Here is a 115,343-nt window from a genome sequence, read left to right on the forward strand (position 1 = left end):
TGTGGACGAAAAGCTACGACTTCGGTATCGATAGCATGGCGATTACCCCTGATGGCAAGTCGATTTATATGCCGGGTGGTTCTAACCAGTATCAGGGTTTCTGGCATGTATTGCGCGCTCGTGATGGTGCGGTTCTCCAGGCGATTCAGGTTGGTGGCGGAGCTGCGGGTCATAACACGGTCGTGGGCCTGAGTGGGAAGTATGCCTATCTGGGCGCGCTGAACAATAATCAACTCTATGTAGTGGATACCGCGAGCAACAAGGTTGTGAAGAAGGTGGGACCACTCAAAGATGGCGTCAGGCCCTTTACCGTGAACAACAAGGAGACGCTAGTCTTTACAACTGCCTCCCATTTCCTTGGTTTTGAGGTGAGCGATTTACAGACGGGCCAGTTGCTCTATAGTGTTCCAGCCGAGGGCTTTGTAGATGGGTTGCATATGTCGGCACCCAGCCACGGTATCTCGCTCTCCCCCGATGAAAAAGAGGTATATATTGTTGATGCCCCCAATAGCTATGTGCATGTCTTTGATGTAATTGGTCTCCCCGAACGTGCCCCCCGTAAGGTTGCTGATATCAAATTAACAGCTTTCCAGGGCGAAGAGACGCCCTGCGTGTATGATTGTTTGCGCGAGGGCTGGGTGCTGCATAGCCGCGATGGACGCTATGTCTATGTTGGCGACTCCGGCGACGTCATTGATACGGCGACGCGAGCCGTCGTGAAGCATCTTCCTGACTTGATGAATACACGCAAGTACCTGGAGATCGATTGGCGTAACGGTATCCCGGTCTTTACAACCAGTCGCCAGGGGCTAGGCTATGCGTTTTAGCATGTTCCTGCGGTAATGTGTCTCTGGAGAGAACCTGGTAGACGAACTCCTCAGCCTCCATGTCAAGGTAGAGCAGAATCAGGTTTCCTCTCCAGAGGTTTACCGTCTGGTTATGGCAGATTGTTGTTTTGTATGCAGTATCTTGTTTATGCGACCGAAGGTGCTTGCTCAAGAGGATAGGCCGAGAAACGCGCCAGGCGAAAACGCTCCAGGGATATAGAGGGGGCTTGCTGATAGAGCAATGCGCCAAGAATTTCTCCCAGTAGTGGGCCAAATTTAAAGCCATGCCCTGTGAGTCCAGTTGCAAAGACAATGCGTGTGTCGCGCGGGTGGTAGTCGAGAATAAAATCTTCGTCGGGGCTGACATCGTACATGCACGTATCAATATGGGCCAGGCGCGCGTCTTGCAAGGTTGGGAGCAGGATTCGCACTTTTTGCGCTATCTGGGCGACAATACTCTGTTCAATAATGGGTGGCATATCCGGATCAATTGGGGTGCCAAAGGCGTGGGAAGTGGCCTTTAACCAGGTGGAACTATAGCCTCTGGTGCTGGTGGTATGTAGGGGAAAACCATAGAGATCATCCGCGATAAAAGCTGGAAATGTGTGGAGCGCAAAGGCTGTGCTGGGAACATCCGTAAAATAGAGCACATACTGACGTGTGGTTGTGATGGGCAGATGCAGGTCGCCAAGGATACGCTGAATCCAGGGACCAGTCGTTAAGGCAACTCTTTCGGTCAGCAGGTCGTGTCCATTCTCTAATAGCAGACGAATAGGCAGGCGTGAATTCTCATTGATGATGTGTGTCACACGGCAGTTACCAATGATCTTACCACCCATGTCGAGAATAAGTTGTTTGAGGGTTTGTAGGCAGGTCGATGCGTGCAGCAGACCCGCATCAATGTTATAGGTGAAGCGGTCATATCCCTGGGTATTGAATTGAGGAAAGAGCATGTGGCAGTCGTCTTGTGAGAGGAGATCAATGGGGATGCCCTGCTCCTGGAGTACGTGGTAGGCGGGGAGCGTATAGTTGTCCTCTTCCTGTCCCAGCACAAGAACGCCAGTTCGCGTATAGAGGGTGGCGCGACTGTGACGTTCTAGGCGCCTCCAGGCCTGTAAGCTCTGTTGAACCATACGTGGGTAGAGGGTGTCTGATCCATACTCAAAGCGCAGTAGGCGTGAGGGACCGTGAGACGTGGCGCGCGCGTGGTCGACAGTGTATTGCTCTAAAACATAGACATCCTTAATACCTGCGCGTAGTGAGGCGTATGCGGTTGCCAGTCCTACAATGCCTGCTCCTATAATGGCCACATTTGCATGTTGCACGGTATATTTGCCTCCTGGGAAAATAGCTGTAACATGTAATAATACGATTATAACAAAATATTTGTATATTATCAATGAATTGCTGCGTACTATCATTTTGCAGTGTTACGTGTAAATATGTAAGTGTTTTTAGTATATATTGTAAGCAATATGTCATAACTTTGTGCATGCTATATCAGAGGAAAAGTGTGGTGTTATGCTCTACAAATTACATCCCTGCCAGGGAGATGTGATAAACGTTATCTACAAATAGCTCCCTGAATGAAGCTTGCGCGCTTTGTAAATGATGCCAGAGAAGAGACAACTCTTGTTCCAAATGATATGATAAGGCCAACAATTGATCTGGGAGTGCTGGTTACTGAAGACGTATGCTTCTGGTCGGAAACGAATGACATAGTATTTGTAGATTGAGAATGAGAGACATATGGTACACGAAGAATTGCGATCACTGGTTGGCACCGATGTACGTATCGCGATAGAGGAGGCGCCTCGCATACAGGGAAAGCCCGAACTGCCTTCATCGAAGTATTTCACGTTGCGTTATGTGCTGGCGGCCGCGCTTGCAAAAGGCACAAGCATGGTTTACTATCCCGCTCAGAGCGACGATAGTGAGGCCCTTTTTCGTGGCTGCCGGGCCTTAGGTGCTCAATTAGACTGGGTGGATGCGGAGGAGACCATATTACGTGTGCAGGGTGTGGGCTATCCGCAGGCCGCAGACGCCGTTACCTTGAATGTGGGGAACGCGGGCGCCGTCCTGCGTTTATTACTGGGCCTGGGTGCCTATCTGCCCGAAATCACCTTTATAACCGATCATCCGCAGTCTCTGGGGAAACGCCCCAATCGCGAGTTACTGGAGGCATTGAGTACGCTAGGCGCAACGTATCAGGCGGAGGGAGCAGAGGGATGCCTCCCCATCACCTTGCGGAGAAGCGCTCTCCATGGTGGCAAGGTGCGTATTTCGGGTGCGCGTAGCTCGCAGTATATCAGCGCCTTGCTCTTTCTGGCCCCTCTGCTCCCAGAGGGCCTGGAGATCGAGATTATTGATGGCTTAAAATCGCAGCCCTTTGTGCGCTCCACCTTGCAGGTATTGCACGAGGCTAGCATCCAGTTTGAACACTCGGCTGACTTGAGTCATCTATCGGTTCCAGGCAAGCAGCAGTATCAAGCGCGAGAGTATATCTTACCAGGCGATTATCCTTCCGCGGCGGCGCTGATCTCAGCCTGCATAAGCGCGACTGATCCAGCAAGTGAACTGGTATTAAACCGCTTGAAGCCCGGAGACGAGATTGGCGATGCACTGCTGGCGGCTTACCAGGCTATGGGTGCCCAGTTGGATATCGCTAGCGAGCAGGTAACGGTACGGGGAGGAACTACCCTCCAGGGGGTTCGCGTAGATGGTGATCGCATCATTGACTGTATCCCGGTGCTGGTTGCCGCGGCCTGTTTTGCCCAGGGGGAGAGCGTCTTCTACAATATCGAGACATTGCACTACAAAGAGTCAGACCGTATTGACGATCTGTGTGCAGAACTACGGCGTGTGGGCTGCGATGTCACACCTCAGCGTGACGCAATTATTGTACGCGGTAGCCCGCAAGGGATTGAGGGAGGAGTGACCGTGGATGGACACAATGACCACCGCCTCCTGATGGCCCTGGCAATTGTGGGGATGCGTTGTCATCAGGGCCTGGCTCTGACTGGTTGCGAGCATATTTCTAAGAGCTATCCTCAGTTCTTCGCGCAGCTTAAAGAACTGGGCGTACCTGTAAGACTTGCCTAATTGGGCCTCTCTGGTGAGAGGCTGGAAAAATATGAGTTATGATGATACAATAGCCTGCGATCAGGTAATGACGAGGCGATTGAGGCATGACTGAAGATCCATCTAAAGATCCGTGGTGATGACAGCGAAAGGAATTGAATTGTGTATAAGTTTAAAGGCTTTGATAGCGCGGAGTGTGGCGACAGCATGCCCGCACTGGAAGCGATGATCAACGCCTGGATGGAAGCCGAGCATCCACGCATTCGTCATGTCTGTCAGAGTATGCGTGGTGAGCATATTTTACTCAGCTTCGTCTATGAAGATGCACGACTGTTGGAGCAGCGGGTCGCAGCCAGTGCGCAGACTGGAATCACAGGTGGCTTCCCCCGTATTTACGACGAGGATCTTATGGACGAGCGTCCGACAAGCCCTCGTATTCCGGCGACACCACCTCCCATGCATTAGCTCCGGGTTGATGCTTTTTTAAATAGTAAATCTGACTGTAACCGAGGTAAAATAAAGGATCAGCATGCCAGTTCCACATTTGCTTTACAGTACTCCAGATGGAGAGATTCGCGAAGAGACGCGGCTACAGGCGCTTGCCTTTGGTGGTAAGCCATTGGAAGCCAGAGACTTAATACCCTTGCCAGACGGAGTGACGCTTTCGATGATGCCGGATCGTCTCGCGGTTGGACTCAAGAAGACTGGTGAGCGACAGGTGCTGGCAGCGAACAGAGGTTGGGCCGTAGCGGCTCTCTTGCCCATTGGATATACGCGTACCCTGTTGCCAGAGTATGAAAAGGTACCGGGGACCGAGCCTCTGCCCTTCTTTGGCTATAGTGCTGTTGCCTCCATAAACGGCGAACTTTACGTAGCCGCCGTCAAGACGGATGACCCCCATAAGTGGCACCCTCGTTCGTTTCCGCGCAAGAAGCTAGAGCACGCGGTAAATGCCAAACTTGAGGCCTTCCCCGAAAACCGCGTCGTGCGCCAGCATGCGCATTGCGCCCTGGATTACTCCTGTCCCACCGCCAGTAACCTGTTCCTTGAGCGCTGGGAGATGGCTATCGCCGTGTCGCCCGGATGTAACGCGCGCTGTATTGGGTGTATCTCTAAACAGGAAGAAGAGGACCTGATTTCGCCTCAGGACCGTCTGGACTTTATTCCCACGGTTGAGGAGATTGTAGAGGTTGCGGTCCCTCACCTGGAGAGCGCCGAAGAGGCCATTGTCAGCTTTGGGCAGGGCTGTGAGGGCGAACCTCTCATGCAGTGGAAGCGGATCGAGCGCGCCATTACGGCGATGCGCGCACAAACGAAGCAGGGCGTCATTAATATCAACACGAATGGTAGCAATCCCCGCTGGTTGCAGCGCTTATATGACGCGGGCCTGGATACGATTCGTGTCAGCACCATTTCCGGGCATCCCGAAACCTACACCGCCTATTATCGCCCCATTGGCTATCGCTTTGAGGATGTCAAAGAATCACTGAAGCGTGCTCATGAAGAGGGACTGTATACCTCGATCAACCTGCTCTGCTTCCCAGGGATGATCGACCGTGAACGCGAGATCGAGGCGCTCCTGAACCTTGCGCGTGAGACGGGCCTGCGCCTGATCCAACTGCGCAACCTCAATATTGATCCAGAGGTCCTGCTTCCACGTATGCCTGCCCTGGACAGCATGGGGAAGGCGCTAGGAATGAAGGCCTTCATTGAAACCCTTCGGCGCGAGATTCCAGAGGTCGCGCTTGGCAATTTCACGCGTCCCATCCAGCGGGCCCAGGCACAGCCTTCAGAGCTGTAGTCATGTATAGAAAAGGGGAGTGTGGTGGCCTGCTGGCTCCGCCAGCAGGCCACCACACTCCCCTTTTCTATACATGATGATTATTCTGTAGCAGTGGATGTGGCACCGTGCCATTTGCCGTGAAGGCGGAGCATGCGGCGAGCGGCAGCGGCGACAGACTCAACGCCAAGCTGTGTCAGGCAGTCGCGTGTCGCGCAGCCTTCGGGCGTGCCGAGCTGATGCCCACGATAGAAGCAGGGCATACAGGGGAGATCAAGGTGGACAATCGTAGTCAGGTCTTTCCTATCGCCGGTATAGGGTCCCCAGGCCTTATAGTTGGTCAGGCCAAAGATGGCGACCACGGGCGTTTCCACGGCGGTCGCCAGGTGGGCCAGACCTGCGTCATTGCCGATAAAGAGGTCTGCTAGCTCCAGCACAGCGGTTGCAACCTTAATATTGCCCTTCCCCGCCAGGCTACGCACCGGAACGCCCGAGTGAAGCTGGTTCATAATCTGTTGATGTAGCTCGACTTCTTCAGGCCCTCCGACTAGCAGCAACTGACCCCCGGTCTCTTTGTACAGCGTGTCGGCAAGCTGGGCGAAGCGCTCTGGTGCCCAGCGACGCGCCGTGCTATAGCCACCGCTTCCCGGATGCATGGCGATAATTGGTTGGGGTGCCGCCTCAGGCACGCTTGCGCCATAGACCAGTTCGCGCGCCGCTTCGCGTTCGGCTTCACTGAGCGGAATTTCGAGCTTTGGCGTGTGTATAGTCGCGCCAACCGCAGCCGCGACCGCCATATTGTATTCCGCTTCATGTATAGCGCCAAAGCCATCGTCCTTGACCCGAACATTGAGAAACCAGCCATGCCCATTGTCGAGACCAACGCGCCACTTCGCGCCCGTGGCCCGCATCAAGGCCTGGTGTTTTAGGCGTCCAAAGCGCAGTGTCAGGTGGTGGAAGAGCAGGACCGCGTCATAATGTCCCTCGCGCAAAGGTTTGAAGATATCCGCGAGGCGCTTTAAATTGCTTGGATGCTTGATGATCTGTTGTGGGTAATCGAAGAGGTATTTATCCAGCACGATAATATTATCAATTACAGGCCAGCCCTTCAGGAGGCTCGCGGAATCGGGAGTGACCAGCAAGTCGATACGTGCCCGGGGGTAGCTCTCGCGTAGAGCACTTAGGGCCGGAGTCGCGAGGAGCAGGTCGCCGAGACCCGCCAGCTTCACGACCAGGATGCGCGCATCTGGAGCCAGGGTGATGGATGAGTGTATTGGCTCAGTGGTCTCGTGTGTTTGTGCATTGTTCATACCAGGCTCCGCTTATAAAAAGATTTCTGCCCCAGCGTACGAAAGCCAATACGCTGGTAGAGACGTTTGCTCTGCTCGGTTGGAGAGAGAGTCGCGACATGATAACCCAGGCGCTCTGCCTCATTAAGGACATGAAGTATCATGCTGGCGGCAACGCCCTGGCGACGTGCCTCGGGTAGCGTGCCAATGCCATAAATACCTGCTACGCCATGGGAGAGCAAGAGCGAGGCGCTGGCAACCACGCGACCATCAAGCGAGCCAATAAAGTGCCGCCAGATCTGGCCTGGGCCGAAACCAGAGGCGAGATACGTCTGGTAGTAGAGCTTTATCCTATCCGTCGTTGACTCAAAGGCGATCTGTTCAATATCGCAGAGCTGTTGTAGTTCCTGCGCATTGCTGACTTCCTGAATGGCTAAGGTTGGCGATGGAATTACGTTCTGTTCACGTGCGGATAGTGCGAGTGTCATAATGGCATTGTCGTAGACATGGGTAAAGCCCTGGGCTAATAATGACTCTTTCAGGTGCGCTGGCTGTGAGGCTAGATAAAGTGTCCAGCCGAAGCTTCTGGCCTGGCGTTTCGTATAGTACTCAATGAGAGCCTGGATGCGTTGCTCGATGTATGCCGGGTCGTCTGATGTGAAGCGCGAACGCAAGACGCCATTCAGCGTAGGCGTGACCGCGAACCAGAGCAGTTCCGCATCTTCTCGCAGCTCCGCACCATGAATAACGCGTCCAAAGCAGGCCATTTCTTCGGCGAAGTTCGCGGATACCGAGGCTGGCAGAGAGGAATCGTTGGTGCGTATTGGCTGGTGTTGCTGGCTCATGCGTTTCCTCCTTGAAGAGACTGGCTGGACTCCTGCGTATGTATCCGAGCGCCCTCCAGTTTGCTAAGGACGGCGGAGTGTACCTGTTCGGGCGAAATATCCTTCATACACTGCGTCGTATGGAAGCGGCAGTTGGCAGGCCCCTTGGCGAAGTAGCAGGGGCTACACCAGATGTCGCTCCGCAGCACCGTGGCGTGAGGACTCACTGGGCCGCTCATCTGGGGATCGGTTGGGCCATGAATGGCGATTAACTCTGAGCCAACGGCGGCGGCAATATGCATGGGGCCACTATCGCCAGAGATGACGATATCAGCGCGCTTAAGCAGGGCCGCCAGTTGAGGCAGATTGGTCTTGCCAGCAAAATTATACATATGCGCGCGTGTGCGTTTGAGCACGGCCTCAATTAATGGCTGATCCTTAGGGGCTCCAGTCAGGACGACGTTCATGCCATCCTCGTTTACCAGGCGCTCTATGAGGCGCGCCCAGTAGGGGATCGGCCAGCGTTTCGCATAGCCATTGTGTGAGCTAACCTGGCAGGCAACCAGCGGTTTCTGTGGATCTATGCCCTCCACCTGGAGCAGGTCGGCGACCTCTTGCTCACTCTTTGGCGTGACATGCAGGGTGGGTACACGCGACTCCTGGTCAAGGGTAGCGCCACAGGCATGTAGCATCTCCATACAGTAATCGACTTCGTGTTTCCGCTCTCCCTCGGCCCAGTGACGGCCAGGGACACTCTCTGTCATAAAACCGGGATAGCCCTCCGCGCCAAAGCCAACGCGTCGCGGCGCACGACTGAGCACAGAGAGGATACTGGCCCAGGGACCAGAGACGCTAACGGCCAGGTCATAGTCTCGTTCGCGCATCTGCTGGTGTAGGGCTTGAGCCTCGCGCCAGTTGCGTGTTTGCAGCAGGGCTTTGGGGCGGCGCCAGATATTGGGATCGTAGGTCAGCAGTTGCGTGATATCGGGATCTTCGCGCACAATGGATGCGCTAGAAGGAATGGCCAGCAGGTCGATCTCTGCCTCTGGGTAGGTCCGCTTCAACTGGCGCACCACAGTCATAGACATAACCAGGTCGCCAATAAGATCGACGCGGATGACCAGAATGCGTTTGGGATGGAACGTCTGAGGCGAGAGAGGTGGTCTCGCTTGCCCAAAAGCACGCAGCTTGAGATAGGCTCCCACACCTCCCAGGGCCAGGGAAATGCCACCTAGCAAGAGGCGCCGGCTGGTATGGACGACCGCGTTGCGCAGCTTGCGCTGGGCGTCGGGTCGTGTTGGGTAACCGTACTCATCGAGATCTTGTATTGTTGGATCGACTGCTGTCTGTATCATACTACCGTCCCAGATTGTGAGCTGTTTGCCGCGGCGATCCTGCGGCAGGGCGGGGATCTTCTCCCTGCATTATAGAGAGCTAAAGAGAAAGATGCAAACTTTTGACCGAAACGCATATACTTGGGTAATGTAGTGTGGCCCTGGCAGCCGCAGGCTGCCAGGGCCACACTACATCAACACTTAGCGGACCTCTGATTCAAAGCGGTTATGGATCTGGAGAGTGCTCTGGCCATCGTCGGTAATATGCTTCACGGCGAGTGAGATACGATTATCCTCATTCAGCGCGTTCCAGTAGAAGCTGAGGACCTCTTCTGCTGCTCCCTGGCAGGGAAGGAGGAGGGGATCGCCAGTAAAGCTAGGCAGAGGCGTGCCAGGACTCATATAGGTCGTGAGCCCATAGCCATAGCCAGGGACGGGCGTGGCAGGATGGTAGGTGTAGCGGTCGGTAAGTTCTGGATTCGTCTGGTTGGCTTTGAGAATGCTCAGGGTGATGGAGCCTGGCTGCTGCCGCAGGTCGATCATACCGCTGATGCGAGGTGTAAAGTGTGGGGCGTCCGGTTCACGTTCACGCGTCGCCAGGGCCGCGTCAAAGGATAGCCCCGCCTGGAGGGACTGGTACAGCGTGCGCGTCTGGTCCCCATTGCTGACGAGGTAGATTCCAGGAAGTTCGAGCATGGCCTCATAGATGATCAGGCTGGGATCGGCGACAAGGCTGGCGTCAACCGGCTCCGTCTTCAAAACGTTTCCTGACACAGTGAAGCGTCGATTACGGCTCTGTTCGCTGCGACCCATGATCCAGTACACGATAATCCAGCCATAGTCATCTGAGGCGCGACCAAGGACGAGTCCACGCCCTGGATAGGGATTGCTGCGCACATGCTTTACGAAGGCATTGGTGGCGATAGTGTTGGCATCTATCATAAAGTATGTAAAACTCCTTCAAGCGGCCTTGCGGCATGGTTTAATGGGGGTTATGTTCTCAGTATAGAACATGGAGGGAGAAGTGCGCCAACCAGGGTGAGCATGGGCTACCCAGATTAGCGCACGTCTAGCATGCGGTTCAAGAACGCGAAGAAGTATTATGCGCGTCGTTTACGGGAGAGAGGATATTTCTGGCGAGCGCGAGCACGCTCTCTTCAGACACTACGCGTACGCAAGGGTGCTGGGGAAGCTCTTCAGCTGTAAAGTCCAGGCGTCCGCACGGGATGCTTGGGCAGCCGGGACAGCGCTGTGTTGAAGTGATAACGCGATGACGCGCAGGAGCGCCCCAGGGACCAAAGATGCGGCTATCGGTTGGACCAAAGATGCGTATGCTTGGCACATCTTGCGTGACTGCGAGGTGCAGGGGACCATTATCCACGCCCATCACGAGGCTGGCGCGTTGCAGCAACGCCGCAAGCTGTCCCACACTGCTATCGCTGATGCAGAGCGGTTGTGTGACCATCCCCTCAGCGACCTCTTCCAGCAAGGGACGCTCCTTTGGTGTCCCGGTCAAGACAAAGCGGAGCGAAGGATAAGAGGCCTGGAGCTGGTTGGCGCAGGTCGCCCAGGCTTCCGAGCGCCAGAGCTTGACCGAGCCACCGGTGCCGGGGTGAATGACCACGACAGGTGCCTCAGGCGCGATTCCGGCATCATGCAGCGTCTGAGCCACCCACTGCCGCTCTTGCTCCGTTGGCTCAAAGCGAAGTGGATAGCGTTCCGGCGTGAAAGGCGTCTCCAGGGGAGGCTGCCCAAGAGCTTGTAGGCCCACACTGGCCAGCTCCAGGTTATAGAAGGTTGAGTGCTGATGCTCAGGAAAAGGGAGTGCGCATGAGAGGAATGATGTCGCAGGCGGGAGCGCGTAGCCAATACGACGGGGAATACCCGCCAGGTAGACGAGGGCAGCACCCCACCAGAAGTCGGGCCGCAGGTTGATCGCGACATCGTAGTTGCCAGCGCGTAGCTGCTTTGCCAGTTTGAACAGAAGCATGTAAGGCGCGAGTGGATGCTGGGAGGCGCGCTGAAAGCCTGGAAAAGCGCAGGGAATGAGTTCATCCAGGGCCGGGTGGCGCTCGACAATAGCGCTGGACCAGGGACCAACCATCATCGCGATATGTGCCTCGGGGAGTTGCGCGCGTAGCGCATCCAGGACGGGCGTTGCCAGCACCATATCGCCCAGGTGGTCTGGGCGCAGTAGCAGAATACGCGGTTTCTCTTCTGGCTGTTTACGTACTCGCTGGATGCGAGGCCAGCCCAGGAGACGGACCAGGAGGAGAATCAGCGTGCGTAGAGCCAGTTTCATTGGCGCACCTCGTGATCGCTGCTGCTAGGAACCAGGCGTTGAACTGCCTCCCAGACATCCTCCACCGTGATTGCTTGCATACAGGTGCAATTCTGGCACTCGCGCATCTTGCCCAGGAAGAAGCAGGGCTGACGTGTGGGATGCTTCCACAGGCCGATATGCCTGGGATCATTGGTGGGATAGGGGCCATACTCCTCGGGACTGGTTGGCCCAAAGATGCCTATGACGGGAATATCGACGGCGGCGGCCAGGTGCATGGGACTGCTATCGTTGCCAATGTAGAGCGAGCAGGCTTCGAGTTGTGCTGCCAACTCGCCAATGCTGGTCTTGCCAGCCAGGTCCAGGACGCTGCCCATAGGCACCTCCAGGCCTTTCAGCAATTGCTGGGTCAGTGGAGCATCGCCAGGACCGCCAATAAGCAGGACACGCGCACCCAGATCCCATATCAGTTTCTGCACCAGGGCACGATAGCGCTCAAGGGGCCAGCGCTTGGCCGTCAGATCCATGCCGGGATTACTGCCACCCCGACAAAGACGGCGATCTGTGTTCCCTGGTAGTGTTGCGCCGTTTGGCGCTCCTGGAGCGTAGGCACAAAGCGCATGCGTGGCTGCTCAATAGGAAGCTTTAGCGCACGCGCCAGGTCGAGGTAGATATCGGCTTCGTGCTGCAAATGTTCAGGCGAGGATGAGACTGGAACGCGATCTGTGAGGGAGAAGCCACGCCCCTTACTATCTGGTCCAACACGTCTTGGCACGCCCGCGAGCCAGGGGAGCAGGGTCAGCATCGGCGAACGATCAAGCACGAAGGCCATATCAAAGTGCGAAGCACGCAGGCGACGAGCAAAGGACCTATATTCGCGCAGGCTGTAGCGACCAGGAATGCCAACAGAGCCACAGTCGATGACCTCGTCCACGGCTGGATGGTGCTCGGGAATGACTTTCGACCAGGAACCCGCTACATAGGTGATACGTGCTTCAGGATAAGCTCGGTGTAGCACCTCCAGCAGAGGCGTGGTCATGATCAAGTCACCTAGACAGCAAGGTTTGATAATGACAATGGAGCGTGGATGTTTTTTGGCGCGTTGCACGAAAGGAGCGCGAAATAAATCGAGAAGCGCAAATGGGAAGCGCAGAAGCGTGCAAAGTGCACTGATAATATGCTGACGCAGGGCTGGAAACCTCCAACTTCTCTCTATCGACACATGTCGTTATTGAACATGTTCTCTTGTTACCGCAATGGCATTATTGTAACAGATTTCTGCTCACTGAGAGAGAAGTTGGGACCGGTGTGGTCGGGAAGGCCCTAGAAGAAGCTTGCCTCTGTTCCTTGTGGATAGATGGCGCGTGTCAGGTAGACTTCGTAGCCTTGCGCCAGCAACTGTTGATAGACCTGGGAAGTGTTGCTCAATTGTGCGAAGGGTGCGAAGAGTGTGGGACCACTACCAGAGAGAAAGACATGGGCCGCACCCGCCCGGAGCATACCTTCACGAGCCTGCGCGACTTCAGGATAGCGTTCAAGCACGCCACGCTGGAGGCTATTATGTAGATCTGAAAGCTGGAAATTGCTCTTGTGCGCGAGCGCGTCCTGTATTTTGCGGCTACTGGCGCCATCGCTATAGTCGGCAGGGGAGAGATTGCGAAAGACCAGGGCGGTCGAGACGCTGATAGCTGGCTTGAGCAGGATGAGCCAGCGCATAGCCTGTGGCCAGTGGGGGGCAAGAGGCGTGATGCGCTCGCCGCGTCCCTCGCATAGGGCCAGGCCACCGCTCAGGAAGAAGGGTACATCTGAACCCAGGGCAGCCGCGATTTCATGCAGGTCAACCATTGAAAGCGGCAGATTCCAGCCCTCTTTCAGCAGGAGCAGCGTCGCGGCGGCATTGCTACTTCCGCCACCCAGGCCAGCCGCCACGGGAACGCGCTTCTGGTGCTCAATGACAAAACCATGCTCTAATGAGAGGCGCTGACGCACGGCCTGCACAGCGCGCACGATCAGATTCTCTGCCGTGCTCAACTCTGGTCGTGAGCAGGTAATCTCGACTCGCGGTTCCTCAATTTCGCTGACACAGATGGTATCGTAAATATCTAGTGTTTGCATCAGCGTGACAAGCTCATGAAAGCCATCCGCGCGCCGTCCCAGGACATCGAGGGTTAGATTAATTTTGGCGTATGATTGAACGAAGCGCGTCCGTCCAGGCGTCGAGCCAGTGTAGCCTGTTGATTGTGATGTGGTATATGCGTTTCCCATGCCTGCATTGTGCCTTGAATGCCTGTGATTGTCAAGCTTTTTTGTTGCGCTCGCCTAGGCATCGCAAAAGTGAGATGTTTTATCGTTCTCTCATTTAGAAGAGCAAGCGCACAGGCAAGCAACATTGGCTATAGTGGATAGCCTAGAAATCCCCTTTAACAAGATGAAACGAGCGAGGTTATGATATACTCTGACATAAACATGTATTGATGGCTTGTGTAGAGCTTCGCGTAGAATGCCTATTTCTGGAGTTTGATGTCAATGGATATTACCGTCGCCTATTTCCATCCTTTATTTCACCCTGAGATGGTTAAACGTGATTTTGAGCAGATTCGTGCGGCTGGGGCAAATAGCATTGTCTATGCCGTTCACGAAGAAGAGGAGCAGCGTTGGGGAAAGGATCTGGAGCGAGGGTTACGACAAGCACAGGATGCTGGTCTCAAAATCATCCTTAGCCTTGGGCGCTATGGCAATCTTTTTGCAGGTCCCTCACATATGCCAAGCTGGTACACCTTTCGGCATCCACAATCGCGTGTGCAGGATCGGCATGGGCGTCACCACGGGATGACCTGTTACAATCATGAGCCCTTCCGCTCCTGGCTCCTGGGGGAGATCGAATTTTATCTGAAGAATTACCCTATTAGTGGCCTGCTGATCGATGAGCCGCGCGGCCCCGAGATTACCTGTTATTGCCCGGTATGTCGTGCGCTCTGCCCAGATATTACCGATCTGGAACACTTTCGGCGCCGCTCCATGGTGGACTTCTTTGGTGAGCTATTTGAATCCGTGAAGCGCATAAACTCCAGGATCACTACGACCATTGTGCTCTTGCCCCAGGACCTGGAATTGATGGAGGAGTTGGCGACTATTCCTGAGCTTGATACGATGGGCTGCCATCTCTTCTGGCAATTATTGGGGGAGGATGTCGCGAAGGTTGAGGAATGGGGACGCAAGCTCGTTGAACTGACCAGGAGGCAGGAGAAGCGCAGTCAGCTCTGGTTACAGAACTATAACCTGCGTGAAGCGGAGGAACCAGAGCTGGAGGTCGCCTTTAAGAAATTATGTAGCGCTGATCCAGACGAGATCGCCTGCTATTACTACTGGCGCAACAATGAACGTCCCGAGCAGGTCTGGGAAACGACCAGGGGCCTCCTACGGCGTATTCCGCGCAAGCAACTCTTCTGGCGGCAATCCACGCTCCCGCGTGTCCCCGCTATCGCCCTACCTGACGAGAAGCCCGTTGATACAGGCAGTAAATAATTTCCATCCTCATCGCCTGCGCTTGTATGCTTCGTATAGGGTAATGTGTTGCTGGCAGGCTAGCTCAAGGCCAGCTTGCCAGCAACACATTACTACCCTGCGAGCCACGTAGTGGCGAGAAGTCGCTTTTTATTTAGCGTTGAAGCGAGAACGGTGAGGAGGAATCCCCCTTCTCCTCGTGGAGCTTTTCCAGGAGGGCGCGGAGCGCTTTTACCTGCTCCTGGGTGGTCTCCAGGCTCTTATCTGCTTCCAGCACCACACCCTGGACATTGAGGGCCTTGAGGGTGCGGGTATCGTTCTCATTGAGGCGCCCACCGACACGGATGAAAGCAGGATGCTGGACGGACCCACGAACGGTATTGTAATGGAGAATATCCTCGATGCTCAGGGAGCCAAATGGCTTCTCGATATCGAAGTCCAGGAGAATCGCGGCAATGCCATCGAGTCCAGACAGGTTACGAATAGTAAAGTATGGTGAAACATCGCCCGAGCGGAGCGGCGACATGATATTTTGGACGGGGAGGATGACGACCTTCTCTACATCTTTGGACTCCTGAGCCAGGAGGTGTGCTGGCGCATTTAATGGCAGCGTGATGTAATTGAAGCCCTGCTCTTTGATACTGGTAATAGCTTCGCCATTGAGCGATTCGCCATTGCCAGCCAGGTGCAGCCCGAGGACTATATCCTCCTGGTAGGAGCGTGCTGCGTCAAGCTCTTGCTTTAGTGCGGAGAGAGCAGCGCTATCTTTGCCGTCCCATTGAAAAAGCAGCCCATCGGCACCGGCTTTGAGCGCTGCTTCCGCGCTGCCCGCGCTAACCGTGGGAAACTCGACGACGATGGCGGCGGCGTGCGCCTTGGATTCGGCTCTGCTTTTGCCCAAAAAGCCCATCCCGCTACCACTTCGCGCCCGGCGTGCCTGCGTAAACAAATCATGCAGTTTAGCCATATCCTAACGTGTCTCCTTATCGTTTCACGGCCACCTCCCTGGTGGCCAGTGCGATGCAATAGAGTAGAAAACGGTTCTGATCAAACTGGATGTTGTGTGCATTATAGCACGTTTTCGCGAGGCCCGGCAGGAGCCCCTTATGGGTTGCGTCTTGTGCGAAGATAATAGCAGGATGGTAGTGGGAGAGGAGGGAGAACAGAGCAAACAAACGCTAAAGGAGTCAAATCGTGATATACGAACAGGTGATGGAGGCGACGGAAGCTATTCAAGCTCGTGCGCCCCAGAAGCCCCTGGTGGGCTTGATTTTGGGGTCTGGGCTAGGAGATCTGGCGACGGAGATTGAGAACGCCGTAGCGTTGCCCTACGAAGAAATACCCCACTTTGCGCGCTCGACTGTGGCTGGCCATGCAGGTCAATTACTTATTGGGACCCTGGCAGGCGTGCCTGTGGTTATCATGCAGGGGCGCTTTCACCTCTATGAGGGCTATAACGCGACCCAGATCACGCTGCCTGTGCGTGTTATGCACCAGTTGGGCGCGCAGACCCTGATTGTCACCAATGCCGCCGGTGGAGTCAATCCCGAGTATAAGCCGGGCGATGTCATGTTGATGAGCGATCATATCTTCTTACCGGGTATGGTGGGGATGAGTCCCCTGGTTGGACCCAACGATGAGCGCTTTGGCGTGCGTTTCCCGGCGGTCGCCAACGCTTACAACGCGGAGTTACGAGCGCTAGCACGTGAGGCGGCGCAGGATGTTCCGGGCCTGTGCCTACACGAGGGCGTCTATACCATGGTTGTGGGTCCACAGTTTGAGAGCAAGGCCGAGCTGCGCTTCCTGCGCCTGATCGGCTCGGACGCAGTAGGCATGTCGACGGTGCCTGAGGCTGTAATTGCCCGACATATGGAGATGCGTGTCCTGGGCATGAGCCTGATTACGAATACCGCCACGGGCGCGGAGCAGGAAGAGGTGGATCATGTGAGCGTGCTGGAGGTGGCGAACGCCGCACGTCCGAAGTTCGCCACCCTGGCGCGAGGAATTTTGCGCAGGTTGGCCCTGCTATAAGCGATTAGGCTATCGTGACTTGCATATAGCTCCACTTGAAGCGTTGCCCCTTCCAGTCAACGACATAGACGAGATAGTATGTACCAGGTTGGACCGATGTACTGACCTGGTACTGCCAGCTCAGAAAACGCTATTAGTGACAATCGCCAAGAGGTGCTATGCTAGCGGTACCGACCCAATTATTAACACCTCTATTATCTACTAGATCAACCTCTCCATAGTAACATTTGCTCATGTCAAAATATGATCCCGTCCAAAAAACACTGTTAGCACGATATCCTGCGCTATTTTCCAGATATCCGGGATAATCAGTATATTCTACGTATACATACACATGTTGCCAAGTGTTGTTATTGCTCCAAAACGAAGCCGCTATTCCATTGGTGGAACAGAGCCAGTAGAGGCCAAGTGATCCCTCTAAGTGCCCATAAGAATCATAAACATTTGTTCCAGTTAGTGCACCACCAGAACAGCCAGCTGCAACTGCATGTGCTTTGGGAGTTGAGGTAGCTGCATGTGCTTTGGGAGTTGAGAAGCCTGGTACGAAAGCTAATGTCAAACTAAGTATGCTGCTAACCAAGATTACGAGAGTAATTCGAGAAACAATCCCTTTTCTTAAATTTGTACTAAACATGATTGCTATGTCTCCTTACAAAGCAATACTGGTATTTTCATGTTTTGAGTAAAATACCAAAAAATAAGGCATTCTTTTGTAGAAGCCTAAGTAAAAATATATACTTGTTTTTAATTGTATAATAAGACAATATTTTTTTCAAGTATCTTGTAGATGTGATATTCTGTTTCAGTATATGTAGCTTTATGTTATTTTGTAACGTTTGGTATAGTGTATTTGTTTTATATCCCTATGAATACCTATAGAGATATAAAAACCTAGAGGCGCTATAAAATCAAAAGTAATTTATAAAAGAGGTAGATTGTAAGAGAGTGCCTTATGACGATAAATAGATGTATGAAGTAGTTAAAACCACCTCGCGTGAAGATAATAATGCTATGACTAGAGGGAAGAAGGAAAAGGGGAAAAAGTTATAAGAAGACTATAATGTGGGGTTCTTCATCCTGCTACGAAAGGATGAAGAACCTAATACGGTTCAGATCACGCTGCCTTTGCTCTGCATCTATGTGTTGGGATAACGAATATTGATTGTCACTAATGCTGTTGGCGTCAATCCTGGGCATAAACCAGACGATGTGATGCTGATGAGTGAACATATCTTTTTACCGGGCATGGTGGGGATGGTTCCTCTGATTAGTCCCAACAGTGAGCGCTTCCCGGCGCTGGCCAATGTCTACAGTCCAGAGTTGCGTGCTCGTGCGGGAGGCGACGCAGGATGTTCCTGGTCTGCATCTACACGAGGGTGTCTATACCATGGAGGTGGGTCCGCAGTTTAAGAGCAAAACCGAGCTGCGCTTCCTGCGCCTGATTGGCTCAGATGCGATGGACATGCCCACCACATCTGAGGCCGTTATTGCTTGGCATATGGCGATGCGCGTCCTGGGGCATGAGCCTGGTTGCGAATATGGCCATGGGCGATGAGCAGTAAGAAGTGAACCATGCAAGCGCGCAGGAAGTAGTGAACACCACGTATCCAAACCATCTTCTTATTGGATCGTAATTGCACGAGCGTTCCAGTTGTAGCGTTGGCTTTGCCAGTTGGTTAGGAAGATGAGGTAATAAGCGCCGGGAGCAACCGAAGTTGCTACCTTGTACTTCCAGGATACCTTACCATCATTGTCACAGGGTTGTACTTGTTGTGTGTTGCTGTCGAAGACTAGCGCGTTTTGCTCTTCATTTGGCATAGGTTGGATAACACTCTTCAGTAAGGCATCTTTTGCGCTATCAAGTGTTTGTTTGTAATTTTGGTCTTTGGTAAGCCACATTTTGCAGGTAATACCAGAAGCTTTTAATGCCTCGCCCTCACAAGTTCCTGATTTTTTAGATGTAGCCTGGATGCTTGTAGTATAGGTTGTTGTACCATCTGCTTTCAATGTATATTGATCTAGCGTTGGATGAGGGCACCCTAAGCCAACTGCCGCCACATTGACTGTAGGCTGGGTCGTAGGGGAGGAAGTGGGCGTTTGTGTCTTTGTTGCGACCGGTGATTGTTTGGTAATATTCGTTGTGGGCGGTGTATTTTTGGGTGGGCGATTCATGGCGTTATATGTGAAGCCAGAAAGCAGGCCTGTAATGGCAAACAGCAAAAGGGCGGTGGTGATTACTGTCTGGGAACGGCTCTTCGTGCGGAGCGTATCTGTGGTTGGTAGATTATTGCGATCATATTGTTGCATGCTGCAAGCGCTCTCTTCTTCTCATGAAATACTCTGTGTGTATATCTAAATATTTTGTTGATACGTATTCATGATACCATGCTGGCGAGAAGGGGATTAGAAAACAGGACTAAGTGTAGCCCAAAATGGGGACGTACTTCTGATCCGAAACCCTGAGCGCGAAGCGCTAGTCACGGCAGTGACGTTGGGTTTCGGAATAAGATCATACTCATGAGAATGTGAAACTGGCGGCATTTAAAAGGGGGAAGCAAGGTGGCTCTGCTCGTTTGTGTGCTCAGGCGTGAGCTGCTTTGACTGTGAAATAGAGCCAGGTCCAGTTGGCGTAGGTGCCATCCCAGTCTGTTAGCACAACGAGGTAGTAGGTCCCAGGCTTTACCTCGGGCGAGACGCCAAATTTCCAGGTTCCCTGTCCCTGACCATTGCTTGCTTGCACCTGGGGCGTGGTGGCGTCGAACTGGAGCCCGTTGGCGATCTCATGCGTAAGAGGAGACTGGAGCTTGTTGAGGTCTGACCAGGTAGATGCAGGAATATCGATGCGTTTGTTACTGGGAACTTTTGTCAGCCAGAGCCTGAAGGTGATGCCTTTCTGGTGAATAGCATTCCCAGATTTGGTACATGTGCCAGATTTATCGACGGCATGCGCTGAGAGTGTATACGCAACCTCGCCGTTGGCTACGCCCTGGTAGACACCCTGATCGATCAAGGGGCAGTTGAGCGGAACTTTGTTGATGGGCGTGGTATGGGTGCTGGTCGCCGTAATGTGGGTAGTGGCGGCCAGCGCTTGTGGGCTTTTTTGTGGGCCTTTGAGGTGCTGGAAGATGCCCACGGTCATACCAAGAATCAGTCCTGAGAGCGCGAAGAGGAGCATAGCGATAATGATGACACCCACCACGCTTCCACCTTGTGTGTATGGCGAGCGTGGGTTGATTGTGTGAGTGGGCGACAGATAGTTGTCCTGTCCCCTTGAAGGTGTTTTAAATGGCGATGCGGGCATGTGGTGTGTATGCTCTTTCTTGTGTCTTTCTGACCGATATGTTTCCTTATCATACCATGCTTTAGTAAAGATGACATATGATTTCTTGCGTGATAGGCCAAATTGGTAGTCTTGAGTGATCCAGATAATCTGTGTCGCGAAAGAGAGGCCAACCGGTGTCATGGGGGAGAACCGGTTGGCCTACCCAGTGTAGGGGGTGTGGGGAAGTGCTGGGTAGAGATATGCTCTCTGTGAAAAGAGAACGCATGCCTCTATCAATTTGGGGCAGTATTTTTTGCAGGGTGAACTGCAAACAATATGGTAGAATATGGAAATGGAAGGATCGTTGAGAGCGGGACCTGGGTATGGTATTGGTATGATATTGGACCCATGACGCTCGACAAAGGAGTCTGATTATATGGGTTTTCATCCCTTAGAACTTGCGGTTCTGGCCGTGGTAGTGCTGGCCATCTTTGGCCCGAAGACCCTCTCTTCGTTTATGCATAGCGCCGGTAAAACTGCGGGACAGGCCAAGCAGGCCAAAGATAAGTTTATGGCTGAAGTGCCGGTTGAAGATTTTTCGAAACTGAAAGACCAGGTGAATGCGGTCTCCAACCCTGGCAAAGCCGTGCAGAAGATGTTGCTCGAAGAGAAAAAAGCTGAATAGCGACGTTCCCTTGTCTCAGGAGAAATGGCTATAATGGCAGAACTGGCTTCTATGAAATGTGAGGCGTGCCGTGCTGAGTCACCTCGTGCCACAGCCGAAGAGATCAACAGCTATATCGCTGAAATTCCCGGTTGGAAGACTGTTGAGCATGAGGGTGTGCTGCACCTGGAGCGCCGGTACAAGGTCAAAGATTTTGCCACCGCCCTGGAATTGACAAACAAGATAGGGACCCTGGCAGAGCAAGAGGGGCATCATCCCGCCATTACGCTCCAGTGGGGCCTGGTGGATGTGGCGTGGTGGACGCATGCCATTCGCGGCCTGCATCGCAATGACTTTATTATGGCCGCCAAAACTGAAGGACTTTTTAATGCCCTCAAAAAGTAGGTAGAATTTGAAGTAAGAAAGCAGGCAAGTAGGTGCTGTTGCCTGCTTTTTTCTCTGGCTAGACGCGAAAGAGGCCTGGGCGAGTGGCGGGTCCCTGCCCTGAGAGGCTAATGACGTCTACGCTCTTGTTGAGTGCCTCTGGTTGCAGAAGAGCCTGTACCAGGACTTCTGCGGCGTCCTGGCGCGAAATCATACCATCGGTTGGCAGGGGATGGGGAGCCACAAAGATATCCTCGCCGCCTGGTTCGTTGTTCAGGCCTCCCGGGTGGACAATGGTATAGGTCAGACCGCTCGCGATTAAAGCTTGCTCGGCCTTATATTTGGCGCGGAGAACCCGGGTCAGGGGAGGGATGCGTTCGGGCTTGTTGGTGCTCATGGAAGAGCAAAGCACTACTTGCTGGATACCCGTTGCTTTCGCTGCCGTGATAAGATGCATAACAGTGGTGTACTCGCTCTCCTCGATAAGCTCCAAGTCGCTCATCGAGCGGGTGCCAATGGTGCTAATAACCGCGCTGACCCCCTGCATCGCATCCTCCAGCGTCTCCTCGTTGAGGTGTTCGCTGATCACAATTTCTGTATTGGATGAGTTCAGGCCCGCCGCTTTTTGTGCGCTACGAACGACAGCGCGGACGGGAATATGTTTTGCCTGGAGGGAGGCCACCACCTGGCGCCCTGTCTCGCCGTTGGCTCCCAGTACCAGGACACGTCCAGTAAATTGTGCCATGGATAATCTACCACTCCTTACAAAACATGTTTCTATGTGTCTATTGTATAGCGCGGTACTATCCTGGAATGTCGCCTATGGTTAGCGTTCGAGAAGCGCCACGGCCTGGCAGGCGATGCCTTCGCGTCGTCCGACAAAGCCTAGGCCATCGGTGGTGGCGGCCTTTACGCTGACCTGGTCAATATCCAGGCGCAGGTGTTTGGCGATGTGTTCACGCATGGCCAGGCAGTGTCCCGCGAGCTTTGGGCGCTGGGCAATGATCATCACATCAATGTTGCTGATTTTCCACTGGTGTTGCTCTAATAGGTCGCGGGTATATTCCAGAAAAACAGTGCTGGGTTGATCCTTCCAGCGAGGATCTTCGGAGGGGAAGTGTTGCCCGATATCGCCGAGTGCCGCGGCCCCCATTAGCGCGTTGACCACGCTGTGCAGAACGGCGTCCGCGTCTGAATGGCCGGCCAGGCCATACTCATAAGGGATCTGGACGCCTCCCAGGATGAGGGGGCGGTCGGGCGCGAAGGCGTGTACATCATAGCCAGTACCAATACGCATTGTCATCGTGTTTGTCCTTTGATAAAAACTTCCGCAAAGAGGAGATCCTCCTGGGTGGTAATCTTGATGTTGGTGTACGAGCCGGGAAAGACGGCGACGGCATGCCCCAGGCGCTCAAGCAAGGTCGCATCGTCCGTCATATCCTCCTGTGCGAGCGGTGTATGATGGGCCTGGTGAATGAGTGGGAAGGCAAAGACCTGGGGGGTCTGCACAGCCCACAAGAGTGCGCGGTCAGGCGTCTCAGTAATGATGCCCTCGCGTACCTGTTTGATGGTATCTTTCACTGGAACGGCGGCAATGGCCGCTTGATGCTCTTGTGCGGCCAGGAGACCCGCGGCCAGGATGTCCTGGGTTACAAAGGGTCGCGCGGCATCATGGATCATGACCCATCGGCAGGTGGGGACCTGTCGTGCCAGCTCGTCGAGTCCATGACGAACTGAGTCCTGGCGGCGAGCGCCACCGGGAATGACCGCGATGACTTTCTGCCACTGTTCGCGCTGGCAAAGATCGTCCACATCGGCAAGGCGCTCCGCGTTGGTCACGATCACAATGGTATCTATGAGAGGCGAAGCCTGGAAGGTATCGATGGTATGAGCCAGGGTTACGCGGCCCGCAAGCGAGAGCCAGAGCTTATCTCGGCCCTGCATGCGCCGGCTGGAACCTGCGGCCACAATAACGGCGGCTGACGTTTCTTGCATAATACTATGAGGAGCTATTCCTCGGCCTTTCTCCGTAGTGAGCGTGTGCTAGCGTCTCTCCGTGTTCCCTACCACCTGGAATGAGACGAGGTGATAGGTGCTCAACGGGTCAAAAAGAAGGCACCCGCAGAGGGGTGCCGACCAGGGTTTTCAGTCTTGTGGGGGCGTGCCTCGCGCTGAAGGCGCACGCTTTATTGCATTTGTCGTTGTTTGGTTGGTGACTGAATGGATGTCGTGGTGGCTCCACTCTGTGGCTGTGGCTTGGGGTGAGCGAAGATCATGCGTCCCGCCACCGTTTGCAGAACGCGGGTGACGGTTACCTCAATGGTCATGTTCATATATGAGCGACCGTTCTCAACCACAATCATGGTGCCATCATCGAGATAGCCAACACCCTGCCCAAGCTCTTTGCCATCCTGCATAATTTTAATGTGAATATCTTCTCCTGGCAAGAGCACAGGTTTGATGGCATTTGCCAGCTCATTGATATTGAGGACTTTAATTCCCTGTAGTTCCGCCACGCGATTGAGGTTAAAGTCATTGGTGATGATGGGGCAGTGAAGTTCTTTGGCCATCTTGACCAGCTTACCATCTACATCGGCGATGCCCTCGATATCTGTATCAACGATCTCAATCGGCACGGTCGCATCTTTCTGCAAGCGGTTGAGAATCTCCAGGCCACGACGCCCGCGATTGCGGCGCATGGTGTCGGCGGAGTCGGCGATGCGCTGGAGTTCATTGAGCACAAAGCGCGGAACCGTCAGGGTGCCGCTGATGAAGCCAGTCTGGCTAATGTCGGCGATACGACCATCGATGATCGTGCTGGTGTCGAGCAGGATGGGAGACTGCACTCCTATCTGGAGACCGCGGTCCTTATCGCGATCTTTGCGCTTGCTCTCGCGCTCACTCTCGCGCTCTTCGTCACGCTCACGCCGGCGGAGCAGAGAGCTTTGGAAGAGGCTGGCGATGTCGTTCTTGCGCATGACAGCAATCGCTACGCCCAGGTAGCCGAAGAGGACGGCTCCCACGAAGGGCAGGATATGTCCCACAGGCTCAGGCAGACTGGTGAGCGGAATTGCCAGCAGGGCCGAGATGATCAGGCCAACCGTCAAGCCAATGGCGGCAGCTACCAGGTCGCTGGCGGCGGTTTTGCGGATCTTGTCGCGCATCCACACGTAGGGGATCACTGTCAAGTAGGGAGTAAGAATAAAGGCGATAATACCGACGATGACAGCGATGACAGCGATCCATTGCCAGCCAATAAGTGTGCGTGGTGGCACATGCGTGAGCTGGTAGGCGTAGTAACTGACTACTGCCCCAATTGCTACCAGGCAGCCAATAATGCGTGATAAAGTGTTAACGAACATCCCTGCATCCTCCGTCGCAGTGCACGGTAAAGTGCATAAAGTAAGTATGCGCTCAAATAGCAGTGTTCTGCATGCCCGTGCAGGTAACGGCGGTGATAAAAACAAAAAGAATAAGTGCGAAAAATGTTGCCTATTCCTGCGACACACGAGTGCATGTTTACAAGTTAGCAGAAAAATGCCTATTGAGCAACGAAAACAACGTATTGATTACGCAGTATACATGTTTTCTGTACAGGTATCAACAACCATGCGAAGACTTGCCTTTCTCCCGTTGAGAATAGTGACACAGCAAGACACGTAGAAGACCTGCATGCGTAATAGAGAGATCATGTGATTGCTCTATTACTAGTGTAGTGCAATCTCCAACGCTACCGCAAGACTACTTGCAGTAAGCACTTGAAAGTCACCGGGTAGTCCTGCCTCTTCTAGTTCGGCGCGGACGCGTGCGCCTTTGCCGACTGCGCTAGGAACGATACAGCGTTTAAAGCCAAGTTTGGCTGCCTCGCGGACGCGCATCGCCAGGCGGCTCACGGCTCGTAATTCTCCTGAGAGCCCGACTTCGCCGATCAGAACCATATCGGAAGGGACATTCTTCTCGCGATAACTCGACGCAATGGCCGCGGCCACGCCGAGGTCGATGGAAGGCTCCTCCAGGTTAAAACCGCCGATGACGTTGGCATAAACATCATGGCTGCCGACCGCCAGCCCGACGCGTTTGGTCAGGACAGCCAGGAGCATCAGGAGGCGATTATGATCAATGCCATTGGTAGTGCAGCGGGCATTGCCGAAATTGCTGGGAGTAACGAGGGCCTGTACCTCAACGAGCAGTGGACGTGTTCCCTCCATGCTCACCACAATAGCCGAGCCGGTAGCATCCGCGTCGCGATCAGCCAGGAAGACGGCCGAGGGATTGGAAACCTCTACCATGCCCTCGCCCTGCATCTCGAAGACGCCAACTTCGTGGGTAGCGCCAAAGCGGTTTTTTACACCACGCAGCAAACGATAGGAGTGATAGCGCTCGCCTTCCAGGTAGAGCACGGCATCCGCGATGTGTTCAAGCGCCTTGGGGCCAGCAACGGTCCCTTCTTTTGTTACGTGCCCGATGATGAAAACGGGGACATGGCTGCTCTTGGCAAGCTGCATGAGCTGCAAGGTACATTCGCGCACCTGGCTAATGCTACCAGGGGCGGCGGTGAGATGGCTGGCAATTAGTGTCTGAATTGAATCGACAATCAGTAGTGATGGTTTGAGGCGATGCACAGCTTCTGTAATCGTGTCCAGCTCAATGGAAGCCAGGAGGTAGAGGCGTTCACCTGCGATCTCCAGGCGTTCCGCGCGCATCTTCACCTGTTCGACTGATTCTTCGCCCGAGACATAGAGAACTGGCCCGACCTGTTGAGCAATCGCGCCTGAAACCTGGAGTAAAAGTGTTGATTTACCGATACCAGGTTCGCCACCAATGAGAATGACAGAGCCTGGAACGAGACCACTCCCTAGCACGCGATCCATTTCTGGATAGCCCACGGAGATGCGGGGCTGACTAAGGGGTTGGATCTCGGGAAGGACAACTGGCACGTTGGTGCCTTGGGTGAGTGGGGCATGCGTGAGGAGAGCCTGGCGACGTTGTTGGGTCGCGTTCTGGCTCGGTGAGGCCTCTGCAACCTCTTCCAGCGTATTCCATGCACCACAATCGGGGCATTTCCCCATCCACTTATTCTGTTCACCACCACATTGCTGACAGACGTATTTTGTGCGTACTTTTGCCATATTAACGCTTTGAATGTTATAGGCGAGAGAAAATACAAGGGCTGCCTGAAGAATCGTCAGGCAGAGAGACTTGTCCAGTTCGCGAAAAGCGAGCGGAACAAGTCTTAGTCTTACGTCGACAAGAAGAAATGTGGGGCATGCAACAACATGCCCCACGGACTTGTCTCCTAGGATTCGGAACCGGAAGGATTACCTTCGCTACCAGCCGAGAGCGCGGCCTCGGGAGCTGCGGGAGACGGCAATTGCTCGATGCGATTGCGAACTTGTAGATCAAGATCGCCATCCACAATGCTTGCCTCGATCAGGTCACCAGGATGGAACTTACCCTGGAGCAGACCTTCCGCCAGCGGATCTTCGACCATACGCTGAATGGTGCGACGCAACGGGCGAGCACCATACTGCGGATCGAAGCCCTTCTCAATCAAGAAGTCCTTCGCGGGCTGCGGTACGACTAGTTCAACCTGCTGCTCGGTCAGCTGTGTGCGGACGCGGTTGAGCAGGAGATCGACGATCGAGTACATTTCCTCCATCCGCAGGGAATGGAAGACGATGACCTCGTCGATACGGTTTAGGAACTCAGGTTTGAAGGTATTGCGTAGTTCGCCGAGCACTTTCCCCTTCATGGAATCGTATTCGGCCTGGTTGGCCTTCGCCTTGTCCTTCGACTGGCGGAAGCCCATGGACGCTTCCTTGTTTAGCAAGGAGGCACCGACGTTCGATGTCATGATGATGATAGTGTTACGGAAGTCTACAGTGCGTCCCTTGGCGTCTGTCAGCTTACCATCTTCAAGGATCTGAAGCAGCATGTTGAAGACATCGGGGTGAGCCTTCTCGATTTCGTCGAGCAGGATCACACTATAGGACTTACGACGCACAGCCTCGGTGAGCTGACCGCCCTCTTCATAGCCGACATATCCAGGAGGGGCACCAACCAGGCGAGCCGCGGCATGGCGCTCCATGAACTCTGACATGTCAATTTTGATCAGGGCCTCTTCGCTGCCGAACATAAACTCGGCAAGCGTACGAGCAAGCTCAGTTTTACCAACGCCGGTGGGACCCATGAAAATGAAGGAACCAATCGGACGTTTGGGATCTTTCAGGCCGGCGCGTGCGCGGCGGACGGCGCGCGAGATCTTCTCGATAGCCTCGTTCTGACCGATAACGCGGGAGTGGAGCGCCTCTTCCATCTGGAGTAAGCGCTGAGACTCTTCCTGTGCGATGCGCATTACCGGGATCCCGGTCCACATCGACACGATCTGAGCGATCTCTTCCTCGCCAACAGTCGGCTTATCGGAGCCGCGCTCTTTCTGCCAACCGGACTCAAGCTTTGCGATACGCTCGCGCAGCTTCACTTCGCGGTCACGCAGTTCGGCAGCCAATTCATACTCTTGCTGCTGAATAGCGGCTTCTTTCTCGCGTAGGACCGATTCCAGACCTTTCATGGCTTCTTTAAGATTGAGAGGAGCGAGTGAGTTTTGCATACGCACACGGCTGGCTGCCTCGTCGATCAGATCGATAGCCTTGTCGGGCATAAAGCGGTCGGTAATATAGCGACTGGCCATTTCGGTTGCGGCTCTGAGGGCCTCATCGGTGATAATCAGGCGATGGTGTTGCTCATAGCGTTCGCGGATACCCTTGAGGATCTCAATGGTTTCCTCAACCGAAGGCTCACGGATGATAACTTCCTGGAAGCGGCGCTGAAGTGCGGCGTCGCGCTCGATGTACTTGCGATACTCGTCGAGCGTGGTGGCACCGATACACTGCAACTCACCGCGTGAGAGGGCGGGTTTGAGAATGTTGGCTGCATCGACCGCGCCTTCAGCGGCACCGGCACCGACCAGGGTATGTACCTCGTCGATAAAGATGATGCAGTCGCGACTATTGCGAATTTCCTCAATAATTTTCTTGAGGCGTTCCTCAAACTCACCGCGATATTTAGTACCAGCGACCAGCGAGCCAACATCAAGTGTCAGCAGACGTTTATTGGCGAGGGTCTCAGGAACCTCACCAGACACCAGGCGTTGGGCCAGCCCTTCCACGATTGCCGTTTTACCAACACCCGGTTCACCAATAAGCGCGGGATTGTTTTTATTGCGGCGGGAGAGAATCTGGATGACGCGTTCAATTTCCTGGTGGCGACCAATGACCGGGTCGAGCGTGCCAGCACGAGCGGCTGCGGTCAGGTCAATGCCCATCTGATCGATGGTAGGTGTTTTCGAATGTTTAGCATCCCGTTCATGGGGAGGATTAGATTGGCTAAGCACCTGAATGGTCTGAGTGCGGACCTTTTCAAGGTTGACACCCAGGCTCTCCAGAACGCCTGCGGCAATGCCTTCGCCTTCACGAACCAACCCGAGCAGGAGATGTTCTGTACCGATATAATGGTGATTCAGGCGACGAGCCTCATCGACAGCCAGCTCGATAACCTTCTTCGCACGAGGCGTCAGGCCAATCTCGCCGAGCACGATGCGGTCTCCGCGCCCGATAATAAATTCAACGGCGCTACGAACTTTGTTCAGTTCGACACCGAGATTTGCCAATACTTTGGCAGCAACACCCTCTCCTTCACGCACAAGGCCGAGTAGAAGATGTTCTGTACCGATATAGTTGTGTTGGAAGCGCTGGGCTTCCTCTTGAGCGAGACTCAGAACTTTTCTGGCGCGCTCTGTGAATTTATCAAACCTATCTCTATCGTTCACCTGTTTGTCACCCCCCTTTCAGTGGCAGAGGGTGGAACCGAGCCCTCTGTGTCGCTCAGGTAAACCGTGTGATTCATCATACAACACCCAACATACAGCGTCAAGGATAACAACCGTAGCCTCCCGTCTGTCGTTATACGTCTATACGTCTCATACTGCTTACTGAGAAACAATCGACCTCTTAACCAATTCCTATAGTAGAGGAACGCGTCCTGAAGAAGTTGTCTGCTTCATCTGTTCAGGTGCGCGGCCTTTGTCGCGTGTGCGCGACGAAAGCGAGAGAGCAAAACTGGTTCAAAAAAGCCTCCCTCTGTGTGAATGTCTCAGCCACTCCTGTGTAGGATTGGGATGGTTACCGGGTGATAAGCAGGGAAATGGAACAACTGAGATAGGCACGTGGTCTGGAAATGGAACACTGTTCTTGCCAGCGCCCGGTGTGTAAAGAGGGAGACAGATTGCTAAGGTGCAAGTGACGCAAGTGAGATCAACTCTCTTGTACTCTGACCAAAAGTGAAGTGTGTCCAGTTTTATCCTCCCCCACCACCTCGACGTTGGAAAGAATTCCTTGAACCTCTCGAACCCTTTTTAAAGAATTGCGAAAACTGACCCTATTAACTGCGCATTTCATCATACTACACGGAATTTGGCGCGTCAAGAAGGCCCAAAAGTGCTATGTGTGCAACGTTTAAAAAGGGTAGCTACATGTAAATGCGGTCAATATAACAAGGAACCTCCCAACTACCTCGCGTATGCGATAGGTAGCGGGGAGGTAGAAACTTTATGGTGCGAGCCACAGCTATGCTGGTCGTGGCTCGCACCAGAGCGCTGCTCTTATTCAGCAGGCTCAGTCTCGTCCTTGGCGCGCTGGCGAGCTGCGGCGCGGAAGGCCTCAGCCATCGCGGTCGTCTCGCCCTCGTCCTCCGCTTTGCTTTCGGCGCCACGCTCACGTTGAGGAGCGCGCTCACGCTTGCGCTCTTCCGTGGTGGCCGCGCTCTCAAGGGAGGGCGTGGTGGACTCCAGGGAAGGCATGGGCTCACGCGTGGCCGAAGCGGCGGTTGAAGCGGCCTCTTCCGTGGTGGCGGCGCTTGCCTCTGGCTGTTGTTGCTCAGCACCCTCTGGCTCTGGCTCATCTACCTGGCGCAGGCTCAACCCAAGGCGACGGCGCTCGGGATCGATGCGCAGGATGCGAAGCTGCAACTGGGCGCCTTCCTGCAAGATCGACTTAGGATCAGTGCCGGGAGCCAGCTCAGAATGGTGGATCAGGCCCTCGATGCCATCTTCAATGCGCGCAAACGCACCGAAGGGAGCGATCTTGGTGACTGTGCCATTGACGAGCTGACCAGGCGTGTAGCGTTGCTCAACCGTGGTCCAGGGATCGACCTCTGCGCGCTTGATCGAGAGGGCAATTTTCTTGCGCTCCTTATCAACGCTGAGGACCTGTACCTCGACCTCCTGGCCGACATGCAATACTTCGCTTGGGTGATTGACGCGGCTCCAGGCCAACTGGCTGATGTGGACCAGTCCATCTGCACCACCCAGGTCGACGAAGGCACCGAAGTTGGCCAGATTGCTGACCACACCCTTGCGTACTTCGCCGGGCTTAAGCTCCTCGAGAAGCTCTTCGCGGCGACGCTGGCGCCATTCCTGAACGGCCATACGCTCAGAAAGGATCAAGCGGTTGCGCGCGCGATTGATCTCGATAATCTTGAGCTGGAGCTCTTTGTCTTTCATCGCCTGCAACTTGGCAGCGGTCTCTTGATTCTCGCCGCCAGCTGCGACCTCTTCCCGTTTGAGGTTGAGGATCTGAGAGATAGGCACGAAACCACGGATGCCGTTCACGTCAACGATCAAGCCGCCCTTGTTAAAGTCAATGACTTTGGCTTTGAGGAGCTCGCCGTTTTTGAACTGCTCTTCCGCGATACGCCACTGGCGCTCGGTGTTGGCTCGCTTGAGCGAGAGGACTGCATGTCCCTCCGACGTCTCTGGCTGAATAACATAGACCAGAACTTTGTCGTCGTTGTGCAGCTCCTCAAAGGAGCCATAACCACTGGAGGGCAGCTCTCGCGTGGAGAGAACGCCTTCTGACTTCAAGCCGATATCAACCAGGATCTCATCCTGATCGATACGCACGATAACACCTTCAACGACATCGCCTCGTTTGATACCGATTGTCATTGGCGAGGACGCCAGCAAGGCTTCCATGTCGTTCTGGTTGAAGTCTTCCACGTCTTCGTGCGTGATGCTTGGATTGTTGTTTTCTACTTGAGGATCATTGCCTTCGATCATCGTCTGTACCCGCCCGCTGTTAGGATTTTCCGCTGGCATTGTCGAAAGGTCGCCGTGCTTTTCTACTTGCATGGGTGAAACCCCCTTCGATCCACGGTTTTTGCCCGTTTCAGAGGGACACTCCAGCCCAGTTTCTCGTTTTGTGCATGCGGTAAAAAATGCTTTATGCTGCTTTATGCTTGTCTTCGTGTTTGCTGGCACATGGCCAGAATGAGTTGTGAAAACGAGATGGACCTTCAGTTTTTATGCCTGGGGAGTGTGCCATCGGAATTGGGTTTATCGGAGGAGATGCTTAGGCGGTAGTCGTTTCGGCCATCAATACAGCTTCTGGCTAGCCAGAATATCTGTCGCGACCTGTTGCTTTGCTCTACAGAACGGTGATACGAAACGATACGCACAGGCAAGGTAGGCCCTAGTTAAGACACAGAAACGCGCCTGGACAAAGCATACCCCCACTCGATGTTGTAATTATACCAAAAGCTGTCCTTGAATGCAAGACAATACGCGGCCTTTTCGCAATGCTCTCCGATGTTTTTCTATCTTTCACATTGTATCATAATAATGCAAGCCCCTTTCATTGCGACAAACCGGACCTCATAAAGGCCATCCGTTCCTCACTCATCATGAAAAGTTTTCGCCTTGCAAGCTCGCCTCAATGATCTCAATGGTAAGATAGTGGACGTGTGCGGCGCTCAGGAGCAGGGGTATGCTAAAATAGAGATATGGATGGAAGAGTTCTACAGGAGCGCACCCTGCTCCTTACACACCTGCGCACCTATCTGGAGGCGCCTGAACACGCTCATTTCTTAGATGATCAATTGGAAGGTCATCAGCCGGGGGCGCGTCAGGCGGCGGTCTTGCTTGTCTTGTTCGAACATGAAGGCGAGCTTTCACTGCTTTTTATTCGTCGTGCCAGCACGCTCCGCGCGCACAGCGGCGAGATTGCCTTTCCCGGAGGAAGCGCCGAATCTCAAGATGCTTCGCCCGTTGAAACCGCTCTACGCGAGGCTTGGGAAGAGATTGGCCTCGCGCCTGAACGCGTTGAGATTCTGGGCGCCATGCCACCAGTCTTTACAGTGGTCAGTAACTTTTTGATTGTGCCTGTGGTCGGCTATCTTCACCAGGGGCCTGGCGAGTTACGGCTTCAGGAGAGCGAGGTGGCCGAATTGATCGTCGCGCCCTTGCGCGCCCTGGCCGATCCCGCCATCCAGCGCGTGGAGTACTGGACGCGTGGAGAGAAGACACGCGCTGTCTACTTTTTCGATTACGGAACGTATTGTATATGGGGCGCGACAGGACGTATCCTGGCCGCGTTGCTCTCGATCCTGGATACCCACGATGCCGGATCGTCCTTTTAGGAAAGCCAGGAAAGCTACCAAATAGTTCTATTACTCTTGCTAATCCCTCTGTTTTGACTACAATTAAGAATGTAATGCGATGGCTTGTAGTGCGTTCGTCGTACGATGTCTCTTGACGTAGTGCCTCTCCGAAAACCTGAGCGCGTAAGCGCTAGTCGCGAGAGCGACGTTGGTTTTCGCATAAGAAGGCAGGTTGGTCTGTAGCACCCCAAGTGGAGAAGACAGTGACATTGCCAACGTCCGATGCCCAGTTTGCACAACTTTGGCCGCAGAGACTCCCCATTCAATCACACTCGATGCCTGTTGATACCCCTTCAACCTATCCTCCTTTTCCCCTCACCCCCACTCTCTGTGTGACCAAAGCGAACGTGCAACTGGCCAATACGTTGCTTCACTCTCGCTGGATGCTACCTCAAAAGAGCGAAATGCTCACTACGCCAGGCGTTGTTTCCCCTTATGCCGAGCACTACGCGAGTAGTAGCCCGTTGGTACAGCCAGGACAAAAAAGCGTTGTGCACGCGATGTTTTTCTCATATATAATGCGTTCTTTTCGCTTCCTGTCGCAGCTGGAGAGCGGACATTTTTGTCGTATTGATATACCAGGCTTGTAAAGCTACTATCTTACTCTAGAAATTGCATATAGTCGAAGAGAAGAGAGAGAAGCGCTATCGCTGCAAAATAACAATTGAAAAAATCAGGCCGAGGCGTGTAAGCAGAATATCGCATATCCGCTGTTGCGCAGGTACCTGCCAGGAGGGTTTTGGTCTCTCTTGCGCCGGAGAAGGAGCGTGCGCCCTGAAAAAGGAAGCCCCTTTCGCGTTTCTTTGGGGAGTCACTCAAGGGGCTGGTGCTTACTTATGCCTGAGCGGCGGGGATGCCATGGAGCGTTCGGGCGTGACGAATGGCTTTGATAATGGCGCGTGCGAGCGTCTGGGCTGCGGCAGCTCCTATAATGCTGACGCGCTGCGCTGCTTGCGCTGAAGGGAGCCGTGGTGTGTCGCGTGGACCAAGCGCCAGGGCGTAGATGGCGTCGCCATCAAACATGGTATGCACCGGGCGTATGACCTGGGCCATACCATCGTGCGCCATTTGCGCGACTTTGGTACACTCCGCTTTGTTCAGCGAGGCCGTGGTCGCAATCGCGGCTATTGTCGTGTTACTAAAGGGATTGGCGGCAAGTGTGTCAGATCCCAGGAGTTCTCGTGTGCCTGCGATGACCTGCTGCGTCTCTGGATCATGAATATTGCCCAGCGCGTTGACTACGACCAGGGCTGCTACAAGCGTGCCATCAGGCAGTCGTGTGCTCGCTGATCCCAGGCCACCTTTCATCGCGAGCAGGGGGCTGACCAGCTTGCCTACGGTCGCCCCGGTTCCCGCGCCTACATTTCCCTGGATAACCGGGTCGCCGCTGGCTTGCAGACAGGCGCGGTAGCCTGCCTCTGCGTCTGGACGGATATGTGGTGAGCCGAAGGCGAGATCAAATATGGCGGCTGCGGGGACAATTGGTACGCGTGCAACTCCTGTATCCACGCCCTTGTGCTGCTCCTCAAGATAGCGCATGACGCCAGCCACTGCCTGTAGCCCGAAGGCGCTTCCGCCGGTGAGTAGAACGGCGTGAACCTCGTCTACCATATGAATTGGATTGAGGAGATCCGTCTCGTGAGTGGCGGGAGCGCTGCCACGTACGTCGACGCCGCCTACGGCGTCACTATCGCAGAGAAGAACGGTACACCCTGTCCCTGCCGTGAGATCTGTGTCATGTCCGACGCGGATGCCGGGGATATCGGTGATGTCGTCATGCATAAATACTGCTCCATTCTGTGCGTAATAGGAAAAAGATTCGATAGATTGAGACATGCCTATTATAGTTCCAAAAACCAGAGCGTGGTGTAACGAAATCTTGCGCACTATTGACCGCTTGCTTTAGCTACTTTCCGCTTGCTTTCTGGCTTTGTGAGGGGAACGACAATCCTCACCGGATGGACTACCAGGGATGCAAGCGCCCCTTTACCACCCTCTACCCCCTCTAACCCGAAGGCGTCAGGGGCTACTTTGCGGATGATGTTGCCAGTTATAGAATTGGTTCACACTTTTCACTGGGCGCCCGTTAACAAGGACTGGCCGGAAGCCAGGTTTGTTTGAAGTTAGCGCTACCAGATTATTGATGCCAATATCTATGCCAGCGTAGTAGGCAGGATTGACTGCTGCTTGTTTCACCTCTTTCTCGTAGACCACTTCCACCACGTAAAAACCCTTACGTGGGACGATGCGGACTTGATCAACGTCCTGGTGCTTTGTGCGCACCTCAATCGCCAGCATCGAAGGTTGAATCATGCCACGCTTTAAGCCTTTCCGACTGATGGCCTGGATGGTGTACACGAGCATGTTACGGCCTTCCGTCTTGTGTTTGTATCCTGGCAACTTGGGACGCCCGAAGAACTTGGAAGGGTCGAGCGTGTAGGCATCACGCGCTTTAAAGAAACTCTCCCAATCGTGATGCAGTTGCATGAGGACTTGCTGGCTCACCTTTGCCGGGAGCGCTTTGTAGGCTTCATGCGACTGCATCCGCCGTTGCACCTCGTTGTAGTTGAGGTACTTCCCGGTGTGAATGTAGGATTGACGGATCTCGTAGTTGCCTGCATTGTACAAGTTCTTCGACTTGAAGGCCACTTCGTCAATAAGACTGTAGCGAGGATCATGTTTGTCAATCACATGTTGCATTGTTTTCACCTCCTTTCTGTGTTTGTTGCTCTGCTGGTCCTGTTTATCTCAATAGGTGATGAACACAAAGCGAATATGTCGAGCATCTGGCAAGATTGTATTGTTGGAGAAGGAGGCCGACTGCACCCCTGATCGCGCTAGTAAGAGGCTTTTCGCCTGAGCCGGGTTCTTGCCTGCAATACTGGCTTTCATGCGCTCCTGTTCGGCATGGGAGAACTGATACACCCACGTGCTTGTCCCAGTCGCCTGAATGGTCATTGTCCCCTGTGCCGTGGTGATGATGTGAACGTCTCCACCCGGTGCGTATCCTGCTCCTAGCTGCTGTCTCGCCTGAATGGTGAGTGCCTGGGTGATGAGTGTTTGAAGGGCTTGTGTCTGGTAAACAATGCCAGTACACGTCTCGTCCAGGGTCACATGAACACTTGCAGCCTCCTCTCCCGGCTGGTGGTCAGCGCTCGTCTTCTGCTGGCAATGTAGTGGCGTGGCAAGCGTTTCTGTGGTCTGAACCTGCGTTTGCAGTGCTGCGGTAGTGCTCTGGTCAAGGCTGGCTTTCAGGCTCGCGCTTGCAGCGTCGATGTCGTGCTGCGTGATGGTCTGATAGTCGCGTGCGTCTTGTCCTCCGCTAAAGGCTCCGTTGACAGCGGAGATATTGACGCGACAACAGGGACCATAAACCGCGCCTGCCTTGAGGTTGCCTACTGGTCCTGCCTGGGTCGCGTGGGCGCTAACACTCGCCTGCCCAAAGGTGGGATAGCTTGCCGCGCTCACGGTAATATCCTGGTCAGTGACCACTTGCACCCCATTGGCTGCGGTAACAAGGGTTCCTTCTGGTATCGTCTGCGCATAGGTCGCTGCGTTGTAAAAGGTAATGTATCCGTGCGATGCCTGGGCGTCCTGGTGCGCTTTCCCGGTGGTGGCAACAGTACGCGCTTGGCTTATGGTGACGGTGGGAAGTACCCTTCCTGGCGCCTGGTGATGGTTTGGGTCAGCGCTCCCGATTGTGACTGTCAGACGGGTTTCTATCGTGCGTGTGATTGGCACAAGCGTTACTGTCGTGGTCACCGTCCAGAGTGGCAACAGATATCCCAGACAGCTAACAACAAGCGTACAAGCGCATACTATGAGGCTGATAAGCCCAAGGGGGCGCGTGTGCTTCCTTGCCCACGCTAGAGGCTTCCTCCCTCGTGGCTCTTGCTCCTGGTCGATGGGTGGGAAACTTTCAACGGTGTTGGCTGGCTCCTCTGGCTCTTGCTCCTCTCTTGGGTAAATGTGGATCTCAATGTCATACATGCGGCGCTCGCGGTCGTACTCCTGGTTAGCTTCTACATGTGGTATGTCGTCCGTCGTGTGCGTCTGCTGCTGCTCTTGGTCAAGCTCGCGTAGAAGCTGGTCTAAGTCGTTCTGCATCTGCTTGTCTTGCATGGGGTCCCTCCAACAGGAAGGAGAAGAGTACAGGTTGATGAGACTCTTCCCTGAGACATTAGGCGTTTGGGATGCCATCCCATGGTGTTCTACAAGTGTCGAGGGGTCCGGCGCTAAAGGCAGTATAGAAGAGAATCTCTTTGTTGAGCTGGTCGAGCTGGTCGAAGAAGCGTTCTGGGACAGTTCCACGCCAACGAATGACAATATAGCCATTGCCCGACGTGTTGGTTTTGCCATGGGAGACTAATACGGCTTGTACTGGGCGCTCTGCCTGGAATGAGGTTTGTAAGTTCAGGGCAAGGGTGGCTGTAATGGTCTCTGCACAAGAGATCACGACGTATTCATCTTCTCCGCTAAAGGTGATCCCCTGAAGTTCGTTAACCCGTTGAGTCAACATGCGCATGGTTCGGCGAGGTCCCCTGAGGCCGCTCTCCTGGGGGCGCGGTGGTTGCTTGTCGTGGATGGGGTATGCTAGTGTGGCAATCACGCTTTGACCTCTTTCATAGGTGTTGGGCTAAACACATCGTTCTGGTTCTTGAAGGCAATGCTTTGATCTCCAACAGAGACAACCATGTCCGGTTTGCCGTCTCCGTCCAGGTCTTTAAATGCGACCTGCGCCGGGGTCAAGTCTTGGTTGCTCCCTAGCAATGCTATGCCTGTCTTGTAAACATGTATTTTGCTCGGGTCGCCTGCTGGCAACTCAATGACGGTAATCTGGCCATGAAGATTGAGCGCAATGAAATGCGATGGGGTTGCGCTCGTATCGTGGTTATGGCCGACAACGGCGTCAATCTGGTAGGTACGGGGGCGTCCATAATGCAGGTCGTCTTGCCACCCCTGCCATGCCTGTTGTCCCATGCCAATGCTAAGCCATCCCCCAACCATCAAGACGCCTGCCAGTCCGACATAGGCAGGCCAACGAGGTACATGAAACCTGGCGGGGTCATGAGGCCATTGGTAACATATTCAGCAACAAGAGCAATATTGCTCTCGTCTTCGTGCCCTTGCCACGAAGAGTCATAACAAAATGGGCGGCTTGTACTGTGGAGCAGGTGGTCACTGGGAATGACAGGGACAAAGTTGTCGGCATAGGATGCTAACGCCTCGGAGTGAATGTCACCCGAAGCAGAGGGAGGCTGTTGAGACGCTGAATCCTCAAGTAATCCCTTTACCCATCCAACTATCCACCCTGTATTCTCATAAGTAGAATTGGGAAAGGCGAGCAAGCGGTAGATGAGGCGCTCGTAAAGGTCATGCTCACTAAGAGGGGTGTGTTCATTCTGATAAGCCTGATATCCCAACTGCACACCGCGAAAGAAGGCGATGTTGGAAACATTTACCGGTACATCGGTTTGGCAGCGGGCATGCAATGCTGTTGAAGCTCCATGAGAGATCATTCGTCGTCTTCTCTTTCTTGACTATGGAGCATCCATGCGCTATTCTGAGCGCAGAGAACTCCAGAATCGGCTATCAAGGGTTTTGTGTGTTCTCACTAGCTGGCTCTCTGTGTGCAAGACAGGGAGCCAGCTTTTCTTATCGCTCTGTTAATCACCTCCTACGATTTACCATTTGATACAATCTTACACGGTCTTATGCCATTTAGTCAAGTCAAAAGCAATTTAAGTCAATTATAATTCATTCTACATCACCTAGTTGACGTCTAGACAGTCAAGCGCTAAAATTAATCAAATACTCAAGAGGTAAGAGAACATGAGTCAAGAGGGCAAGTTGTTGACTGTCGCACAAGTCGCAGAGAGAGTACAAGTCCATGCCGAAACAGTGCGTGGCTGGATACGGTCGGGGGAGCTTATTGCTATTGATATCGGGAACGAATATCGCATTTCAATTGATGACTTAAATGATTTTTTACAACGTAGAAAAACAGGGAAAAGAAAAAACAAAGAGAGCTAATCTTTTTGATAGCTCTAATTTTTTGCAAACCCAACCTGTAGCCTTTGACCGCCAAGTTGCTCCTTTTGCCCTATCTCTTGGCAGGTCACTGAAATCCCTGGAAGCATTTAGAAGAATGTGTATGTTTTGTCAACATGCGAGGAAGTATTCTCGTATAACATCATGTGTGATATCAGTGAAATGGAAGAGACCATCAGGCATGCCTGCACATCCCCATGACTGTTTCTATAAGAGAGGGACATCATAGAGCGATTGCCTATGGGGTTCGTAATGGCTATAGATAGGGTTGGCTTACCGTAGGTTGCACATTCTACTCTAGCTAGAGAACAATAAAGAGGCTGAAGTACTGTATTCTCACTTTAGCCTCTTTATTGTTCTCTAAAACTCCGCTAGAGGATAACAGTTATTCCCTTTTTCTCGAATAATTCATGGATATCACTCAGGATGCCCTCGACGTCGTGAGGTTCTATACGCTCACTTTCATCAATGAAATGGGATTGGCCTGACTCGATTTCTACGTTCATAGCAGATCAAGCCCGCAGTATGTGATATGGCTTCTCCCACTTTCAAGCCTCTCTCAAATTAGGTCAATGCCAGCTATCTCGACCCCAAACGAGGCCATGCTGCAAATGCTTCCTGGAGAGCCTGGTTCTCTTCGTACGTTGCCACGCTTCTCAATGGCAGCACGCACAGTAATATTCTCTTCCTTCGCCCTTGTATGCAGTTTCCCTATACGACCCATTACACCGTGATTGCTGCTGATGGGCAAGTCCATGAGTATTCAGACAGGGCCAAGGCAATACAGGGCTTTGCTCTCCTGGCATCGCAGGAGGCGCATGACCGGAGTGATCTCCACAGCATCTTCCCCCAGTTCTGCTACTATCATGAGATCATATGTCCAGATGGTGTCTACCGTATCGAATTTTTTGGGCCCCGAATGGATGAGCAGAGATACAAGTCCATAAATGATGAGCTTTAGACTTCGGTGTGAGCGCAACTGGGAGCGAAGCAGGAACAACGAAAGATGTGGTAAGGCTATGCATGCATACATTTTACTACATTAATTGAAGCAGTGAACAAAGAGGTAGAGACCGCCTGATGCCTTTTTTCCCTCCATGCGACAACGTTTCAAGGACGCTAATCATATCGCATGGACGTGATGCAAGCAACTGTCCTCTCGTCAAACGAGAAACCATGTGATATACTGTAGTGTCTGTATTTGTCGAGTGAGAAAGAGAGCATGATGGATTCGTTCCCCCCTGATGCGACATCGGTCCCGATGGTTCCTCCACCATCACCATTTGAGCCGACAGGGATCCCTCATTTGGATCTGGTGTTAGATGGAGGGCTTCCAAAAGGAGCATTAACGGTTATTCTTGGACCACCTGGAAGTGGGAAAACCACGCTTGCCAGTCAGATCGCGTTCGCCGCAGCTCAGCGTGGGGAGAAAGTTCTCTTTTTGACAGCACTGTCTGAACCAACGACAAAGCTCTTAGATCATCTGCGTTCCTATAGCTTCTTTGCGCCAAACCTCGTTGGTCGCACTGTACAAGTGTTCAGCTTGCAGCAATTTTTCCCACCGGAAGGTCCCATAACTGGGAAGGCGATTGTGGCAGAAGTGCATCGTATGAAGGCGAGTGTCGTGGTGCTTGATGGCTTTCAAGGGTTACGTGGCGAGGAAACCGATTTTGTTGCCGCCCGCCGTCTCCTCTACGATCTTGGAACACAATTGAGTATGTTGGGCACAACCTCACTCGTCACAGCGGAGGCAGATCCCCGCGATACAACGCTCTTTCCAGAGATGACCACTGCGGATGTGCTCATCGGGCTCTACAATACATTGCTCGGCGTGCGCACTCATCGGGCTCTTGAGGTGCTCAAAGTACGAGGGAAAGCGGCATTACCAGGCCTCCACGGTTTGGCGCTCAACGAGACAGGGGTACACGTTTTCCCTCGATTGGAAACCCGCCTCAGGCATCCGTTCAAGGTGGGCTGGAACAAGAAAACGCTCTCAGCGACGCCAGCGAAACGAGCGACCTTTGAATTGCCCGAACTCGATACCTTGCTTGGCGGTGGCCTGACCCGGCGAACAGGGACTGTCCTGATTGGGAGTCCAGGAACGGGCAAGACACTTCTCGCGCTCCAATTTCTCCTTGCTGGCGTGGCAGAGGGAGAACCGGGAGTGTTTCTCGGCTTTCGAGAGACAGCGGATCAGTTGGTTCAAAAATCGGAGGACTTTGCGTGGAGCCAACAGTTGCAGCACGCTTTGTCTGCAAGAGGGGGATTGACCGTCCACCACTGGGATTCGGTTGAATTGGACCCCGATCATGTCGCCACAGAGACGCTTGCTGCATTAGAGCAAACAGGTGCACGGCGTCTGGTCATTGATAGCATTGCTGAATGGGAGCGAGCCATCCAAAGGAGCAGTGGAGCCGAACGTGTTCCCGATTATCTCGCAGCATTCCTGAGTCTCTTACGTGAACGGGGTGTGACGCTGCTTGCCATCAAAGAGCCAACGCAAGGCGTCATCACGCAACCGGATTTCTCCGTGAATGAACTGACAGTGCTTGCAGAAAATGTGGTGTCCATGCAGCACCTCATCTATCAAGGGAAACTCCATCGCATCCTCTCCGTTCCGAAGATGCGCTTTTCCGCCCACGATGAAACGCTCCGTGATTTTCTGATTGCGACGCCCGAGGGGGTGCGTGTGCTGACACCCAATGAGAGTGAACGGGACATTTTGATCAAATTAGCAGAGCAGCAAGCAGCAATCCAACGGAGGGAGTCCCCCCCACAGAGGAGTTCACCTTCAGAGCAAGAGCGACACTAAGAAAGCAGGATGTAACACTTGCATGAGGAAATATACGAACCACCCATCGTCTTGATCGTTGACGATGATATCCCGATTACCGAAATCCTGACGGTGGTGGTCGAGAGCCTTGGGTACCAGTCACTGGTCGCCTTTAATGGACAACAAGCGCTCGACCTCGCCCGTGAGCACTGGCCGGCGCTTGTACTCACGGACGTGATGATGCCCATTATGGGGGGGATTGGTGTGGTGCAAGGGTTACGTGAGGAAGCAAGCGCAAGGGGAATTGCGCCGCCGCACATGGTACTACTCACCGCAGCCGACATGTGGCCTGAGTTATCTTTGCTTGTAGACGCTCTCATCTCTAAACCATTTAAGTTGCATCAGCTTGAGCAACTCATTCACCGCTTCCTTCCCTCACCTGCATCCTCCTAGTTTCTCTCCTCACGTGGATGCCTTCTCTGCTTGGAGTTGCCCCAATGCAGTAGAAGCCAAGAACAGAAGGAAGGTTTCCTTCTCCTAGAAATTGAAGCGTTCATCATGAGAGAACTCAAAAGAGACTGAAGTGAAACCGCACCGCTTCAGCCTCTTCCTCCTTATTCTCAAGAACTTGGTTAGATTGCGACCGCTATTCCCTTCATCTCCAACAACTCTTGGATGCCGTTCAGTAGCTTCTCCAAGTCGTGAGGTTCTAGAAGCATACCTTCATCAAAGCTACAAGGATGGTTTTTCAGGTTCAAAACCTTGTCATAAAACGCTATAAAAACTAAACTCTAGTTTAGTATACAAGCAAAAGTTCCTCCCCAGGTAGACCTGGGGAGGAACTTCCAGCGTACGAGCATGCGCGTGGGAGGGGCGCTGTTTAGAGCTTCTCGCTGGTTGCGGCTCGCTGTAGGCGCTCAATGGCCTGTTTGACCGTTTCGCGCTGGTTATAGACAGAGGAGCCGGCGACGAGGAGATTGGCTCCCGCCTTGACAACGCTTGCCGCGGTCTTCTCAGAGATACCTCCATCGACCTCGATATCGCAGGAAAGGTGACGCTCGGCCAGCATGCGGCGCAGCTCAACGATTTTGGGCAAGGTTTCAGGGATAAGCTCCTGGCCTCCAAAGCCGGGATTAATCGTCATAATAAGTACCATATCGAGCAGCGAGAGCATGTCCTTTAAGAGGAAAACGGGAGTGGAGGGATTAAGCGCGACACCAACCTTTTTTCCTGCGGCTTTGATATGTTGGATGACGCGGTGCAGGTGCGGGCAGACTTCCTGATGCACGATAATGACATCAGCGCCTGCCTGGGCGAAGGTCTGAATATAGTCCTGAGGATTGGTTATCATCAGGTGGGCCTCCAGGGGCAAGCTGGTGCTGCGGCGGACCGCCTCGACCACCAGGGGACCCATCGTGATGTTGGGCACAAAATGCCCATCCATCACATCGATCTGGATACGCCCGGCCCCACCCCTTTCGGCGTCGCGGACCTGCTCCCCAAGGCGGGTAAAGTCGGCGGAGAGGATGGAAGGAACGATCTCGACCATGCTTCTTTTTCCTTCTTTCTTACGCCTTATGCGTGAGTTGTGAGGCCGCCGCGGTATCGAAGAGCCAGGTCACATCACCCTGTGTGGGCTGGACTAGCTGCGCTGGGTACTCGTCGGGGTTGCGTGCCCCTTCAATGACTTCTTTGACGGCTTCTGCCTTATCCTGGCCCGTGACCAGGAAGAGCACATGGCGCGGAGCCTGCAAGACAGGAGGCGTAAGGGTCAGGCGCGCAGGGGGAGGCTTGGGCACGCTCACAGGCATGACCAGGCGCTCACGCTCCTGAAGCGAGGGCTGGTGTGGGAAGAGGGAGGCGGTATGGGCCTCGGGTCCCATGCCTAAGAGAATCAGGTCAAAGGCGGGGATGCCAGAGGTGCCAAAGACACGGCGCATCTCCTCAGTATAGGCTTGAGAGGCTGCATCGCGATCCTTCTCCTCGGCGTGCATACGGTGAATCTGGCTGGCGGGAATGGGAACTTTGCTCAGCATGGTGTCCATCGCCAGGCGGTAGCAGCTATCCTCGCTCTCGGGTGGGACGCAACGCTCGTCAGACCAGAAAATATCGACCAGGTTCCAATCAATCTGGCTGGTGTAGGGTTCGGCGGCGAGCAGTTTATAAAGTGCTTTAGGGGTATTGCCGCCTGAGAGCGCAAAGGTGAAGCGCCCATGAGAGACGATGGCTTCTTGCGCGACTTGAATAACGTAGCGAGCCGCTGCCTGGCTGAGTGTGTCCAGGCTGGAGTAGACGGAGATATGTCTATTTTGCATGTTTGTTTCTCTCCTACAAAGCTGACTGAGTAGTACACGATGTGCAACTTTTTAGCATGGCGCGTGGCGTCTCACGCCTGCGGCGCTCGCCCTGGTATGTGGTGAGGTGCAGTCTGGCAGCCAGACTGCACCTCACCACATACCAGACGTGCCTGTTGTTATTCTACAAGAAGTCTATAGACTTCATTGAGCGCGGCCTCAAAGAGGCGATCATGTCCCAGAATCTCTAGCTCATCGTGCAGCAAGGTGCTGGCTATGCGCGAGGAACTTTGCCCCAGGCTAACGGTGCGTTGATGGCGTGTGCCTTCGGGAAGCTCGACCGAAGTGATCGCATATTCCGCGCCATCGGCGCGATCAATGGCAAAGGTCGCATGTTTATCATCGAGGGCGCTTAAGATACGGACCAGGCAGAGTGAGCCAGGTGTGAGCGCGGGTTCAACACGAGGGCGAATGGTAATACTGCCACGCCCACTATGAACCAGGAGTTCATCTGTGCCTGGTAATTGGAGCTTGCCCGTGGCGTGTGATGTATGCCAGGAATGCTCGCCCGTCTCTGGATGATGCTGGTTCCGTTCATTGGCGGTATCGATCTGCCAGTTCAAGCTCTTGAGTAGCCAGGCGGAAAAGAGGAGAGCGCGCGTCGTATTGACGGTAGGAGTCGTGGGACTGCTGCCGTTTGCGCCAGTGGTGTCCCTGGTGGGTGAGATGGCGTGCTCAATCTCTATTTGATAGATACCGCTCAAGTAGTCTTGATAGGTGGGCACATCGAAAAATTGCGCGACCAGTTGACGCCAGGGCGTGATGCGTCCCCAATTAAGATCGCTGAGTGCCCATCTGGAGTTCTCTGCCGTATCTTGCAGGTGCGCTGCCAGGCGAGCCAGGCTATTCTCTGGCTGAAGGAAGCTTTCGGAGTCGACAATGACGCGATTGCTTGTCTGAGCCAGGCGCGAAAAGAGGGTCTCATCACGGGGCGGATCCTGGAGCCACCACAGATAAATGGGAAGCTCTGGTTTGAGTAAGGGCTGGATGATCGTAGCTGCAGAGCGAAGAGCGGACCCACTGAGCATGATCGTAATCTGTTCAAAGTTGTGGCGCATGATATCGGAGATGATTGGAAACGAGCGGAGGGTCACCCACGTGCTGACCTCGGTGGGTGAACTCTCGCTGGTATCAAGGATGAGCAGTATGACGCGCGCGATATGGGTACTACAGAGCTCGCGAAGAAGTGAGCTAGCGCGCTGTGCTGTGGTTATGTCCGGTGCACAGATGACAAAATTGAGGACACTAGCACGCACATTCACGTTCTGGCTAATGCGCACGTTGTCGGCGGACAGGTGCCAGAGTGAGGTGAGAATCTCCTCGGCTTCTTCTATGCGTACCGGTTTACCTGCCCAGGGGAGATGCACGCCTGGATTTTCAAAGGATGCCTTCGTCATTCCCGTTCCCCTTCATCAAAGTGAACTTCATTGTTCATGTGGACTGCGTTGTGCTACATCTTTTATCGCTACAAACTCAGCATACAGGCTGTTATAATCAGGGACGGCGCCAGCGGAAGCCATCGCGCCAGATGAACTCATCGGAGCCCTGTGGTCCCCACGTACCAGACTCATAGGTATGAATGGTGGCAGGTGACTCGTTATTCCAGGCATCAAGAATGCCCTGTACAAAGGTCCAGGCGGCCTCTACCTCGTCGCGGCGGGTGAAGAGGGTTGAGTCGCCGAGCATGGCATCAAGCAAGAGACGCTCGTAGGCCTCGGGTTGCTCACGTACGAAGGATGAGCCATAGAAGAAGTCCATATTAACCGAGCGAATCTGCTGATCGGTACCTGGTACCTTGGCACCGAATTTCAAGGAGATGCCTTCATCTGGCTGGATACGCAGCGTCAAGACGTTTGGTTCGACCTGCCCTTGAGCATCATTCTGCTTGAAGATCATCAGAGGTGGCTGCTTAAATTGAATGGCGATCTCTGTGACACGCTTGGGAAGGTGTTTGCCTGTTCTCAGGTAGAAGGGAACGCCTGCCCAGCGCCAGTTGTCAATGAACAATTTCATAGCAACATAGGTCTCGGTGGAGGACGCTGGTGAGACACCGTTCTCGCTCAGGTAGCCGCCGACCTGGTGTCCACCGACATAGCCAGCCGTGTATTGGGCGCGTATCGTGTTTTGAAGAGCCTCGCGACCAGAGAGCGGCTGAAGAGCGTGGAGCACTTTCACCTTTTCGTCGCGGACCGCGTTGGCGTCAAAGGCAATGGGGGGTTCCATGGCTACCAGCGTCAGCAACTGGAGCATATGGTTTTGAATCATATCGCGGATGGCGCCTGACTCTTCGTAGTAGCCACCGCGACCCTCAATGCCAATATTCTCGGCAACAGTAATCTGGACATGATCGATATAGCGCCGGTTCCAGATGGGTTCGAAGATGCCATTGGCCAGGCGGAAGACCAGGATATTCTGGACGGTCTCTTTCCCCAGGTAGTGGTCAATGCGATAGATCTGATCCTCTTTAAAGACCTTACCGATCTGGCGGTTCAACTCGCGGGCGGAAGGGAGATCATGACCAAAGGGTTTCTCGACAATGATGCGCGTCCACCCTTTACGGTTGCGGTTGAGACCAACGGCCCCCAGGTTCTGAATAATGGTAGGATACTGGCTGGGTGGCGTGGATAGGTAGAAGATGCGATTGCCACTGGTGCCCCGCTCCTGGTCAAGGCGGTTGAGTAGTGCCGCGAGTTTCTCATAGCCTTCTGGCTCGTGGAAGTCGGATTGCAGGTAGAAGATGCCATTGGAGAAGCTCTCCCAGACCTGCTCGTTTACTGGCTTCTGACGAGAAAACTCGTTGATAGAGTCGAGCGCCTGTTTGCGAAAGACCTCATCATTGTAAGGACGGCGTGCGAATGCCACGACAGAAAAGCCTGCGGGCAGGGGATGTTCCAGGGCCAGGTTATAGAGCGCTGGCAGCAACTTGCGGTGAGTCAGGTCGCCGGTAGCGCCGAAGATGACCATCACGCATGGTTCTGGACTCTGTTTAATGCGTAGCCCCTCGCGAAAGGGGTTGGGCGCTTCGACTACGCTACGCTGAGGCATGAGTGTAATCTCCTCATTCAAGAATGTGTAATCTAAGACATGTAATCTAAGATCGTGTTGTCAAACTCTGGTAACGCCGGTCTCCTGGTGCTTGTTAGTCCAGCAGATAGTTCGTCTCTACAAGAAGTATAACCCCTCATGGTAGCATCTGGCTACCTGCCATGGAGAAAAGAACCGGTGATAAGCGAACTGATGTAGTGGAATACTTTAGGAAAAACTTTATAGATATACCCGCGAGGCACGCCTGAATTTCTGTGCTTGTTCTTCAAGAAAGTCTATGAAGAAACGCAGCAGAACAGGGCAGGGATAATGTATCCCTACCCTGGCGCCTGGAAGGCGTCTATTGGTGCCTGTGTAGGCCTCTAGTCAGCAACCTGCTCTTTGAGTGCCTGCTTCTTGCTCTTAATACCAGCGAAGAGCTGGTGGAAAGAGTCAATGAACTTCTGGACCCCTTCATCCTGCAACTGCTTGGTGACCTGGTCGTAGTGGATACCATTCTTCTCCAGTTCATCAAGCGTCTTCTTTGCGCCCTCGATATCGTTCTCGATAGTATTTTTGACGATACCATGGTCGCGGAAGTTCTTGATGGTGTCAAGAGGCATGGTGTCAACCGTATCAGGGCCAATCAGTTCCTCAGCGTAGAGGACGTCGCGGTAGGCCGGGTTCTTGGTGCTGGTGCTGGCCCACAGCGGACGCTGTACATGAGCACCCGCATGCTTCAACGTCTCGAAGCGAGGGGTGTTGAAGAAGCGTTTGAAGTCCTGGTAGACGAGACGCGCGTTGGCGATAGCGGCCTTGCCCTCAAGCTCTTTGAGCGAGGCAGCGCCACCGGCTTTGATCTTGTCCTCGAGCAGCTTGTCGACCAGCGTATCAACGCGGCTGACAAAGAAGCTGGCGACCGAGGCGATGTGGCTGATATCCTTACCCTCGCTGTTGCGCTCCTCGAGTGCGCGCACATAGGCGTCGACGACATCAGCATAGGACTGCAACGAGAAGATCAAGGTGATGTTGACGTTGATGCCTTTGCGTAGGGTCTCATAGATGGCGGGAATGCCAGCCGGGGTCGCGGGGATCTTGATCATCAGGTTGGGGCGCTCGACCATATTCCAGAAGCGTTCAGCCTCTTTAATCGTGCCCTCGGTGTCGTTGGCGAGCTCTGGGGAGACCTCCAGGCTGACATAGCCATCCTTGCCTTCGGTGCGATCATAGATAGGTCGTAGCAGGTCGGCAACGGTGCGGATGTCCTGAATCACCAGGTCTTCGTAGATCTCGTTGGAGCTTTTGCCCTCTTTGATGAGCTGCTGCATCTGCTCGTCATAGGCATGACCGGCGCTAATGGATTTCTCAAAAATGGTTGGGTTGGCGGTAACACCAAGGATGCCATCTTCTTTCAGCATTCTCGCGAACTCGCCAGAAGCAATCTGGGCACGGTCGATATTGTCGTACCAGACGCTCTGTCCCTGGTCTTGTAACTGTACCAGTGGATTGGCCATTACGTTCTTCTCCTTATATGATGGATGTACGCTTGCAAGTACACATATTCATCAAGCTTGTATCTGTTGCCCTCTAAATCGTACTACCAAAGGCAACCCATTTGTCAAGTAGATATAACAGGTATTTGAAGATAAGAGGGAGAGGTATCTCCCCTCACCTTCAGAGATGTGCCAGGAACGAAGGCTGACTAGTACTCTTGTACCTGACCGTGGCTCCTGGCCCTTCTCTTTCTCTCTGCGACTAAAGCAGATTTTTCGCCTTGGCAGTGACATTCTCTACGGTGAAGCCAAACTTCTCGTAGAGGACGCTGAACGGAGCCGAGGCACCGTAGTGATCCAGGGTGACGGTATCACCATCCAGACCGACGTAGCGCTCCCAACCGAAGGGGGATGCAGCCTCGATTGCGATACGAGCCCGTACACTCTTAGGCAGGACACTTTCTTTATACTCGGCGCTCTGCTTCTCAAAGAGTTCGCGGCTGGGCATACTTACTACACGAACGGCGATGCCCTCTTGTCGCAGCTTTTCTGCTGAGCTAAGCGCCAGGGCCAGCTCGGAGCCGGTCGCGATCAGGATAACCTGTGGTGTCGACTCGCTATCGCTGATGACATAGGCACCTTTGGCCACATTGGCCGCGCTGGCATGTGTGGTGCGGTCTACAGTAGGCAGGTTCTGGCGTGAGAGTACGATGGCAACTGGACCCTCAATGGTGATGGCGTTACGCCAGGCCTCGGCTGTCTCGTTCGCGTCACCCGGGCGGATGACGGTCAGGCCAGGGATGGCGCGCAGGGCTGCCAGCTGTTCGATAGGCTGGTGGGTAGGACCGTCCTCGCCGACGCCAATGCTGTCATGGGTGTAGACATAGATGGCCTTCTGGCGCATGATTGCGGCCAGGCGGATGGGCGGGCGCATGTACTCAGAGAAGATGAGGAAGGTCGCGCCAAAGGGAATGAGGCCGCCGTAGAGCGCCATACCATTGAGGATCGCGCCCATGGCATGCTCGCGGATACCAAAGTGCATATTGCGACCGTTCTCGTCAGCCGTGAAATCGCCCAGGTCCTTCATATAGGTATTGGTAGAAGGCGCCAGGTCGGCGGAGCCACCGATCAGGTTAGGCAGCTTAGGCGCGATCGCGTTGATGGTCTTGCCTGAGGCAACGCGGCTGGCCAGGGCCTCGCCCGCTTTGAAGGTTGGGATTTCGCTGTCCCAGCCCTCGGGAAGCTTGCCGTCCTGCTCCTGCTGCCACTGTTGGGCCAGCTCGGGATAGGCGTTGGCATAGGCCGCGAACTGCTCCTGCCAGGCCAGCTCCTGCTGCGCGCCACGCTCAACGGCCTGGCGGAAATAGGCCACGGCCTCTTCTGGCTCGTAGAAGGGCTCCTCAGAGGCCCAGCCAAGGTTGCGCTTGGTCAGGATAACCTCCTGCGCGCCCAAAGGCGAACCATGGGCCGACTCTTTGTCCTGCTTATTGGGGCTACCATAGCCGATGTGCGTGCGTGTGACGATGATCGAAGGGCGCTCGTCGGCCTGGGCGGCCTCGATGGCCTGGCTCACGACCTCCAGGTCGTTGACGTCGGCGATGTGCTGCACATGCCAGCCGTAGCTCTCGAAGCGCGCACCAACATTTTCTGTGAAGGCCAGGCTGGTGTCGCCCTCGATGGTAATCTTGTTGTCGTCGTAAAAGTAGATGAGCTTACCCAGCTTCAGGTGACCAGCGATAGAAGCTGCCTCGGAGGTGATACCCTCCATCAGGTCGCCATCGCTACAGATGGTGTAGATGTAGTGGTCAAGCAGTGTATGGTCAGGGCGGTTGTAGCGGCTGGCCTGGAAGCGTTGTGCGATTGCCATACCGACACCATTGACGAAGCCCTGGCCCAGGGGGCCGGTCGTGGTCTCAACGCCGGGAACGTGGTGGTATTCGGGATGACCAGGCGTGCGGCTACCCCACTGGCGGAAGTTTTTCAGTTCTTCAAGGGGCAGATCATAGCCTGTCAGGTGCAGCATGCTGTAGAGCAGCATGGATGCGTGGCCCGCGGAGAGAATGAAGCGGTCGCGGTTGAACCAGTGTGGATTGCGCGGATTGTGGCGCATGTATTTGGTCCAGAGCAGATAGGTGAGTGGCGCGAGCGCCATGGCGGTGCCGGGGTGTCCGGAGTTGGCTTTCTGTACACCATCCATAGCAAGAGTACGAATAGTATTGATGCAAAGGTCCTCAAGTTGCTTTGGCTGTACTGGTGATTGCTGTTGCGTTGTCATTAATCCTCCAACAAAGAGATTTTATTTATTGTAAATCGTACACTATCGCCAACCTCTTTAATGATATCACAGATGGGTTCAAGATGGTAGATGAGTAATGTACGTTTAGCATCTGCTCTCGCGCCGCGGCGCGCAGGGATAGGGTGTATATGCGTATGGCGCGAGCAATGCCCGCGCCATACGCATATACACCCTATTTATGAATCACGTTGTGCTTTTTGTTGTAGTTCATAGAGCTTACTGATAGCCTCTATGGGCGTTAGCTCATCAACCTTCATAGTTTTCAGCTCATCAATGAGCGGGTGTGGCTCGGACGCCAGCAGCGTCATCTGCCAGGCGGCGGGCATCGCCATATCGCGCATGGCCTTGCGGCGCGCCTTGGCATCTCCCTGGCGTTCAAGCTCGGCGAGGATCTCTTCTGCGCGGTGGAGAACGGGCCGGGGAATGCCAGCGAGCTGGGCTACGTGAATGCCATAGCTGCGATCCGCGCCTCCAGGCACAATCTTGCGCAGGAAAATGACATTACCATCTTCCTCGGCCACGGCTACGTTGAGACAGCGAATGCGCGGGAGCAGTTTGCTCACCTCGACCAGTTCATGGTAGTGGGTAGCGAAGAAGGTGCGTGCGCCACAGCGCTTATTATTATGCAGATACTCCACGATGGCGCGCGCGATGGCCAGGCCATCATAGGTACTGGTGCCGCGCCCGATCTCATCGAGTATCAGCAGGCTGCGTGGCGTGGCGTGATGCAGGATATTGGCGGTCTCGACCATCTCGACCATAAAGGTGCTCTGGCCCGTGGCCAGGTCGTCCTGGGCGCCGATACGGGTAAAAATGCGATCCACAATGCCAATGGTGGCCGACTCGGCCGGGACATAGGAGCCAATCTGAGCCATCAAGGTAATCAATGCCACCTGGCGCAGATAGGTTGATTTACCCGCCATATTGGGGCCCGTGATGATGGCGATCTGAGCCTCGTGATTTGAGATGTCGGTATCATTGGGGATAAATGGGGTATCCGTCTGTGCTTGCTCGACAACGGGGTGACGCCCGGCCACAATGTGGATGGTGTCGTCCTCGTTGAGCTGGGGGCGGCAATAGTCACTTTTGGCCGCGACCTCTGCCAGGCTCAGAAAAACGTCGATCTCAGCGATGGCGTGGGCGGTGTCCAGGATGCGTTCAGCGGCATGGATCGCGATATCCGAGCGCAATTGCGTAAAGAACTCGTTCTCCATCTTATTGATGCGGTCCTGCGCGTTCAGGATCAGCGTCTCGTACTCTTTGAGATCGGGAGTGATATAGCGCTCGCTATTGGTGAGTGTCTGGCGGCGAATATATTCAGTGGGCGCGCGATTCAGGTTGGCGTTGGTGATCTCGATAAAGTAGCCATAGGCTTTGTTGAAGCCGACGCGCAGATTTGAGATACCCGTGCGTTTGCGCTCGCGCTGCTCCAGTTCGGTAATCCATTGTCGGCCATTCTGTGATGCCTCTTTGAGCTTGTCCAGTTCGGCGCTAAAACCCGCACGGATGATGCCGCCTTCGTTGATGCTGACGGGTGGCTCTTCGATAATGGCCTTTTCAATGAGCTCGATGATATCATCATTCTCGGCGAGGCGATCAACCAGGCGTACAAGGGAGGGCGCGTTCTCGCTCGCGGTTTCATCGAGGCAGGTGCGAACCTCGGCGGCGGCGCGCAGGCCCGTCGCGAGGGCCACCAGGTCGCGTGGGTTGGCGATACGCTGGCGAACGCGGTTGATCAGGCGCTCCAGATCGCCTGCGCGTTTGAGCGCCTCTCCCAGGCGCGCCTGGAGCAGGGTATCGGTGAGGAGTTCGCTAATCGTCTGCTGGCGCAGTTGTAGGGTAGGAATATCCAGCAGGGGCTGTCCGATCCAGCGCCGCAGCAGGCGTCCTCCCATCGGGGAACGCGTCTTATCCAGCACCCAGAGTAGCGAGCCTTTGACCGAGTTCAGGCGTCCCGTCTCAAAGAGTTCCAGGTTGCGGCGGGTGTAAGGATCGAGGGTCATAAAGTTATTGGTCGAGTAGGTTTCCAGCGCGATCAGGTGTTGGAGCAAGCCCTTCTGAGTCTCCTGCACATAGGAGAGGACGGCGCCCGCGGCCCGGACGGCCAGGGGCAGATGGGCGCAGCCAAAGCCTTCAAGCGAGGATACCTCAAACTGCTTGAGCAGGCGGTGACGGGCATCGTCTTCGGCGAAGTAGCGTGAGTCATAGGGGGTGACATGTCCGGCCAAACCTGAGAGCAGTTTGACGAGGGGCGCATAATCTTCTTCTTCATCCTCTTCTGCCTCCAGGTCGGGAATATCCGCGTTGGCGTTCCCATTGCTCCCCAACTTTGTAACCTGCTTCTCGCTCATGACGGTGGCCAGCCAGCGCTTCTTGCGATTGCCCAGGCGGCTATAGTGGGCCTCGACCAGCACCTCGGCGGGACTGACGCGTGAGATTTCCTGTTGGATGGCTAGCTCAGGCTCAGGTGTGGCAAATTGTGTGACCGCGAACTCGCCCGTTGTAATGTCGATATACGCGATACCAATGGCACCTCGACCGGGGACGACCGCGGCCAGAAAATTATTGCGTTTCGCGGCCAGCATGGAGGGGTCGATGACGGTGCCAGGCGTGACAATGCGGACCACTTCGCGTTCAACCAACCCCTTCGAGAGGGCGGGATCGCTCACCTGTTCGCAGATTGCCACGCGGTACCCCTTGCCAACGAGCCGGGCAATATAGCCGTCGGCTGCGTGATGAGGAATACCTGCCATGGGGGATTTCTGTCCACGCCCAAAGTCGCGCCGAGTCAGGGCGATCTCCAGTTCGCGGGCGACGATCTCGGCGTCATCATCAAACATTTCGTAGAAGTCGCCCATGCGGAAGAAAAGGATGGCGTCCGGATTTTGGCGTTTAATATTCAGATATTGTGCGCGTACTGGACTCTGGCTGTTGGTCTCATTCGCGAACTCTTCAAATAACACTTGCTTTTTCCCTCCTGTGATCACGTGTCTCAGTATAATTCTATTCTGTGCATGCGTCAATTTGGTGGAAGAAGAGTAGGAAAGGCAGTGCTCTTACCCGAGGTGAGCTTGCGAGCCGAGGCAGGGGCGAAAGAGAAATTGGGAATTCCTGCTAATAATGGCTATACCACTTGTAACTCGCGCCAGTTGGATTATAATATTGATATATTTGATTAAGGAGGGCATCGTGTTCTACCTTGTACTAGTGATGATCGTGCTTGCGGGTGGTGTGATAACGCTCGTTGCGGTCCAGAACCTGAGTAATACAACGCAACTCGAGGTCTTGATCTGGCAAGCGCCAGCGCTGCCAGCAGGGCTTTTGATTCTGGGTGCGTTTATCCTCGGTGCGCTCTTGTTATACCTTTCGAGCGTGGGGTCTGCCATCTCTGATCGCAAGCAGATCCGAAAACTGAGCCAACGAGTCAAAGAGCTGGAACAGCAGCAAGCGCAGTCGCCTCAGCCTCCCCAGGCGCCCAGCGCGATGATGCCGCCCCAGGGACCTGCTGGCTCTGGTCCAACTCCTATACAGATGCAGCCGACCGCGCCAATAATGCAGATGCCGGGCATGTCTGGTCCATTAAAGAGCTAATATGTTGTGCCGGGGCCTGTCCCTGGCTGTGTTTACGTATTCCAGATCTGCCCGAGCACTTTCCGAACGAGGACTGGCAACCCCTTCTCGCTGGTCCCCGTAGCCTCTTCTTGGGGCTTTTCAGGCGCTGGATTTTTTTTATTTTTGCTATCTGTAGTATGCTCCTGTATGGCTTGCTTACCAGGCTCCTCGGCCATCCTGGCAGTCTCTCTAGTCCCTTCAGGTTCGCTGGGGTTTGTCATGGCTGTGGGCGCGTTATGTTGCATTTCTGTGCCAGTATTGGGCAGATGCCCGGGCTGTAGGGGGATGGTTGGCTCATCTTCGATAGCAACCGGTGCTGGTGACTCAACTTCGCCCTGTACCTCTTCCTCTTCCTGTACCTCATCTTCTAGAGGCTTTCGTGGAGACGCCTCAGCGCCTGGTTCGGCGCTGGCGACTTCCGGGGATGTGCTCTCCTGGTGCTTGCGACGTGGCACCAGTTCAATAGTGTCCTCTTCATCTAGCCCCGTCACCTCTTGCTCCTCTATGGCATATTCGTTGGGCGAAGGTATGTGCGTCTCAGGTGTCTCTGTAGGAACCTGCTCATTCTGGTCGGCGCTTTCGCCTGGCTCCGGTGTCATGGGACGCGTATCGATCTCGTCCAGGGCTAGCTCTAATTCTGGCTCATTTACCAGTGGCTCTTCCGCTGGCACTATGGCGTGCTCTGGAGTGGCATGTGGCAGCGTCTGCATGTCTTCAAGAGGGGCTGGTACCTCTTTCTCCAATGGGGGGAGTTCCTGGGTAGTGCGCCTGGTTGCCTGGATTTCTACTATAGGAGACTCCACTGTAGGCTGTTCCTGTATTGGGGCAGAGGTGGTCTCTTCGCTCTCTACAGGCGATGTTGTCGTTTCGGTCATCTCTGCTTGTTCAGGCGCTGGAGCGATGCTCTCCTGGTGCGCCTGCTGCGGCTCTTCAAGACTGTCGTCATCGCTCATGAGCTTCTGTAAAAGCTCTTCCGCGGTAGGCACAATCGCCAGGTCATTCTCCTCCTGGGCGACGGGCTGGAGAACCTGGGAGGACTGTAGATCCTGCGCAGCCTCTTCATCGTTCATGGAGTCGAGCCAGTCATAGGCCCCTTCGAGGGCGTTCTCGCACCAGTGGGTGTAGTCACCGCGAATAAGGTCCAGCTTTTCACAGCGCTCTAAAAGTTGCGCGGTATGGTCGAGCCAGGTGTCACCTCGATCAAGCATCTGATCCAGAAGATGCAGATTCTCGACGCCACTGGCTTGCAGGCGCGCAAGGGTTGCCAGCGCGATGGGAGAGGGCTGGATCGACTCAGTAAGCGATGCATTATCCGCGATCTGTTGCTGGAGCCAGGCGATTTCCTGCTGCACCAGGGCCTGGCGCTGTTGGAGCGTCCAGAGCTGGTAGGAGTGCGTAAATTGCTCAACCTGCGCGGGATCCAGGCGCGCGAAGAGCGTCACCAGGGCCTCAGGCAGGGCTACTGGCTTGCCGATATGTTCCATTTCGGCGTGTGTGTGCTCACGCTTCTCCTGGCTGGCAGCCAGCCTGCTATCGGGTTTATTCATACCCTTCCAGCCTCCTCTCCTGACCAGGTTTTGATGAGGTATCACGGCGCCAGCGCTTCGCCCAGCGCTGAATGGACTGGTTGACCCGATCTGCCTGCTGATCGACCAGGAGTTCATCAGACTCTTCAGCGGGCACTGTGGAGTTGAGTTCTGGCTGGTTCTGGCTAGCTTCTTCTACGGGTGTGCCAAAGATCGCCGATGCTTTGGAGGCGTCAGGGCGCTGACTGGGGGTCGCTGTTTTCTCCGGCGTTGCAGGAGGAGGAACTGTGGATATGGGACCGTCCCAGATGGCGACTGAGGGAGCATCAGGGGCACGTTGAAGTGGTTGCCTGGCGGCGGGGCCTCTTCAGTCCTGGCCTCGGACCTGGCGCTGACCTGCTCACTGGCTGTTACCGCGTGTGCTTCTTCTGTCCTGGGTGCATGGGGAACCGTCTCACCCTGTTGCTCGATCACAGCAAGCGCTTGCTCGCGCTGATGCTCGGACAAGAGCGCTTTCACCAGCGGATTCGTGTAAATTGGCTCATGATGCTCTGCCAGCGCTTGCTCAAGCGCGTGTGCCTGCTCTTCGAGTTGCTGCAAGACTTGCTCTTGCTGTTTTAATTGCGCCTGCAACTGCTGATTCACTTCTCTATAGTAAAGCCATTGCCGGTATTGCCCCATAAAACGTGTGCCCCACAGAGAAAATATGGATGTGTTTATTGTGTGATGGAGACGCTTCTCTCCACAATGGCAGTATAGCACCAGGGGAAACGAGAAACAAGCAGCGTGTATGTGTAAACACATTGAGGCTCGTAGTGGGTGGTCCTGGTTGACTATGTCAGTCAACCAGGACCACCCACTACGAGCCTCAATGCAATCTGCGCACGAGATTTAGTAGGGTTAGATTCCTCCGTCGCGTTGAAGTGCGGTGTTATGCGAGATGCGCAGGAGGATACCAATAATGATGTAGTTTGCCAGTACCGAGCTACCTCCCTGGCTTAAGAAGGGAAGTGGAATACCGGTCAGGGGCATGAGTTTTAAGTTGCCGGCGATAATGACCAGGGTCTGGACCGCAAAAATGGTTGTCAGGCCGGCTGCCAGAAGTTGCGAGAACGTATCGGTGGCCTGCGTGGCGATGCGATACCCACGATGAATGACCAGGAGGTAGATGCCTAGAATGGCAAAGAGGCCCATCAGGCCAATCTCTTCTCCCAGCCCTGAAAACATCAGGTCGGATTCGACGACGGGAATAAAGCCGCCTGGATGCCCCATGCCAATCCCCGCGCCAAAGAGTCCGCCACTACTGAGGCCAATCAGGCCCTGCAAGATCTGATACCCCGCATTGTCGGCGAAGGTGTTGTCTTTCGTAGTCCAGTGCTGCCAATTAACGACGTCGAAGCTCACAACGGCGAAGCGATTGCGGACATAGCTGAGGAGCATATAGCCGACAAAGCCAAGCACGATAAAGGCGCCAAAGGCTGAGAGTACATAGGTCAGGCGTCCACTGGCGAGATAGACTAGCGAGAGGAAGGTGCTGTAGATCAGCAGGGCCAATCCCAGGTCACTCGCGATCAAGAAGATGAGCAGGGCCAAGCCTAGCATCGTTAGCAGGGGTCCAAGCTGGCGTAGCGGAGGTAGGCGTAGCTTGCCCAGGCGGAGGTAGCCCTGCGCCAGGATATCGCGGTTATCATTGAGGTAGGCGGCGAAGAAGATCACCAGAGCGATCTTGAGTAGCTCGGAGGGCTGCAAGCCAGTGCCACCGACACCCAGCGTATCACGCGTGGGGCCGCCACCATGGCTGCGGATACCGTTGATTAAGGCGGGAAGCGCCAGGATAAAGCTAATTACGGCCCAGGTATATTTATAGCGTCCTAGCCAGGTGACATCGCGGAGCACGGCCAGCACGATACAACAGAGGCCCATACCAAGAATTACCCAGAGCAACTGGTGTGAACCCAGCGTCTCAATAGGGGTAGGTAAATCGGGTCCGATGCGTGTGGCAAAGAGCACACCGATACCGCTGAGGAGACCGACGAGAGGGAGTAAAACCTGGTCGGCTTTGCGGAAGAAGATATTGAGCACGGCGTGCACGCCCAGCAGGGCCGCGATCAAGCCCAGAACTGGAATCAACCCCTGAAGCGGGGGGAGTGTTTTGGTGCTAAAGGGAGCATTGGCATCAAGCGCGGCCTGTTTAACCGAGTTGGCCAGAAGTAGCTGAGTCATGACCAGGATAATGATCAAGCTGGGAATGATCAGCAGGCCTAACTCGCGCCAACGGTAGCGTGACAATGTCCCGGGTGCTTGGCTTGCCATCCTCGATTAACACCTCTCTATCTTGTAAGCATTTACAGTCGTACGGCTCGTTGATTACTGGGTGAGTTTGAATTGAATATAACCAACGCTCACAATATCGCCCGGGCGGGCTGGAAGAGCTTCGCGGGCAGGTTGGCTATTGACGTAGGTGCCATTGGAGCTACCAGCGTCCTGGACGTACCAGGAGCCGTTACGGAACCAGACGCGGCTATGTTCCGCAGAAACAACCGGATCCGAGATCTGAATGGTATTAGTTGGGCCACGACCAATCGTGGTCTGTGGCTCCAGGGCAAAGCGCGTGCCTGGCATCAGGTTGCTAGGACCGCTATTGACGACCACAAGATGCCCAATGGTTTTGGCGCGAGCGCCGCCGCCATCTTCACCTGTGGCTGATTTGCGCAGGTCGCGTGTAATGGCCAGGACAACCTGCATCAAGAAGAGATACAGCAGGATGACCAGGAGAATACGTAAGATGAATAAGAACGAATCAATTTGTAATGGCATGGGGCCGAGGCTCACCTTCTCTCAAAGTAAAAGTCGTAGCTACCAATGGTAAAGTAATCACCATTGCGCAGCATATGTTGCCGCATATGCGGGGTCCCATTAATAGTAATGCCATTGGTACTGCCGAGATCAAAGATCGAAAAATGGCCATTCTGGAACTTGATCTGGGCATGATAGCGCGAGACGCGTTTATCTTCGACAATAATATCGTTACTTAGCTGGCGACCAATGTTGACGATTGGCTTTTCGATGCGGTAGATCTGCTGATTGGCCTGCGGTAGCCGGATTGTGAGCCAGGCCTGTGGCATAGGTGGCTGGGCTACCTGTGGCGCGGGCGATGCGGAAGGCTGCTGAGGAAAATTTGGATTACTTCCCGAGGCGGGTGGGTTGGATGGCGCGGACGAAATGCCGGGCAACTGCTGCCCCTGGGGAAGAGCGGCACGGATTTGCGCGAGTTGTTCCGCGCTCAGAGCCTGGGTAGCCATTGCGCCACCGGCCTGTCCATCAGCAGTCTCGGTCTCGATGCGTACATCGCTGACGCCCAGGTCGCTTGCGGCATGTAGGCGAATCACTGGCATGGTACGCAAAGTATAGCGGCGATGACGTGCAAACTCCACCAGGTGGTTCTGCCAATCGCGGACCAGCATTGCCTGGGTGGGTGTAAACTGTTGATGATCTTTGATGCTCAGGTAGATGTCATAGACGTTGGGCGCAAGGCGTCGCCCCTCGCCCTGAAGGAGGGTATTGTCTTCCATCGCTCGCTCAAGATGGCGCTGTAACTCTACCGGCTCGAGGCGAGACGGAAAGAGGCGAGCGAACGGGCGCTCAATCATGCGCTGCATGAACGATTCAAATTTATTTAGCGGGTTCTGGCGAGCTTTCAATTGCTCACACTCCTGAGAGCTAAAATGTGTCGCGCTTGCTGGCTATCAGCTTCAATCTGTGCCTTTAAGGCTTCTATTCCGGGAAAGCGCTGCTCACCACGCAAGCGGGCAATAAATTCTATCACAATATAGGCGTCGTATAAATCAAGCTTAGCATCGAGTAGATGCGCTTCAACAAGACGCTCTTTACCATTAAACGTTGGACGAATGCCAATATTGACTACACCGTTATAAACGGGGGAAATTGCCTGCCCGTCACTTTCTGGGCTTTCTTGCTTGGATATAAACACACGCGCTGCGTAGACTCCATTGGCGGGCAAGAGTTTATGGGGATCAGGACGGACGTTTGCTGTCGGGAAACCAAGGACGCGCCCACGCTGATCGCCATGAATGACGATGCCGCCCACCTGTACCGGGTGCCCGAGGAGCCGGTTGGCCTCCTCGACCTGGCCCTCGCTTACTAGCGTACGAATGCGTGTGCTACTAATGCGCTCCTGTCCTGCCTCTTCCAGGGAGACCGACTGAACCTCAATGCCATGGCGTTGCCCATAGCCTTGCAGGAAAGCGACGTTTCCTGTCCGATTATGCCCGAGGCTAAAGTTGGAGCCGACGACCATGCCACGAATCTGAAAGCGCTGGCAGAGCTGATCCATAAAGTCTTCCGCACTCAAGGCCGCCACCTCAGGGGTAAAATTGATAACGATAGTATCCTGAATATATCCGGTCTGGTGCGCGATTTGCAGTTTTTCTTCCAGAGTCGTCAAGTATTGGACATAAATATCTGGCCGCAGGACCATAAGGACATGTGGCGTAAAGGTCACGAGCACTGGTTTGCTGTGAAGCTGTCCGGCGAGCGAATGCAGCCTCTGCAACAGGTGCTGGTGTCCACGATGTATGCCATCAAAGTTGCCGATGGTCACGACAATCGGCTCTGAATTAGTGAGTGTTGTTGTGTAGTTCATAGATGTATGTGTGTATGTGAGAGTATTTCTGAGAATTGCGTATAGGCATGCATCTGCCTTTGATGCATAGTATAACTATAGTACCACAGCCCATTTTTATCAGCAATAATATTAGCCATTGCGCCTACATTGTGTCTACGTTGTGCCTACGAAAAATACACTCCTTACGAGGCTGAGCGCCTTTTTCGTAGTCCCCTGGTAGTTACAAGGACCTAGTGCGTGCTGGTGGCAAAGACCTTTTTAGGATGCCAATACTGGCGCTGGTCGTCCCATTGCGCAATCGCCAGAAATTGACCCTCTTCGCTATATATACGCGCCAGCGTGGAAGCGGGTTGTGGAGCCTGGACAGATGTCTTGATGGGATTGCCATGCAGAACCTGGGTGACCTGTTCGGTACTCAGGGTAAGCGCGGGATACTGGCGAAGAGCGGCGTCGGCTGGAAAGAGGTATTGTGTGACGCTTTCGTCTGCAATGGCGCTCTCCAATTGGTCAAGGGTAATGCTCTCAGCGAGGGCAAAGGGGCCACTGCGTGTGCGGATCAGTCCTCCCAGATGGGCGCCCGTTCCTACATGTTCACCCAGATCATAAGCAAGCGAGCGAATATACGTGCCCTTGCTACACGCCACCGCCAGCGTCAGGCGTGGAGCCTCCCAGGCCAGGATCTCCAGTTGCGAGATCGTAATGGGGCGAGGTGCCAGCTCGATCTCACTCCCGGCGCGTGCCAGCTTATAGGCCGGCTGTCCCTGAATTTTGATCGCGGAATAGCGAGGAGGTTGTTGCATCTGCTCTCCGAGGAAGGCCGGTAACGCTTGCTCAAGCTGCTCTTGTGTGAGTGAAGTCGCGTCATGTGTGCGTAGGACGGCGCCCTCGGTATCATAGGTATCGGTCACGACGCCAAAGATAATCTCCGCCTGGTACGCCTTGCCGCTCTCGCTAAGATACTCCGCGACGCGCGTGCCCAGTCCCACGCAGATAGGAAGCACGCCGCTGGCGGCCGGGTCGAGCGTCCCGGCGTGCCCGACACGCCTCTGCTTGAGCAACTTGCGCACGCGTGCCACGACATCATGCGAGGTCATGCCAAGCGGCTTATTGATATTGAGAATTCCGTCCATTGATACCTCTTGTCGTTTTAGGAGTGAGTTGTGTCTGTTGCGTCCAGACTGGCCAGGCGCTGGCATTCCTCTGCTAGCTGCGCGACAATTTCGGGCATGGCCTCCGCCAGGGGGCGATTTACCGTGGCTCCGGCTGCCCTTGGATGACCCCCGCCGCCTAGACGCATGCAGAAGGCTGCGGCATCGAATGGCTCATAGGTTCGTAGGCTAATGCGCGTGATCTGTGGTTCGCCATAGGCTTTGAAGAAGGCTGCCACCAGCACGCCCTCGACATCGCGCAAGGTGCCAACACAGCTATCATCCATATCCGCAGTGGCGCCAGCGGTGATCAGGGTTGCATCGTCGGCGTAGGACCAGATGAGCCGTCCCCCGCACGCTGTCTGGGCCTGCTTAAAAACCTCTGCCTGTAGGCGCAGCTTGGCCAGGGGATAGGTGCGGAAAAGGGGTTTAACCGTTGTTTCCGCGTTAGCACCCGCGCGGATTGTGACCGCGGCGGATTCCATCGTGCGCGCGGAGGTGTTGGAGTACTGGAACGAGCCAGTATCGGTGATCATGCCCGTCAGCAGGCATTGGGCGGCCTCTCCGGTGAGCGGGAGGTGTGCCTGCTGCTGAAAGAGCACCAGTAGCTCGGCCGTCGCGGCGGAGGCTGTGTCAATAATATTTACCTGCCCACAGCCAGTGCTGCTCACGTGATGATCCATGTTCAGGATAGGCACACGTGCCAGGAAGTCCCGGTGCTGTTCAGCCAGCGCGCCAAAGCGATAGAGTTCGCCGGCATCCAGGGCGATCACCAGGTCAAATTGCTCGTCCCCAAGCGTGGTGTGAAAGCGTTCATGGCCAGGCAGAAAATGAAACGATGGTGGTACCACGTCGGCGCAGACTGGTACGCAATATTTGCCTAGCTGGTCCAGCATATGGGCCAGGCCGAGGGCGGAGCCAAGGCAGTCCCCATCTGGTCGCTCATGCGCAAGAATGGCGATGCGCCGCGCGGGCTGAATCATCGCCATTGCTTGCTGGACCAGGAGGCCGTCAAGCTCCTGGGTCAAAGTAGGATTCAGGTAGGTCTGGCTCATGCTTCCTCGTTCGTTGATGATGTAGGTTGTGAGGAGTCCTCCTGGTTGACCTTGTTAATGAGGGCCAGGATGCGTGCGCCCTCGGCAATGGAGTGATCAAGCTTAAAGATCAGGTCTGGCATATAGCGCAAGGTAATGCGCTCAGCCAGTTCACGGCGCAAGAAGCCTGAGGCGTTCTTCAGGCCCTGCATTGTCGCGGCCTGTTCTTCTTCGGTTCCCATGACGCTGACCATAACCTTGGCATGGCGCAGGTCGCCGCTGACTTCAACATGGGTGATGCTGGCGAAGCCAACGCGGGGATCTTTGACGCGTGTCCGCATCAGATCGCTAAGTTCGGCGGCGATCAATTCGCCCAATTTCTCTTGACGATGTGGGTTAGCCATAATCTCGTCCCATCCTCTTCGCTACACATGGATGATTTAGATCTTCTTCCGAAACCCAACGCCACTGGCGTGTCTAGCGCTTCGCGCTCAGGTTTTCGGAGAAGTAGTTAGTGGAAAAGGGCAGAAGCGTAGTATGGCCTGGTGTGACAGACATGCTACGCTTCCGCAATCGCTCTATATTTCTTATGCGCCGGGCATGACGCGCTCTTGCGCAAAGGCCTCGATGATATCGCCGACCTCGATAGCGGTGAAGTCCTCAAGGATAATACCGCACTCGTAGCCGGTCAGTACCTCGCGCACATCGTCTTTACCACGACGGAGCGAGTCCACCTTGCCTTCATAGACCTTGTCCTTCTTGCGCAGGACGCGGGCCTGTGAGGAACGCATGATCCTACCGTCGGTGATACGACAACCAGCGATAATGGTGTTACGACCAGCCTTAAAGGTCTGCATGACCTCGGCATGACCCCCGATTACCTCGCGGTACTCAGGCTCAAGCATACCGGTCAGGGCAGCCTGGATATCGTCAATCAGTTTATAGATGACGTTGTAGTAGCGGATATCGACGTGCTCTTTTTGCGCCTCGCGCTGAGCCGCGCCATCGGCCTTGACATTGAAGGCGATGACGATGGCGCCGGAGGCCGAGGCCAGGTGGACATCGGTCTCGCTGACGTTACCAATACCCTCGTGAATCAGGCGAACCTTCAGGTTGTCCTCGCCCAGTTTGGAGAGCGAGCCTTTGATGGCCTCCGCGGATCCCTGTACGTCGCTCTTGAGCACTACGTTGAGTTCTTTTACGGTGCCTTCCTGCATCTGGGTGTAGAGCGTATCCAGGCTTACCTGGCCAAGATGGGTGTTCTCCTGGCGACGGCGCTCCTGCTCAGTCTGGGCATTCTGGCGAGCAGTCTTATCGTCAACGACCACCTCCAGGCGATCACCGGCCTGTGGTACCTCTGGCAAACCAAGGATGCTGACTGGTGTGCTGGGTGGCGCCTTTTGCACGCGCTTGCCGCGATCATTGAACATGGCGCGTACTTTACCGGCGATAGGCCCAACCACGATAGTGTCGCCCATTTTGAGTGTTCCCTGCTGGACGAGGACGGTGGCTGAAGGACCACTGCTCTTCTCCAGTTTGGCCTCAATGATGACGCCAGTCGCAGGCACGTTGGGATTGGCCTTCAGGTCCTGCAGCTCAGCGACGAGCAGGATATAGTCGAGAAGCTCATCGATGCCCTCGCCCTTCTTGGCGGAGATGGGGACACAGATGATATCGCCACCGAACTCTTCGATCAGTACGTCGTTCTCAACCAACTGCTGCTTGACGCGATCTGGATTGGCGTTGGGGCGGTCAATCTTATTAAGCGCGATAATGAGTGGCATCTTGGCGGCACGCGCATGGTCGATTGCCTCGCGTGTCTGCGGCATGACACCATCATCGGCTGCGACTACGATAATGGCGACGTGGGCCACCTGTGCTCCACGAGCGCGCATGGCGGTAAATGCCTCGTGACCGGGAGTATCCAGGAAGGTAATCTTCTTGTCGTTGACCTCAACCTGGTAGGCGCCGATATGCTGGGTAATGCCTCCAGCCTCGCCTGCGGCGACTTTCGTCTTCCGGATGGTGTCGAGCAAGGAGGTTTTACCATGGTCAACGTGACCCATGATCGTTACCACTGGCGGGGTGATAACCATGCCCTGATCGTCGCGAGAAGCCTGCTGTGCCTCGCTGGCGGATAGGGTCTTGCGTGCGCCTGTTGCCGCCGCGACCTCGCTCTGAGTGGGTTCAAATCCCAGATCAGTTGCAACCTGGGACGCTTTCTCGTACTCCACGACCTGGTTGATGCTGGCGAAGACGCTCTGTTTGATCAACTGGCGAATGATCTCATTGGGTGTGACATCGAGTAACTCAGCAAGATCTTTTACGATGATCTGCGGTGGAATGGTAACGGGTCCAGTGACCTTTTCCTTGACCGTAGCCGTGCGACGCTCAGTTGTTCGCTGTGCATGCCCATTGTTGCTTCTAGTGCGTGATCCACCCGATGGGCGAGAAGGACGTGATGGTCCTCCCGTGCCAGCGGGACGGTGTGGTGCTGTACCACCACCAGGCCTGGCTGGCGGACCCTTATGAATGGGTGCTCGTCCGCGATCAGGCGTGGTGCGCTCACTCACGGTACGTTCACTTGTGCGCTCGGCACGCTCGCGGTCACGTTCACGTCCACGGTCGCGCTCAGGGCGTTCTGTGACCGGGGTAGCACTGCCAGGGTGGAGGCTATCCTGAGGAGGACGGTAGGGACCACCTGCTGAGCCTGGGCCACCGGGTCTGCCGCCCGGACCACCGCTATAGCCACCGGGTCTGCCGCCTGGGCCACCACTGTAACCGCCGGGTCTGCCGCCTGGGCCACCACTGTAACCGCCGGGTCTGCCGCCTGAAGGACCCTGGTGTGAGCCTGGGCCACCACTGTAACCGCCGGGTCTGCCGCCTGAAGGACCCTGGTGTGAGCCTGGGCCACCACTGTAACCGCCGGGTCTGCCGCCTGAGGGGCCATGCTGAGGGCCACCCGCTGGCCTATAACCACCGCCGCGATTCGGAGGACCTTGCCGTGTGGCGGGACCGCCTGGTGAAGTGGGCGGGTGCTCCCTATCACCCTGTGGGCGGGGCCCTGTTTGGGTTGGAGGAGATGTACGACGCCGAGGAGCTGCTTTCTGTTCTTGTTCTTGTTCCTGGCTGCCTGGTGTAGGGCTTTCGGACCGAGAGCCGCCACTAGTTCTTTGTCTGCCTGGCGCCGCAGGGGCGTTAGGTGTAGATTGAGTTGTCTGTTGTTGATTGGCTGGTTTGGCCTGCTCGGTCCCATCTGTGAAATCAGATGCGTCTCTCATGAAGAAGACTCCCTTTCTATCATCTGATGCGTCCAAAGACGCTGGAAATCTCTCTTCACAGCCATAAAAAAGGTCTGTCGCCCTTCCCTGGAATGTTTCGAGAAGTAGGTGACAGACCCTCGTTGGTGCAGTGCCAGGCATGTTTCAGTCCGCGCTCTCTAACGTTTAGAGAGGCTATGCTTATTTAATCATAGCTATTTCGCTCCGCAAACATTCACTGTTACAACTGCCCTGTAGACGAGGGGCTGTGTCTCTATTAAGAGTAGAGATAAAACAACACATTGTTTAATCCCCATCCGGCCACCGACCTGGTCGGATGTTCGTATTGAAACCCTCTTTCTGCCGTTAGCGGCATTGAGAGGGACGATAAGAGTAAAAATTTACAAGCACATGCTGTTTCATATGATGTACAAAACAGCCTGTTGTCGAAATTCAACTGCTCTAGTATAGCCTACTCTACAGATCCTTGCAAATGCCAGGCACCTCTACAGGACTTCTTGAGGTCCTATGTATAGAGATGCTTGATATGTGGAAACGAGGGTAGTGAGAAAAAACTTTTTGCATCCTTCTCACTTGTCTATCGACAAATGTAGAAGAAAAGTATCCTGACTCACCGCCCGCTTGCTAATACAGACGTATTACGCTTTGGGTTCTGCAACCTTTTTACGTGTCGCCTGTGCCGGTACGCTTATTGGTAGATCTTCTGGCAGCGTGGCGATAAACGCTTCGAGGCCAGCCAGATCTTCCTGCGAGATGGCATCAATCTTCAAAACCTGTTCGAGTCGCTTGCTTTTGATCGCCTGTTTCCAACAAGAGAGGCGTGCGCAGAGATAGGCTCCGCGTCCCGATTTCTTGCCGGTTGCATCGACGGAGACATGCCCGTCAGGCGTGCGTACCACCCTGAGCAACTCCCGCTTCGATTTATTCTCGTGGCAGGAGACACACGTACGCAAAGGGATATGCTTTTGTGGTTTCTGTTGTTTGGCCTTTGTCATACGATGACTGTGTACCTCCTTCTTTAGTATACGACCTGCTTCTTATGTGGAAACCAGCCCCCAAATGGGGGCGCGGCGCCACTGCCGTGGCTAGCGCTTCGCCCCCATTTGGGGACAATCGCTCAGTTTTCCTAATAGGCACTTACCTGTTCCCACGTGAACGGCGTCCCGAGCGCTCATGGCGTGAGACGCTAGTAATCTGTTCCTCTGGCTCTTCGTAGATTTCACCTTCTACGGGTTTGACGACATCAACGCGCCAACCGGTGAGCTTTGCCGCCAGGCGGGCATTCTGTCCATCTTTACCAATCGCCAGCGAGAGTTGGCGCTCAGGTACGGTGACAATCGCGGTATGATCTGAGTCGCGTAACTCAACTTTCAGTGGCTTCACTGGACTCAACGCGTTCGCCACAAATGAGGCCGTGTCCGGACTCCACTGGATAATGTCAATCTTCTCATCGTTGAGTTCACGTACGATATTGCTGATGCGTTGTCCGCGTACGCCAACGCAGGAGCCGATGGGATCGAGGCCCTCCTGGCGTGCGTAGACAGCGACTTTTGCTCGGCTGCCTGGCTCGCGTGCGATGGCTTTGATCTCCACGGACCCGTCGTAGATTTCAGGGACTTCATTCTCGAAGAGACGACGCAGCAGGTCGCGATGGGTACGCGAGACCAGGATCTGGAGCATCCGGCCCTGTATGCGGCGTACATCATAGATGTAGAGGCGCAAGCGTTGCTTCATGCGGTAGTGCTCGCCGGGAATGGTCTCCGAGATGGGCATTAAGCCTTCGACTTTATCAACTTTATCCAGGTCGAAGTCAACTACCCAGCCGCGCTGTTCCTCGCGGGTCAGGGTGCCCAGGCGGATCTCGCCTACCCAGCCCTTCACCTGTTCATAGAGGTGCTCATGTTCTGCTTCGCGGATGCGCTGAAGAATGACCTGTTTAGCGGTCTGCGTGGGGATGCGCGAAAAGATGAACGACGAATCTACGTCGAGCGATTGTCCGAGGGCCGCATTTGGAACGAGACGCTGCGCCTCCGCCAGAGAGATCTCCTCGTTAGAATCATTTACCTGGGCCACAACACGCTTCGATGCCCACACATGGACTTCGCCATTCTTGTCGACCTCGATGCGTACATTCTCACCACCACCGAAGCTTTTACGATATGCTGCGAGGAGGGCGTTCGCTACGGTTTCCATTACCACTTCGCGGGGTAGTCCCTTCTCGGCAATTAATTGTGCGATGGCCGCCTGAAATTCGCTCCTCATATGCCTTGCTCCTCCCGCTGGTGCCCAGTTACACTCAACTCAATTTTATGTGTGCAAAAGAAAACGTCTCTAGCAGACAGAAAAGTGGGGAAAATACCCACTTTTCGCAAAAAAAATCTCAGTTCTGTCTGTATTATATCATGCTGATTGAGCTTTGCCTAGTATTAAGACGCAAGCTCAATAGGACGCCTCAGCGCCCTGAAATTGTTTATTCTATATCCATAGCTTATATTATACTCTAAATTTGTTGTTGCTGAAAAGATGATATTTGTGATACATGTATTCATTTTTTTAAACGTATGAGTGGGAACCTTTATTCCCGTCTCTCCTCTGGATGCGCTTCTCCTTTCGCAAGGAAGGAATGGGCAGACGGGTCGGCGCAAGCCAACCCGTCTGCCCATTCCTTCCTTAACAAGGATACCCCTTTCTTGTGATATACTCGCTAATAGCGAACTATTGTCTCTATTTTGCACAAAGGAGTACTCTGTCATGGCTGTGTCTCATGTCAGTGAAGACGAAAAGGCACTGATTGAAGCAATTCGTGAGATCGCTCAGGAGCGTGTGGCGCCCCGGGCGGCTGAAATAGATCACTCTGGCGAGTTTCCCTGGGATATGAAGGAACTACTGGCCTCCCACGATATCCTGGCGATGCCCTTCCCCGAAGAGTACGGTGGCATTGGCGCCAGCGAACTGGCGATCTCGATGGCAGTTGAGGAACTCTCGCGCTGTTGTGCCACAACTGGCCTGATCCTGGCGGTTCAGCAACTCGGCTCGATGCCGATTCTGCTGGCTGGCAATGACGAACAGAAGCGCAAATATTTTCCCCGGCTGGCAAGCGGTGAGTGGCTGGCGGCCTTTGGTTTGACCGAAGCTGGCTCTGGCTCGGATGCCGCCGCGATGCAGACCTTTGCCGTGCGCAAGGGCGATAAGTATATCCTCAATGGCTCTAAGCGCTTCATCACTAATGGTGGCCTGGCCCAGGTCAACTCCATCTTCGCGATTACTGATCCTCAGGCCGGTACTCGTGGCATCAGTGCCTTTATCGTCGAGAAAGACTTCCCCGGTTTCTCTGTTGGGCGCATCGAAGATAAAATGGGCATTAAGGGTTCGCAGACGGCTGAGCTGATCTTTGAGAACTGTGAGGTTCCAGCCGAGAACCTGCTGGGAGGGGAAGGCGAGGGCTTCAAGATCGCCATGCGTACTCTGGACCGCACACGCATCGGTATCGGCGCTCAGGCCCTTGGCATCGCGCAGGGGGCCCTGGACCTAGCCGTAGCCTATGCCAAGCAGCGTGTGCAGTTCAAAAAGCCGATTGCTGAGAATCAGGGCATCCAGTTTATGCTGGCGGATATGGCGACCAAGGTTGAGGCGGCGCGCCTGCTGGTCTATTATGCCTCGGAACTGGTGGATAATGGTGATGAACAGTTTAGCAAGTACTCCTCCATGGCGAAGATGTTTGCCTCGGACGCGGCTATGGATGTCACAAACGACGCGATCCAGGTTCTGGGTGGCTATGGATACATGAAGGAGTATCCCGCGGAGCGCATGCTGCGTGATGCCAAGATCACCCAGATTTATGAGGGCACCAATCAAATCCAGCGCCTGGTAATCGCGCGTGCCTTATTGTCCGAACGAAATTCGTAAGCTTAGGAGCAAGGAGCCGTGGTGGCCCGGACGCTACTTGCGTACGCGTCTACTTCTGGCAGTAGACGCGTACGCAAGTAGCGTCGTTCAGAGGAGAAGCTGGGATCATGTCTTCCTTTAATTTCGACATGCTGGCATCTATTTATGATGCAACGCGAGGCTATCCACGCGATGTGGCGTTACGTATCGCTCAGTCCCTCGACGAGGCGTCCTCCGCGGGTCCGCAGACGCGCTTTCTAGAGATCGGCGTAGGAACCGGGCGTATCGCGCTTCCCCTGGCAAACCTGGGACGTGACCTCACAGGTATCGATATCTCTGAGCGTATGCTGGCACGGCTTGAGCATAAATTGCGGGCCGAGGACTGGCAGGAAGAACGGCTTGCCTGGGGAGAGCTGCCAGATGAGCAGGGTCAGCCGCAACCGGCATGGGGGAAGCGTTTCCAGCGCACTGAGCCAGATGCTCATATGCGCATCGCTGTTGCAGACGTCCATCACCTGCCTTTTGCAGCGGCCTCCTTCGAGGTTATTGTCGCGGTCCATGTCTTGCACCTGGTGGATGATTGGCGCCAGGTGTTGCAGGAGGTCAGGCGTGTAGCGACACCTGACGGTATGTTTCTCCATTGCGGCGACGAACATGGCCCCTCAGATGTTCAGGAGGTGCGCGCCCAATGGCGACGTGTCCTTGCGGAGCTTGGCTATGATGAGCAGCGCCTCTATCAACCCTCTGATGCCGATCTACAACTCGCCTGCGCCGAGCTTGGTTGGCAGGCTGAACGCTGGATAGCCCTGACATGGGAACGGGCTATTACGCCGCGCCAGGTCCTGGAGGGTATCTTGCAGCGTAACTGGTCAAGTATGCGCCGCGTTCCCGATGCGGTCTTTCAGGAAGGGTGTCGCCGTCTTGAACAGTGGGCCTACGCCTACTTTGGCGCGGGCATTGACACGGTGCGCAAGCAGGAACAGCGCTTTATCATTACCCGTTATTGTGCTCAACTCCAGAACCAGTAATGGAGCTTCTGCTACTGATCGGCTTGCAGGGCTCCGGAAAGAGCACCTTCTACCGCACGCGTTTTGCCTCTTCGCACGCATATGTCAGCAAAGATCTCTTGCGCAACAATCGCCGGCCAGCACGTCGCCAACTCCAGCAGGTGGAGGATGCGCTGCGGCAGGGCCAATTAGTGGTTGTGGACAATACCAATGCCTCACGTGCCGAGCGCAGTGAACTGATTGAACTTGGCAAGCGTCTGGGTGCACGCGTCATTGGCTACTATTTTGCGGCAGATGTGACCAGGAGCCGTGAGCGCAACGCTCGACGCGAAGGGCGTCAGCGCGTCCCCGATGTCGCCATCTTCGCAACCCTCAAACGCCTGGAGCGTCCTGACTATAGCGAAGGCTTCGACGAACTCTTCTTCGTCCGCAACAATGACGAAGATGGCTTTGACATCTCCCCCTGGCAATCTACCACAACTCCATAGTAGCCGCGTACGCCAGTAGCGGACCCGCTACTGGCGTACGCGGCTACTTCCATGAATAAAGAGATTGCCTGTTTCTTATACTTGCATGAAGAAGCAGGCAGGCTTTGTTTTATGCTATACTACGGATGGATATGCAAGAGCATAGCAAACGAGATAAACGCTCTCACATGTTGGGCAAACGCTATGTAGAGTATCTTCAGAGTTCCGCGGGGTGTGGCGATGGGTGGTGTGGGGAGGGCGGATATGGCGCGTGAAGATGGATGGGTGAAGCTGATATTTCTGTACATAGGCTTATGTTAACAGGTGAAAGAGCATTTGAGATTACTTGTTTGCCAGGTAGTAGGGGCGGGTTGCGAATAGATGTTGATGTATGTGTTGAATGAAAGGATGCGCATAATGGAATCTTCTTCGGGTACAAGTACCTATAGTCAGACATGGTTCGACGTGTTTATGCCTACTCTCCCGCAGGAGCATACAAAGCAGGATGTGGCCTTCCTCGGTCGGATGCTTCCTCTTCCCCGGTATCGACGTGTGCTCGACCTCTGTTGTGGATATGGACGCCATGCCCTTCCTCTAGCGGATCGTGGTTACGAGGTGACTGGTGTGGATAGAGATATACACGTCATTGCTGAGGCACAGCGTCGCGCCGCAGGCAGAAAAATTTCTTACCTTGTGGGCGATATGCGCGAACTGGAGCAAGTGTCTGGAAATTTTGATGCGGTTATCAATATGTGGCAGAGCTTTAGCTATTTTGATGAGGCCACCAATCGTGACCTCTTGCGCCAGATTCATGCCAAACTTGCTTCCCAGGGGCGTTTGATCATCGATATGTTCCACCGTGAGTTCTATGAGCAACACCAGGGTGTCAAGCACTCTACTGTGAATGGTATGTCACTGGTGACACGGCAGTACATGCAGGGGCGGCGCCTCTTAGTCGACCTTGAATATGGCAATGGGGAAACAGACCACTTCGAGTGGGAACTCTTTACCCCAGCAGAGTTCAGTGCCATTGTGGCTGCTAGTGGCTTCCGTACACTTCTCACCTGTACCTGGTCTGATGAGGCGCGGCCGGCGACGGCGGAGATCCCACGTATGCAGATGGTATTTGAGAAGATTTAAGAAGGGGAAGCGCTGTGGGGTGGCGGCCTTCGGCCGCCACCCCACAGCGCTTCCCCTTCTTAAATCAAGACTCTTTGGCTTTGGCCAGGACTTTGTCGATGCGCCTGCCATCCATGTCGACGATCTCGAAGGTGTAGCCATCGATCTCGACCTTGTCGCCAACGGCTGGAATGCTTCCGATATGAGTCAGGATCATGCCTGCCAGCGTCTTGTAGTTGAGGTGCGTCTCCTCAGGAACGGCTGGCATACCCAGCTTCTCGCGTACGTGTTGCTGGTCGGCCATGGCATTAATGAGCCAGCTACCATCTTCGCGCTGGGTAAAATCGACCTCCTCGGGTTGATCGTACTCGTCATGGATCTCGCCTACTAGCTCTTCCAACACATCTTCCAGCGTCACCAGGCCCGTGACCTGGCTATACTCATCGATCACAATTGCCAGGTGCACGCCCTTGCGACGGAAAACGGTGAGCAGGTCATCGACATACTGGTATTCAAAGATAAAGAAAGGTGGGCGAGCTAGCTTGACCAGGTCCACCTGTCCATCTTCAGCACGCTTGCGCAGCAGATCCTTGGCATAGAGCACGCCGACGATATTATCCAGGGAGTCTTCGTAGAGCGGGAGGCGCGTGTAGCCAGAGCTAAGGAAGGTCTCGATGACCTGTTCGAGCGGTGTGCCAACCTCAATTGCCACTATCTCTGTGCGTGGCATCATAATCGTATTGACGGCCCGATCCGAGAAGCGGAAGAGGCGGCTGATAAACTCTTCTTCGTCCCTCTCTACATTGCCGCTGACCGCGCCCTCGCGCGCCAGGTAGACAATATCCTCTTCCGTCACCTCCTGCTTCCGCGTCTTATGCTGGCCGATCAGGCGCAGTACCAGGTTGGCCGAGATGGTCAGAAAACCAACCACCGGGCGTGCGAAGGCCGCCAGCTTCGTCATAAAGGGAGCAGCCGTGTTGGCGATGTTTTCGGCTGATTGCAGGGCGATGCGCTTGGGCACGAGTTCGCCAATCAGCAACGAGAAATAGGTGATGAGGAGCACAACAATTACCAGGGAGACGGTATCGGCGTAGGGACCGATATAGGGAACCGTCTTGAGCCAGGTGCTCAGGATTGCGCTAATGCTCGCGCCACCATAAGCCGCTGAAAGCGTGCTAATAAGGGTAATGCCAATCTGGACCGTTGCCAGGAAGCGCTCAGGGTCTTCTGCCAGGTCCAGAGCCTGTTTGGCGCTTTTCTTGCCGGCGTCGGCCTGCTGCTGAAGGCGACTACGGCGTGCCGAGACGATAGCAATCTCCGATGCGGCAAAGAAGGCATTCGCCAGGATGAGCACAAAGATAATAAGGACTTCAACTACGGGAAAACCAGACATAAGCGTTCTTTATCCTTTTGATCTCTATCAAAAACGTGCAAAACGTGGTGGAGTCAGTATCCCTGAGTTCTTTCTAGATCTGATCTCTATTCTAACATAGAATAGACACGCCTGAGCGCATACAAAAAGATCCGCCCGCAGAGCTGCGAACGGATCTCGATAGGTGGTACATATTGGCCTTGAACGCAAACGCTCCAGGCTATTTTACGACTGGTTGTTTGCTTTCGATGGCCTGGGCTACGATCTCAGAGATATCTTCGATTTTGAGCTTCTCCTCGGCCTCGACGCCTTTGACGCCATCCTCAAACATGGTGATACAGAATGGACAGGCGGCGGCTACGACTTCGGAATTGGTCTCCAATGCCTCATTGATGCGGGTCTGGTTGACGCGTTTGCCGACCTTCTCCTCCATCCAGGCACGCCCACCACCACCACCACAACAGAAGCTCTTGTTGCGGTTGCGTTCCATCTCGTTGATGCCGTTGCTATTTAGCACCGTCAGCACGCGCCGTGGCTCATTGTAGGTGTCGTTGTAACGGCCAATGTAGCAGGGATCATGATAGGTCAGCTTGCGCTGGTCGAAGCCCTCGGGCAGCTCAAGCTTGCCATCAGAGATCAGCTGGTCGATAAAGACCGTGTGGTGAACCACTTCGTAGTCGCCACCGAGCTGCGGGTACTCGTTCAACATGGTGTTGAAGCAGTGCGGGCAGGCGGTCAGGATCGTGCGATGCTTCTGCTCGCTTGCACCATCAGCGTTTGCCGACTTGTTGAAGCCATAGCCATTGAGGGTCTCAATGTTCTGCATGGCCTGCATCTGCCACAGGTACTCGTTACCGATGCGGCGCGCAGGATCGCCCGTGCAGGATTCCTCGGGACCAAGGATGGCGAAGTTGACCTTAGCGGCCAGTAGGATCTTGGCGACCGAGGTCGCGACCTTCTTATTGCGCTGATCGAAGGAACCCATGCAGCCAACCCAGTAGAGGACGTCAGCGTCTGGGTTCTCCGAGAGCAGGGGAATGCCCAGGCCTGCGGCCCACTCGGCGCGCTTATCGTTGCTGATCTCCCAGGGATTGCCATTGCGTTCGATGTTATTAAAGAGCGAGGTGACCTCTTGCGGGAACTCACTCTCTTCCATGACCAGGCTACGGCGCATATCGACGATCTTAGGCACATGTTCAATCGAGACGGGACAGATCTCCATACAGGCCATACAGGTCGTACAGGACCAGAGGGCCTCCTGGGAGATGATGCCGCCAACCATGGGTTCGTGGTGAGCCTCTTTCTCCTCGACGGTCTTATCTGCCTTGACGCCCGCGATCCCCAGTTTGCTGTAGAGCGAGTTCTGCCCCAGGATCTCGCCGCTGCGTACAAAGAGGGCCTCTTTCACACCCAGGATGATCTCTTTCGGGTAGAGCGGTTTGCCGGTATTAGTGGCTGGGCAGACGGTGTTACAGCGTCCGCACTCGGTACAGGCATAGCCATCGAGCAACTGCTTCCAGGTGAACTGCTCCACCTTAGAGACACCATAGTCGTCGCGCTCCTCCAGATTCTCCAGCAGTGGGAGGGCACCCTTGGGTTTGTAGTTCTGGAAGAAGACGTTAAAGGGGGTCGCCAGCAGGTGCAGGTGCTTGGAGCGCGGTAGATAGATCAGGAAGCTGAGCACGACCGCGATATGCAGCCACCAGGAGACGCGGTACGCAAGCGTACTACCATTGATCCCAAGAGGAGTGACGATGGGGTTAAAGAAGGCCGCCAAGGGCGTCCAGGCGTGGCCACCAGTCGCCACATAATTAAAGCACTCGACCAGGGTCAGGGTCAGAACGACCAGGAAGATCAGGCCCAGGATGATAAAGCCATCCCAGGGACCATGCAAGGCGCTCTGGAGCTGTTTGGGCTTAAAGACGCCACGGCGAATGGCAAAGACCACCAGCGCCAGCGTTACGAAGACGATAAAGAAATCGAGGATGCTCGCGAAAATAGGGCTATCACCTAAGAACGGGATCGAGATGTTGTAGGCGTTCACGATCAGTTCGAGCAGGCCGAACTGGATAATGATAAAGCCCCAGAACGTAAAGAAGTGAGCAATGCCAGGGATGGGATCGCGCAGTACGCCGCTCTGTCCAAGCACTACCTTGAAGATCGAACCGATGCGCTCATTAATGTGGTCGGTACGATGTTCGGGTCGAGCCTTGGCCAGCAGGGTCACGAGTTCGCCAGCGCGTAGGGCAAAGAGTCCGAGCGCGGCCAGGAACAGCACGGAAAAGATGAGTGCGCCTATCCATCCCCCGGTTGGTGAAATCGGTGGGGGGGTCATTAGTCGAACCTCCGTCTAGTATATGGACGGGCGGTTGCCATAATGTCGAACGAGAATAGCACCGTTCGGACAAGAGAACCGCTCACCGTTGAGCGAGGGCGCCTCAAGTGAGGCACCCTGACATCAACCGTCTCGGAGAGAGACGTATGCAATAAGCATTTGCAATAAGTATTTAGGCCTTGCGGCGCTTCACTTCCTCTGTAAGCTGCGGCAGGATGGTCAGTGCATCACCAATCACGCCGAGGTCAGCGACAGAGAAGATGGGCGCGTTTTCATCCTTATTGATTGCGATGATGTACTTTGAACCCTTCATACCAGCGAGGTGCTGGATGGCGCCACTGATGCCGGCGGCGACATAGAGTGTGGGTTTTACCGTCTTACCCGTCTGACCGATCTGGTAGCTATAGGGGAGCCAGCCAGCATCAACGATAGCACGTGTCGCGCCCGGAGCGCCCTGGAGAGCCTTCGCCAGCGCTTCAACCAGCTGGAAGTTCTCGGCTTTGCCCAGGCCACGACCACCGCTGACGATGACGCTGGCATCTTCCAGAGCCGGACCTTCGCTAGCAACATCGACGCTATCGACGATCTTAATGGCTTGCGCGGCACTATTGATCGAGATAGAGAGCGTCTCAACCTCGGGCGTGCGACCATCAAACTGTTCAACGGCGAAAGCCTTGGGGCGTGTCAGGACAATGCCGGTGCCCTGGTGAGGATGGGTGGCCGTGACGACGTTCTCGCCGCCCCAGGGAACAGTGACCTGAAGCTCTTCGCCAGCAAATGCCAGGTCGGTCGCGTCGGTAATCAGGCCCAGATTATTGCGCACCATCAGGCGAGCGGCGATATCGCGTAGCTCGTAGGTGGTGGCCAGGAGCAGCAAGCGTGGCTGATGATCGTTGAGCAGAGCGCTCAATGTATCCACGGCTGGAAGCGTCAGATAATTGTCATAGGTTGCATCCGCGTGGATATAAACCTTCTCCGCGCCGTAGGCACCCAGGGTAGGGGCGACCTCCGCCGCCGCGGCACCAAGCACGACTGCTTCGGCGCGACCCAGTTTCGCGGCTTTACCAAGCACCTCAAGCGAGGAGCGCGCAGGCTGGCCATTCTCCAGCTCAATGAGTACCCAAATTGTATTCGACATCTTGCAATCCTCCCTGAGCACTAGAGCAACTGGTAGCGCTGCAAAAATTCAGCGATACGCTGTGCCGCGCTGCCATCGTCTTTGATTACCTGACCGGCGGCACGCGCCTCAACCTTACCAATCGTAAGCACACGCTCACGTGCGCCTGCCTCGCCTACTTGTGCAGGCTCGATGCCCAGGTCCGCGATGGTGAGTTTGGTGAAAGGCTTCTTTTTCGCGCCCATGATACCTTTCATGGTCGGGTAGATGGCTTCAAAGGAACCGCTGGCGATGGTGACGACAGCGGGGAGGGAGCTTTCAACGGTTTTATAGCCAGTGGGAACGACGCGTTTGATGACGGCCTTGCTGCCCTCGATCTGAATCTCGCGTGCGAAGGTCAACTGGGGGAGGCCCAGGAACTCAGCCATGGCCCCGGGGACCATGCCGGTATAGCCATCGGTGCTCTCGGTTGAGCAGAAGATAAGGTCCGCGCCCTCTTTCTTGATTGCGGCGGCCAGCACGCGTGCGGTTGCCAGGGCGTCGGAACCAGCCAGGGCGGGATCGGTCACCAGGATCGCGCGGTCGGCGCCCATCGCGAGCGCGCGGCGCATGCCTTCCTGAGCCGACTCGGGACCCATGCTCAGCGCGATGACCTCGCTACTGCCGAGGGTATCGCGGAGCTTAATTGCGGCAGAGATTGTGCTCTCATCACCGGGATCGAGCACGAGAGAAACACCAGTGCGCACAAGACGCTTTGTATTAGGATCAAGCTTACTGACAGTGGTGTTTGGATCGGGTACCTGTTTAATACAGACGATGATCTTCATTGTATATATCCACCTCGCCTATTGATGATGTGTGACGTGGAGAAAAGAAAACTCCCTTGTTTCCTTTGGCTATCCTATTGTACCTGTCGCAAAAAGCGAGTGTCAACGTTGCTAGCTAACGATGACGCCTGCCAACCTCCTTGAATAAGCTCGGCCACTCCTTCCGGATGCCTGCCAGATTTGCATATAGCCAAAAGCATAGCACGCCTGGCACATTTCTGCAAAAAATATAGAGTGTGTGCGTGGACAACGATAGAGCCGTTGTCCACGCACACACTCTATCCTAAGCGTCGCAGGCGTGAGAGGTAGTAGGCTGTTAGCTAAGGGTGCGTTGACGGCGTACCAGGAGAGCTGTGGTGACGGCGACGAGGCCGGCGATACAGAGGGGGATGCCAATAGCGGCGCCCTGTGTGCGCCAGAGCATGACGCCGATGATTTCGAGCAGCAACCCACCCACGAAGAGCACCGTAATACCAAGTGAAGAGCTTTCAAATGAGGTCCGCACCTTCTGGCGCGCATAGCTGGGACTCTGGTGTGGTGTCGAATTGTCTTCTGTCGCGGCATCCTGGGTAGTAGCCTCGCCCTTGCCTGTTGTCTCGCTCAGCAACGCGTAGAGACGCTCAATATGGCGGCGCGAGGTGCGCATGTAGATCTTGCGTGCCCCATCGCTGACTAGAAGTTCGCGGAAGAGTGGCTCATAGTTCTTCTGGCGGAGTGAAACCTGGGTGAGATCGGCCAGGGGAAGCGAATCAAGGAAGAGATGTTCACGCGGGAAGCTCTTCGTATAGTAGCCAATGATGCGTTGATTAGTGAGCACCAGTTCGCAGGCGGTACTGTAATTGACTTCACCGTTATCCCAGAAGCCGGGGGCGGAGAAGAGCACGACCTCGCCTTCTTGCAGGTGTTGCTGAATATTTTTAGGCCCCTTGACGCCTGTAGGCGCCTGACGTCTCTCCTGTGACACTCTCGGCTCACTCTCTTTCTGTCTCGGCTGGCGGCTATCATTTGGTTACACGGCGCAATTATAGCATATCTCAAGGAGGGAATATAGCATGACCGATTCTAGACTCAGCGATGGAAGCAGGCAGATGACTATTCGTCCCGCGCGTGTGGAGGATGCTCCAGGGCTTGCGCGCGTGCATGTTGATAGCTGGCGCACGACCTATCAAGGCGTGGTGCCCGATGCCTACCTGGCAGCGCTCTCCTATGAGCGGCGTGAACAGATGTGGCACACGATCTTGCAGATGGAGCAAGGAGATGATGCAGCCTCTTTCACCTATATAGCTGAAGATGAAACCGGCAGGGTTGTAGCCTTCGTGAATGGAGGTAGGAAGCGTACGGGTATCTCAGGCTATGACGGCGAACTCTATGCCATCTACTTGCTTGCTGAGATGCAGGGGCGAGGCCTGGGACGGCGTCTCGTGGGTACTCTGGTAGAGCAATTTGTGCGCCAGGGAATGACCTCAATGGCAGTCGTTGTTCTGGCTGATAATTCGGCGCGCTATTTTTATGAAGCGCTGGGAGCCACGCTATTGTGCGAGCAGGAAGATGAGATTGGAGGCAAGAGGCTTATAGAACTGGTCTATGGCTGGTCTGATATTCGTCGCCTCTTGCTCTCATAAGTTTCTTCTGCTTCGGTTTGTCGCTTGCTAGCCTGGCGCCTACAATATAACAGGACATGCTTTTTTATGGCATGATGTGTGCTGGTAGATAGAAACAGGAGAACAAGGGGCATCTTATGGGAGATTTACTGGCCGCGCGTGCCCAGATGGGCACCTCGCTGGCTTTTCATATCATCTTCTCTGTCCTGGGCGTTGGCCTGCCACTGCTGCTATGTATCGCCGAAGGCCTGGCGCTGAAGACAAAGAACCAGACCTGGATGCTGCTCACGCGTCGCTGGGCGAAGGCCGCGGCGATTCTATTCGCCATTGGCGCGGTCTCAGGCACGATCCTTTCCTTTGAATTGGGATTGCTTTGGCCAACATATATTGAATTCGCTGGCCGGGTGATTGGTTTACCCTTCATGCTAGAGGGTTTTGCCTTCTTTCTGGAGGCGATCTTTCTGGGCCTCTATCTCTATGGCTGGGGCCAACTCTCGCCACGAGCACACTGGCTCTGCTCCTTCCCCATCTGGATTAGTGGCCTGGCCTCGGCCTGGTTTATTGTCAGCGCAAACTCCTGGATGAATACTCCCGCTGGCTTTGTCTTTAAAAATGGGCAGGTCGTGGATATTCGCCCTTTTCAGGCCATCTTTAATCCCAGCACGCCCTATCAGACCGTGCATATGATGCTGGCATCCTATGTGGCAACCGGTTTTGCGGTCGCCGCTGTCTATGGCTGGGCCATGCTGCGAGGGAAGCGCGATGACTACCATCGTAAGGGCTTGATGCTAGGGATGCTGATGGCGGTCGTCGCCGTCCCGCTCCAGATTGTCAGTGGCGACTTGAACGCACGCTTTCTCGCCAATTACCAGCCAACCAAGTTCGCGGCGATGGAGGCGGTCTTTAAGACCCAGGACGGTGCGCCGATCACAATTGGTGGCCTGGTAGATCCGAACACAGGCGAGGTGCGCTATGCGCTGGAAATTCCCAGGGGCCTGAGCCTGCTGGCCTATACTAACCCTGATGCCAAAGTGAAGGGCTTGGAGCAAATTCCGCGTGATGACTGGCCAAATGTGCCCCTGGTGCACCTCTCCTTTGATGGTATGGTGAGTTCGGGCTTCTTTATGCTCTTTATCGCCTTTGTCTACTGGCTGTTCTTCTTCCTCAGGAGGCGTAAGGCCCCCGAACATAAGCTCTTGTTGTGGGGAATCGTTGTTTCAGGTGTGCTGGGCTTCCTGGCTGTGGAACTGGGATGGATGGTCACTGAGCTTGGTCGACAGCCATGGACGATCTATGGCTTCTTGCGTACACGGGACGCGGTCACAACCGCACCCTGGTTGAACGAGAGCTTTTTGGCCTTCACAGGTATCTATATACTGCTAGGTGTAGCACTGGTCTGGCTCCTCTTACGTGTGGCGCGCACACCGATGCCGCGGCTGGGGCCGCAGAAACAAGCTCAGAGAGCGGGGGTGTAAGTATGGATGTAGCGTTAGCGGCCTTGATTGTGCTCTGGTGGGCCTTGATTACCTACGCGGTGCTGGGGGGAGCCGACTTTGGCGCGGGCGTGTGGAATCTCGTTGCCTTTGGCCGTAGCAGGCAGAGGCAGCGCGAACTTATTCATCACGCGCTGGGTCCCGTCTGGGAGGCAAACCATGTCTGGCTCATCTTCCTGATTGTGGGGCTGTTTACCATCTTTCCCGCTGCCTTTGCAGCTCTGAGCATCGCGCTCTTCCTCCCACTTACCTTTGCGCTGATTGGTATTGTCTTGCGAGGAGCTGCCTTTATCTATCGCTACTACGCGACGGATGCCGAAGGCAGGTTTGCCAGCAGCTGGGAGGCGGTCTTTAGTGTGGCAAGCTTGCTCACACCATTTACCCTGGGACTAAGCGCCGCAGCGGTCGCGAGCGGGAAGCTATTGCCAGCATCCGGGAAGCCGGACGCCGCCTATATGGCTTCGTGGTTGAGCCCTTTCGCGCTAGTCATTGGCTTGATGGCGATAGCCCTCTGCTCGACGCTGGCCGCGGTCTACCTGGCCGTTGAAGCCAGTTCGGCCCATAATGATGAGTTGGCCAGCTTCTATCGAAATAATGCCTTGATAGTAGGCGCGATTACGGCGGTTCTTGGTGCTCTAGGCCTGGCATTGTCTACTGTATATGCTCCCTTGCTGTGGAATGGTATGCTCACACGCGCATGGCCTGTCGTCATCGCGACGATGCTCATTGGGTTGGGAACCGCTGGCGCGCTCTTCTTTCGGCGCTATCGAATCGCGCGCGTGCTCATGATTACTGAGGCTGCTTTCTTGTTGAGTTCATGGGGTCTGTCACAGTATCCGTATATTCTACCACCACACTACACTATTGATGGCTCGTCCAACGAGGCTTACGTGATTGAGGTGGCACTGATCTGTGTGCTCGCGGGGATGGTGCTCCTTGTTCCCTCGCTCTACTACCTCTTCTCGGTCTTCAAACTGCCCTATCCTGCTCCAGGTATCCGCCGTGAAGATAAAAAGTCAGTGTAAGGGTATGGTGACCGGATAGCAAAGCCATCCGGTCACCATACCCTTACACTAGCTAAACCACGTCGTGGCGAGAGATCTATTGCAACGTTTGGGCGACGGCATCGGGGATAACAATGACATCATGTCCGTAGCTGGCCACCTGGTTGGCGCCAAACATGTGATGGTGCCCGGTGAGCTTCTCGCGCAGGCCACCAGCCAGTTCAAAACCAGCCAGGAGCACCTGTGTTGAGTCGACAACATCCAGCAGGATATTGCCAATGGTTCCTACAACGGTGCCGCCTTCGCTCAGGACGCGATACTGGTTCAGGATGCTTGCCAGGGGTAGGGTTGCCAGGTGGCTGCCCTTCTCTTCTTTGGCCAGGCTTTTCTCGCTGTCAAAGGTAATGGCATCGATACCAATGGCCTTGATATGCGCGAGGGGAAGGGCGTGATGTCCAAACAGGCCGGTCTTTACCTGGAAAGCGTAAATAGAGCCTGTCTGTGGCTCGAAGTAAAAATCTTCTATGGTTCCCACTTTCTTGCCTGTATCCAGGGATACTGCCGCTATGCCCTTTAACTCCGTCCATTTTCTAATATTTGTTGGGGGTTGCATGCGCCTCCTCCTCGCTGTGGTGCTCTCGAATAACGTGGAGAAAGGGTCCGTTTGCTCTATTCATGTGGAAGACAAAACGGACCCAGTACTTACACGAAGCTTCTAGTGTGAAGGCTTCAGGAGTTTATGGAACAGGCCGAAGAGCAAGAACGTAGGGGGCCATTGACCAACAAAGAGGCTCCAATCACGTTTTTTGGTAGAAAACAGAAACGCCGAAGCTACAATAGAGATGAGCGCCGCCCAGTACCAGACCTCTTCCGAGACCTGGTCTGTGACGCGAAAGTATTGATCATGGGCGTCTTTAGGAACGCTCTTAATGGTGTGTTTCTCGTGTGAAGTGCCAAAATCTATACCTGCCATTGCTGAATCTCCGTTTCTTGAATCTTTATCTGTCGATAACATCAGTGTGAGAGAAGGAGACAACGGTGAAGCGTTTGTCTCATGATGCTTCCTCTCCGCGTTTGTGGCTGTTGCCAGGCTTTGCCTGTACTACTGTATGCACACAAAACCTTTGACTTCAGCTTATGTAAGAGTTACTATCTTTAGTATAGAGATGTTCAACAAAGGTATGACATAGATCTAGCCTCCTCAGGCTTGTATCTATCAGTCTACATAGAGGGTGTTCTGCCCACTGTGACCATACAAACAAAGATACAGAACGGGTTCAAACGGCACTATGAGTGATAATATTGTTCAACCAGCTGCAGGGAGCAAACAGCCCGGCTGGAAATACTGGTTAAAGACCGCGCGCCTCTTTACCCTGGTGGCGACGGTAAGTCCACTGCTTGTTGGGACGGCTATTGCCGGATATGAGCGAACCTTTCATCCCCTCATCTTCCTGACAACTTTTGTCTCCTGCCTCTTCTTGCAGATTGGCACTAACTATTTTAACGAATACTTTGATTATGCCTATGGATTGGATCATGAAGGGTCTCTGGGGGCTTCGACTGTGATCTTCCGTAATGAGATGAGCGCTGGTCAGGTGCTTGGTGGTGCTATCGGTTGCTTTGTCATCGCGGCCCTCCTGGGGATTCTGCTCGTGTTTCTGGTTGGCCCAGAAATCCTCCTCTTTGGTCTGACTGGTCTCTTAATCGCGTACTTCTATAGCGCCCGCCCCTTCAAGTTAGCCAGTCGCGGCCTGGGCGATGTCATGGTTTATATCGCCATGGGCCTCTTGATGACCTGGGGTGCCTACTATGTCCAGATTCAGCACTGGTCCTGGCCGGCCTTTGCCGCTAGCATCCCTGTTGGTTTCCTGATCATGGCCATCATGAACATGAATAATGTACGTGACTACCAGGATGACCTGGCGGTCAACAAGAAGACGCTCCCAGTGCGTTTTGGCCTAAAGTTTGGGAAGCGTTATCATGCCACCTTGCTTATGGGGAGCTATGTGACCACAGTCCTGTTTGTGTTGGTTGGTCTGTTGCCTATCACCAGCCTGATTGTATTGGTCACCTTCCCACTGGCTTTCAGCAATGTACGCTCGGTTTTACAAGCAACGGACCGCAAAGTCTTTATGCTAGGAATTAAGCGGACTGCGATGTTGAATCTGCAATTTGGGGTTGTGCTGACCCTGGGGATTCTGCTCGCTATCTTGATCTCTGGAAGGATCAGTCTCTAGAGCGAGGGCGTATTCTGAGGTAAATAAAGGGAGGTGTAGGAGGGAGACCCTCCTACACCTCCCTTTATTTACCTCAGCTATTGATCTGGCGGAGATGGCTGGTTTCGTTATAGCGCGCCAGGTGGACGGAGTCGCCCGTGATATGGAGTTCAGTCACGCTGGCGTTATTGACGCTGAGGCGGCGACTGGCCGAGAGGGACATCTCCAGGAGATGGCCTACAAGCAGGCGAATGGCCGTTTTATGCGATACCAGAAGTAGCGTTTGCCCGCTATGTTTCAGCACGAGTTCGGTCAAGCAGGGGACGGTACGGGCCAGGACGGCCTGCTGTGTCTCGCCGCCAGGCGGATTGACCATCCAGGAGCCTCGATCCCAGGCCGCAAGTTCCGCCGGATAGTGCTGTTTCAGCTGTTCACGTGGGAGATTTTCCCAGCGTCCAAAATCCATCTCGCGCAGGGCGAGCCGTGTCTGGATTGGCAGGTTGAGCAAGTTGGCGCTGGGAATGGCAGTCTGCTGTGCGCGCTGCTGGGGGCTACAATAGATAGCGTCAATGGCTTCATCTCGCAGGCTCTCGGCCAGCGCTCTAGCCTGGAGCAGACCTGTATCGGTCAGGGGGAGTTCGGTGGTCCCACAACAAACATCATCGCGACTGGCGCTTGTCTGTCCATGACGAACAATGAGCAGGCGTGTGGTGGGGAGGTTGGGATAAATGCGGCTGGCCATGCAGGCTTCTATATCCTCTTTTCTCTTTATTTGCATATTTTTGAAGTGCTGGCTACAGCATATCATATTCCTTCTTGCTTCGCGCCTGCAGCGCTCAGGGATAAAATAAGAAAAAGTTGCTATGGATGGGCAGGCGAAGTCTGCCCATCCATAGCAACTTTTTCTTATTTTAGGGGAGAGTTTGTGAGGCCAGGAAGATGAGGGCACAACTGAGCAGTGTTATGAGGGAAGTAAGTAGGTCGAAGCGTGCCCAGGTTAGCTGACGGCGTCGGCTCCTCCTCCAGCCACGATGAAAACCGTAGCAGCGTGCCTCCATGGCGGTGCTGAGCGCTTCGGCTCGTTTGAAGCCGCTGAGGAAGAGGGGGACGAGCAGGGGGGCGATTTTGCGCGCCCGTTGCAGAAAATTGCCCTGGTCAAAACGCACACCACGCGCGGCCTGGGCTTTAATCAGGCGCTCTATTTCGCCGGTGAAAATGGGCACAAATTTGAGCGCGATGATAAAGACCATCACGAGCGTATTGGTGGGAATACCTATGCGCTGGAGTGGAGAGAGAAGCGCCTCCATACCATCGGTCAGGTCGACGAGCGATGTGGTGAAGAGCAACATCGAGAAGAGATAGTAGAGAAAAAGCACGCGCAGAATCACCAGGACGCTTGTATGTAGGCCTTCAAGCGAGATGCTCAGCATCCCCCAATGCCAGTACATTGTCTCTTGCTGGCCCGTGTAGAAGAGCACCTGAAGCACGAAAATAAAGGCCAGAAAGCCCAGGAAGGGGCGGAATCCGCGCAGCACATAACGTGTAGAGATGCGCGAGAGAATCTGTATCAGAATGCAGAAGAGCAAGAGGCCCGCGAAGGCTATAAAGCTCTTGATGAGCGAGGTAACAATAATAAGCAGGATGAGGCATAGGAGCTTGCCACGCGGGTCCATACGCGTCAGAGGCGAGTGGTTATTGATGAATTGACCAAAGGTGATCGTACGCGAAATTTCAATCATGGTCGTTGCCCTCCACTTCGTATTCTAAGCTCCTCGTGCTGTACTATGGCCTCTTCCAGTTCGTCGAGCGTAAGAACGGTGGTTGAGAATTCGGGATAGTGCTCGCGCAAGACCAGGGCAATGCGGACCGCCTCCGGTAACTCTATTCCAAGCTTCACAAGCTCATTAGCGCGCGCGAGGATCTCGCGTGGTGCGCCTGAAAAGGCGAGTTGTCCCCGGTCCAACACATGAATGGTGTCTGCGAGGCCCACGACCTCTTCCAGGCTACTAGAGGCATAGATAATCGTCATCTGCTGGGTCTGTTTCAAGTGTTCAATGAGGGCCAGCAATTCTCGCCGTCCACGCGGATCGAGTCCCGCTGTCGGTTCATCGAAGATAATCACAGCGGGCTGGAGAGCCAGAACACCGGCGATGGCGACACGCCGTTTCTCGCCTCCACTTAGGGCGTAGGTATAGCGTGTGCGAAAGTCTTCATAGAGTAGCCCAACATCCTCTAACGCCGTTTGCACCAGCCGCCGCGACTCGGCGAAAGAGGCTCTCTTCCGTAATGGGCCGAAAGAGACATCCTTACCCACCGTCTCCTCAAAGATTTGTGACTCGGGAGACTGAAAAACGACGCCAACTGAGGTGCGCAAGCGTTCGCGATCAAAGGATGGGGCCATCACATCTTCCCCCCGAAAGAAGAGCGTCCCTGGCGCGGCTTTAATCAGTCCAGCCAGGATATCGACCACAGTTGATTTGCCGGAGCGGGTTGGTCCCACCAGGGCGGTAATCTGGTGTTCTGGAATAGTGAGCGATAGACCACGCAGGGCTTCCGTCGCAAAGGGCGTATCGCGCAGGTAGGTATGACGCACATCTTTTAATTCGAAGAGTTCGAAGAGCATAGATCCGCCTTTAGTTGTTCGGGAGTGAGAATGACGTCAGAGAGATGTTGCCAGCCACGGGCGCGCAGGCGCTCTCCTAGCCGCGTGACCATGGGAACATCCAACCCAAGGGTTTCTAGCTGATCAGCATGTGAGAAGATCTCGCTGGGCGAGCCATCCAGCAGAATCTCTCCCTGATGCATGACGAGGACACGCTGGAAGGCTGTAACCTCGTGCATAAAATGCGTGATATGGATGACGGCCATGCCCCGTTCGCGTGCCAGGCGTTGCTCCGTGGCGAGGAGCGAGCGTACCAGGTGACCTGGCAGCATCGTGGTAGGTTCATCGAGCAAGAGGTAGCGTGGGCGCATTGCCAGTACGCCAGCAATGGCGACCTGCTGTTTCTGCCCTACAGAGAGGTCGCTAATGGGAAGCTGCGCTGAGGCGCCAAGCTCCAGGCTGGAGAGCGCCTCCTGCACTCGCTCCTCAATCTCGTGGCGAGGGAGACCTAGATTCTCGGGTCCAAAGGCGATATCGTCGATGACGGTATTGGCGACGAGCTGATCATCGGGATTCTGGAAAATAACGCCGACGCGCTGGCGAATGGTCCATAGATCCTCACCACGCGCGGTTGTGGAGATATCATCAACGCGTACCTCGCCCTGGGTTGGATGGAGAATCGCGGCGAGCAGGCGTGTGAGCGTGCTCTTGCCTGAGCCATTGTGACCGATGATCGCCACAGTCTCGCCTGGCTGGATGCGCAAGTTAATATTGCGCAACGCAGGAGGGGTTGAGGCCTCCTGCGTATTGTAGTGAAAGGTAACGTTTTGAACTTCAAGCATAGCGTTTATCTGGTTTATCTGTAAGTAGGGAGTGGAGGCGCAATAGCCCCGGTGTCCTTACGCGCCGCATATCTCCCCGGCGCTAATAGGGAAGTTCCTCACGAGCCTTGGTCTCCGGAGCATGCACGAGGCGCTGCTGAACGATAGCATAGCTGCGTGCCACCGCTTCGGCGAAGATGGCTGAGATAATCGCCTCGGCGATAACCTGGGGCAGGAAGCTTGCCAGGATGACGCCATTGGCCGGGATATAGCCCCTGATCATGCCCATGGAGATTACCAGGACCGAATTCGTCAGCGAGCCGATGACGCCCGCGCTGATAGCCGCCACATCGAAGCTGAAGCGTTTGAGCGCGGCGAAGGTTGCCCAGGCGGTCAGGCCGATAAAGATACGGGGTAGGATCGCAACAGTCGGGTCCTTAAAGAGCGGGCTAGAGGCATGTAGGAGGCTCATCAGACCAAAAATAAAGCCTGTAAGCAGGCCGACGATAGGGCCACCGACGATGCCGCCAATAATAGTAGGAATATGACCTGTTGTCGCGTTACCAGAGACATTGGGAACCGGGATAAAGCCGATGCCAGGGATGAGGGTGATACATACCGTAAGGCCAGCAAGCATCGCAGCAATGACGATTCGCTCGGTCGTCAGCTTCCATGGATGCGTTGGATCCATGCTTTGTGTCTTCTGTTCAACTTTGCTCAAGCGAACACTCCTTCGTGTTGGATCTATGTTTCTCTGCTCGCACGCGAGCTAAACGTAGATCAAGGCAAAAATAGCTAGAGAAGCCGGATGCATTTGTGGATATGGATCTATTGTTGAAATATACCCGGCAATTCCTATGACTGTCAAGAATATTCATAGAAGATGTTAGGGGAGGACCTGGACTCCGTGAGGCCCACCAATGAGGGCCTGTTGGGCCATGCCGAGAAAGAGGCCTGTCTCGACGATGCCGACAACATGGTGTAACTGCTCGTCCAGGGCTGCGGGATCAAGAATGCCATCCGCGAAGGTGCAGTCGAGAATAACGTTATGATTATCGGTAATAAAAGGCGTGGTGCTACCACCGCGAAGCTTGATCGTTGCCCCAAGGTCGGTCAACTTGCGTGAGACCAGGGGGGCGGCGAAGGGAATGGCTTCAATGGGCAGGGCGAAGCTTTGTCCCAGGCGTTGCACGAGCTTAAGCTGATCGGCGATGACAACAAAGCGCCGTGATGCGGAAGCCACGATCTTCTCGCGCAGAAGCGCCCCTCCCCCGCCTTTGACGAGGTTAAGCTGGGAGTCGATTTCATCTGCCCCATCTATATAAATATCCAGTGAGGGATGAGTGGCGAAATCGGTGATAGGAATATGGAGGCTTTGTGCCAGTTCCTGCGACGCGAGCGAGGAGGAAATGGTACCCGCGATGTGTAATCCCTGTTGCATACGCCTGGCAAGCGCCTGAATGAAGAAGGCTGCCGTTGAACCGGTACCCAGACCTACTAACATGCCATCCTCAACTAACTGAGCCGCCGCCTCGCTTGCAGCCTGTTTCCACGCGTCACGATTGATTTCCTGACCAGTCATAAGAGCATCTCCAAAAAATAAACGAAATTATTCAAGAGGAGGGTTTACTATGAAAAACGCTCTCCTGTAGGGGAGTATAACACGCTGGAAAAGGCGCATCAAACCGTGAGCGCGAATGGGACTTCCCGCGCCCAATTCGCGAAATTATTGCCATCCATAGTGCATCGTGATACACTCACAGAGATAGCCTTTTAGAGAAGAATATCGCATTTAAGCAGTAGCGCAAGGGCCAAGAGCCTTGCGAGAGATATCATACGCGTATTGAAAACTTGCGTATTGCAATTTGCTGAAGGAAAAATAAACACCTGTTTTGTAACGCAGCCGGCAGCCTTTTATAAGCCACAGTTGCCAGGCTGCGGTTAAACACGTCTGAAAGCAGAAAAAAGCGTCCAATGAGAGGGCAGAACAGGGCAGGTCTGTTGTAGGTGGTAGAATAATGTCAAGTATATCGCGCATATTTGTGATTGAAGATGATGAGCATATTGGCCAGCAGCTCGTAAATGCCTTGCGCAACGACGGCTATGGCGTCTGGGGCGTCACCAATGGTGGTGACGCCGTACGTGCGTTATGGGCCGATGAGTATGACGTGGTGATATGCGATCTCGACGCACCTGGCATAGAGGGATTTGAATTGCTGCAATGGTTGAGGGCATATCATCCCAATACGCGTACAGTATTATTGGGCGGCATAAAAGCGGAGAAGATGCGTACACAGGCATTAGAGAATGGTGCTGTGGGCTACCTGGAGAAGCCGCTAGATGTGCGCTTGCTGCGAGAAGAGCTGCGGCGTATGCAGGATGATACTGGTTTTACCGTTGACCTGGATTCCTTTGATCTGCTGGATGTGATTCAAATCATTACGATGAGCCGCAAGAATATCGCGCTGCTGGTGAATACGGGCTTGGAGGAGCGGGGACTCCTGCGTTTTCAGAATGGTGAGCTTGTATGGGCGGAGTACGGTTTCTTGCGTGGCGAGGAGGCGTTTTTTGCGCTCGCTGCTCATAAGAATGGTACAGTGATTCATCAGCCCTGGAATGGGCAGGTGATTCCTAATGTAAAGCAGCCGTTATCACGTTTGATCATGCAGGCCCTTCAGTATCGTACCAAGTATGGACAGGGGGAGATGCCCCAGCCGACGGGCGCTCAGCCAGCGCTCAATGCTCTCTCCTTTGATGATATTGATGATACTCCCTTTGGCATGGTGGCTACGACAGAGGGAGCCTCAGGACAGATACCAGTACAGCCCTCGGGCGCTTTCCCTGCCACCAATGGTATGTATGATCTCTCGGGCCAGGTCCCAGTCATGGGTAGTATGCCACTGCCATCGGGACAACTTCCCGCGCCCAATATCGCTGGTGCGATGCCTGGGCAGTTCTCCATTCCTGAAACCTCCGGCAGCATATCCGACATATGGCCCACGCCTGGCTCGCTTTCCGGGTCGATGCCAGTTGCAGGGAATATGCCATTTATGCCTGAGACAGATCAGGATTTTGGAATCTCTACGCCGCTGGGGCAGATGAATCAGACGCCAGCGAGTGGCATTCACTCCGCTCTCTCACAGGGGCTAAACGCTGGGAGCGGGAGTTTCCCCGCGCAGCCACTGGGTCAACCAGTGCCTGAGAGTGGACTACGTGATGTAATTTTTGGACCCGCAATTACACAGCAGGATGAGGGTGGTGTTGGGATGAGTGATGAGGCACAGAAGGAGTGGTGGGAGCGCACAGGCGAACTGCCGCGCCTGGATGAAGCTATGATGCGCGAGTGGAGCAAGGGACAGGCAGTAAACACGAATGGCTTGCAGCCAGCCGCGCAAGCTGAAGCGGGCAATCATGGGCAGGCTCAACTTTTTGCCCCTCAACCATCGATGCAGGTGCCCCAGGATATCTTGGCGCAGCAGCCCCTGCCATCATGGTTAACGGATCAGCCCACCGCTTCAAATTTACCGGTTATTCGGCCAGGTATGACGGAGCCAGGACAGGCAAGTTCACCGGCTCAGGGCGGTGAGTGGAGTGACCCATACCAGGCTGGGAGTTCGGGCCCAGTCTATGGATCTAGCGGACTGTATCCCCTACAACAGGGGAGTGGTATGCAACCAGCGATCAGGCCTGAATCCGTCAATGAGGTGGGGGGAGAGACGATGCGCCGGCCCGCAATCACCAATAATCATTTGCAATCCTTCCAGGCGCGTAATACAAGTGGCCCGTTGCCCATCAATAATTCCATGCCCGGCGTGGAAAGCGCCCAGGCTGACCAGAGCCAGAATCGCGATGCCTTTAACTATCCTGCCCTCAGCACGGCTCTTCAGACGTTGGGCTACTCAGTCAAGGGTTTTGTCGCGGCAGCCGTGGTAAGCATGGAGGGATCCCCACTGGCACAGATCTCCGTTGATGATAGCGATGTCACACCCCTATGTGCTCCGCTGAGTGCGATGATGAAGAGTGCCCAGCAGGGAGCAGAGCTAGGTGGCTGGGGGGCATGCGAGGATGTGTTGCTACGCAATGCTGGACGATATATAATGGCGCGCATAGTGGGTAGCAGACGATCAGCCTTTTTAGTAGTCATTACTACTCATGAGGCAAACCCCGCAGAGAGCCTGAGTATTGTTGCAAATATCGAGGGCGCAGTAAATGCAGCATTATAGGTGGTGTGGTGGTGTCCCTCCTCTGGCTACAGCATTGTAGGAACGGGGTACAGGGGCGGAGCCCCTGGCGGGGTTTGGGGTGTCCCCAAATTCTTTTCCCTCTTGCCGCCGCAGGCGGCAGAAACAATTGGCGCATGATGTTATCTAGCAGGAGCTAAAAATATGAGCGGAAGCAAGAGCATAGAGCAGACACCAGAGAAATCCCAGGAAGAGAAGGAGAATAATCGCTTCTCCTTTATGGTAGGAATTGGTATCGGAATCGCTATCATTATCTTGTTATCGATTGCCTCTCTGGCCTGGAACTGGTAACAAGCTACCCCTGGCGTGATCGGATGAACCTGACTCCTCAGCCCTGTTCGGTATTGAGGAGCTTTTTGAGTTGGTCTAGATTCAGCTCTCCTGAATTGGGGAGATGAGGAGGCGTAGGCGCATTGGGGGTTAATTGATCCGTTGTGCGCCTGGTAGACGGTGTGCTGTTGCCTTCAATTGGTGTCTCTGAGAGCGTCGCAGGCTTGGATGCGCGTTTTCTTAACTGCTGTAGTTGTAGCTCAAGGTTTGACGTTGTCTTCGGCTGAGGATTGGCCGCCTGTTGCTGGCGTTGAACCTGCGCACGAACGCGTATCTCTTCATCGCTGGGAGATGTCGGGCTGGGAGCACCATCTACCGCTGACTCGCGCTGTTTATTGAGAGCCTCAAGGACGCGTTGTTGAATAAGGGCGTTGCGTTTACGCGTCTCCAGTGTCTCGAGCGTGGTCTGGACCTCAGTTATTTTTCCTTCAAGCTGGCGCAGGGCCGAGCGGAGCATCGAGACGAGGCGATCCTGGTTTTGTTTCAGGTTAAGGAAATGTTCTGCCTGGCGTGTAAGGTCGTTATAATGCACAAGTGCGTCGCGCGCTGCCTCGTCATTATGCTGCTGTACCGCTTGTTCTGCCTTATGGAGCCAGCTTTCTGCTGTGGCCTCACATTCTTGTTGGCGTTTTTGTAGCTTTATCCCCTCTGCGATGGCGGTCGCAACCTGCGTCTTAACTTGCACAAGTTGATTGCGCATATCGAGATGAAGTTGTTTGAGCGCTTTCTCGGGATCGTCAGCGTTCTCCACAACCACATTGAGATTTGCCCGTAGCAGGGTGAGCACTCGCTCCAGCAGATTCATAAGCTTCTCTCCCGATATTGTGATATAGACAGCGTGCAGTGCCAATCCGACCGACGCTGCTCAAGCACGCGTCTACATATAATGCGTGTCATATGTAGACGCGTGCTTGAGCAGCGTCGTGCGACCACGGCTTTATATTTCATACGAAACAGACGAAATGGGCGCTTCGAAAGGATGACCTTTGGGAAGGGAGAGGCGGGAAAGGGCGTGAGATTATCCTCGCCTGTCCTTTGCCCGCCGTAATCCAGGTGACTATGACTCTTTCGAGCTATCGCCGCTGGTAACCTCAACTGTCCCGTTGACCTTGGCTCCATTGGGAGCACTGCCGTTCTGGTCCGAGAGGCCAGGAACGCGGCTCATGAGATCACCGATGCGGGTACCGCTTAGCAGTTCGAAGAGCGCGGGTACCTGGGCCGCCATATTGACGATATCCCCGGTCAGGCGGCTGGCTCCTACACCATCTGAACTGCCATTGGAACCGGTCGAGACGATCGTGACCTTGTCGACCTTGCTCAGAGGCTCGGCGATGGCACGTACTACTTCCGGCATGTTGGAGAGCAGTTTGTCGAGTACAGCTGCCTGGTTGTACTCGTGGAAGGCTGCGGCCTTGACCTTCATGGCGTCGGCTTCCGCTTCACCCTTGGCACGAATGACCTCGGCTTCGGCGAGACCTTTGGCGCGAGTAATCTCGGCCTCGGCGAGACCACGAGCGCGTGAGGCGTCGGCCTCAGCCTGGCCTTTGGCGCGTGCGGCCTCAGCCTGACCTTGAGCCTCGAGAATCTGGCGCAGACGGTCGGCTTCGGCAACCGTCTCAACGCGGCGGCGCTCGGCCTCAGCAGCTTTCTGAATCGTTGCTTGCAGCTCGAGTTCGCGGCGTTGAATTTCAGCCTGCTGCACTTTGATCTGGGCCTGTTTCTCAACCTCGGTAACCTTGACGGCCTCGGCGACGACCTGCTGCTGCGTCATGTTGGATTGGACATCATAGGATTTGTCTGCCGCAGCCTGCTGGCGTTTGACCTCGGCCTCGAAGGAAGCCTTTTTCATCGACAGGTTACGCTGTGACTCAGCCTGGAGGGCGAGGGACTCGGCCTCGGCCTTCACTCGCTCCTGGTCGGCCTGGGCACGGGCAACGGCTGCCTCGCGTGAGGCGCTGGCCTGCTGGATCTGTGTATCGCGCTGAGCCAGGGCAGCAGCGATATCGGCCTCTTTACGGATCCGCGCGATTTGCGGGCGACCCATATTGGTGATGTAGTCGTTCTCGTCGCGTACATCTTTAATCGTGAACGAGATGACCTCGAGGCCCATCTTATCCATATCGGGGCTGACAGTGCGCAGCATCTTACCGCCGACGCTCTCTGGATCCTTTACCAGGTCCTCAACCGTCAACTGGCCAACGATACCGCGCAAGTGACCCTCCATTACCAGGCGGATCAGGTTCTCGCGATCATCGCGGGTCTTGCTGAGGAACTGCTCAGCGGCGGTCTTAATGCTCTGTTCGTCCGAGCGTACCTTGATCTGAGTCACGGCTTCGACATTGACGGCCACGCCCTGAGTGGTATAGAGTGCCTGCGAAGGAGCCACGTCGAAGGACATCAACTCCAGCGAGAACTCTTGCGCGCGCTGGAAGAGCGGCACGACTAACTTGGCTCCCCCAGTGATGACATCGGTTCCGTTGGTGCCATAGACGATCAGGGCCTGGTTAGGGCCAACCTTGCGCATGAGGCCGCCAATAACTCGTAAAAGAATTAGAATTACTACAACGAGGACAACAGCCCCAATGGCAACAGTAAGTGTGAGGTCCATTAGTCCTTACTCCTTTTGCATATTTTGACGCATAACATAAGTATCTTGTGTTTCTAAATCGTTGAGAAGAGCCTGTAACTCATCTACTTCACCTGTATCGAGCTTATCGCCCTCTTGCTCAATGAAGTGCTCCCAGGTGTCAACCTCGGCAATTCCACGCTGGTAGTTGAGTACAACAATCTCTTGCCCACGCTCCAGACGTCTGCCATCCAGGGTACGGGCAGGTATGCTCTTGCGATGCCCCCCAGGCGAAACATAGATGATCTCGCCGAGATTATTGGTAGGAATAGTCTTGTTGACCTTTCCTACCAACCCCGTTCGCTCCGAGATATCCTGTACAGTCGAAGCTTCACTTTGCCCAATTAAGCGATCAAGCAGGCTAATAATAAGAGCTGCTACAATGAAGCCGCCAACGACAGCCCCAATGATAGTGAATGGAAGCGCTAGATTGGTGACATTATGAAACATGTAGCCAAAGAAGCCAAACCAGAGCAGAAAGAGCACAATCGCGGTTGGATTGAAGAGGGAGAGAAGCGAAAAGTGATGACCAGCCTCGCTGCTCTGAGTCCCTGTGTGTTGACCATTCGCCGCGTGTGTTCCTCCATGGTTATGGATGGCTGGGGCATGGGCGGCATGAAAGGGATCGCTCACATGGGTCTGGAAGCCATGTACCAGGCCATGTCCTACGCCATGTCCCACTCCCGCATCGTGCCCAACTGCCGCGTGTCCGTGTCCAAAGTGGCCAAGGAAGGCTACAGCGAGCAGGAAGAGAAGCCCAAAGAGAAAACAGAAAAGAAAGACAAGTGAGAGCGGATCAGTTGCTAGCATAGCACGGCTCCTTTATCTCCAGGTAGACCACATTTCCGGTTCGTTCCTGCTGGCCCCCGGTCGAAAGCTTCGACCAGGCTAATAGCTGTAGCGACCATGCCAGCAAGGCCGCTCGCAAGCGCGATAGAAAGATAAAAGGGAAATGGTGTAATACCCAGCAATGTCAGCCAGGGAAAGAGCTTGTCCGAATAAAGCGCGATTGCGCCAACTAGGAGCGCACCCAACAGCAGGACCGAAGGGACCAGAACCGGATGGCGCTGCAAGAGAGGATTACGGGCCAGGGGCAGTCCATGCACCTGAACATCCTGTAGTCCGGTTTGACGCATATGCACGATGAATAAGACCTTTTCCTTTCTCGCGGCTACCATATGAGCACGTTCTATCTCCAACCTGAATCCGCTTCGGGTGCGACGATGGCGCATGCCTTGTAGACGCGTTACGCTGGACATCTATTAACTAAGACGTAAGTTCGCCGGAAAGATACAATGGTTATAATACTTCTTCGTTCCCAAATTCTTCAAAATAGGCGGCGATTTGATCGTTCTCTGCAACAGGCTCCGCGTCGCTCGTTAAGGCTTCGGCGACGGCCCCGAGTTCCTCAAGTGAAAGCGTAGCCAGGCGTTGAAAGAGCGCCAGGTAGCGCCGGGGATCGGATGTGCTGGCAAGAAACTGCAAGAAGCCCGATAGCTCAGGCTCAGAGCGCCACTCCGCAGCGCTGGCATCTAGCCAGGTGCTCAAGCGATCATTTCCGGTGTCAAGCGAGGTCAACAGGTCGGTGCTGAAGTCGGGCGGATCATCGACAAGGTAACCGGGATGGACATTGAAAAAGCGCGAGAGCAGGTCGCGACTCGATGCAGTCAGGTGCAGGCGCTTACCGCTCTCTAGTTGGGAGAAATAGGCCTGGCTGATGCTCGCGTCAAGCTCTTCCTGCATAGCTTTAACGACTTCCATCTGCGTCATAGGGCGATTATAACCGCGCAACTCGCCTTCGACGGCGCGCAAGTGTTTGATTTTTTCAGCTAGTTTCATTTTTATATACACAAGCAATAATAACTATTTGTTATAAGGAGTATAGCTGTTTGCAATTGTATTTGTCAAGAGGGAAAGCCCAAGAAGGAGAAATTCGTCGGATTCTGCCTGAGGAGACGCGATATAACCTTGTTTATGTGTGCTAATCTTAGGCTAAAGTACCTACTCCCTTTTAGCTTTGCTTGCACAAGAGATTATAGCTTACTAGTTGGTAAAAAAGTATACAAAAAGCCTAAAAGTAGTATATTTGTATATGCAAACCAAAAAAATCTTATAATCTGGCGCTTTGAGAAGGCCACTATTTTATAGTTGCTTTCTTCTCACTTTATGCTTATATGACTTCACAAAGATACCATATCTCATTTTCCGTCACTGGATTGAATCGATACCAGGGATTTGTTTCAGACATCTGCGGCGTCAGGATAATTTCTTTGTTAAGTAGTTTACTTATCGTGCGCATAAACTCCAGCAAGCGCTCGACTTTGTCACCAGTGTTAATATCACGGGGATGGATATCGAAATCAATCTCTTCTTCGGTAAAGAAGAAGCTGTTTATTACAAGCTCTTGCCTATCTATACAGAGTTGGGTGCTGTGTTCCTGTCGGAGATCAAAAATGGTTTTTACTGAGTCAGGAAGCTCCTGGGGAGTTCCGTCGATGGTGAACTCGAATGGATATGAGCTTTGTCGTAGGAAGTTGAGCATGATTTGCCAGTCTTGCTCACTGGTATTGAGCACAAAAATATCGCGTAAACTGCCATCATTCTCAAATACTATTTGAGAAAGTTCAGAAAGCATAATTAATTTCTCTTTTTGGTAATCTTGCTTATTTTTGTGGTGTAGCCTTGGCATTGTAGCAGTTGGAGGCTGGGGAAGGCAAAGGGGGCATAAAAAAAGGAAAGGCTTGCTTGGTTTGGGGGTATAAGCAAGCCTTGGATCCTGGTAGAAATGACCTGTCAAAGCCTGTGACTCACTCTGGCAAGACATAGCTATACTATACAGGGCATTTCTCAAGAAAAGTTCAGAACTATGTAAAGTTTTTTCTATATTTTTCTATATTTTGCGCGATGAGGGAGGGATATGCAGGCCTGACCGACGCTGCTAAAGCACACGTCTACATATGCCCGTCATATGTAGACGTGTGCTTTAGCAGCGTCGGTCTACCCACCTCTAAGCGTTATTGGTGGGGTGGGTGGAGGCTGAGTGTGCCTTCGGCCAGGGTTTCGATGTGTTTGCGCTCGAAGAGCATGGGATGGTGGCGCACATCAAGCCACATCTGGATGAAGTCGTCATAATGGGGACTGTTGGGATGGCCCGATTGACCCGGAGCATGTCCTGAGAGCGAGTGGGTGAGATCGGACAGGTCCAGAATCTGGCGATAGGATGGTACGGTAATGACCGTATCGGGATTTTGGGGCGAGACGGCGCCCATATTAACTGTGTCTATGTCGCCACCAACGGCAAAGGGGCCACGATTAAAGGTTTTCTCCAGCGCCTTGACGCTACCAAGGGGATGGTTATAGGTCATGCGATGGACGGAGCCATATTGCCAGTTGAGGATGTTTTCGCCACGGCGATCCCGTAGTTCGCCAAGCGTGGCCTCAAAGGCGGCGCGTAGGGCTGCCTCCCAGGTGCGAGGACCATTGCGCATCACGCTGTCGGTGAACCAATCGTCGTTATGCTCCTTGAGCAGGCGGATGAGCAGGGGGCGCTCGCGGCTGGCGTAGCCGTTCATGGTCGCGAGGATGGTCGCGCCTACGCCCAGGTAGCTGTTGAGTAACTCCTGGTCGTCTCCAATAAGCGCATCAAGCACGATGCGCGCAATTTTGCGCAGGAAGGTGGTGTAGATGGCCGCTCCGATGCTGTCGGGAGAGAGGACATGGTTCCAGGTGTGTAGAATGTCCTGTGCGGCGCGCTCATGAGGTGTCCGTGGCTCGATCTGTAAGATGTAGGGTACAATCTCTTCCGCAGGAATAGAGTACCGATCGGCCTGGATGCGTGCCATGTCGCTGGGCGAGAGCTTGCCGCCGCTGGTGAGCAGGTCACGAATACGCTGAGCACGATAGCCATTCAACCACTCATTGCTGATGTAGTAAGGGTAGTTGTCGTCGATGACGCGATTGTTGGCTGTGGCGATAAAGTGCTGGTCGGGATTAAAGGTTTGCGGAAGCTCCTCGAAGGGAATGTAGCCCTGCCACTCATATTCGCCGGTCCATCCCGGTGAAGGCAAGAGCGCCTGCTGGTCTCCAGGACGAATAGGGATCGCGCCAGCCATGATATAGCCGATGTTACCCTGGCGGTCGGCGTAGACAAAGTTTTGCGGTGGTACATCCCAATCGCGCAGAGCATCACGAAACTCATCCCAGTTGCTGGCGCGATTTATCTTTTGGACTGACCAGGCGATATTGCATTGCTCAAGGCCCGTCCAGCGAATGGCGATGGGAAGCTCGTTTGCCTCACTTTTGCCTGAGTCGAGGGCTGGAAGGTGGGTAATGATGGGGCCGTGACGGGTCACGCGGACATCTTCGACCACGGGGTCCGCTCCCTTGACATTGATAACCTCGCGATAGATTTTTGCCTCTTCCCATTTACCCTGGTATTCATACTGGTGCGGGTTATCGGGATTAAACTTTTCGACATAGAGGTCCTGCACGTCAGAGACGGCATTGGTGACGCCCCAGGCAATATCGCGGTTATGCCCGATGACCACTCCGGGCGCACCGGGGAAGGTGGCGCCCACCACATCGATATCACCGGCGTTGAGATGGCATTCAAACCAGATGGAGGGCGCGGCCTGCCCCAGGTGTGGATCGTTACAGAGGATGGGCAAGCCAGTTGTTGTCATGGTGCCATCTACGACCCAGTTATTGCTACCACCCAGCATACCGAAGCCTGCCAGTTCCTTCAGGCGCTCATACTGATCGAGGAGTCCCGCATTGATGCCCTGGTATGCCACGCCAGGTGGAATGATGAGTGGGTGCGAGGGATCATAGCCTGCTTCGAGCTTGGCCGCACGCTCGACGCCGATTTTCGCGATCAGGCGCGCACGGGTAAGCTCGGTTTCCCAGTTGCCGCTGAGGTTCCAACCAATCATTTTCCCCCATTGGAGTGAGTCGGCGTGGGTCCAGGGGGTGGGCTTGAAGCGCAGGATCGAAAACTCGACAGGCAGGCGATGCTGATTATTTTGCATAAAGGTATTGATGCCTAGTGTATAGGCATCGAGTATGCGCTTCATATGGGGGGTGAGTTGCTGTACAGACTCGATTGCGGAGCGGTGCATACCTAGCCGACGGCTAAAGCGGTCGGCTTCAAGCGCGATGGGACCAAAGACCTCAGCCAGGCGTCCCGAGCCGATGCGTCGATTTAGTTCCAACTGCCAGAGCCGCTCCTGGGCATGGATATAGCCCTGAGCGAAATACAGGTCATCCTCATTCTGAGCATAGATATGAGGAACACCGTAGTGATCGGTAATGATCTCAACCGGCTCATGCAGTTCTGAGAGGTGCAGGGTGCCTTGCTTCTGCGGAAGAGAGCGTCGTGAGAGGAGCCTGAAGGTGCCAGCGGCAAAGCCAGAGAGATCACCAGCGGTCTGTAGGGGTTTACGCCACCAGGGTGCCATGTCGTGCCCTCCTTGTGTGTTTAGCAGGTAGGTAGGCGCTACACATAAACCTGCGAAAAGCTTATGTGTAGCGCCTGCACAAATTTTGTATGATGCATAAAAATAGCAGCAGGGTACATATGTGTGCCCTTACTGCTATTCTACCTCATAGGGTGCTTGCCTGTCTTGGTGGCCCAACGCTACTAAAGTACGCGTCGCTCCCTAGGCCAGTTCGGTACCCCTGGGGGTATCGCGGACCTCGAAGCCCAGGGCCTTTAACTCATCGCGGAGCTGGTCGGAGCGCTTCCAGTTCTTGGAGGCCCGTGCTTCGTCGCGCTGGCGTACGATCTCCTTGACCTCGTCGCTGATCTCGAGTGGTTTCTTGGGCTCGACAGTATCAAGCCTCAGGCCAAGCACACGATCAAAATCGAGCACGAGATGGCGGCGTTCGGCTGGCTCTATCTTTGCGTTGCGCACGGTCTCACGCGTCAGCACCAGGGCGGTCGGCAGATCGAGATCGTTGTTGATCGCCTCGCGGAAGGCATCGCGAAGGCGCTGGGCCTCCTCTGACCAGTTCGCCGTTTGCTCAGTGATGGGCAGTTCGGCCAGGTCATCGCGCAGGTTGTTCAGCGCGTTCTGCGCGGCCTGAATCGAGTCATCAGTATAGTTAATCTTGGAGCGATAGTGGGCGGTCAGCATGAGGTAGCGGAAGGCCATGGGATCAATGCCCTCCTCTTTGAGTGTGCTGACAAGCAAGACATTGCCCTTGGAGCGTGACATCTTGATGCCATCATCGCCATTCTCGTTGCTGGTCTTCATCTTGCGGTTGCCAATGATGAGAAACTCACCATGAACCCAGTATTTGACCGGCTCTTTGCCGAAGGTACCCTGGCTCTGCGCGATCTCGTCCTCGTGGTGGGGGAACATTAGATCGAGTCCGCCCGTATGGATATCGAACTGCTCGCCCAGGTACCTGGTCGCCATAGCGGAGCACTCGATGTGCCAGCCGGGGAAACCAGAACCCCAGGGGCTATCCCAGTTCATCTGGCGACCTTCGTCACCCTTCTTCCAGAGGGCGAAATCCTCGGGAGAGCGTTTATCCTCTGCAACCTCCATCTGTTCGCGACCATGGCCGCCGGCGCGCAGGTTCTCCACTGTGTTGCCGGAGAGCTTGCCGTACTCGGGAAACTGCGCCACATCGTAGTAGACATTACCATCCGCGATATAGGCCAGGCCCTTCTCAACCAGTGCCTGCGTCATCGCCAGCATTTCGTCGATGTGGTCGGTCGCTTTGGGACTGAGGTGAGGTGGCAGGATATTGAGTTCAGCGGCATCACGCATATATTGCGCGGTGTAGTGCTGAGCGATATCATAGGCCGAGCGTCCAGTGGTGCGTGCCTCGTACTCAAGCTTATCCTCACCGCTCTCTACATCATCGTTTTGTAGATGCCCTACATCGGTGATGTTGCGCACCAGGTAGACATCGTAGCCATTGTATTCAAGCATGCGGCGCAGCCAGTCGGTCATCATAAAGGTGCGGAAGTTTCCAACGTGGATATCTTTATAGACGGTAGGGCCGCACGAGTAGATGCCCACGCGGGGTGGGTTGAGTGGCTGAAAGAGTTCACGTTTACGGGTCAGCGTGTTGTATATATACACTGGTTTGTCAGTAATGGTCGACATGAGCTTTATGGTCCTCCTCTTGCGTGTATGGGCGGTATATAGTTTGCCAGACGCTTTGTCTCTCTGCTAGCGGGTCCTATAGCAGATTACTATTGCTGGCGAGCATATGCAAATGCGCATAAAAGATTGCGAAAACGGGAAGTGAGAGGAGTAGCTCAGGCGGGGACGTGCGGAGAGAAAGGCTCTAGAGAGTGTTCTTGCTGGTCAATGCATTACACAGAGAGGCAGCACGTCATTACGTCCACGGAGGGCTGAGCTACAGAATGAAGGGCGGCCTCCGTGAACGCAGCGACAGGCGCAAGAATGAATTTGTTGGCGCTGCTGCGTATATGCGTGCACGATGAAAAACTCCAGGTCGTGATGTTTCTATATGCGTGTAGTATATCATATCGGCACAGGACTGTATAGCATAAAGGGTGGTAGCTAGCGGCCTGCCTGTGTGCGCTGGCGCGCCAGCAGGAAGAACATGATTGCGACAACCAGCGAGGCGACGCCAGTAATAATATGAGACACGTGATAGTCGAGGAGAAAGAGTACAAACCAGCCCAGCGCAACGATCGACCAGGCAAGGGAACTGATATACCAATTGTTAAGCCAGCGAGCGAGCCAGGACCTGGTACGAGACATGTGGCAAATCTCCCTTCGTCGCTAACAAGAGCTGCTGATTTTGAAGCAACGTATGTGCATATGATACTACAAACTTCATTATAAATGATAGGTACGTAAACCGTCATTTGCCAGTGAATTTTGCGCACAGCGTATCTTTGAGGTTCTGGTAAGTAGGATAGTAGACCCTGGCAGCCTGCGACTGCCAGGGTCTACTATCCTACTTACCAAGGCGAGCGCCGCAGGTGCGAGAGGGGTTATGTTAAGCCTGGGGATCAACCTCGTTGTTGGAGAGCACATTCAGGCTGGAGGCCTGTCGCTGACGCTGACCCTGAATAAGCTGTGCGATGAAGACCAGGGCTACAACAGCGATGGGCGCGCCACACCAGGCCCCCATGGAGCCAAAGTAGTAGAGCGAGAGAGCTGGCACGAGGAGTAGTGAGATGGCTAGGCCATAGCAATACATGCGGAACTGAGGAAAGATGAGCATAAGGAGCATCGCGAGATAGAGAAAGGCATAGGAGAGGATCGTCAGAAACTCCAGACTCAGGCCAAAAAAGCCCAGTGTGGTATTAGGACTTAGCAGGCTAGAGGTATGCATAGCGATGGCAAACGCATTTTGTCCAACAATGAATAGTAAGATGGGAACCAGGCCAACGCCAATACCAATTACCAGTTTAGGATTAATGCGCTGGCGTGCGTAGGTGAGCAGTTTCAGCATGAGGGAATGCTCCTTTCCTTGTCGCTTTACTGGTTACTTGCTATTTCAGTATAAGCGCCACAAAAAGAGGAGGGCATAGCACACTCCTTAACAGAGCGAGCACCATAGGCGCGAGAGCGAGATCAGGCCAGGTGAGTATAGAACTGGCCATGGAAACCGTAGGGGATATGATGAGGGACCTCTGCACGCGCAATCTCTTCAAAGGTATGCGCGTCCAGGACGAGTAAGAATGAATTGCCCTTGTGGGCGTTGAGAACGACTGAGAGGATGACTCCATCGTCTTCAGCTCGCGCATTGGGGGAAGGTGTAAAGACAGGTTCGCCGGGATAGCAACCACTCTCCTCCCAGATGTGGGCGGTGCGCTCTTTGAGGTCGACGCGTAGCAGGCGATTGGTAAAGACATCTGGCTGCTCTTTATTGATGCTTACTCCATAGGCCACACCGTAGTCATGGGTATTGTGCTGGTGATAGTTGATCGTAGGAAGCTCAAGCGGGTGCGGCGTCAGCACCTCGTAGCTGGCGCTCTCCTCGCGTAGAGGAAGGTGATAACGGCGCAGCTCGCCATTACCATTCTTATCGACTTCAGAGCCAAGCCCAAAGCTACGCAGATGATCGAGGTAGAGGGCGTTGATATTACCCGGATCGGGATAGGCTGAGAGATCAACGAGCACTTCGTCACCCTGCTCAAAGGCATTCACATGATGGAAGGTGAAGAATGCCTCGGTATGATAGCGCCCCATGATGCTGCCGTCACGCTTGCGCATCACGATAAATTGTGTTCCCTCCTCGGGTCGCCACGTATAGTTCTCGATGAAGGGCTTACCACTGCTGAGCACCTCCAGCGGATTGACGCGATAGGGAAATTCCGCAATAACCACGTAATTCTCGGTCATGCCAAAGCTATGAATATAGGCCGGTTCCATAACGGGATAGGAACCGATCTCGTAGCGCCTCTTCGAACCCCTGGGCAGGCCAAAGACACGGAACTGGCTGGGCATAAAGAATTCGGTCATATAACTAATGGTGGCCTGCTGCGCGAAGTCGTAGTGAGGGTGAGCGCAGCCATGATGACCCTTGAGATCATCTTCAAAGTAGACGACGCCCAGCGTATCGAGCGTTTCGGGGTTGAAGGCGATGGGGAGCGGCGTCTCGGTTAGGGCAGCAAACTCGCCCGCGATCTTGTTGATGCTGACATTGGCATTGACGGAGGCGGTCATTGAGCCTTTAAAGATTGATTTGCAGGGATCAGTGGCAAACATACTAAAGGTGATGCGCCCTTCCTCTATGGATGTCTTATAGACATCGCTATGCAAGAACTTATTTGCATAGGAGACCTTCCCATCCTGAAGCGAGAAGCGATGTAGCATAGCGAAGCCATCGAACCAGTGGCGGAATTGATCTTCCCCCACCTCGAATTTCGCTGGCCCGTTGCGCAAGAGGGTACCGCAGAGCCAAGAGGGGAGGCGTCCCCGAACCGGAAGCTGATCGAGAACGGTCTCTTCATTGAGGGACTGATAACCAAGGCGAAATGTATGTTCCATACGCTGATCAACATCCTTTCTTGTCGCGAGGAGAGCGCTAGCCTGAGAGACATGTAGATGGGTCCCTCTATCTATGCTAATCCCTGGGACGAAATGAGTGTTTTTGCAGGTATGTGTTCAACTCAGCTTCAAAGGTATAGCGCTGTGGGCGAACCGGGTCGATGCGCACAGAGATGAAGTCATTCTCCTGGTAGGGCGTGGGGGGCCGGTCGAGAGGATGACTGCGGAAGACATAGGTCTTCTCGGTCAGAGGATCGGTCCACTCCGCGACGATAATCTGGCGCATGATGGGAGCAGATGGGGCATCGCTAGCGAGCGTCTCTGGAGCATCTGGTTGCTCAGGTGCACCGCTCAGCTCTTCTGCTCTGTTTTGTGTTCTCTGCGATGCGGCGGGTTGTAGTGGGTAAAGGGTGTGTATGCGCGCCTGAACAAGGGTGCCGTTCTGTGAAAGCCAGTACATCTCCTGGCGCTCGATATACGAGAGCCCAGAGAGGACGAGGATGGCGATAACGATGAGTAAGACGACGACAATAATCAGGATAAATAGCCAGGGCATGAGTAATTGGCCTCTTCTCTTTCTGCAAGATAAATACAGGCGGATAGTTTTTTCAACCATAGATTATAGGTGATAGGCGAGTTTTTTGCACGCGTGCCAGGGAAGCATACGGCGCTGTTGTCCGACGCTGCTCAAGCACGCGTTTCCAAATCATGGTTCATTGGGGTGGCTGTTGCCCAGAAGGATAGGAGGTATAGGTGCTCATGGATGTTGGGGCTCCGGGCTGGGCGAATTGATTAGAGGCAACGGGATAGGTGGTTTGTGACTGATACTGGCTATACGGACCAGGGTGTGGCGTCTGGCCAGGAGTGGGTTGTACCTGTCCAGGCTGAACGACGATGCGTGATGGCGCGTCAGAAGTCTGTGTGCCGCGCCGGGTGAAGAGGCTAGTGAGTAGCAAGATGATGCCAAGCATGGCCAGGCCACTACCAAGGAACCAGTCGTTTTCATAACGTCCCCGTGGTTTTTGCAGGAAAGTATTGGTCAGGATATTCACTGGCTGATTGCTGCTATCATAGCCGATGATTTCTGCCACCTTGTAACCAGTCCCAATGAGCGTGTAATTGGAAGAGTAGGTTGCCGTATCCTTTCCGGTGACGTTGATAGGTTGGGCCGTATCGGAATCGTAACGAAAGATATAGTCGTGTGTAGAGAGCACGTTGAGCTTATTGGCATTAGCGATATCGGCCACATTCACGATATAAATTTTGGGGTCATTGCTCAACTGAAGATATTCAGTGCCTGAGCTGCTACTGTTGGGAGTAGTGGGATCGCTCTGATAAATAGCGTGCAGAAGTGTTCCCTGTTCGCTGGACTGATAGCCCAGGTCGTGAGAACGTGTGCCATAAATCAGGCCACTTATAGCCAGAATGAGCCCAGATAGGATAAGGAGAAGCGAGAACTGCGAGCGACGCATAGAATAAACCTCGTTTCTAAACTGCAAATATAAATGGTGAATTTTATGCACTTGGTGTAGGCCGCTCATATTGTATGCTAATCGAGCATAAAAAAATAGGGTGTAGTTCACAAAATTTTGTGACACTACACCCTATCAACTTGTTTTGAGGAGATTTCTGTAGATTAGACCAGCGCGGCCTCGTTGGCGCGTACCGAGAAGTAGGACGACTGCTGGTGATGTACGATGATCGCCGCGGTCGACTGCTCGGGTACGAGCTGATGGGCCTCTGTAAGGTTGATGTCGATGCTCTCAGTGACGGGCAGCACTTTGAAGAGCTTCTCATGATCTACCAGGTCAGGGATGGCGGGATAGCCCCAGCTGTAGCGTCGGCCCCGATCCTCTTCCAGTCCCAGTTCATGGCGCACCAGGCGATTGGTGTACTCGGCCAGGCCCTCCGCCATCTCGACGGCGAGACCATGCACGAAGTAGCCCTCCGAATAGTTGCCTGCCTGCTGCAGCTGATCGATATACTCAGAGGCGGCGCGACCCATGGTCACGACCTGGAGTGGCACAACGTCGATCTTCCCGCTCTGTACTGAGGCGAAGTAGTCGGCCAGGCAGAGGCGCTCGCGCTCGCGCTGGCGTGGGAAGCTAAAGCGCGTGAGCTCCCGCCACTGCGAGAGGGGCTTGCCGCTCTCAACCTCGCCAGGCTCATAGACGATCAGATCATTGCCGCTGGATTGGCAGGGATAATAGCCGTAGACTACGCGAGGTTGCAGGTAGCGCAGACGGCGCGCCTCCTGGAGCATACGCTCCAGGCGTGGCTTGAAATCCTGCTCAACGAGGCGCTCAAACTCCTCACCATGCGTCTTGCCGCCCCAGTGCAGGCGGTAGAGTGTCTTGAAGTCCATACATTCAGCGACATCTTCTAATCCGATGCGATCAAGCACGCGTGGTCCCCAGAAGGGCGGTGTGGGCAGGGAGCGCGCTGGCTGAATGCTCGTCGAGGGCCTGGTATCCACTTGAGATTGGCTGTTGGCTGTCTCTTCCTGGCCCCCAGCTTTACGCTGGCGTTCGTTCAGGGCCTCCTGCTGGATTTTCTCCACGAAGGTGGAGCGTTGCTCGGGCACGCTGGTCAGGCGATCCATGATGTCGAGTCCCTCGAAGGCATCGCGGGCGTAGAAGACGCCGGGTGCGTAGGGCAGGGGTGCCGCCTCCGCGTTTTGCTCATCGACGAAGAGGATACGCCGCCCAAATGAGCGGTTGATGGCGGCCCCGCCAATGATGACGGGGAAGCTATGACCGCGCTTATGCAGCTCTTTTACGCACAGTGGCATCTGCTTGGAGGTACTGACCAGGAGCGCCGAGAGACCGATGGCATCGGCGTTAACCTCGATGGCCTTATCGATAATTGTGTTGAGCGGGACCTGCTTGCCCAGGTCGTATACCGTGTAACCGTTGTTGGTCAGAATCGTATTGACCAGGTTCTTGCCGATATCATGTACATCGCCAAAGACTGTTGCCAGCACGACCTTACCCTTGGTATAGCCTTCCTTCTTCTCCAGGTAGTTCTCCAGGTGTGCCACAGACTTTTTCATAACCTCGGCTGACTGAAGTACAAAGGGGAGAATCAGCTCGCCCGCGCCGAAGCGGTCGCCAACATCCTTCATTGCGGGTAGGAGCACCGTATTCAGCACTTCTACGGCCGCCTCGCTGGTTGGAGTATCACTGGCCTCGGTGCGTTCCTGAATGATTGCGTCGATAAGCGGCTCGATACCCTCTTTACGCCGATGCAGGATCTGCCAGTGAATACGTTCGGCAGTGTTCATACCCTCGGTTGGATCGACCTTGGCCTCGCCCTCGTTCTTCTGTGGGCCATGCGACTCAAAGTATTCAATAAAGTGTGGCAGGGCTTCAGTGCGATTGAAGATCAGGTCCTCGGCGAGTTGGCGTTGCTCCGTGTCGATCTCGGCGTATGGCTTGATATGGGTCGGATTGACGATAGCCATATCCAGGCCCGCCTTAATCGCGTGATAGAGGAAGACGCTATTGAGCACGGCGCGTGCATGAGGCTTGAGGCCAAAGGAGACGTTACTCACGCCTAGCACGGTCATGACGCCGGGCAGTTCGGATTTGATACGGCGAATGCCCTCCAGGGTGTCGATGCCCGCCGTCTGAAGTTCTTCCTGGCCTGTCGTAATTGTAAAGGTCAGGGGATCAAAGATCAGGGCATTGGGTGAGAGGTCATATTCGTTGACGCAGATGTCGTAGATCTTGCGCGCGATCTCGACCTTGCGCTCAATGCTTTTGGCCATGCCCTCTTCATCGATGGTCAACGCTACGAGCGCGGACCCGTGCTCAAGCGCGAGGGGGACCACTTTCTCGATGCGCTGGCGCCCATTCTCCATATTGATAGAGTTGATGATGGCGCGCCCGGGATAGATCTCAAGCGCGGCCTGGATGACATCGGCCTCGGTTGAGTCGATGACCAGGGGGGCTTCGATACCCATTGAGAGCTTCTTGACAGTTTTGTGCATCTGCTCAGGCTCATCGGTGCGCTCCGTCACTGCTACCTGGACGTCGAGAACGTGCGCGCCCCCCTCGACCTGCTCGCGACCAATCCCTAGCAACGTGTCATAGTCGTCCTTGAGCAAAGCTTGCTTGGCCTTCTTGCTGCCCTGGGCATTGACGCGCTCGCCGATCAGTAGCGGAGCGGGGTCCTGCTGCATCTCAACGGAGCGAATGGCGCTGGAGACGAGCGGGGGCATAATCTGCTTGAAGTCTTTGTGCTCGATATTCTGATCGGCCTGGGGGCGTGGCTTGCGTGTCACTGGTCGGCAAGCACGTACGATGGCTTGCAGGTGCTCATGACTGCTGCCACAACAGCCGCCGACGATGTTGACGCCAAACTCCTCGATAAACTCGTGCAGAGCCTGGGCCATAGGTTCTGGCTCCAGGGGATAGACAGCCTGCCCATTGACGTTGAGCGGAATGCCCGCATTGGGGATAGTCGAGATTGGCAGACGACAGTTCTCGGAGAGATAGCGCACCGGTTCGCGCATATGCTCTGGACCGGTGGAACAGTTGAGCCCAATGATATCTACGCGCAGGGCGGTGAGGGTCGTGGTCACGGCGGCGATATCGGTTCCCAGCAGCATACGCCCACTGGTATCAAGCGAGACCTGGGCCTGGATGGGTACGCGACGACCTACCTCTTGCATGGCGCGGCGCAGCCCCGTAATCGCGGCTCGCACCTCAAGGATATCCTGGCTGGTCTCGATGAGCAATACATCGACGCCGCCCTTGAGCAGGGGAATGGCCTGCTCGTGAAAGATCGCGGCCAGTTGCTGATAGGTAATATTGCTGAGCATGGGGTCGTCTGAGGAGGGAAGCATACCGGTGGGCCCCACGGAACCAGCCACAAAACGTGGCTGGCTGGCGGTGCTATAGCGATCAGCCAGGCGACGAGCGAGACGGGCCGCTTCAAAATTGACCTCGTAGGTAAGATGCCCAATCTGGTATTCATCGAGCTTGAGTCGACTGGCGGTAAACGAATCGGTCTCGATGACATCGCAGCCAGCTTCAAAGAAGCCAGTGTGAATCTCTTCAATGACCTGGGGTTTGGTCAGGACCAGATATTCATTGCAGCCCTCAGTTTGCTGACCACCATAATCCTCGGCTGTCAGCTGATAACGCTGGATATTTGAACCCATGGCCCCGTCAAAGATAAGCGGACGACGTGCCAGGGCAGAGAGAAATTGACTCATGGGCAAAACCTGCTTTCAAAGAGATAGGCTAGGTAGATCGCAAATTATTTTTAATGAAGAGCTGATACATCATTGTAGCAGGCAATCATGCAGGTGGAAAACATCATTTTGCCCTCCATTATACCATGCTCAGCTGATGCTGAGTAACGAAAAAGGAAAGGTTTTAGTGTAGAATAAGTGTGAGTACGTTTTCTGGCTGAGTAGCGCGTGCTTCGTAAAGAGGAAAAGAGCGACACGGATCTGTCATGTCAGGCGGAGAATGGTTGGAGAGGCAGGGCACATTGATAGGCTTTACGCTTGTGCAGTGCGCAGTCATGCAATGCAAGATCCAGTGGCGGATCAAGACGTAACCCATACTCCTAAGAGGTGCCAGGCTGCTTCGGCTCTCCTTCGCGGAAAGAGCAGGATACATGAAAACTAGAGAGGCTGCATGTTTTACGCTATTGCAGTATCCTCAGCCGGATCGAGGGATTGTTTCGGTAGCTCGGCAGCCGCTGTTTCTGCATCCTGCATATGTGGAAAAACAGCATAACAAGGGAGTGCCGACATGTCAAGTATTTTTACGCTAGGTATTGAAGAAGAGTTTCAGCTAGTAGACACGTATACGGGAGAGCTACGATCATGTGCGCCCGCAATTTTAGCGCGTGGCTATGAGCAGTTTGGGGAGCAGATTACCTCTGAGGTCTTGCAGGCGACGTTAGAGCTTACCTCAGATGTATTTCCCACGATTGAGGTGGCGCGTCAGGTGCTGAGTGTCTCAAGGGCGAGACTAGCGAAACTGGTGATGCAAGAAGGCGTAGCATTAATGAGTGCCGGTACCCATCCTAGCTCCTCCTGGAAGGTGCAGAAGCGTAGCGAGGGCGAGCGCTATGATGAGCTTGTCGCGGAATATCAGGATGTGGTGCTCTCGGACCAGATCTTTGGTTTGCATGTACATGTGGGTATTGGCGAGAGCCTACATGATCGTGAGATAGGCATGAAAGTATTCAGCCAGGCACGCACCTGGCTGCCACATTTGCTGGCCTTATCCACCAATGCACCCTTCTGGGAGGGGCGCTATACAGGCCTCAAATCGTACCGCGCCGTCCAGCGACGACGCTTCCCGCGCACTGGTATACCCGATGCCTTCGCCTCATGGAGCGACTATGAGCGTTATGTGCAGCGCCTGGTCGCGATAGGCGCGATTGATAATGGCAAGAAAATCTGGTGGGATATGCGTCCCCATGTCTTTTTTCCCACGCTGGAGTTCCGCATCTGCGATATGCCTGCGACCTTAGAAGACACCCTGGCGATTGCGGCGCTCTGCCAGGCGCTAGTGGCTAAATTGACCTGGCTGAATGAGCGTGGCCGCGAAGTCCCAGTCTTGTCGAGCCAGCTCATAGAAGAGAATGAATGGCGAGCGATGCGTTACGGCCTGGATGCCAGGTGGCTTGATTTTACACAGGGGCGTGATATAAGTATGCGGGCGGCTCTCGCGGAGCTACTTGATTTTGTGGATGAGGTTGTTGCTGAGTTGGGGAGTCGTAGGGAGATAAACTATCTGCGCGCATTGCTCGAAGATAAGCGTGGAACGGGAGCCGACCAGCAGATTGCCGTCTACGAAGAGAGTGGTGACCTGCGCCGTGTAGTGAGTTTCTTGCGCGAACAGACGATGCAGGGCATTCAGTCTACTGAAGGCTAGCCCTACCTATAGAAATGCATTGGTTCGGCTAGGAGTACCTGTTACATTAAAATTGACGCTGTTTACAGCTGAGAAACGTGTCTCTCTCATAAGGTGGTGATATGGGGAGAAAGCACACGTTTATGAAGAAAGAGGTAGAGCCGCACCGATGCGTTGTTTTTTCTGGAAAAGGAAGCAGCATTGTGGTGATGGGCTCTCTCTCCTCGTGTAGGAGAATGAATGGATGAGTGAGTCAGAAAAAGCGGTGCCGTTTTCGCTTGGGATAGAGGAAGAATATCAGCTTGTACGCCAGGACAATGGAGCGCTCAGTTCAAGCGCGCCATTTGTGCTGGAAAAGGGAGTGCCATATTTTCAGGAGCAGATTAAGCCTGAAATGCTGCAATCTACCATAGAGTTTATTTCAAGTGTGCTTCCCAACCTGGAGGCGGCGCGAAAAGAGCTCTATACGGCGCGAGCACTACTCTACCGGCTAACCAAGGGCGATGGCCTCTCGCTTGTGAGTGCCGGTACCCATCCCAGCGCGGCCTGGCGTGAAGAGCGGCGAACCGAGAAAGAGCGTTATAAAGAGCTTGAGGAGGAGTACCAGGATGTCGGGCGCGCCATTCTGATTTTTGGCCTGCATGTGCATGTTGGCATACCAGATAAAGAGATGGCGATTCGCATCATGAACCAGGTACGTACCTGGTTGCCGCACATCCTGGCCTTCTCCGCCAACTCTCCTTTCTGGCAGGGACGCTATACAGGTTTGAAATCGTATCGTACGGTAGTCTGGAAGCGTTTCCCGCGCGGTGGCTTGCCTGACGTGATTCCCTCGTGGGCGCATTTTGAGCGCTTTGTCCAGGACCTGGTAGATATGAAGTGTATCGATAATGGCAAGAAGATCTGGTGGGATATCCGCCCACACGCTTTCTTCGATACCCTGGAGTTCCGCATTTGTGATATGCCCGCGACCTTAGAAGATACGCTGGCGATTGCGGCGCTCTGCCAGGCGCTGGTGGCCAAACTCGCGCGCCTCAATGAGCGAGGCGAGGGACCCCCAGCTAGTCCCCGCGATTATATCGAGGAGAACAAGTGGCGTGCCATGCGTTATGGTCTCGATGCCGAGGCTATCGATTTTCAGCGGCATCGTAAGCTGCCGATGCGTGACGCGCTTTGCGAATTGCTTGACTATGTTGACGAGGTAGTTGATGAGCTTGGGAGTCGGCGCGAGATTGATTACCTGCGCCAAGTTCTTGATGATCCCCAGGGCAACGGAGCGGACCGGCAGATCGCCATCTATAAAGAGAGCGGAGGCGATATCGAGGCCGTGCAGCGTTTCCTCATCGAACAGACGATGCGCGGCGTGGAGCTAACAGAACTCGATTCCCAGGCGCCATTTATGCACTTCATGATGCACTCGCGCATCAGCTAGAGTGTGCATCATAAAGTGTCATGTAGAACTGTGTGGATGTGTAACTACACATCCACACAGTTCTTTAACTCTTCTTGATGGCAGAGAGTCTGCTCTGTCCCAGTGTCATAAATCAGGGCCAGGTTATCAACCTGGAGATCCCAGGCAAAATCGCGTGAACTGAGATAGGGAATGATTTGGGAGAGTTTGCGGGCATCGATATCGCCAAAGCCAATGGTGATGTGCGGGAGCCACTGATTGGGGTGATAGAGCTCAGATCCTCCACTAACTATTCCTGAAATCTGTAAAGCGCGCCAGAGGGAGCAATGGAACTTATTCAAGTGGTGATTGCGTACGAGGGGGATATAGAGCACGGGGTGCTCGCCAGTAAAGAGAGCCAGTCCAGTGGTACGCACATAGAAACAAGAATACTGCGCGGCAAAATCATGCAGAAACGCTTTAAGATTGGGCAGTTGGTAGTCCTGAGCAATATGGTAAGAGAAATGGGGATAAGGCGTCACATAGACGCCTTGAACGCCGAACTCATTACGTAGTTCGGCCCAGAGCTCCTCAATGACCCGGTAATACGTCTCATCAAGTAAAGAAACGATGCCGTGCATGGTCGTATCCCTCTGCAATTGTGGAAAGGTCCTCATGATACGGGACGGGTCTATGTATTACTACATAGCATACTCCTGCTGGCAATATGTAGAACACGCTATCATTAGAGGGCAAAGCAGTCAATATAAGTATATAACATGCTTTATAAGCAATGAGAGTGTTATAGTGGAGATATCTTAGACATTTCCGCTATAACACTCTCATTGCTTATCCTTGCCTATCCTCTAAAATGCGGTTTCGGCCATGCGATCAATATGCTTACAGAAGCGCTCGATCTCTTCTTCAGTGTTATAGTAGTGCAGGGAGGCGCGGACCATCGTGTTCAGGTGGCGGCTCTCCATATCCAGGAGCGTTGAGTTATAATCGGAGATAGAGACGTTGATCTTCTCCGCGGCTAGCTGGCGCTTGATCTCTTCAGGGGGGATCCCCTCAATCGTAAAGGTCACGATGCCACACTGGTTGACACCCCGATCATGCACAATGACGCCGGGTATCGGGCTAAGTTGAGTGCGGAGCTGGTATGCCAGGGCCTTGAGACGGCGCCAGATGTTCTCCAGCCCCCAGTTGAGCGCATAGTCAACGGCGACTCCCAGGCCGATACGACCCGCGACATTCCCCTCCCAGTTCTCGAAGCGCCGCGCGTCTGGGCGCATCTCATAGCTATCCTGCGTCGTCCAGGTAGCGGCGTGCAGGTCAAGCATGGGCGGCTCTAGCTGTTCCAGGAAGGCGCGCCGTACATAGAGAAAACCAGTTCCACGCGGCCCGCGTAGATACTTGCGTCCCGTGGCCGAGAGCATATCACAGCCAATTTGTTCGACATCGATAGGCATCTGCCCGACGGACTGGCAGGCATCGACGAGAAAAGGAATGTGATGCTGGCGTGCTAGCTTGCCAATAGCCTGTACTGGATTGACAAGGCCGCCATTGGTGGGGACATGCGTCACCGAGATGAGTTTGACGCGCTCATCGAGTATAGACTGAAGCGCCTCTACATCGACCTGCCCATATTTGTCATTAGGGATAGGCTCTACCACGGCTCCTGTCTTACGTGCTACCTGTAAATAGGCGATATAGTTGCTCGCATATTCCGCGATGGAGGTCAGGATACGATCCCCTGCCTGGAAGCGCATGCCATAGAAGGCCATATCCCAGGCGCGGGTTGCATTCTCTATGAGCGCCACCTCGTCGCGCGAACAGTGAAGCAGGGTCGCAATGGCATCATAGGTATGTTCTGATTGCTTCTGGGCGTGATCGGCGGCCTCATAGCCCCCAATCTGAGCTTCGAGGCGCAGGTGATCCAGCGTGGCTGAGAGAACTGGCTCGGGGAGAAGAGAGGCGCCAGCATTATTGAAGTGCAGCACATTAGCACAGCCTGGCGTCTCCTCCCTGG

101 protein-coding genes (2 of these 101 cut by a window edge) are annotated in these 115,343 nt (G+C 54.4%); 26 read left to right on the forward strand and 75 right to left on the reverse strand.

Features of this window, described 5'->3' with window-relative positions:
• Nucleotides 1-827, forward strand: partial view of a YncE family protein gene (locus JMJ04_RS15090; protein WP_201371282.1) — the 3' portion only. The gene continues 349 nt to the left of window position 1, outside the view; 827 of the gene's 1,176 nt are visible here — the last part of the coding sequence; its start codon lies beyond the left edge, outside the window; the stop codon is at nucleotides 825-827.
• Between the two features lie 146 nt (nucleotides 828-973).
• Here the strand turns inward: JMJ04_RS15090 and JMJ04_RS15095 are convergent, their stop codons facing one another.
• Nucleotides 974-2,152 carry an FAD-dependent oxidoreductase gene (locus JMJ04_RS15095; RefSeq protein WP_201371283.1) on the reverse strand — a complete coding sequence of 393 codons (1,179 nt, stop codon included), beginning with the start codon at nucleotides 2,150-2,152 and terminating at the stop codon, nucleotides 974-976.
• A 424-nt stretch (nucleotides 2,153-2,576) separates the two neighbouring features.
• On the opposite strand from JMJ04_RS15095, the gene aroA reads away from it, so the two are divergent.
• The 3 genes from aroA to JMJ04_RS15110 all read left to right on the forward strand — a co-directional run bounded on the left by aroA (nucleotide 2,577) and on the right by JMJ04_RS15110 (nucleotide 5,709).
• Nucleotides 2,577-3,929, forward strand: coding sequence for a 3-phosphoshikimate 1-carboxyvinyltransferase (gene aroA, locus JMJ04_RS15100; RefSeq protein ID WP_201371284.1), 1,353 nt, complete (start codon nucleotides 2,577-2,579; stop codon nucleotides 3,927-3,929).
• 141 nt (nucleotides 3,930-4,070) lie between these two features.
• The gene (locus JMJ04_RS15105; protein ID WP_201371285.1) at nucleotides 4,071-4,373 is read left to right on the forward strand and encodes a hypothetical protein; all 303 of its coding nucleotides are present in this window, start codon (nucleotides 4,071-4,073) and stop codon (nucleotides 4,371-4,373) included.
• A 64-nt stretch (nucleotides 4,374-4,437) separates the two neighbouring features.
• Nucleotides 4,438-5,709 (forward strand): radical SAM family protein, encoded by a 1,272-nt coding sequence (locus JMJ04_RS15110; protein ID WP_201371286.1) that lies wholly within the window; start codon nucleotides 4,438-4,440, stop codon nucleotides 5,707-5,709.
• Nucleotides 5,710-5,789: 80 nt separating this feature from the next.
• Here the strand turns inward: JMJ04_RS15110 and JMJ04_RS15115 are convergent, their stop codons facing one another.
• The 8 genes from JMJ04_RS15115 to ispE all read right to left on the reverse strand — a co-directional run bounded on the left by JMJ04_RS15115 (nucleotide 5,790) and on the right by ispE (nucleotide 13,681).
• Nucleotides 5,790-6,998 (reverse strand): glycosyltransferase family 9 protein, encoded by a 1,209-nt coding sequence (locus tag JMJ04_RS15115; RefSeq protein ID WP_201371287.1) that lies wholly within the window; start codon nucleotides 6,996-6,998, stop codon nucleotides 5,790-5,792.
• Complete coding sequence (locus JMJ04_RS15120) at nucleotides 6,995-7,822, reverse strand: GNAT family N-acetyltransferase (RefSeq protein WP_201371288.1); 828 nt, start codon at nucleotides 7,820-7,822, stop codon at nucleotides 6,995-6,997. The genes JMJ04_RS15115 and JMJ04_RS15120 overlap by 4 nt, the downstream gene beginning before the upstream one ends.
• Nucleotides 7,819-9,156, reverse strand: a complete 1,338-nt coding sequence (gene waaF / locus JMJ04_RS15125) for a lipopolysaccharide heptosyltransferase II (RefSeq protein ID WP_201371289.1) — start codon at nucleotides 9,154-9,156, stop codon at nucleotides 7,819-7,821. The genes JMJ04_RS15120 and waaF overlap by 4 nt, the downstream gene beginning before the upstream one ends.
• A 180-nt stretch (nucleotides 9,157-9,336) precedes the next feature.
• A complete protein-coding gene (locus JMJ04_RS15130) occupies nucleotides 9,337-10,077 on the reverse strand; it encodes an IMP cyclohydrolase (protein WP_201371290.1) in 741 nt (246 codons plus the stop codon).
• Nucleotides 10,078-10,216: 139 nt separating this feature from the next.
• Nucleotides 10,217-11,437 (reverse strand): glycosyltransferase family 9 protein, encoded by a 1,221-nt coding sequence (locus tag JMJ04_RS15135; RefSeq protein ID WP_201371291.1) that lies wholly within the window; start codon nucleotides 11,435-11,437, stop codon nucleotides 10,217-10,219.
• The gene (locus JMJ04_RS15140; protein ID WP_201371292.1) at nucleotides 11,434-11,943 is read right to left on the reverse strand and encodes a glycosyltransferase family 9 protein; all 510 of its coding nucleotides are present in this window, start codon (nucleotides 11,941-11,943) and stop codon (nucleotides 11,434-11,436) included. Before JMJ04_RS15140 ends, JMJ04_RS15135 begins: the two co-directional genes overlap by 4 nt.
• Nucleotides 11,934-12,455: a glycosyltransferase family 9 protein gene (locus JMJ04_RS15145; protein WP_201371293.1), complete on the reverse strand. Its 522-nt coding sequence runs from the start codon at nucleotides 12,453-12,455 to the stop codon at nucleotides 11,934-11,936. The genes JMJ04_RS15140 and JMJ04_RS15145 overlap by 10 nt, the downstream gene beginning before the upstream one ends.
• A 284-nt stretch (nucleotides 12,456-12,739) precedes the next feature.
• Nucleotides 12,740-13,681: a 4-(cytidine 5'-diphospho)-2-C-methyl-D-erythritol kinase gene (gene ispE, locus JMJ04_RS15150; protein WP_201371294.1), complete on the reverse strand. Its 942-nt coding sequence runs from the start codon at nucleotides 13,679-13,681 to the stop codon at nucleotides 12,740-12,742.
• A 261-nt stretch (nucleotides 13,682-13,942) separates the two neighbouring features.
• Between ispE and JMJ04_RS15155 the strand changes: the two genes are divergently transcribed.
• Entirely contained in the window at nucleotides 13,943-14,941 is a 999-nt protein-coding gene (locus JMJ04_RS15155) for a hypothetical protein (RefSeq protein ID WP_201371295.1), read from the forward strand.
• 133 nt (nucleotides 14,942-15,074) lie between these two features.
• On the opposite strand, the gene JMJ04_RS15160 is transcribed toward JMJ04_RS15155, so the two are convergent.
• Complete coding sequence (locus JMJ04_RS15160; protein WP_201371296.1) at nucleotides 15,075-15,887, reverse strand: hypothetical protein; 813 nt, start codon at nucleotides 15,885-15,887, stop codon at nucleotides 15,075-15,077.
• A gap of 230 nt (nucleotides 15,888-16,117) precedes the next feature.
• Between JMJ04_RS15160 and JMJ04_RS15165 the strand changes: the two genes are divergently transcribed.
• Nucleotides 16,118-16,951: a purine-nucleoside phosphorylase gene (locus JMJ04_RS15165; protein WP_420799482.1), complete on the forward strand. Its 834-nt coding sequence runs from the start codon at nucleotides 16,118-16,120 to the stop codon at nucleotides 16,949-16,951.
• A gap of 133 nt (nucleotides 16,952-17,084) precedes the next feature.
• Here JMJ04_RS15165 and JMJ04_RS15170 read toward each other — a convergent pair whose 3' ends face one another.
• Nucleotides 17,085-17,585, reverse strand: a complete 501-nt coding sequence (locus JMJ04_RS15170; protein WP_201371298.1) for a hypothetical protein — start codon at nucleotides 17,583-17,585, stop codon at nucleotides 17,085-17,087.
• Nucleotides 17,586-18,254: 669 nt separating this feature from the next.
• Between JMJ04_RS15170 and JMJ04_RS15175 the strand changes: the two genes are divergently transcribed.
• Nucleotides 18,255-18,506 carry a phosphorylase family protein gene (locus tag JMJ04_RS15175; protein WP_201371299.1) on the forward strand — a complete coding sequence of 84 codons (252 nt, stop codon included), beginning with the start codon at nucleotides 18,255-18,257 and terminating at the stop codon, nucleotides 18,504-18,506.
• A 65-nt stretch (nucleotides 18,507-18,571) separates the two neighbouring features.
• Here the strand turns inward: JMJ04_RS15175 and JMJ04_RS15180 are convergent, their stop codons facing one another.
• Together JMJ04_RS15180 and JMJ04_RS15185 are read right to left on the reverse strand one after the other, a co-directional pair.
• Nucleotides 18,572-19,258 carry a hypothetical protein gene (locus JMJ04_RS15180; protein WP_201371300.1) on the reverse strand — a complete coding sequence of 229 codons (687 nt, stop codon included), beginning with the start codon at nucleotides 19,256-19,258 and terminating at the stop codon, nucleotides 18,572-18,574.
• Nucleotides 19,259-19,532: 274 nt separating this feature from the next.
• Nucleotides 19,533-20,252, reverse strand: coding sequence for a hypothetical protein (locus tag JMJ04_RS15185; RefSeq protein WP_201371301.1), 720 nt, complete (start codon nucleotides 20,250-20,252; stop codon nucleotides 19,533-19,535).
• 397 nt (nucleotides 20,253-20,649) lie between these two features.
• Here JMJ04_RS15185 and JMJ04_RS15190 point away from each other — a divergent pair, with 397 nt between their 5' ends.
• Together JMJ04_RS15190 and JMJ04_RS15195 are read left to right on the forward strand one after the other, a co-directional pair.
• Nucleotides 20,650-20,898: a twin-arginine translocase TatA/TatE family subunit gene (locus JMJ04_RS15190; protein WP_201371302.1), complete on the forward strand. Its 249-nt coding sequence runs from the start codon at nucleotides 20,650-20,652 to the stop codon at nucleotides 20,896-20,898.
• Between the two features lie 33 nt (nucleotides 20,899-20,931).
• Complete coding sequence (locus tag JMJ04_RS15195; protein ID WP_236038032.1) at nucleotides 20,932-21,282, forward strand: 4a-hydroxytetrahydrobiopterin dehydratase; 351 nt, start codon at nucleotides 20,932-20,934, stop codon at nucleotides 21,280-21,282.
• 58 nt (nucleotides 21,283-21,340) lie between these two features.
• Here the strand turns inward: JMJ04_RS15195 and JMJ04_RS15200 are convergent, their stop codons facing one another.
• The 7 genes from JMJ04_RS15200 to JMJ04_RS15230 all read right to left on the reverse strand — a co-directional run bounded on the left by JMJ04_RS15200 (nucleotide 21,341) and on the right by JMJ04_RS15230 (nucleotide 31,447).
• Nucleotides 21,341-22,006, reverse strand: a complete 666-nt coding sequence (locus JMJ04_RS15200; protein ID WP_201371304.1) for an SDR family oxidoreductase — start codon at nucleotides 22,004-22,006, stop codon at nucleotides 21,341-21,343.
• An 81-nt stretch (nucleotides 22,007-22,087) separates the two neighbouring features.
• Nucleotides 22,088-22,558, reverse strand: a complete 471-nt coding sequence (ispF, locus tag JMJ04_RS15205; protein WP_236038162.1) for a 2-C-methyl-D-erythritol 2,4-cyclodiphosphate synthase — start codon at nucleotides 22,556-22,558, stop codon at nucleotides 22,088-22,090.
• 2 nt (nucleotides 22,559-22,560) lie between these two features.
• Nucleotides 22,561-23,256: a 2-C-methyl-D-erythritol 4-phosphate cytidylyltransferase gene (gene ispD, locus JMJ04_RS15210; protein WP_201371306.1), complete on the reverse strand. Its 696-nt coding sequence runs from the start codon at nucleotides 23,254-23,256 to the stop codon at nucleotides 22,561-22,563.
• A gap of 191 nt (nucleotides 23,257-23,447) precedes the next feature.
• Nucleotides 23,448-24,623, reverse strand: coding sequence for a PIN/TRAM domain-containing protein (locus tag JMJ04_RS15215; RefSeq protein ID WP_201371307.1), 1,176 nt, complete (start codon nucleotides 24,621-24,623; stop codon nucleotides 23,448-23,450).
• Between the two features lie 345 nt (nucleotides 24,624-24,968).
• Complete coding sequence (radA, locus tag JMJ04_RS15220) at nucleotides 24,969-26,390, reverse strand: DNA repair protein RadA (protein WP_236038033.1); 1,422 nt, start codon at nucleotides 26,388-26,390, stop codon at nucleotides 24,969-24,971.
• 167 nt (nucleotides 26,391-26,557) lie between these two features.
• Nucleotides 26,558-29,089 (reverse strand): ATP-dependent Clp protease ATP-binding subunit, encoded by a 2,532-nt coding sequence (locus tag JMJ04_RS15225; RefSeq protein WP_201371309.1) that lies wholly within the window; start codon nucleotides 29,087-29,089, stop codon nucleotides 26,558-26,560.
• 831 nt (nucleotides 29,090-29,920) lie between these two features.
• Nucleotides 29,921-31,447, reverse strand: a complete 1,527-nt coding sequence (locus JMJ04_RS15230) for a 30S ribosomal protein S1 (protein WP_201371310.1) — start codon at nucleotides 31,445-31,447, stop codon at nucleotides 29,921-29,923.
• A 650-nt stretch (nucleotides 31,448-32,097) separates the two neighbouring features.
• Between JMJ04_RS15230 and JMJ04_RS15235 the strand changes: the two genes are divergently transcribed.
• Nucleotides 32,098-32,733 carry an NUDIX hydrolase gene (locus JMJ04_RS15235; RefSeq protein WP_201371311.1) on the forward strand — a complete coding sequence of 212 codons (636 nt, stop codon included), beginning with the start codon at nucleotides 32,098-32,100 and terminating at the stop codon, nucleotides 32,731-32,733.
• An 855-nt stretch (nucleotides 32,734-33,588) separates the two neighbouring features.
• Here JMJ04_RS15235 and JMJ04_RS15240 read toward each other — a convergent pair.
• From JMJ04_RS15240 to JMJ04_RS15265, 6 genes are all read right to left on the reverse strand, one after another.
• The gene (locus JMJ04_RS15240; RefSeq protein WP_201371312.1) at nucleotides 33,589-34,536 is read right to left on the reverse strand and encodes a P1 family peptidase; all 948 of its coding nucleotides are present in this window, start codon (nucleotides 34,534-34,536) and stop codon (nucleotides 33,589-33,591) included.
• A 237-nt stretch (nucleotides 34,537-34,773) separates the two neighbouring features.
• Entirely contained in the window at nucleotides 34,774-35,454 is a 681-nt protein-coding gene (locus JMJ04_RS15245; RefSeq protein ID WP_201371313.1) for a transposase, read from the reverse strand.
• A gap of 48 nt (nucleotides 35,455-35,502) precedes the next feature.
• Nucleotides 35,503-36,876, reverse strand: a complete 1,374-nt coding sequence (locus tag JMJ04_RS15250; RefSeq protein ID WP_201371314.1) for a baseplate J/gp47 family protein — start codon at nucleotides 36,874-36,876, stop codon at nucleotides 35,503-35,505.
• Between the two features lie 58 nt (nucleotides 36,877-36,934).
• Nucleotides 36,935-37,363: a hypothetical protein gene (locus tag JMJ04_RS15255; RefSeq protein WP_201371315.1), complete on the reverse strand. Its 429-nt coding sequence runs from the start codon at nucleotides 37,361-37,363 to the stop codon at nucleotides 36,935-36,937.
• Nucleotides 37,360-37,734 carry a hypothetical protein gene (locus JMJ04_RS15260; RefSeq protein WP_236038034.1) on the reverse strand — a complete coding sequence of 125 codons (375 nt, stop codon included), beginning with the start codon at nucleotides 37,732-37,734 and terminating at the stop codon, nucleotides 37,360-37,362. Before JMJ04_RS15260 ends, JMJ04_RS15255 begins: the two co-directional genes overlap by 4 nt.
• A 26-nt stretch (nucleotides 37,735-37,760) precedes the next feature.
• Nucleotides 37,761-38,273, reverse strand: a complete 513-nt coding sequence (locus JMJ04_RS15265; RefSeq protein WP_201371316.1) for a hypothetical protein — start codon at nucleotides 38,271-38,273, stop codon at nucleotides 37,761-37,763.
• Between the two features lie 313 nt (nucleotides 38,274-38,586).
• On the opposite strand from JMJ04_RS15265, the gene JMJ04_RS15270 reads away from it, so the two are divergent.
• The 3 genes from JMJ04_RS15270 (at nucleotide 38,587) to JMJ04_RS15280 (ending at nucleotide 42,031) form a co-directional block, all read left to right on the forward strand.
• On the forward strand, nucleotides 38,587-38,787 hold the full coding sequence (locus JMJ04_RS15270; RefSeq protein ID WP_201371317.1) for a helix-turn-helix domain-containing protein: 201 nt from the start codon (nucleotides 38,587-38,589) through the stop codon (nucleotides 38,785-38,787).
• 1,240 nt (nucleotides 38,788-40,027) lie between these two features.
• Nucleotides 40,028-41,617, forward strand: a complete 1,590-nt coding sequence (locus JMJ04_RS15275; protein WP_201371318.1) for an RAD55 family ATPase — start codon at nucleotides 40,028-40,030, stop codon at nucleotides 41,615-41,617.
• Nucleotides 41,618-41,635: 18 nt separating this feature from the next.
• Nucleotides 41,636-42,031, forward strand: a complete 396-nt coding sequence (locus tag JMJ04_RS15280; protein ID WP_201371319.1) for a response regulator — start codon at nucleotides 41,636-41,638, stop codon at nucleotides 42,029-42,031.
• 427 nt (nucleotides 42,032-42,458) lie between these two features.
• Here JMJ04_RS15280 and rpe read toward each other — a convergent pair whose 3' ends face one another.
• The 7 genes from rpe to mutS form a co-directional block, all read right to left on the reverse strand.
• Complete coding sequence (gene rpe / locus JMJ04_RS15285; protein WP_201371320.1) at nucleotides 42,459-43,127, reverse strand: ribulose-phosphate 3-epimerase; 669 nt, start codon at nucleotides 43,125-43,127, stop codon at nucleotides 42,459-42,461.
• A 19-nt stretch (nucleotides 43,128-43,146) separates the two neighbouring features.
• Nucleotides 43,147-43,893, reverse strand: coding sequence for a 6-phosphogluconolactonase (gene pgl / locus JMJ04_RS15290; RefSeq protein WP_201371321.1), 747 nt, complete (start codon nucleotides 43,891-43,893; stop codon nucleotides 43,147-43,149).
• 158 nt (nucleotides 43,894-44,051) lie between these two features.
• Nucleotides 44,052-45,329 carry a glucose-6-phosphate dehydrogenase assembly protein OpcA gene (locus JMJ04_RS15295; RefSeq protein WP_201371322.1) on the reverse strand — a complete coding sequence of 426 codons (1,278 nt, stop codon included), beginning with the start codon at nucleotides 45,327-45,329 and terminating at the stop codon, nucleotides 44,052-44,054.
• A 97-nt stretch (nucleotides 45,330-45,426) separates the two neighbouring features.
• A complete protein-coding gene (gene zwf / locus JMJ04_RS15300; protein ID WP_201371323.1) occupies nucleotides 45,427-46,977 on the reverse strand; it encodes a glucose-6-phosphate dehydrogenase in 1,551 nt (516 codons plus the stop codon).
• A gap of 362 nt (nucleotides 46,978-47,339) precedes the next feature.
• Nucleotides 47,340-48,470 carry a transaldolase gene (tal, locus tag JMJ04_RS15305; RefSeq protein WP_201371324.1) on the reverse strand — a complete coding sequence of 377 codons (1,131 nt, stop codon included), beginning with the start codon at nucleotides 48,468-48,470 and terminating at the stop codon, nucleotides 47,340-47,342.
• A 241-nt stretch (nucleotides 48,471-48,711) separates the two neighbouring features.
• Nucleotides 48,712-50,724 carry a transketolase gene (gene tkt, locus JMJ04_RS15310; protein WP_201371325.1) on the reverse strand — a complete coding sequence of 671 codons (2,013 nt, stop codon included), beginning with the start codon at nucleotides 50,722-50,724 and terminating at the stop codon, nucleotides 48,712-48,714.
• Nucleotides 50,725-50,921: 197 nt separating this feature from the next.
• Nucleotides 50,922-53,708 carry a DNA mismatch repair protein MutS gene (gene mutS / locus JMJ04_RS15315; RefSeq protein ID WP_236038035.1) on the reverse strand — a complete coding sequence of 929 codons (2,787 nt, stop codon included), beginning with the start codon at nucleotides 53,706-53,708 and terminating at the stop codon, nucleotides 50,922-50,924.
• A gap of 226 nt (nucleotides 53,709-53,934) precedes the next feature.
• On the opposite strand from mutS, the gene JMJ04_RS15320 reads away from it, so the two are divergent.
• A complete protein-coding gene (locus JMJ04_RS15320) occupies nucleotides 53,935-54,336 on the forward strand; it encodes a lipopolysaccharide assembly protein LapA domain-containing protein (RefSeq protein ID WP_201371327.1) in 402 nt (133 codons plus the stop codon).
• A gap of 32 nt (nucleotides 54,337-54,368) precedes the next feature.
• Here JMJ04_RS15320 and JMJ04_RS15325 read toward each other — a convergent pair whose 3' ends face one another.
• From JMJ04_RS15325 to nusA, 13 genes are all read right to left on the reverse strand, one after another.
• Nucleotides 54,369-55,904, reverse strand: a complete 1,536-nt coding sequence (locus JMJ04_RS15325; protein ID WP_201371328.1) for a ribonuclease E domain-containing protein — start codon at nucleotides 55,902-55,904, stop codon at nucleotides 54,369-54,371.
• Nucleotides 55,897-56,040 (reverse strand): hypothetical protein, encoded by a 144-nt coding sequence (locus JMJ04_RS15330; protein ID WP_201371329.1) that lies wholly within the window; start codon nucleotides 56,038-56,040, stop codon nucleotides 55,897-55,899. The genes JMJ04_RS15325 and JMJ04_RS15330 overlap by 8 nt, the downstream gene beginning before the upstream one ends.
• 38 nt (nucleotides 56,041-56,078) lie before the next feature.
• On the reverse strand, nucleotides 56,079-56,564 hold the full coding sequence (locus JMJ04_RS15335; RefSeq protein WP_201371330.1) for a hypothetical protein: 486 nt from the start codon (nucleotides 56,562-56,564) through the stop codon (nucleotides 56,079-56,081).
• 219 nt (nucleotides 56,565-56,783) lie between these two features.
• Entirely contained in the window at nucleotides 56,784-58,196 is a 1,413-nt protein-coding gene (locus tag JMJ04_RS15340) for an FtsW/RodA/SpoVE family cell cycle protein (protein WP_201371331.1), read from the reverse strand.
• A gap of 54 nt (nucleotides 58,197-58,250) precedes the next feature.
• Nucleotides 58,251-58,700 (reverse strand): FHA domain-containing protein, encoded by a 450-nt coding sequence (locus JMJ04_RS15345; protein ID WP_201371332.1) that lies wholly within the window; start codon nucleotides 58,698-58,700, stop codon nucleotides 58,251-58,253.
• Nucleotides 58,701-58,711: 11 nt separating this feature from the next.
• Nucleotides 58,712-59,584: a DUF3662 and FHA domain-containing protein gene (locus JMJ04_RS15350; protein WP_201371333.1), complete on the reverse strand. Its 873-nt coding sequence runs from the start codon at nucleotides 59,582-59,584 to the stop codon at nucleotides 58,712-58,714.
• The gene (locus JMJ04_RS15355; protein WP_201371334.1) at nucleotides 59,581-60,546 is read right to left on the reverse strand and encodes a bifunctional riboflavin kinase/FAD synthetase; all 966 of its coding nucleotides are present in this window, start codon (nucleotides 60,544-60,546) and stop codon (nucleotides 59,581-59,583) included. The genes JMJ04_RS15350 and JMJ04_RS15355 overlap by 4 nt, the downstream gene beginning before the upstream one ends.
• A gap of 212 nt (nucleotides 60,547-60,758) precedes the next feature.
• The gene (truB, locus tag JMJ04_RS15360) at nucleotides 60,759-61,658 is read right to left on the reverse strand and encodes a tRNA pseudouridine(55) synthase TruB (RefSeq protein WP_201371335.1); all 900 of its coding nucleotides are present in this window, start codon (nucleotides 61,656-61,658) and stop codon (nucleotides 60,759-60,761) included.
• 17 nt (nucleotides 61,659-61,675) lie between these two features.
• Nucleotides 61,676-62,731: a DHH family phosphoesterase gene (locus tag JMJ04_RS15365; RefSeq protein ID WP_201371336.1), complete on the reverse strand. Its 1,056-nt coding sequence runs from the start codon at nucleotides 62,729-62,731 to the stop codon at nucleotides 61,676-61,678.
• A complete protein-coding gene (rbfA, locus tag JMJ04_RS15370; protein ID WP_201371337.1) occupies nucleotides 62,728-63,114 on the reverse strand; it encodes a 30S ribosome-binding factor RbfA in 387 nt (128 codons plus the stop codon). Before rbfA ends, JMJ04_RS15365 begins: the two co-directional genes overlap by 4 nt.
• A gap of 183 nt (nucleotides 63,115-63,297) precedes the next feature.
• Nucleotides 63,298-65,991, reverse strand: a complete 2,694-nt coding sequence (infB, locus tag JMJ04_RS15375; RefSeq protein WP_201371338.1) for a translation initiation factor IF-2 — start codon at nucleotides 65,989-65,991, stop codon at nucleotides 63,298-63,300.
• Nucleotides 65,992-66,629: 638 nt separating this feature from the next.
• A complete protein-coding gene (rnpM, locus tag JMJ04_RS15380) occupies nucleotides 66,630-66,986 on the reverse strand; it encodes an RNase P modulator RnpM (RefSeq protein ID WP_201371339.1) in 357 nt (118 codons plus the stop codon).
• Between the two features lie 142 nt (nucleotides 66,987-67,128).
• Entirely contained in the window at nucleotides 67,129-68,253 is a 1,125-nt protein-coding gene (gene nusA / locus JMJ04_RS15385; RefSeq protein ID WP_201371340.1) for a transcription termination factor NusA, read from the reverse strand.
• A 489-nt stretch (nucleotides 68,254-68,742) separates the two neighbouring features.
• On the opposite strand from nusA, the gene JMJ04_RS15390 reads away from it, so the two are divergent.
• The 4 genes from JMJ04_RS15390 (at nucleotide 68,743) to JMJ04_RS15405 (ending at nucleotide 72,490) form a co-directional block, all read left to right on the forward strand.
• A complete protein-coding gene (locus JMJ04_RS15390) occupies nucleotides 68,743-69,897 on the forward strand; it encodes an acyl-CoA dehydrogenase (protein WP_201371341.1) in 1,155 nt (384 codons plus the stop codon).
• Between the two features lie 107 nt (nucleotides 69,898-70,004).
• Nucleotides 70,005-70,904 (forward strand): class I SAM-dependent methyltransferase, encoded by a 900-nt coding sequence (locus JMJ04_RS15395; protein WP_201371342.1) that lies wholly within the window; start codon nucleotides 70,005-70,007, stop codon nucleotides 70,902-70,904.
• On the forward strand, nucleotides 70,904-71,371 hold the full coding sequence (locus tag JMJ04_RS15400) for an ATP-binding protein (RefSeq protein ID WP_201371343.1): 468 nt from the start codon (nucleotides 70,904-70,906) through the stop codon (nucleotides 71,369-71,371). The genes JMJ04_RS15395 and JMJ04_RS15400 overlap by 1 nt, the downstream gene beginning before the upstream one ends.
• A 396-nt stretch (nucleotides 71,372-71,767) precedes the next feature.
• On the forward strand, nucleotides 71,768-72,490 hold the full coding sequence (locus JMJ04_RS15405) for a class I SAM-dependent methyltransferase (RefSeq protein WP_201371344.1): 723 nt from the start codon (nucleotides 71,768-71,770) through the stop codon (nucleotides 72,488-72,490).
• A gap of 64 nt (nucleotides 72,491-72,554) precedes the next feature.
• Here JMJ04_RS15405 and JMJ04_RS15410 read toward each other — a convergent pair whose 3' ends face one another.
• The 5 genes from JMJ04_RS15410 to JMJ04_RS15430 form a co-directional block, all read right to left on the reverse strand.
• Entirely contained in the window at nucleotides 72,555-73,862 is a 1,308-nt protein-coding gene (locus JMJ04_RS15410; RefSeq protein WP_201371345.1) for a hemolysin family protein, read from the reverse strand.
• 199 nt (nucleotides 73,863-74,061) lie between these two features.
• On the reverse strand, nucleotides 74,062-76,176 hold the full coding sequence (locus tag JMJ04_RS15415) for a 4Fe-4S dicluster domain-containing protein (protein ID WP_201371346.1): 2,115 nt from the start codon (nucleotides 76,174-76,176) through the stop codon (nucleotides 74,062-74,064).
• A gap of 172 nt (nucleotides 76,177-76,348) precedes the next feature.
• Nucleotides 76,349-77,314: an electron transfer flavoprotein subunit alpha/FixB family protein gene (locus JMJ04_RS15420; protein ID WP_201371347.1), complete on the reverse strand. Its 966-nt coding sequence runs from the start codon at nucleotides 77,312-77,314 to the stop codon at nucleotides 76,349-76,351.
• A gap of 20 nt (nucleotides 77,315-77,334) precedes the next feature.
• Entirely contained in the window at nucleotides 77,335-78,120 is a 786-nt protein-coding gene (locus JMJ04_RS15425) for an electron transfer flavoprotein subunit beta/FixA family protein (protein ID WP_201371348.1), read from the reverse strand.
• A gap of 316 nt (nucleotides 78,121-78,436) precedes the next feature.
• Nucleotides 78,437-79,084 (reverse strand): hypothetical protein, encoded by a 648-nt coding sequence (locus tag JMJ04_RS15430; RefSeq protein ID WP_201371349.1) that lies wholly within the window; start codon nucleotides 79,082-79,084, stop codon nucleotides 78,437-78,439.
• A gap of 88 nt (nucleotides 79,085-79,172) precedes the next feature.
• Between JMJ04_RS15430 and JMJ04_RS15435 the strand changes: the two genes are divergently transcribed.
• From JMJ04_RS15435 to JMJ04_RS15445, 3 genes are all read left to right on the forward strand, one after another.
• The gene (locus JMJ04_RS15435) at nucleotides 79,173-79,742 is read left to right on the forward strand and encodes a GNAT family N-acetyltransferase (protein ID WP_201371350.1); all 570 of its coding nucleotides are present in this window, start codon (nucleotides 79,173-79,175) and stop codon (nucleotides 79,740-79,742) included.
• A 116-nt stretch (nucleotides 79,743-79,858) separates the two neighbouring features.
• A complete protein-coding gene (locus tag JMJ04_RS15440) occupies nucleotides 79,859-81,196 on the forward strand; it encodes a cytochrome ubiquinol oxidase subunit I (protein WP_201371351.1) in 1,338 nt (445 codons plus the stop codon).
• Nucleotides 81,197-81,198: 2 nt separating this feature from the next.
• A complete protein-coding gene (locus tag JMJ04_RS15445) occupies nucleotides 81,199-82,239 on the forward strand; it encodes a cytochrome d ubiquinol oxidase subunit II (protein WP_201371352.1) in 1,041 nt (346 codons plus the stop codon).
• A 76-nt stretch (nucleotides 82,240-82,315) separates the two neighbouring features.
• On the opposite strand, the gene JMJ04_RS15450 is transcribed toward JMJ04_RS15445, so the two are convergent.
• Both JMJ04_RS15450 and JMJ04_RS15455 read right to left on the reverse strand, forming a co-directional pair.
• Entirely contained in the window at nucleotides 82,316-82,831 is a 516-nt protein-coding gene (locus tag JMJ04_RS15450) for a PRC-barrel domain-containing protein (protein ID WP_201371353.1), read from the reverse strand.
• A gap of 102 nt (nucleotides 82,832-82,933) precedes the next feature.
• Complete coding sequence (locus JMJ04_RS15455) at nucleotides 82,934-83,191, reverse strand: hypothetical protein (protein WP_201371354.1); 258 nt, start codon at nucleotides 83,189-83,191, stop codon at nucleotides 82,934-82,936.
• Between the two features lie 316 nt (nucleotides 83,192-83,507).
• On the opposite strand from JMJ04_RS15455, the gene menA reads away from it, so the two are divergent.
• Nucleotides 83,508-84,455, forward strand: coding sequence for a 1,4-dihydroxy-2-naphthoate octaprenyltransferase (gene menA / locus JMJ04_RS15460; RefSeq protein WP_201371355.1), 948 nt, complete (start codon nucleotides 83,508-83,510; stop codon nucleotides 84,453-84,455).
• A 73-nt stretch (nucleotides 84,456-84,528) separates the two neighbouring features.
• On the opposite strand, the gene JMJ04_RS15465 is transcribed toward menA, so the two are convergent.
• The 6 genes from JMJ04_RS15465 to rpiA form a co-directional block, all read right to left on the reverse strand.
• Entirely contained in the window at nucleotides 84,529-85,176 is a 648-nt protein-coding gene (locus JMJ04_RS15465) for a histidine phosphatase family protein (RefSeq protein ID WP_201371356.1), read from the reverse strand.
• Between the two features lie 169 nt (nucleotides 85,177-85,345).
• The gene (locus tag JMJ04_RS15470; RefSeq protein WP_201371357.1) at nucleotides 85,346-86,173 is read right to left on the reverse strand and encodes an energy-coupling factor transporter transmembrane component T family protein; all 828 of its coding nucleotides are present in this window, start codon (nucleotides 86,171-86,173) and stop codon (nucleotides 85,346-85,348) included.
• The gene (locus tag JMJ04_RS15475; RefSeq protein ID WP_201371358.1) at nucleotides 86,170-87,057 is read right to left on the reverse strand and encodes an ATP-binding cassette domain-containing protein; all 888 of its coding nucleotides are present in this window, start codon (nucleotides 87,055-87,057) and stop codon (nucleotides 86,170-86,172) included. The genes JMJ04_RS15470 and JMJ04_RS15475 overlap by 4 nt, the downstream gene beginning before the upstream one ends.
• Entirely contained in the window at nucleotides 87,033-87,878 is an 846-nt protein-coding gene (locus tag JMJ04_RS15480; protein ID WP_201371359.1) for an ATP-binding cassette domain-containing protein, read from the reverse strand. The genes JMJ04_RS15475 and JMJ04_RS15480 overlap by 25 nt, the downstream gene beginning before the upstream one ends.
• An 82-nt stretch (nucleotides 87,879-87,960) precedes the next feature.
• Nucleotides 87,961-88,578 carry an ECF transporter S component gene (locus tag JMJ04_RS15485; RefSeq protein WP_007906417.1) on the reverse strand — a complete coding sequence of 206 codons (618 nt, stop codon included), beginning with the start codon at nucleotides 88,576-88,578 and terminating at the stop codon, nucleotides 87,961-87,963.
• Between the two features lie 165 nt (nucleotides 88,579-88,743).
• Nucleotides 88,744-89,439 carry a ribose-5-phosphate isomerase RpiA gene (gene rpiA / locus JMJ04_RS15490; protein WP_201371360.1) on the reverse strand — a complete coding sequence of 232 codons (696 nt, stop codon included), beginning with the start codon at nucleotides 89,437-89,439 and terminating at the stop codon, nucleotides 88,744-88,746.
• A gap of 436 nt (nucleotides 89,440-89,875) precedes the next feature.
• Between rpiA and JMJ04_RS15495 the strand changes: the two genes are divergently transcribed.
• Both JMJ04_RS15495 and JMJ04_RS15500 read left to right on the forward strand, forming a co-directional pair.
• Nucleotides 89,876-92,080, forward strand: coding sequence for a response regulator (locus tag JMJ04_RS15495; RefSeq protein WP_201371361.1), 2,205 nt, complete (start codon nucleotides 89,876-89,878; stop codon nucleotides 92,078-92,080).
• 162 nt (nucleotides 92,081-92,242) lie between these two features.
• Nucleotides 92,243-92,389, forward strand: a complete 147-nt coding sequence (locus JMJ04_RS15500; protein WP_007906414.1) for a hypothetical protein — start codon at nucleotides 92,243-92,245, stop codon at nucleotides 92,387-92,389.
• A 37-nt stretch (nucleotides 92,390-92,426) separates the two neighbouring features.
• Here JMJ04_RS15500 and JMJ04_RS15505 read toward each other — a convergent pair whose 3' ends face one another.
• The 14 genes from JMJ04_RS15505 to metH all read right to left on the reverse strand — a co-directional run bounded on the left by JMJ04_RS15505 (nucleotide 92,427) and on the right by metH (nucleotide 110,261).
• Nucleotides 92,427-93,233: a PspA/IM30 family protein gene (locus JMJ04_RS15505; RefSeq protein ID WP_201371362.1), complete on the reverse strand. Its 807-nt coding sequence runs from the start codon at nucleotides 93,231-93,233 to the stop codon at nucleotides 92,427-92,429.
• 252 nt (nucleotides 93,234-93,485) lie between these two features.
• A complete protein-coding gene (locus JMJ04_RS15510; RefSeq protein WP_201371363.1) occupies nucleotides 93,486-95,036 on the reverse strand; it encodes a flotillin family protein in 1,551 nt (516 codons plus the stop codon).
• Nucleotides 95,037-95,042: 6 nt separating this feature from the next.
• Entirely contained in the window at nucleotides 95,043-95,864 is an 822-nt protein-coding gene (locus JMJ04_RS15515) for a hypothetical protein (RefSeq protein WP_201371364.1), read from the reverse strand.
• Nucleotides 95,858-96,196, reverse strand: a complete 339-nt coding sequence (locus JMJ04_RS15520; protein ID WP_201371365.1) for a hypothetical protein — start codon at nucleotides 96,194-96,196, stop codon at nucleotides 95,858-95,860. Before JMJ04_RS15520 ends, JMJ04_RS15515 begins: the two co-directional genes overlap by 7 nt.
• A gap of 157 nt (nucleotides 96,197-96,353) precedes the next feature.
• On the reverse strand, nucleotides 96,354-96,893 hold the full coding sequence (locus tag JMJ04_RS15525; RefSeq protein WP_201371366.1) for a helix-turn-helix domain-containing protein: 540 nt from the start codon (nucleotides 96,891-96,893) through the stop codon (nucleotides 96,354-96,356).
• Nucleotides 96,894-97,224: 331 nt separating this feature from the next.
• Nucleotides 97,225-97,851, reverse strand: coding sequence for a hypothetical protein (locus tag JMJ04_RS15530; RefSeq protein ID WP_201371367.1), 627 nt, complete (start codon nucleotides 97,849-97,851; stop codon nucleotides 97,225-97,227).
• Between the two features lie 217 nt (nucleotides 97,852-98,068).
• Complete coding sequence (locus tag JMJ04_RS15535) at nucleotides 98,069-100,510, reverse strand: penicillin acylase family protein (protein ID WP_201371368.1); 2,442 nt, start codon at nucleotides 100,508-100,510, stop codon at nucleotides 98,069-98,071.
• A gap of 201 nt (nucleotides 100,511-100,711) precedes the next feature.
• A complete protein-coding gene (gene cysS, locus JMJ04_RS15540) occupies nucleotides 100,712-102,172 on the reverse strand; it encodes a cysteine--tRNA ligase (RefSeq protein ID WP_201371369.1) in 1,461 nt (486 codons plus the stop codon).
• A gap of 423 nt (nucleotides 102,173-102,595) precedes the next feature.
• Nucleotides 102,596-102,799, reverse strand: coding sequence for a hypothetical protein (locus JMJ04_RS15545; RefSeq protein WP_201371370.1), 204 nt, complete (start codon nucleotides 102,797-102,799; stop codon nucleotides 102,596-102,598).
• Between the two features lie 241 nt (nucleotides 102,800-103,040).
• Nucleotides 103,041-103,499: a hypothetical protein gene (locus JMJ04_RS15550; RefSeq protein WP_201371371.1), complete on the reverse strand. Its 459-nt coding sequence runs from the start codon at nucleotides 103,497-103,499 to the stop codon at nucleotides 103,041-103,043.
• A 122-nt stretch (nucleotides 103,500-103,621) separates the two neighbouring features.
• Nucleotides 103,622-105,040: a carotenoid oxygenase family protein gene (locus JMJ04_RS15555; protein WP_201371372.1), complete on the reverse strand. Its 1,419-nt coding sequence runs from the start codon at nucleotides 105,038-105,040 to the stop codon at nucleotides 103,622-103,624.
• Between the two features lie 76 nt (nucleotides 105,041-105,116).
• Nucleotides 105,117-105,596, reverse strand: a complete 480-nt coding sequence (locus JMJ04_RS15560; RefSeq protein WP_201371373.1) for a hypothetical protein — start codon at nucleotides 105,594-105,596, stop codon at nucleotides 105,117-105,119.
• Nucleotides 105,597-105,753: 157 nt separating this feature from the next.
• A complete protein-coding gene (locus JMJ04_RS15565; RefSeq protein ID WP_201371374.1) occupies nucleotides 105,754-106,512 on the reverse strand; it encodes a hypothetical protein in 759 nt (252 codons plus the stop codon).
• Between the two features lie 164 nt (nucleotides 106,513-106,676).
• The gene (gene metH, locus JMJ04_RS15570) at nucleotides 106,677-110,261 is read right to left on the reverse strand and encodes a methionine synthase (RefSeq protein WP_201371375.1); all 3,585 of its coding nucleotides are present in this window, start codon (nucleotides 110,259-110,261) and stop codon (nucleotides 106,677-106,679) included.
• A gap of 547 nt (nucleotides 110,262-110,808) precedes the next feature.
• On the opposite strand from metH, the gene JMJ04_RS15575 reads away from it, so the two are divergent.
• Both JMJ04_RS15575 and JMJ04_RS15580 read left to right on the forward strand, forming a co-directional pair.
• On the forward strand, nucleotides 110,809-111,942 hold the full coding sequence (locus JMJ04_RS15575; RefSeq protein WP_201371376.1) for a carboxylate-amine ligase: 1,134 nt from the start codon (nucleotides 110,809-110,811) through the stop codon (nucleotides 111,940-111,942).
• A 223-nt stretch (nucleotides 111,943-112,165) separates the two neighbouring features.
• Nucleotides 112,166-113,353 carry a carboxylate-amine ligase gene (locus tag JMJ04_RS15580; protein WP_201371377.1) on the forward strand — a complete coding sequence of 396 codons (1,188 nt, stop codon included), beginning with the start codon at nucleotides 112,166-112,168 and terminating at the stop codon, nucleotides 113,351-113,353.
• A gap of 44 nt (nucleotides 113,354-113,397) precedes the next feature.
• Here JMJ04_RS15580 and JMJ04_RS15585 read toward each other — a convergent pair whose 3' ends face one another.
• Together JMJ04_RS15585 and JMJ04_RS15590 are read right to left on the reverse strand one after the other, a co-directional pair.
• Entirely contained in the window at nucleotides 113,398-113,952 is a 555-nt protein-coding gene (locus tag JMJ04_RS15585) for a 2'-5' RNA ligase family protein (RefSeq protein ID WP_201371378.1), read from the reverse strand.
• Nucleotides 113,953-114,177: 225 nt separating this feature from the next.
• Nucleotides 114,178-115,343 carry the 3' portion of an aminotransferase class V-fold PLP-dependent enzyme gene (locus JMJ04_RS15590; protein WP_201371379.1) on the reverse strand. It continues 28 nt past the right edge of the window, so only the last 1,166 of its 1,194 coding nucleotides appear in the window; its start codon lies beyond the right edge, outside the window; its stop codon occupies nucleotides 114,178-114,180.

The organism is Ktedonobacter robiniae, assembly GCF_016587375.1.
In the GTDB taxonomy this organism is placed as follows: domain Bacteria; phylum Chloroflexota; class Ktedonobacteria; order Ktedonobacterales; family Ktedonobacteraceae; genus Ktedonobacter; species Ktedonobacter robiniae.

Excerpts from the sequence above, each read along its gene's own strand:
- radA (WP_236038033.1), bottom strand. The coding sequence starts at position 26,390 with ATGGCAAAAGTACGCACAAAATACGTCTGTCAGCAATGTGGTGGTGAA.
- JMJ04_RS15505 (WP_201371362.1), bottom strand. The coding sequence starts at position 93,233 with ATGAATCTGCTGGAGCGAGTGCTCACCCTGCTACGGGCAAATCTCAAT.
- rpiA (WP_201371360.1), bottom strand. The coding sequence starts at position 89,439 with ATGACTGGTCAGGAAATCAATCGTGACGCGTGGAAACAGGCTGCAAGC.
- JMJ04_RS15215 (WP_201371307.1), bottom strand. The coding sequence starts at position 24,623 with ATGTTCGTTAACACTTTATCACGCATTATTGGCTGCCTGGTAGCAATT.
- cysS (WP_201371369.1), bottom strand. The coding sequence starts at position 102,172 with ATGTCGACCATTACTGACAAACCAGTGTATATATACAACACGCTGACC.
- JMJ04_RS15440 (WP_201371351.1), top strand. The coding sequence starts at position 79,859 with ATGGGAGATTTACTGGCCGCGCGTGCCCAGATGGGCACCTCGCTGGCT.
- JMJ04_RS15510 (WP_201371363.1), bottom strand. The coding sequence starts at position 95,036 with ATGGACCTCACACTTACTGTTGCCATTGGGGCTGTTGTCCTCGTTGTA.
- JMJ04_RS15345 (WP_201371332.1), bottom strand. The coding sequence starts at position 58,700 with ATGCCATTACAAATTGATTCGTTCTTATTCATCTTACGTATTCTCCTG.
- JMJ04_RS15260 (WP_236038034.1), bottom strand. The coding sequence starts at position 37,734 with ATGGGACAACAGGCATGGCAGGGGTGGCAAGACGACCTGCATTATGGA.
- JMJ04_RS15425 (WP_201371348.1), bottom strand. The coding sequence starts at position 78,120 with ATGAAGATCATCGTCTGTATTAAACAGGTACCCGATCCAAACACCACT.
- menA (WP_201371355.1), top strand. The coding sequence starts at position 83,508 with ATGAGTGATAATATTGTTCAACCAGCTGCAGGGAGCAAACAGCCCGGC.
- JMJ04_RS15400 (WP_201371343.1), top strand. The coding sequence starts at position 70,904 with ATGGAGCTTCTGCTACTGATCGGCTTGCAGGGCTCCGGAAAGAGCACC.
- JMJ04_RS15235 (WP_201371311.1), top strand. The coding sequence starts at position 32,098 with ATGGATGGAAGAGTTCTACAGGAGCGCACCCTGCTCCTTACACACCTG.
- JMJ04_RS15145 (WP_201371293.1), bottom strand. The coding sequence starts at position 12,455 with ATGACCACGCCTCTGCTGGAGGTGCTACACCGAGCTTATCCTGAAGCA.
- JMJ04_RS15140 (WP_201371292.1), bottom strand. The coding sequence starts at position 11,943 with ATGGATCTGACGGCCAAGCGCTGGCCCCTTGAGCGCTATCGTGCCCTG.
- JMJ04_RS15175 (WP_201371299.1), top strand. The coding sequence starts at position 18,255 with ATGTCTACAGTCCAGAGTTGCGTGCTCGTGCGGGAGGCGACGCAGGAT.
- JMJ04_RS15110 (WP_201371286.1), top strand. The coding sequence starts at position 4,438 with ATGCCAGTTCCACATTTGCTTTACAGTACTCCAGATGGAGAGATTCGC.
- JMJ04_RS15565 (WP_201371374.1), bottom strand. The coding sequence starts at position 106,512 with ATGCGTCGCTCGCAGTTCTCGCTTCTCCTTATCCTATCTGGGCTCATT.
- JMJ04_RS15395 (WP_201371342.1), top strand. The coding sequence starts at position 70,005 with ATGTCTTCCTTTAATTTCGACATGCTGGCATCTATTTATGATGCAACG.
- JMJ04_RS15265 (WP_201371316.1), bottom strand. The coding sequence starts at position 38,273 with ATGATCTCTCATGGAGCTTCAACAGCATTGCATGCCCGCTGCCAAACC.
- JMJ04_RS15580 (WP_201371377.1), top strand. The coding sequence starts at position 112,166 with ATGAGTGAGTCAGAAAAAGCGGTGCCGTTTTCGCTTGGGATAGAGGAA.
- JMJ04_RS15555 (WP_201371372.1), bottom strand. The coding sequence starts at position 105,040 with ATGGAACATACATTTCGCCTTGGTTATCAGTCCCTCAATGAAGAGACC.
- JMJ04_RS15585 (WP_201371378.1), bottom strand. The coding sequence starts at position 113,952 with ATGCACGGCATCGTTTCTTTACTTGATGAGACGTATTACCGGGTCATT.
- waaF (WP_201371289.1), bottom strand. The coding sequence starts at position 9,156 with ATGATACAGACAGCAGTCGATCCAACAATACAAGATCTCGATGAGTAC.
- truB (WP_201371335.1), bottom strand. The coding sequence starts at position 61,658 with ATGGACGGAATTCTCAATATCAATAAGCCGCTTGGCATGACCTCGCAT.
- JMJ04_RS15190 (WP_201371302.1), top strand. The coding sequence starts at position 20,650 with ATGGGTTTTCATCCCTTAGAACTTGCGGTTCTGGCCGTGGTAGTGCTG.
- JMJ04_RS15455 (WP_201371354.1), bottom strand. The coding sequence starts at position 83,191 with ATGGCAGGTATAGATTTTGGCACTTCACACGAGAAACACACCATTAAG.
- pgl (WP_201371321.1), bottom strand. The coding sequence starts at position 43,893 with ATGCAAAATAGACATATCTCCGTCTACTCCAGCCTGGACACACTCAGC.
- JMJ04_RS15410 (WP_201371345.1), bottom strand. The coding sequence starts at position 73,862 with ATGTCTGGTTTTCCCGTAGTTGAAGTCCTTATTATCTTTGTGCTCATC.
- rnpM (WP_201371339.1), bottom strand. The coding sequence starts at position 66,986 with ATGACAAAGGCCAAACAACAGAAACCACAAAAGCATATCCCTTTGCGT.
- JMJ04_RS15450 (WP_201371353.1), bottom strand. The coding sequence starts at position 82,831 with ATGCAACCCCCAACAAATATTAGAAAATGGACGGAGTTAAAGGGCATA.
- ispD (WP_201371306.1), bottom strand. The coding sequence starts at position 23,256 with ATGCAAGAAACGTCAGCCGCCGTTATTGTGGCCGCAGGTTCCAGCCGG.
- JMJ04_RS15355 (WP_201371334.1), bottom strand. The coding sequence starts at position 60,546 with ATGAACTACACAACAACACTCACTAATTCAGAGCCGATTGTCGTGACC.
- JMJ04_RS15195 (WP_236038032.1), top strand. The coding sequence starts at position 20,932 with ATGGCAGAACTGGCTTCTATGAAATGTGAGGCGTGCCGTGCTGAGTCA.
- JMJ04_RS15295 (WP_201371322.1), bottom strand. The coding sequence starts at position 45,329 with ATGACGAAGGCATCCTTTGAAAATCCAGGCGTGCATCTCCCCTGGGCA.
- JMJ04_RS15415 (WP_201371346.1), bottom strand. The coding sequence starts at position 76,176 with ATGACCCCCCCACCGATTTCACCAACCGGGGGATGGATAGGCGCACTC.
- JMJ04_RS15550 (WP_201371371.1), bottom strand. The coding sequence starts at position 103,499 with ATGCTGAAACTGCTCACCTACGCACGCCAGCGCATTAATCCTAAACTG.
- nusA (WP_201371340.1), bottom strand. The coding sequence starts at position 68,253 with ATGAGGAGCGAATTTCAGGCGGCCATCGCACAATTAATTGCCGAGAAG.
- rbfA (WP_201371337.1), bottom strand. The coding sequence starts at position 63,114 with ATGGCTAACCCACATCGTCAAGAGAAATTGGGCGAATTGATCGCCGCC.
- JMJ04_RS15480 (WP_201371359.1), bottom strand. The coding sequence starts at position 87,878 with ATGCTTGAAGTTCAAAACGTTACCTTTCACTACAATACGCAGGAGGCC.
- JMJ04_RS15230 (WP_201371310.1), bottom strand. The coding sequence starts at position 31,447 with ATGCAAGTAGAAAAGCACGGCGACCTTTCGACAATGCCAGCGGAAAAT.
- ispE (WP_201371294.1), bottom strand. The coding sequence starts at position 13,681 with ATGGGAAACGCATATACCACATCACAATCAACAGGCTACACTGGCTCG.
- JMJ04_RS15275 (WP_201371318.1), top strand. The coding sequence starts at position 40,028 with ATGATGGATTCGTTCCCCCCTGATGCGACATCGGTCCCGATGGTTCCT.
- JMJ04_RS15435 (WP_201371350.1), top strand. The coding sequence starts at position 79,173 with ATGACCGATTCTAGACTCAGCGATGGAAGCAGGCAGATGACTATTCGT.
- tal (WP_201371324.1), bottom strand. The coding sequence starts at position 48,470 with ATGGCCAATCCACTGGTACAGTTACAAGACCAGGGACAGAGCGTCTGG.
- JMJ04_RS15500 (WP_007906414.1), top strand. The coding sequence starts at position 92,243 with ATGAGCGGAAGCAAGAGCATAGAGCAGACACCAGAGAAATCCCAGGAA.
- JMJ04_RS15155 (WP_201371295.1), top strand. The coding sequence starts at position 13,943 with ATGGATATTACCGTCGCCTATTTCCATCCTTTATTTCACCCTGAGATG.
- JMJ04_RS15325 (WP_201371328.1), bottom strand. The coding sequence starts at position 55,904 with ATGAATAAACCCGATAGCAGGCTGGCTGCCAGCCAGGAGAAGCGTGAG.
- zwf (WP_201371323.1), bottom strand. The coding sequence starts at position 46,977 with ATGCCTCAGCGTAGCGTAGTCGAAGCGCCCAACCCCTTTCGCGAGGGG.
- JMJ04_RS15525 (WP_201371366.1), bottom strand. The coding sequence starts at position 96,893 with ATGAAACTAGCTGAAAAAATCAAACACTTGCGCGCCGTCGAAGGCGAG.
- JMJ04_RS15120 (WP_201371288.1), bottom strand. The coding sequence starts at position 7,822 with ATGAGCCAGCAACACCAGCCAATACGCACCAACGATTCCTCTCTGCCA.
- JMJ04_RS15390 (WP_201371341.1), top strand. The coding sequence starts at position 68,743 with ATGGCTGTGTCTCATGTCAGTGAAGACGAAAAGGCACTGATTGAAGCA.
- JMJ04_RS15495 (WP_201371361.1), top strand. The coding sequence starts at position 89,876 with ATGTCAAGTATATCGCGCATATTTGTGATTGAAGATGATGAGCATATT.
- rpe (WP_201371320.1), bottom strand. The coding sequence starts at position 43,127 with ATGGTCGAGATCGTTCCTTCCATCCTCTCCGCCGACTTTACCCGCCTT.
- JMJ04_RS15465 (WP_201371356.1), bottom strand. The coding sequence starts at position 85,176 with ATGGCCAGCCGCATTTATCCCAACCTCCCCACCACACGCCTGCTCATT.
- JMJ04_RS15475 (WP_201371358.1), bottom strand. The coding sequence starts at position 87,057 with ATGCTCTTCGAACTCTTCGAATTAAAAGATGTGCGTCATACCTACCTG.
- JMJ04_RS15250 (WP_201371314.1), bottom strand. The coding sequence starts at position 36,876 with ATGCAAGACAAGCAGATGCAGAACGACTTAGACCAGCTTCTACGCGAG.
- JMJ04_RS15420 (WP_201371347.1), bottom strand. The coding sequence starts at position 77,314 with ATGTCGAATACAATTTGGGTACTCATTGAGCTGGAGAATGGCCAGCCT.
- JMJ04_RS15335 (WP_201371330.1), bottom strand. The coding sequence starts at position 56,564 with ATGGGGCAATACCGGCAATGGCTTTACTATAGAGAAGTGAATCAGCAG.
- JMJ04_RS15405 (WP_201371344.1), top strand. The coding sequence starts at position 71,768 with ATGGAATCTTCTTCGGGTACAAGTACCTATAGTCAGACATGGTTCGAC.
- JMJ04_RS15160 (WP_201371296.1), bottom strand. The coding sequence starts at position 15,887 with ATGGCTAAACTGCATGATTTGTTTACGCAGGCACGCCGGGCGCGAAGT.
- tkt (WP_201371325.1), bottom strand. The coding sequence starts at position 50,724 with ATGACAACGCAACAGCAATCACCAGTACAGCCAAAGCAACTTGAGGAC.
- JMJ04_RS15445 (WP_201371352.1), top strand. The coding sequence starts at position 81,199 with ATGGATGTAGCGTTAGCGGCCTTGATTGTGCTCTGGTGGGCCTTGATT.
- JMJ04_RS15130 (WP_201371290.1), bottom strand. The coding sequence starts at position 10,077 with ATGATAGATGCCAACACTATCGCCACCAATGCCTTCGTAAAGCATGTG.
- infB (WP_201371338.1), bottom strand. The coding sequence starts at position 65,991 with ATGAGAGACGCATCTGATTTCACAGATGGGACCGAGCAGGCCAAACCA.
- JMJ04_RS15270 (WP_201371317.1), top strand. The coding sequence starts at position 38,587 with ATGAGTCAAGAGGGCAAGTTGTTGACTGTCGCACAAGTCGCAGAGAGA.
- JMJ04_RS15185 (WP_201371301.1), bottom strand. The coding sequence starts at position 20,252 with ATGCCCGCATCGCCATTTAAAACACCTTCAAGGGGACAGGACAACTAT.
- JMJ04_RS15575 (WP_201371376.1), top strand. The coding sequence starts at position 110,809 with ATGTCAAGTATTTTTACGCTAGGTATTGAAGAAGAGTTTCAGCTAGTA.
- JMJ04_RS15515 (WP_201371364.1), bottom strand. The coding sequence starts at position 95,864 with ATGCTAGCAACTGATCCGCTCTCACTTGTCTTTCTTTTCTGTTTTCTC.
- JMJ04_RS15240 (WP_201371312.1), bottom strand. The coding sequence starts at position 34,536 with ATGCATGACGACATCACCGATATCCCCGGCATCCGCGTCGGACATGAC.
- JMJ04_RS15545 (WP_201371370.1), bottom strand. The coding sequence starts at position 102,799 with ATGTCTCGTACCAGGTCCTGGCTCGCTCGCTGGCTTAACAATTGGTAT.
- JMJ04_RS15365 (WP_201371336.1), bottom strand. The coding sequence starts at position 62,731 with ATGAGCCAGACCTACCTGAATCCTACTTTGACCCAGGAGCTTGACGGC.
- aroA (WP_201371284.1), top strand. The coding sequence starts at position 2,577 with ATGGTACACGAAGAATTGCGATCACTGGTTGGCACCGATGTACGTATC.
- JMJ04_RS15170 (WP_201371298.1), bottom strand. The coding sequence starts at position 17,585 with ATGTTTAGTACAAATTTAAGAAAAGGGATTGTTTCTCGAATTACTCTC.
- metH (WP_201371375.1), bottom strand. The coding sequence starts at position 110,261 with ATGAGTCAATTTCTCTCTGCCCTGGCACGTCGTCCGCTTATCTTTGAC.
- JMJ04_RS15135 (WP_201371291.1), bottom strand. The coding sequence starts at position 11,437 with ATGAAACTGGCTCTACGCACGCTGATTCTCCTCCTGGTCCGTCTCCTG.
- JMJ04_RS15470 (WP_201371357.1), bottom strand. The coding sequence starts at position 86,173 with ATGATTGAAATTTCGCGTACGATCACCTTTGGTCAATTCATCAATAAC.
- ispF (WP_236038162.1), bottom strand. The coding sequence starts at position 22,558 with ATGCGTATTGGTACTGGCTATGATGTACACGCCTTCGCGCCCGACCGC.
- JMJ04_RS15535 (WP_201371368.1), bottom strand. The coding sequence starts at position 100,510 with ATGGCACCCTGGTGGCGTAAACCCCTACAGACCGCTGGTGATCTCTCT.
- JMJ04_RS15180 (WP_201371300.1), bottom strand. The coding sequence starts at position 19,258 with ATGCAACAATATGATCGCAATAATCTACCAACCACAGATACGCTCCGC.
- JMJ04_RS15200 (WP_201371304.1), bottom strand. The coding sequence starts at position 22,006 with ATGGCACAATTTACTGGACGTGTCCTGGTACTGGGAGCCAACGGCGAG.
- JMJ04_RS15560 (WP_201371373.1), bottom strand. The coding sequence starts at position 105,596 with ATGCCCTGGCTATTTATCCTGATTATTGTCGTCGTCTTACTCATCGTT.
- JMJ04_RS15245 (WP_201371313.1), bottom strand. The coding sequence starts at position 35,454 with ATGCAACATGTGATTGACAAACATGATCCTCGCTACAGTCTTATTGAC.
- JMJ04_RS15115 (WP_201371287.1), bottom strand. The coding sequence starts at position 6,998 with ATGAACAATGCACAAACACACGAGACCACTGAGCCAATACACTCATCC.
- JMJ04_RS15340 (WP_201371331.1), bottom strand. The coding sequence starts at position 58,196 with ATGGCAAGCCAAGCACCCGGGACATTGTCACGCTACCGTTGGCGCGAG.